General features: G+C 59.6%; 110 protein-coding genes and 1 other RNA gene (2 of these 111 only partly in view). 43 read left to right on the top strand and 68 right to left on the bottom strand.

Annotation, left to right across the window (positions count from 1 at the left end):
- The 3 genes in view from KI787_04360 to KI787_04370 are tightly spaced (at most 7 nt apart) and all read right to left on the bottom strand, a layout consistent with a single transcriptional unit that may run on beyond the window.
- Window positions 1–733, bottom strand: the 5' portion of a protein-coding gene (locus tag KI787_04360) for an FAD-dependent monooxygenase (GenBank protein MBV6629169.1). Its footprint begins 428 nt before the window's first position; 733 of the gene's 1161 nt are visible here — the first part of the coding sequence; its start codon is at window positions 731–733; its stop codon lies off the left edge, out of view.
- 7 nt (window positions 734–740) lie between these two features.
- Window positions 741–2066 carry an aminopeptidase P N-terminal domain-containing protein gene (locus tag KI787_04365; protein MBV6629170.1) on the bottom strand — a complete coding sequence of 442 codons (1326 nt, stop codon included), beginning with the start codon at window positions 2064–2066 and terminating at the stop codon, window positions 741–743.
- Complete coding sequence (locus tag KI787_04370; protein ID MBV6629171.1) at window positions 2038–2577, bottom strand: UPF0149 family protein; 540 nt, start codon at window positions 2575–2577, stop codon at window positions 2038–2040. The genes KI787_04365 and KI787_04370 overlap by 29 nt, the downstream gene beginning before the upstream one ends.
- A 49-nt stretch (window positions 2578–2626) precedes the next feature.
- Between KI787_04370 and argE the strand changes: the two genes are divergently transcribed.
- Genes argE through KI787_04385 form a run of 3 tightly spaced genes read left to right on the top strand, consistent with a single transcriptional unit; the run spans window position 2627 to window position 5766 of the window.
- Entirely contained in the window at window positions 2627–3763 is a 1137-nt protein-coding gene (gene argE / locus KI787_04375) for an acetylornithine deacetylase (GenBank protein MBV6629172.1), read from the top strand.
- On the top strand, window positions 3760–5025 hold the full coding sequence (gene argA, locus KI787_04380) for an amino-acid N-acetyltransferase (protein MBV6629173.1): 1266 nt from the start codon (window positions 3760–3762) through the stop codon (window positions 5023–5025). The genes argE and argA overlap by 4 nt, the downstream gene beginning before the upstream one ends.
- 6 nt (window positions 5026–5031) lie before the next feature.
- A complete protein-coding gene (locus KI787_04385) occupies window positions 5032–5766 on the top strand; it encodes a 16S rRNA (uracil(1498)-N(3))-methyltransferase (protein MBV6629174.1) in 735 nt (244 codons plus the stop codon).
- Here KI787_04385 and KI787_04390 read toward each other — a convergent pair.
- From KI787_04390 to pilG, 4 genes are read right to left on the bottom strand one after another with little or no spacing between them, the layout of a single operon-like run.
- Window positions 5751–6245 carry a chemotaxis protein CheW gene (locus tag KI787_04390; protein MBV6629175.1) on the bottom strand — a complete coding sequence of 165 codons (495 nt, stop codon included), beginning with the start codon at window positions 6243–6245 and terminating at the stop codon, window positions 5751–5753. The two genes, KI787_04385 and KI787_04390, sit on opposite strands and share 16 nt — an antisense overlap.
- On the bottom strand, window positions 6242–11437 hold the full coding sequence (locus tag KI787_04395) for an Hpt domain-containing protein (protein ID MBV6629176.1): 5196 nt from the start codon (window positions 11435–11437) through the stop codon (window positions 6242–6244). Before KI787_04395 ends, KI787_04390 begins: the two co-directional genes overlap by 4 nt.
- A 13-nt stretch (window positions 11438–11450) precedes the next feature.
- On the bottom strand, window positions 11451–11963 hold the full coding sequence (locus KI787_04400; protein MBV6629177.1) for a purine-binding chemotaxis protein CheW: 513 nt from the start codon (window positions 11961–11963) through the stop codon (window positions 11451–11453).
- A 1-nt stretch (window position 11964) separates the two neighbouring features.
- On the bottom strand, window positions 11965–12354 hold the full coding sequence (gene pilG / locus KI787_04405; protein ID MBV6629178.1) for a twitching motility response regulator PilG: 390 nt from the start codon (window positions 12352–12354) through the stop codon (window positions 11965–11967).
- 305 nt (window positions 12355–12659) lie between these two features.
- On the opposite strand from pilG, the gene gshA reads away from it, so the two are divergent.
- From gshA to KI787_04460, 11 genes are all read left to right on the top strand, one after another.
- Window positions 12660–13949, top strand: a complete 1290-nt coding sequence (gshA, locus tag KI787_04410; GenBank protein ID MBV6629179.1) for a glutamate--cysteine ligase — start codon at window positions 12660–12662, stop codon at window positions 13947–13949.
- The gene (gshB, locus tag KI787_04415) at window positions 13946–14905 is read left to right on the top strand and encodes a glutathione synthase (protein MBV6629180.1); all 960 of its coding nucleotides are present in this window, start codon (window positions 13946–13948) and stop codon (window positions 14903–14905) included. The genes gshA and gshB overlap by 4 nt, the downstream gene beginning before the upstream one ends.
- Window positions 14899–15936 (top strand): FAD:protein FMN transferase, encoded by a 1038-nt coding sequence (locus tag KI787_04420; protein MBV6629181.1) that lies wholly within the window; start codon window positions 14899–14901, stop codon window positions 15934–15936. Before gshB ends, KI787_04420 begins: the two co-directional genes overlap by 7 nt.
- Entirely contained in the window at window positions 15920–16288 is a 369-nt protein-coding gene (locus tag KI787_04425; protein MBV6629182.1) for a NusG domain II-containing protein, read from the top strand. The genes KI787_04420 and KI787_04425 overlap by 17 nt, the downstream gene beginning before the upstream one ends.
- Window positions 16289–16318: 30 nt before the next feature.
- Window positions 16319–16870, top strand: coding sequence for a Gx transporter family protein (locus KI787_04430; protein MBV6629183.1), 552 nt, complete (start codon window positions 16319–16321; stop codon window positions 16868–16870).
- Between the two features lie 17 nt (window positions 16871–16887).
- On the top strand, window positions 16888–17448 hold the full coding sequence (locus KI787_04435; protein MBV6629184.1) for a YqgE/AlgH family protein: 561 nt from the start codon (window positions 16888–16890) through the stop codon (window positions 17446–17448).
- Window positions 17445–17867, top strand: coding sequence for a Holliday junction resolvase RuvX (gene ruvX / locus KI787_04440; protein MBV6629185.1), 423 nt, complete (start codon window positions 17445–17447; stop codon window positions 17865–17867). Before KI787_04435 ends, ruvX begins: the two co-directional genes overlap by 4 nt.
- Window positions 17864–18838, top strand: a complete 975-nt coding sequence (locus KI787_04445) for an aspartate carbamoyltransferase catalytic subunit (GenBank protein MBV6629186.1) — start codon at window positions 17864–17866, stop codon at window positions 18836–18838. The genes ruvX and KI787_04445 overlap by 4 nt, the downstream gene beginning before the upstream one ends.
- Window positions 18835–20064: a dihydroorotase gene (locus tag KI787_04450; protein ID MBV6629187.1), complete on the top strand. Its 1230-nt coding sequence runs from the start codon at window positions 18835–18837 to the stop codon at window positions 20062–20064. The genes KI787_04445 and KI787_04450 overlap by 4 nt, the downstream gene beginning before the upstream one ends.
- A gap of 72 nt (window positions 20065–20136) precedes the next feature.
- Window positions 20137–20505, top strand: a complete 369-nt coding sequence (locus tag KI787_04455) for a response regulator (GenBank protein ID MBV6629188.1) — start codon at window positions 20137–20139, stop codon at window positions 20503–20505.
- Window positions 20506–20611: 106 nt separating this feature from the next.
- Complete coding sequence (locus tag KI787_04460; protein MBV6629189.1) at window positions 20612–22651, top strand: methyl-accepting chemotaxis protein; 2040 nt, start codon at window positions 20612–20614, stop codon at window positions 22649–22651.
- A 66-nt stretch (window positions 22652–22717) separates the two neighbouring features.
- Here the strand turns inward: KI787_04460 and KI787_04465 are convergent, their stop codons facing one another.
- From KI787_04465 to KI787_04475, 3 genes are all read right to left on the bottom strand, one after another.
- A complete protein-coding gene (locus KI787_04465; GenBank protein ID MBV6629190.1) occupies window positions 22718–23776 on the bottom strand; it encodes a PilT/PilU family type 4a pilus ATPase in 1059 nt (352 codons plus the stop codon).
- A 100-nt stretch (window positions 23777–23876) separates the two neighbouring features.
- A complete protein-coding gene (locus KI787_04470; protein ID MBV6629191.1) occupies window positions 23877–25055 on the bottom strand; it encodes a PilT/PilU family type 4a pilus ATPase in 1179 nt (392 codons plus the stop codon).
- A gap of 29 nt (window positions 25056–25084) precedes the next feature.
- Window positions 25085–26122 carry a type IV pilus twitching motility protein PilT gene (locus KI787_04475; GenBank protein MBV6629192.1) on the bottom strand — a complete coding sequence of 346 codons (1038 nt, stop codon included), beginning with the start codon at window positions 26120–26122 and terminating at the stop codon, window positions 25085–25087.
- Between the two features lie 24 nt (window positions 26123–26146).
- Between KI787_04475 and KI787_04480 the strand changes: the two genes are divergently transcribed.
- Both KI787_04480 and rpiA read left to right on the top strand, forming a co-directional pair.
- Entirely contained in the window at window positions 26147–26860 is a 714-nt protein-coding gene (locus KI787_04480; protein ID MBV6629193.1) for a YggS family pyridoxal phosphate-dependent enzyme, read from the top strand.
- A gap of 94 nt (window positions 26861–26954) precedes the next feature.
- Complete coding sequence (gene rpiA, locus KI787_04485; protein ID MBV6629194.1) at window positions 26955–27617, top strand: ribose-5-phosphate isomerase RpiA; 663 nt, start codon at window positions 26955–26957, stop codon at window positions 27615–27617.
- Here rpiA and KI787_04490 read toward each other — a convergent pair.
- Window positions 27573–28271, bottom strand: coding sequence for a nucleotidyltransferase family protein (locus KI787_04490; GenBank protein ID MBV6629195.1), 699 nt, complete (start codon window positions 28269–28271; stop codon window positions 27573–27575). The two genes, rpiA and KI787_04490, sit on opposite strands and share 45 nt — an antisense overlap.
- A complete protein-coding gene (locus tag KI787_04495) occupies window positions 28268–29251 on the bottom strand; it encodes a phosphotransferase (protein MBV6629196.1) in 984 nt (327 codons plus the stop codon). Before KI787_04495 ends, KI787_04490 begins: the two co-directional genes overlap by 4 nt.
- Window positions 29252–29376: 125 nt before the next feature.
- Here KI787_04495 and KI787_04500 point away from each other — a divergent pair, with 125 nt between their 5' ends.
- From KI787_04500 to KI787_04520, 5 genes are read left to right on the top strand one after another with little or no spacing between them, the layout of a single operon-like run.
- On the top strand, window positions 29377–31446 hold the full coding sequence (locus KI787_04500; protein MBV6629197.1) for an LPS-assembly protein LptD: 2070 nt from the start codon (window positions 29377–29379) through the stop codon (window positions 31444–31446).
- Between the two features lie 8 nt (window positions 31447–31454).
- On the top strand, window positions 31455–32744 hold the full coding sequence (locus tag KI787_04505; GenBank protein MBV6629198.1) for a peptidylprolyl isomerase: 1290 nt from the start codon (window positions 31455–31457) through the stop codon (window positions 32742–32744).
- Between the two features lie 37 nt (window positions 32745–32781).
- The gene (pdxA, locus tag KI787_04510; protein ID MBV6629199.1) at window positions 32782–33780 is read left to right on the top strand and encodes a 4-hydroxythreonine-4-phosphate dehydrogenase PdxA; all 999 of its coding nucleotides are present in this window, start codon (window positions 32782–32784) and stop codon (window positions 33778–33780) included.
- Window positions 33773–34555 (top strand): 16S rRNA (adenine(1518)-N(6)/adenine(1519)-N(6))-dimethyltransferase RsmA, encoded by a 783-nt coding sequence (gene rsmA, locus KI787_04515; protein MBV6629200.1) that lies wholly within the window; start codon window positions 33773–33775, stop codon window positions 34553–34555. Before pdxA ends, rsmA begins: the two co-directional genes overlap by 8 nt.
- A gap of 29 nt (window positions 34556–34584) precedes the next feature.
- Window positions 34585–35019, top strand: a complete 435-nt coding sequence (locus tag KI787_04520; GenBank protein MBV6629201.1) for a universal stress protein — start codon at window positions 34585–34587, stop codon at window positions 35017–35019.
- A 64-nt stretch (window positions 35020–35083) separates the two neighbouring features.
- Here the strand turns inward: KI787_04520 and KI787_04525 are convergent, their stop codons facing one another.
- From KI787_04525 to KI787_04585, 13 genes are all read right to left on the bottom strand, one after another.
- Window positions 35084–37150 (bottom strand): PAS domain S-box protein, encoded by a 2067-nt coding sequence (locus tag KI787_04525; GenBank protein MBV6629202.1) that lies wholly within the window; start codon window positions 37148–37150, stop codon window positions 35084–35086.
- An 85-nt stretch (window positions 37151–37235) separates the two neighbouring features.
- Window positions 37236–38984 (bottom strand): hypothetical protein, encoded by a 1749-nt coding sequence (locus KI787_04530; GenBank protein MBV6629203.1) that lies wholly within the window; start codon window positions 38982–38984, stop codon window positions 37236–37238.
- The gene (locus KI787_04535) at window positions 38984–39259 is read right to left on the bottom strand and encodes a DUF3613 domain-containing protein (GenBank protein MBV6629204.1); all 276 of its coding nucleotides are present in this window, start codon (window positions 39257–39259) and stop codon (window positions 38984–38986) included. Before KI787_04535 ends, KI787_04530 begins: the two co-directional genes overlap by 1 nt.
- Window positions 39240–39956, bottom strand: a complete 717-nt coding sequence (locus KI787_04540; GenBank protein MBV6629205.1) for a hypothetical protein — start codon at window positions 39954–39956, stop codon at window positions 39240–39242. The genes KI787_04535 and KI787_04540 overlap by 20 nt, the downstream gene beginning before the upstream one ends.
- Window positions 39956–40873, bottom strand: coding sequence for a type II secretion system F family protein (locus tag KI787_04545; protein ID MBV6629206.1), 918 nt, complete (start codon window positions 40871–40873; stop codon window positions 39956–39958). The genes KI787_04540 and KI787_04545 overlap by 1 nt, the downstream gene beginning before the upstream one ends.
- Complete coding sequence (locus KI787_04550; GenBank protein MBV6629207.1) at window positions 40870–41787, bottom strand: type II secretion system F family protein; 918 nt, start codon at window positions 41785–41787, stop codon at window positions 40870–40872. Before KI787_04550 ends, KI787_04545 begins: the two co-directional genes overlap by 4 nt.
- Window positions 41784–43004 (bottom strand): CpaF family protein, encoded by a 1221-nt coding sequence (locus tag KI787_04555; protein MBV6629208.1) that lies wholly within the window; start codon window positions 43002–43004, stop codon window positions 41784–41786. Before KI787_04555 ends, KI787_04550 begins: the two co-directional genes overlap by 4 nt.
- Window positions 43005–43014: 10 nt before the next feature.
- Complete coding sequence (locus KI787_04560) at window positions 43015–44205, bottom strand: hypothetical protein (protein MBV6629209.1); 1191 nt, start codon at window positions 44203–44205, stop codon at window positions 43015–43017.
- 2 nt (window positions 44206–44207) lie between these two features.
- Window positions 44208–45500 (bottom strand): type II and III secretion system protein family protein, encoded by a 1293-nt coding sequence (locus tag KI787_04565; protein ID MBV6629210.1) that lies wholly within the window; start codon window positions 45498–45500, stop codon window positions 44208–44210.
- Between the two features lie 62 nt (window positions 45501–45562).
- The gene (cpaB, locus tag KI787_04570; protein ID MBV6629211.1) at window positions 45563–46456 is read right to left on the bottom strand and encodes a Flp pilus assembly protein CpaB; all 894 of its coding nucleotides are present in this window, start codon (window positions 46454–46456) and stop codon (window positions 45563–45565) included.
- Between the two features lie 141 nt (window positions 46457–46597).
- On the bottom strand, window positions 46598–47029 hold the full coding sequence (locus KI787_04575) for a pilus assembly protein (protein MBV6629212.1): 432 nt from the start codon (window positions 47027–47029) through the stop codon (window positions 46598–46600).
- A gap of 79 nt (window positions 47030–47108) precedes the next feature.
- On the bottom strand, window positions 47109–47291 hold the full coding sequence (locus tag KI787_04580) for a Flp family type IVb pilin (GenBank protein ID MBV6629213.1): 183 nt from the start codon (window positions 47289–47291) through the stop codon (window positions 47109–47111).
- A gap of 108 nt (window positions 47292–47399) precedes the next feature.
- Window positions 47400–47600 carry a hypothetical protein gene (locus tag KI787_04585; GenBank protein MBV6629214.1) on the bottom strand — a complete coding sequence of 67 codons (201 nt, stop codon included), beginning with the start codon at window positions 47598–47600 and terminating at the stop codon, window positions 47400–47402.
- A gap of 165 nt (window positions 47601–47765) precedes the next feature.
- Here KI787_04585 and KI787_04590 point away from each other — a divergent pair, with 165 nt between their 5' ends.
- Entirely contained in the window at window positions 47766–48587 is an 822-nt protein-coding gene (locus tag KI787_04590; protein ID MBV6629215.1) for a symmetrical bis(5'-nucleosyl)-tetraphosphatase, read from the top strand.
- A 222-nt stretch (window positions 48588–48809) separates the two neighbouring features.
- Here KI787_04590 and KI787_04595 read toward each other — a convergent pair whose 3' ends face one another.
- The 5 genes from KI787_04595 to KI787_04615 form a co-directional block, all read right to left on the bottom strand.
- Window positions 48810–51167, bottom strand: a complete 2358-nt coding sequence (locus KI787_04595) for an MMPL family transporter (GenBank protein ID MBV6629216.1) — start codon at window positions 51165–51167, stop codon at window positions 48810–48812.
- Between the two features lie 17 nt (window positions 51168–51184).
- Complete coding sequence (locus KI787_04600) at window positions 51185–52150, bottom strand: hypothetical protein (GenBank protein ID MBV6629217.1); 966 nt, start codon at window positions 52148–52150, stop codon at window positions 51185–51187.
- A gap of 79 nt (window positions 52151–52229) precedes the next feature.
- Complete coding sequence (locus tag KI787_04605) at window positions 52230–54674, bottom strand: DUF1302 family protein (protein MBV6629218.1); 2445 nt, start codon at window positions 54672–54674, stop codon at window positions 52230–52232.
- Window positions 54675–54846: 172 nt separating this feature from the next.
- Complete coding sequence (pgeF, locus tag KI787_04610; protein MBV6629219.1) at window positions 54847–55623, bottom strand: peptidoglycan editing factor PgeF; 777 nt, start codon at window positions 55621–55623, stop codon at window positions 54847–54849.
- A complete protein-coding gene (locus KI787_04615; GenBank protein ID MBV6629220.1) occupies window positions 55616–56518 on the bottom strand; it encodes an RluA family pseudouridine synthase in 903 nt (300 codons plus the stop codon). The genes pgeF and KI787_04615 overlap by 8 nt, the downstream gene beginning before the upstream one ends.
- A gap of 60 nt (window positions 56519–56578) precedes the next feature.
- Between KI787_04615 and KI787_04620 the strand changes: the two genes are divergently transcribed.
- Entirely contained in the window at window positions 56579–57430 is an 852-nt protein-coding gene (locus tag KI787_04620) for an outer membrane protein assembly factor BamD (protein MBV6629221.1), read from the top strand.
- Between the two features lie 69 nt (window positions 57431–57499).
- Here the strand turns inward: KI787_04620 and KI787_04625 are convergent, their stop codons facing one another.
- The 3 genes from KI787_04625 to sucC form a co-directional block, all read right to left on the bottom strand.
- Window positions 57500–59122, bottom strand: coding sequence for an NAD+ synthase (locus KI787_04625; GenBank protein ID MBV6629222.1), 1623 nt, complete (start codon window positions 59120–59122; stop codon window positions 57500–57502).
- Between the two features lie 140 nt (window positions 59123–59262).
- The gene (gene sucD, locus KI787_04630; protein ID MBV6629223.1) at window positions 59263–60138 is read right to left on the bottom strand and encodes a succinate--CoA ligase subunit alpha; all 876 of its coding nucleotides are present in this window, start codon (window positions 60136–60138) and stop codon (window positions 59263–59265) included.
- Between the two features lie 9 nt (window positions 60139–60147).
- Window positions 60148–61311, bottom strand: a complete 1164-nt coding sequence (sucC, locus tag KI787_04635) for an ADP-forming succinate--CoA ligase subunit beta (protein MBV6629224.1) — start codon at window positions 61309–61311, stop codon at window positions 60148–60150.
- Window positions 61312–61392: 81 nt separating this feature from the next.
- Here sucC and KI787_04640 point away from each other — a divergent pair, with 81 nt between their 5' ends.
- The 11 genes from KI787_04640 (at window position 61393) to yacG (ending at window position 71703) form a co-directional block, all read left to right on the top strand.
- Window positions 61393–61602, top strand: a complete 210-nt coding sequence (locus KI787_04640) for a hypothetical protein (GenBank protein MBV6629225.1) — start codon at window positions 61393–61395, stop codon at window positions 61600–61602.
- 134 nt (window positions 61603–61736) lie between these two features.
- Window positions 61737–63311 carry a hypothetical protein gene (locus tag KI787_04645; protein MBV6629226.1) on the top strand — a complete coding sequence of 525 codons (1575 nt, stop codon included), beginning with the start codon at window positions 61737–61739 and terminating at the stop codon, window positions 63309–63311.
- A gap of 4 nt (window positions 63312–63315) precedes the next feature.
- The gene (locus KI787_04650; GenBank protein ID MBV6629227.1) at window positions 63316–64701 is read left to right on the top strand and encodes a sigma-54-dependent Fis family transcriptional regulator; all 1386 of its coding nucleotides are present in this window, start codon (window positions 63316–63318) and stop codon (window positions 64699–64701) included.
- 305 nt (window positions 64702–65006) lie between these two features.
- Entirely contained in the window at window positions 65007–65432 is a 426-nt protein-coding gene (locus KI787_04655) for a pilin (GenBank protein ID MBV6629228.1), read from the top strand.
- A 98-nt stretch (window positions 65433–65530) separates the two neighbouring features.
- Window positions 65531–65998 carry a pilin gene (locus KI787_04660; protein MBV6629229.1) on the top strand — a complete coding sequence of 156 codons (468 nt, stop codon included), beginning with the start codon at window positions 65531–65533 and terminating at the stop codon, window positions 65996–65998.
- A gap of 65 nt (window positions 65999–66063) precedes the next feature.
- On the top strand, window positions 66064–67812 hold the full coding sequence (pilB, locus tag KI787_04665; GenBank protein ID MBV6629230.1) for a type IV-A pilus assembly ATPase PilB: 1749 nt from the start codon (window positions 66064–66066) through the stop codon (window positions 67810–67812).
- Between the two features lie 172 nt (window positions 67813–67984).
- Window positions 67985–69223, top strand: coding sequence for a type II secretion system F family protein (locus KI787_04670; GenBank protein ID MBV6629231.1), 1239 nt, complete (start codon window positions 67985–67987; stop codon window positions 69221–69223).
- Between the two features lie 5 nt (window positions 69224–69228).
- On the top strand, window positions 69229–70095 hold the full coding sequence (locus tag KI787_04675) for a prepilin peptidase (GenBank protein MBV6629232.1): 867 nt from the start codon (window positions 69229–69231) through the stop codon (window positions 70093–70095).
- Window positions 70092–70715, top strand: a complete 624-nt coding sequence (gene coaE / locus KI787_04680; protein ID MBV6629233.1) for a dephospho-CoA kinase — start codon at window positions 70092–70094, stop codon at window positions 70713–70715. The genes KI787_04675 and coaE overlap by 4 nt, the downstream gene beginning before the upstream one ends.
- Before the next feature lie 56 nt (window positions 70716–70771).
- Window positions 70772–71512: a cell division protein ZapD gene (gene zapD, locus KI787_04685; GenBank protein MBV6629234.1), complete on the top strand. Its 741-nt coding sequence runs from the start codon at window positions 70772–70774 to the stop codon at window positions 71510–71512.
- Complete coding sequence (gene yacG / locus KI787_04690) at window positions 71506–71703, top strand: DNA gyrase inhibitor YacG (GenBank protein MBV6629235.1); 198 nt, start codon at window positions 71506–71508, stop codon at window positions 71701–71703. The genes zapD and yacG overlap by 7 nt, the downstream gene beginning before the upstream one ends.
- A gap of 93 nt (window positions 71704–71796) precedes the next feature.
- On the opposite strand, the gene KI787_04695 is transcribed toward yacG, so the two are convergent.
- The 4 genes from KI787_04695 to KI787_04710 form a co-directional block, all read right to left on the bottom strand.
- Window positions 71797–72717: a Nudix family hydrolase gene (locus tag KI787_04695; protein ID MBV6629236.1), complete on the bottom strand. Its 921-nt coding sequence runs from the start codon at window positions 72715–72717 to the stop codon at window positions 71797–71799.
- Complete coding sequence (gene argJ, locus KI787_04700; protein MBV6629237.1) at window positions 72717–73937, bottom strand: bifunctional glutamate N-acetyltransferase/amino-acid acetyltransferase ArgJ; 1221 nt, start codon at window positions 73935–73937, stop codon at window positions 72717–72719. Before argJ ends, KI787_04695 begins: the two co-directional genes overlap by 1 nt.
- A gap of 28 nt (window positions 73938–73965) precedes the next feature.
- A complete protein-coding gene (secA, locus tag KI787_04705; GenBank protein MBV6629238.1) occupies window positions 73966–76743 on the bottom strand; it encodes a preprotein translocase subunit SecA in 2778 nt (925 codons plus the stop codon).
- A 187-nt stretch (window positions 76744–76930) separates the two neighbouring features.
- On the bottom strand, window positions 76931–77782 hold the full coding sequence (locus tag KI787_04710) for a M23 family metallopeptidase (protein ID MBV6629239.1): 852 nt from the start codon (window positions 77780–77782) through the stop codon (window positions 76931–76933).
- Window positions 77783–77812: 30 nt separating this feature from the next.
- Between KI787_04710 and KI787_04715 the strand changes: the two genes are divergently transcribed.
- Window positions 77813–78151 (top strand): DUF721 domain-containing protein, encoded by a 339-nt coding sequence (locus tag KI787_04715; GenBank protein MBV6629240.1) that lies wholly within the window; start codon window positions 77813–77815, stop codon window positions 78149–78151.
- Here the strand turns inward: KI787_04715 and KI787_04720 are convergent.
- From KI787_04720 to rsmI, 19 genes are all read right to left on the bottom strand, one after another.
- Complete coding sequence (locus KI787_04720; GenBank protein ID MBV6629241.1) at window positions 78148–79068, bottom strand: UDP-3-O-acyl-N-acetylglucosamine deacetylase; 921 nt, start codon at window positions 79066–79068, stop codon at window positions 78148–78150. The genes KI787_04715 and KI787_04720 overlap by 4 nt on opposite strands.
- 125 nt (window positions 79069–79193) lie before the next feature.
- Window positions 79194–80369, bottom strand: coding sequence for a cell division protein FtsZ (gene ftsZ, locus KI787_04725; GenBank protein MBV6629242.1), 1176 nt, complete (start codon window positions 80367–80369; stop codon window positions 79194–79196).
- 51 nt (window positions 80370–80420) lie between these two features.
- Window positions 80421–81662: a cell division protein FtsA gene (ftsA, locus tag KI787_04730; GenBank protein MBV6629243.1), complete on the bottom strand. Its 1242-nt coding sequence runs from the start codon at window positions 81660–81662 to the stop codon at window positions 80421–80423.
- Complete coding sequence (locus tag KI787_04735) at window positions 81659–82372, bottom strand: FtsQ-type POTRA domain-containing protein (protein ID MBV6629244.1); 714 nt, start codon at window positions 82370–82372, stop codon at window positions 81659–81661. The genes ftsA and KI787_04735 overlap by 4 nt, the downstream gene beginning before the upstream one ends.
- Window positions 82369–83286 carry a D-alanine--D-alanine ligase gene (locus KI787_04740; GenBank protein MBV6629245.1) on the bottom strand — a complete coding sequence of 306 codons (918 nt, stop codon included), beginning with the start codon at window positions 83284–83286 and terminating at the stop codon, window positions 82369–82371. The genes KI787_04735 and KI787_04740 overlap by 4 nt, the downstream gene beginning before the upstream one ends.
- Window positions 83283–84173, bottom strand: coding sequence for a UDP-N-acetylmuramate dehydrogenase (murB, locus tag KI787_04745; GenBank protein MBV6629246.1), 891 nt, complete (start codon window positions 84171–84173; stop codon window positions 83283–83285). Before murB ends, KI787_04740 begins: the two co-directional genes overlap by 4 nt.
- Window positions 84170–85585, bottom strand: coding sequence for a UDP-N-acetylmuramate--L-alanine ligase (gene murC / locus KI787_04750; protein MBV6629247.1), 1416 nt, complete (start codon window positions 85583–85585; stop codon window positions 84170–84172). The genes murB and murC overlap by 4 nt, the downstream gene beginning before the upstream one ends.
- A 10-nt stretch (window positions 85586–85595) precedes the next feature.
- On the bottom strand, window positions 85596–86657 hold the full coding sequence (gene murG, locus KI787_04755; GenBank protein ID MBV6629248.1) for an undecaprenyldiphospho-muramoylpentapeptide beta-N-acetylglucosaminyltransferase: 1062 nt from the start codon (window positions 86655–86657) through the stop codon (window positions 85596–85598).
- Window positions 86658–86668: 11 nt separating this feature from the next.
- Window positions 86669–87829, bottom strand: a complete 1161-nt coding sequence (ftsW, locus tag KI787_04760; GenBank protein MBV6629249.1) for a putative lipid II flippase FtsW — start codon at window positions 87827–87829, stop codon at window positions 86669–86671.
- Window positions 87826–89133 (bottom strand): UDP-N-acetylmuramoyl-L-alanine--D-glutamate ligase, encoded by a 1308-nt coding sequence (gene murD, locus KI787_04765; GenBank protein ID MBV6629250.1) that lies wholly within the window; start codon window positions 89131–89133, stop codon window positions 87826–87828. The genes ftsW and murD overlap by 4 nt, the downstream gene beginning before the upstream one ends.
- Window positions 89133–90215, bottom strand: coding sequence for a phospho-N-acetylmuramoyl-pentapeptide-transferase (gene mraY / locus KI787_04770; GenBank protein ID MBV6629251.1), 1083 nt, complete (start codon window positions 90213–90215; stop codon window positions 89133–89135). Before mraY ends, murD begins: the two co-directional genes overlap by 1 nt.
- On the bottom strand, window positions 90208–91557 hold the full coding sequence (gene murF, locus KI787_04775) for a UDP-N-acetylmuramoyl-tripeptide--D-alanyl-D-alanine ligase (GenBank protein MBV6629252.1): 1350 nt from the start codon (window positions 91555–91557) through the stop codon (window positions 90208–90210). The genes mraY and murF overlap by 8 nt, the downstream gene beginning before the upstream one ends.
- Window positions 91557–93017 (bottom strand): UDP-N-acetylmuramoyl-L-alanyl-D-glutamate--2,6-diaminopimelate ligase, encoded by a 1461-nt coding sequence (locus KI787_04780; GenBank protein MBV6629253.1) that lies wholly within the window; start codon window positions 93015–93017, stop codon window positions 91557–91559. Before KI787_04780 ends, murF begins: the two co-directional genes overlap by 1 nt.
- The gene (locus tag KI787_04785) at window positions 93014–94693 is read right to left on the bottom strand and encodes a penicillin-binding protein 2 (GenBank protein MBV6629254.1); all 1680 of its coding nucleotides are present in this window, start codon (window positions 94691–94693) and stop codon (window positions 93014–93016) included. Before KI787_04785 ends, KI787_04780 begins: the two co-directional genes overlap by 4 nt.
- Window positions 94690–94968 carry a cell division protein FtsL gene (gene ftsL, locus KI787_04790; GenBank protein ID MBV6629255.1) on the bottom strand — a complete coding sequence of 93 codons (279 nt, stop codon included), beginning with the start codon at window positions 94966–94968 and terminating at the stop codon, window positions 94690–94692. Before ftsL ends, KI787_04785 begins: the two co-directional genes overlap by 4 nt.
- A complete protein-coding gene (gene rsmH, locus KI787_04795) occupies window positions 94947–95879 on the bottom strand; it encodes a 16S rRNA (cytosine(1402)-N(4))-methyltransferase RsmH (GenBank protein ID MBV6629256.1) in 933 nt (310 codons plus the stop codon). Before rsmH ends, ftsL begins: the two co-directional genes overlap by 22 nt.
- Window position 95880: 1 nt before the next feature.
- Window positions 95881–96312, bottom strand: a complete 432-nt coding sequence (gene mraZ, locus KI787_04800) for a division/cell wall cluster transcriptional repressor MraZ (protein ID MBV6629257.1) — start codon at window positions 96310–96312, stop codon at window positions 95881–95883.
- 364 nt (window positions 96313–96676) lie between these two features.
- Window positions 96677–97026, bottom strand: an RNA gene (gene rnpB, locus KI787_04805) — RNase P RNA component class A.
- Window positions 97027–97141: 115 nt separating this feature from the next.
- Window positions 97142–97939, bottom strand: coding sequence for a 16S rRNA (cytidine(1402)-2'-O)-methyltransferase (gene rsmI, locus KI787_04810; protein MBV6629258.1), 798 nt, complete (start codon window positions 97937–97939; stop codon window positions 97142–97144).
- 111 nt (window positions 97940–98050) lie between these two features.
- On the opposite strand from rsmI, the gene KI787_04815 reads away from it, so the two are divergent.
- From KI787_04815 to KI787_04825, 3 genes are read left to right on the top strand one after another with little or no spacing between them, the layout of a single operon-like run.
- Window positions 98051–99904, top strand: coding sequence for a penicillin-binding protein activator (locus KI787_04815; protein MBV6629259.1), 1854 nt, complete (start codon window positions 98051–98053; stop codon window positions 99902–99904).
- Entirely contained in the window at window positions 99856–100242 is a 387-nt protein-coding gene (locus KI787_04820; protein MBV6629260.1) for a YraN family protein, read from the top strand. The genes KI787_04815 and KI787_04820 overlap by 49 nt, the downstream gene beginning before the upstream one ends.
- The gene (locus tag KI787_04825) at window positions 100239–101609 is read left to right on the top strand and encodes an FAD-binding oxidoreductase (GenBank protein MBV6629261.1); all 1371 of its coding nucleotides are present in this window, start codon (window positions 100239–100241) and stop codon (window positions 101607–101609) included. The genes KI787_04820 and KI787_04825 overlap by 4 nt, the downstream gene beginning before the upstream one ends.
- Window positions 101610–101755: 146 nt before the next feature.
- Here the strand turns inward: KI787_04825 and KI787_04830 are convergent, their stop codons facing one another.
- From KI787_04830 to KI787_04885, 12 genes are all read right to left on the bottom strand, one after another.
- Window positions 101756–102166 carry a ClpXP protease specificity-enhancing factor gene (locus KI787_04830; GenBank protein MBV6629262.1) on the bottom strand — a complete coding sequence of 137 codons (411 nt, stop codon included), beginning with the start codon at window positions 102164–102166 and terminating at the stop codon, window positions 101756–101758.
- Complete coding sequence (locus KI787_04835; protein MBV6629263.1) at window positions 102167–102772, bottom strand: glutathione S-transferase C-terminal domain-containing protein; 606 nt, start codon at window positions 102770–102772, stop codon at window positions 102167–102169. It abuts the gene before it with no gap.
- 165 nt (window positions 102773–102937) lie between these two features.
- Window positions 102938–103690, bottom strand: a complete 753-nt coding sequence (locus KI787_04840; protein ID MBV6629264.1) for a cytochrome c1 — start codon at window positions 103688–103690, stop codon at window positions 102938–102940.
- On the bottom strand, window positions 103687–104925 hold the full coding sequence (locus KI787_04845) for a cytochrome bc complex cytochrome b subunit (protein ID MBV6629265.1): 1239 nt from the start codon (window positions 104923–104925) through the stop codon (window positions 103687–103689). Before KI787_04845 ends, KI787_04840 begins: the two co-directional genes overlap by 4 nt.
- A 2-nt stretch (window positions 104926–104927) precedes the next feature.
- Complete coding sequence (gene petA / locus KI787_04850; GenBank protein MBV6629266.1) at window positions 104928–105521, bottom strand: ubiquinol-cytochrome c reductase iron-sulfur subunit; 594 nt, start codon at window positions 105519–105521, stop codon at window positions 104928–104930.
- A gap of 173 nt (window positions 105522–105694) precedes the next feature.
- On the bottom strand, window positions 105695–106750 hold the full coding sequence (locus KI787_04855) for a histidinol-phosphate transaminase (protein MBV6629267.1): 1056 nt from the start codon (window positions 106748–106750) through the stop codon (window positions 105695–105697).
- A 7-nt stretch (window positions 106751–106757) separates the two neighbouring features.
- On the bottom strand, window positions 106758–108068 hold the full coding sequence (gene hisD, locus KI787_04860; protein ID MBV6629268.1) for a histidinol dehydrogenase: 1311 nt from the start codon (window positions 108066–108068) through the stop codon (window positions 106758–106760).
- Entirely contained in the window at window positions 108065–108694 is a 630-nt protein-coding gene (locus KI787_04865) for an ATP phosphoribosyltransferase (GenBank protein ID MBV6629269.1), read from the bottom strand. The genes hisD and KI787_04865 overlap by 4 nt, the downstream gene beginning before the upstream one ends.
- On the bottom strand, window positions 108691–109947 hold the full coding sequence (murA, locus tag KI787_04870; GenBank protein MBV6629270.1) for a UDP-N-acetylglucosamine 1-carboxyvinyltransferase: 1257 nt from the start codon (window positions 109945–109947) through the stop codon (window positions 108691–108693). Before murA ends, KI787_04865 begins: the two co-directional genes overlap by 4 nt.
- Before the next feature lie 5 nt (window positions 109948–109952).
- The gene (locus KI787_04875; GenBank protein ID MBV6629271.1) at window positions 109953–110189 is read right to left on the bottom strand and encodes a BolA/IbaG family iron-sulfur metabolism protein; all 237 of its coding nucleotides are present in this window, start codon (window positions 110187–110189) and stop codon (window positions 109953–109955) included.
- 26 nt (window positions 110190–110215) lie between these two features.
- The gene (locus tag KI787_04880) at window positions 110216–110977 is read right to left on the bottom strand and encodes an ABC transporter permease (protein ID MBV6629272.1); all 762 of its coding nucleotides are present in this window, start codon (window positions 110975–110977) and stop codon (window positions 110216–110218) included.
- A complete protein-coding gene (locus KI787_04885) occupies window positions 110974–111888 on the bottom strand; it encodes an ABC transporter ATP-binding protein (GenBank protein ID MBV6629273.1) in 915 nt (304 codons plus the stop codon). Before KI787_04885 ends, KI787_04880 begins: the two co-directional genes overlap by 4 nt.
- Before the next feature lie 227 nt (window positions 111889–112115).
- Between KI787_04885 and KI787_04890 the strand changes: the two genes are divergently transcribed.
- The 5 genes in view from KI787_04890 to lptA are tightly spaced (at most 19 nt apart) and all read left to right on the top strand, a layout consistent with a single transcriptional unit that may run on beyond the window.
- On the top strand, window positions 112116–113063 hold the full coding sequence (locus tag KI787_04890; GenBank protein MBV6629274.1) for a calcium/sodium antiporter: 948 nt from the start codon (window positions 112116–112118) through the stop codon (window positions 113061–113063).
- Between the two features lie 19 nt (window positions 113064–113082).
- On the top strand, window positions 113083–114054 hold the full coding sequence (locus tag KI787_04895; GenBank protein MBV6629275.1) for a KpsF/GutQ family sugar-phosphate isomerase: 972 nt from the start codon (window positions 113083–113085) through the stop codon (window positions 114052–114054).
- Entirely contained in the window at window positions 114051–114521 is a 471-nt protein-coding gene (locus KI787_04900) for an HAD hydrolase family protein (GenBank protein MBV6629276.1), read from the top strand. The genes KI787_04895 and KI787_04900 overlap by 4 nt, the downstream gene beginning before the upstream one ends.
- Window positions 114518–115084 (top strand): LPS export ABC transporter periplasmic protein LptC, encoded by a 567-nt coding sequence (gene lptC / locus KI787_04905; protein ID MBV6629277.1) that lies wholly within the window; start codon window positions 114518–114520, stop codon window positions 115082–115084. Before KI787_04900 ends, lptC begins: the two co-directional genes overlap by 4 nt.
- On the top strand, window positions 115074–115343 hold the 5' portion of the coding sequence (gene lptA, locus KI787_04910) for a lipopolysaccharide transport periplasmic protein LptA (GenBank protein ID MBV6629278.1). Its footprint extends 264 nt past the window's final position; only the first 270 of its 534 coding nucleotides appear in the window; it begins with the start codon at window positions 115074–115076; the stop codon falls past the right edge of the window. The genes lptC and lptA overlap by 11 nt, the downstream gene beginning before the upstream one ends.

The raw sequence follows: 115343 nt of genomic DNA on the forward strand, positions 1-115343 counted from the left end.
CCTGCTGGAAGGCCTGGGCATAAGCCTCGTCATCCAAATTCATCAGTACGGCAGCCTGCGCGGTGGACACCATCCAAATACTGCCTACCCGCTGACCGCCTCGGGGTAATACGGCCAGAGGGCCATCTGCGGCAAAGCGCTCATAGGCGCAGCCTTGGGGGTCACGTTGCGCATCGAATTGGCTCACCAAAGCCACCTGGCCGTAGTCCTCCAGCTGCACCTCGATGCCCAAGTCCGCCCGCACCGAGGATTTCACCCCATCGGCGCCGACGAGCAGGCGGGCATGGACGCACTCCCCGCTGGCCAGGGTGACCGCACGCTGCTCCGCGCAGTGCATCTCGGTGGAGACGACTTTTTGCTCGCGCAGTACCTCAATGCCTTGCGCTGCCAGAGCTTTGTGCAAGGCATCATGCAGCTGCTGAGCGGGCACGGTGGCGCCCATGCTCTCTAGGCCATGGTCGGCAGCCTGGATATGACAATGCCCGAAGCGACCTCGCTCGGAAATGTGCAGGGCGCGAATGGGTTCGGCCTGGGTGATGTGTTGCCACACACCCAATTGCTGCAGCAGCCTCTGGGTGCCGCTGGTGAGGCCCAAAGAGCGGTCGTCGCCCTGCACCGGGGCCGGCGCGGCATCGAGCAAGCGGCATTGCAGACCCTGCTGTTTCAAGGCCAAGACCAAGCTAGCCCCGACCGGGCCTGCCCCGCTAATCAGAACATCAACGCCCGCGGTCATACAGCTGCTAGCGCTCTTCTCGCATCAAATCCTCGATGCCGGCGACCGTTTTAGGCACATCGGCCGTCAACACCTCCGGCCCCTCGGCGGTCACCGCCACATCGTCTTCAATGCGAATACCGATGCCCTTGAGAGCGTCTGGAGCGGCCGGGTTGTCTGGTGCAAAGTACAGCCCTGGCTCCACGGTCAACACCTGGTTGGCAGCCAGTTTTTGCCAGCTATCGCCGTTGCGGTAGGCGCCAACATCATGCACATCTAAACCGATCCAGTGCCCGGTTTTGTGCATAAAGAAGGCCGTTTGCGCGTTGTCTTCAATCAGCGCATCCACATCGCCTTGGAGTGCCCCCAAATCGACCAAGCCTTGGGTGAGCACGCGGGTGGCTGCGGTATGCGGGTCGGTCCAAATGCCGCCGACTTTCACCGCCTCGATCGCTGCCAGCTGAGCGGCCAGAACCACTTCGTAAACATCTTTTTGAACGGCGCTGTAACGCCCGTTCACGGGGAAGGTGCGGGTGATGTCGGCAGCGTAGCCTTGATATTCGGCGCCGGCATCAATCAAACACAAACTGCCATCTTCCAGCGCTGCGGAGTTATCGATGTAATGCAGCACGCAGGCATTGGCTCCGCCGCCTACGATCATGCCGTAGGCGCTTTCCATGCCGTGCATAGCGAACTCATGGGTGATGTGCGCCTGCAGTTGGTACTCGGTGACACCTGGCGCAGACGCCCGCATCGCCCGGCAGTGGGCCTGCGCTGACACCTTGGACGCATGGCGCATCATGTCCAGCTCGGCGGGGGATTTATACAGCCGCATGGCGGCGAGCAAGCCCGCCAACCCGGTGACGTTTTCGGGGGCATGCACGCCATTGCGCGCTTGAGCCCGCACGCCAGCCAGGGCATTCAGCACGATTTTGTCGTGCTGAGGCTGCGCGCCCAGACTGTGCACGATCTGTTGCCGGTTCGCGAAGAGATTGGGTAGCTCAGCAGCCAAATCCTCCAGGCTGAAGGCTTGGTCAGCACCGTAGTCGCGACAAGCACCTTCTACGCCAGCTCTGTAGCCATCCCAAATTTCGCGCTCGCGGTCTTTGGGACGCACAAAAAGCACAAACTCGCCATCGGCCCGCCCCGGAGCCAACACCATAACGGCATCGGGCTCAGGAAAGCCGGTGAGATAGTGGAAATCGGAATCTTGGCGAAAAGGAAACTGCGTATCCCGGGACCGCGTCACTTCGGCCGCAGCAAAACAGATGGCAACCGAGTCGGCACCGATGCTGCGCGCCAGGTCGGCGCGGCGCTGGGCGAACTCAGTGGATGGGATTTGGGGGTTTGGCATTGGACATCCGAAATTCGACATAAAGGGTCATGACAGCCACGCGCAGGAACTCCACCAGCTCTGTCAAAGCTTGTTCGGCATCAGCGCCGGAGGCTTGGGGGTCATCTGGGTCTAAGCGGCTGACTTCCAGCAAGTGCTGCAAACACTCCTGGGCATCTTCGCTGAGCTGCTTGGGGTCGAAGTGCCCGTTCAGGCTCAGGCCAAAGGCAAAGCATTCTGCCCACTCTGCCAAAGCCTCCAAACGCCGCCATAGCATCTGTTCGTCACCAGGCATCAGGGGGGTGAACTCCAGACCCTCTGACTCGAGTTGTTGACGGGTTTGCTGCGCGAATTCACGTAGCGTAGACCAAGACTGTGCGTCATCTGCAGAGGCCTCAAGCCCCAGGTCTGGGGGCAGCTTGTCACTGCGACAAGCGATGGCAGCCAGTTGGCCATGCAACCCGGCCGGGGACACATCGCATTCGAGCAGGCTCAAAGCGGCTTGTAGTTCATTCCAGTCTAGGCTTGTCATCGTGATACTTTAGCGCGATTACCGCCTGTTTCGCCGTATGGCAACGCGCATGACCGACCCTTGCTTCGACATTTTGGCTCCCCTGGTCGCAGCCGACTCGGTGTCTTCCACCGACCCGCAGTTTGACCATTCCAACCGCCGGGTTTGTGAGTTGCTGGCTGACTGGCTGCAGTCCGCCGGCTTTACTTGCGAGATGCGCCCGGTTGCTGGCGGCAAGGTGAACCTGATTGCGCGTCGGGGCAAAGGCTCCGGGGGCTTGGTTTTGGCCGGTCATGCCGACACGGTGCCCTGTGACCCAGACCAATGGCAGGGCGACCCCTGGCGCTTGCGAGACCTTGATGACCGCTGGACCGGGCTGGGCAGCACCGACATGAAGGGCTTCTTAGCGCTTTGTGTAGATATGGCCAGACGCCTGCAAGATCAGCCCTTGAACAAACCGCTGACCATCGTGGCTACAGCCGATGAAGAGTCCGGCATGGCCGGTGCCAAGGCGCTGGTCTCCGATGCCGTGGGCTTGGGCGACTTCGCTGTCATTGGCGAGCCAACGGGGTTGCGCCCCGTGCACATGCACAAAGGCATTTTCTTTAGCGCCGTCACTATTCTTGGACGGGCCGGCCACTCGAGTGATCCAGACGCTGGACTCAACGCCATAGACGGAGCTCACGCGGCACTGGGCGAATTGATTGCGTTTCGCGAGGAACTGCGAGCGCGCAGTAACAACCCCGCGTTCTCAGTCCCTTATTGCACACTCAATCCAGGCTGTATCCACGGTGGTGACAGCCCCAACCGCATTCCCTCGCGCGTGCGCCTGGAGTGGGATTTGCGCTATCTGCCCGGTATGGATGGCAGCCTGCTGCGCACCGAATTGGAAGCGCGCATGAAGACAGCGCTGCAAAAAGGTGGCTGGCCACATGAGTTTGAGTGCGCCATCGACAGCGCTCCTTTTGCCACAGACACCGACAGTCCCATCATTCAGGTGTGTGCCGAGTTGGCCGAACAGGCGCCACAGGCGGTGAACTTTGCCACGGAGGCCGGCTACTTCAACCAACTGCGCGCGCAATCCGTGGTCCTCGGCCCCGGCCATATCGAACAAGCACACCAACCAGAGGAGTTTTTGCCAGTCGCTCACTTGCAGCGCACACGTCAGATACTCGATGGCTTGGTGCATCGGTTTTGTCAGTCATGAGCCACGACTTCGCGCAGCACCTTCGGCAGGCGGCTCCTTATATCCACAGCCACAATGGACATACCTGCGTGGCCTACTGGCCGGGTGAGGCCGTGCAGCGAGACGACTTCGCTGCACATCTCTTCGACTTAGCTCTAGCCCATGGTCTTGGCCTCAACCTGGTTCTGGTCATAGGCGCGCGGCCGCAAATTCAGCAACGGCTGGAGCAGGCGAATATTGCGCAGCGCATGCACCAAGGCCTACGGGTTACCGACGCGGCCACACTCCACTGCGTCAAAGAAGCTGTAGGCGCTTTACGCGGCGACATTGAAGCGCTGCTCTCCACCGCTCTGGCCCAAACCCCCTTGGGTGGACGGCGGATTGAGGTGGTGAGTGGGAACTTGGTAACCGCCAAACCCGGTGGCGTGCGCGACGGGGTCGATATGCAATTCACGGGCGAGATTCGACGCTTGGCTGTGGACGCCATCCAAACCCATTTGGAGCGTCGCCGAATCGTGCTGCTCCCTTGCTTGGGCACCTCCAGCACCGGGGAAAGCTTTAATTTGCGCAGCGAAGACCTTGCAGTGGCGGCCGCTGCACAGCTCCGCGCCGATCAACTGTTGGTGATGTCGCCGCGCCCAGTTCCAGCGGGCGAGTGTGCGCCGCAGGACCTTCACAATCGCAGCGATATTCCTAGCGATGAGGCGACAATTGCGGCGGCGGCTGTCGCTGCAGGCGTGCCCCGTATTCAGCTACTCCCGCTCGATCAACCCGGTGTCATCCTCAATGAGCTCTACACCCAGGCCGGCCAAGGTTTGTTAGTGAGCGCTGCGGCAAGCGACCACATTCGCCAGGCTGGCATTGAAGATCTTGCGGGATTGCTCAATTTGATTGCGCCTTTGGAAGCCGAAGGCACCTTGGTGGAACGGTCCAGAGAGCAGCTTGAACTGGATATGGAGCACTTTGCCGTCATCGAGCACGATGGCCAAATTATCGGCTGCCGTGCGCTACTGCCCATGGATGATGGCCTCAGCGCTGAGCTAGCCTGCGTCGCCGTCCACTCCGACTGGCGCTCTGCGGGCCGTGCTGCGGCCTTGCTACAACACGCCGAGCAATCAGCGCGGGCGCGCGGAATTCAGAAGCTCTATGTCCTCACTACGCGCGCGATTCACTGGTTTGTAGAACAGGGTTTTAGCCTTTGTGAGCCATCCTCCTTACCCGTCTCCAGGCAATCTTTGTACAACTGGCAACGGGCCTCCAAGGTCTTGGTCAAAACTCTATAAGGCGCCATGGCACATATTCCGCGTGTGTACTGCCCACAAGGCTTTTGCGCCGGGCAAAGCCTAGAACTTTCGCGCGACCGAGCTCATCACCTCCATACGGTGCTGCGCCGCCGGGTGGGCGATCGGGTGCGGCTGTGGACTGGCCAAGGCCTCGAGGCCATGGCAGACATTCGCACGCTCAGCCAGAAACAGGCATCGGTTATACCCGGCGAGGTGGAGTCAATCTGGCGCGAATCGCCACTGCAGCTCGGGCTAGCGCAAGCTGTCAGCCGAGGTGATCGTTTTGAAGACACCCTGGACGCCGCGGTTGAATTAGGCGTGCAGCACATTCAGCCCCTTTGGACGCGTTTCGGCCCCAAGCCCATGCAGGGCGACCGACTGGAAAAGAAGTGGCAGAGCTGGCAGCGACGCGTACTTGCCGCCGCCGAGCAAGCCGAACGTAGCGTTCTACCCCAGGTATTACGCCCCGTATCGCTGCATGATTGGCTAGGGCAGCAGCCACAGGGATGGCACCTGGACCCACAGGCCGCCCCCCTGGCACAAACCCTCAGTGAGCCCGGCCCACATCCGGATCAACTGCGCTGGATTTTAGTGGGCCCCGAAGGAGGTTTAGAACAGTCAGAGATGGCTGCTGCGCAGCGCAGCTTAACGGGCGTTTCCATCGGCCCGCGCATCTTGCGCACACAACATGCAGGGCCGGCGCTATTGGCCGTCTTGCAGGCCCGCTACGGAGACTGGTGAGCCGAGCCTACGGTGGCGGGCTGCGCCGACTCTATGCGCAGCTGCGCGAGCGAGCGCGCCTGCGCGCTCCATTGCTCCAGATCTGGTAACAACACCTGCCGCTGGCCGACCTGGGCCTGAGCCAACACACCGGGCGGAAGCTCCCCCTCGGCGGCACTAAACGCCCGCTCATTCAAACTCAGGACCAGCGGATACGCCCGCACCAGCAAACCAAAGCTCTGCCGGGTTCCTGGCGGGCGAATACGCGCGATGCGGCAGCGCTCATGCAATGGCAGGGCGGGCCTGCCGAGCAACATCTCCGGGTAAAGCACCGTGACCCGCTGGGTATCAACCTCAATGGCTCCGGCCAGCTCAGGATGTTGCTCTAGCTGCGCAGGCATCAAACCCTGCGGGTTGAGGACGGACACCAAGGCTGGTGCTGGCAGCACCAACAAATTGTCGCCCACGTTGAGCATCACGCTATGAATGGTCTGGCTCATGCGCTGGCACTCATCGGGGTGGGCTCGCGGAGTTGCTGAGCGATATCACCCAACAGCTGTTGCTCTTGATAGGGCTTGATGAGGTAGCCATTGACCTCTAAGCCTGCTGCTCGCTGCCGGTGCTTATCACCGGAGCGCGAGGTAATCATCAAGATGGGGACACTTTGCAGATTCGCGTCGTTACGAATGAAGCTAGCCACTTCAAAACCATCCATGCGCGGCATTTCGATATCCAGCAACACAAGGTCTGGGCGGACTGTTTGCAGTTGCGCAACCCCATCAGCACCATCTTTTGCCAACTGCACACGGTAACCCGCCCGGCCCAGTATGCGCTCCGCGACCTTGCGCATGGTGATGGAATCGTCAATCACCATGACTAATGGCTGGCGGCCAGTATCTTCCAGAGTCTGCTGAGCTTCGCCGCGCAAACCGCGACGTTCCAGCTCCAAGATGAGGGCGCCGAGATCCATAATCAGGACCACCCGCCCATCCGGCTGAATCGTGGCACCAGCCACGCCGGGAGCGGTCGCGATTTGCTGGCCCACGGGCTTTGCCACAACCTCGCGAGTGCCGAGCAAGTGCTCCACCACCACCGCAAAATGCCGGCCGCCACTAGCCTCACCACCGGCGGCAACAAACAATACAGGCACATAGCCGGACGCGGGCAACTCCGCCCGCGCTTGTACTAAGGGGGCGAGCTCGTGCACTTCGTAGCTATGGCCCGCATAGCTCAAGGGCTGCTTTTCGCTAAGCGCCTGTTGCAACTCGGCCACCGGCAAGCGGGCAACCCCGGTGATCGAGGCCAAAGGAATGGCGTACTCAGCCTCGCCGGAGCGCACCAGCAAAGTTTGAGTGACAGCGACTGAGAAGGGCAGTGAAATCGTGAACTGACATCCTTGCCCGACTTCACTGCCGACATCAATACGGCCCCCTAGTTGGCGCACCTCGGCGGCCACCACATCCATACCCACGCCACGCCCGGCGCTCAAACTCACTTCTTTGGCCGTGGAGAACCCTGGCTCGAAGATGAACTGAGCAATACGGTCCGTACTGAGCTCGGTATCTTCGGCCAATAAGCCACGACGAACAGCCTCCACCCGAATGAGCTCGTAGTCCAAGCCACGTCCATCATCGCGAATGTCTAGCACGACTCGGTTGTTATCCCGGCGCACACCAATGGACACCTGCCCGCTGGTCGGCTTATTGGCTGTAGACCGCGTGGCCGCATCTTCGATGCCATGAATGACGCTGTTACGCAGGATGTGCTCAATAGCCGGAACAATCCGTTCTAAGACATTGCGATCAAGCTCCACCTCGGCTCCGTCCAAGCGCAGCTCCACGGCCTTGCCCTCATCCTGAGCCGCCTGTCGCAACACCCGGGCCAGCCGCCCCTCTTGGCGACCGAAGGGCACAGCGAGGGTCGACAACAACCCTTCCTGCAGCGTGGTGCTCAGGCGTGCCTGCTGGAGCACCATCGCTTCACCTTCGCCCACCGACTCGCGCATGCTGCGGTGGACGGAGGCCAAGTCAGCAATAGACTCGGTGATGGAGCGAGTGAGTTCCTGCATCCGCGTGTAGCGGTCCATCTCCAGAGGGTCGTACTCCTCTGCGTAGCGGTCACCCTCGGACTGCGACTGCTGCATGCCCGACACGCGGGCCTGAATTTGCGCATCGGTTGCACTTTCTAGGTCGCGAATCTGGGCGCGCAGACGGGCAATGGTTTGATCGAGATCGCGCAGACCGCCGCTTAAACCCACCAACTGCTGTTCCAGCCGTGAACGGAACATGCTGACCTCGCCCACATCGGACAGGAAACCATCCAAATCTCGCACTGGGACGCGGGCGAGGTCGCTTGCGGAAGCGACGGCTTCGGCGCTGTCTTCTGCGGTCTCTGACTCCAACTCATCCAGTAGCGCAGCGGGCGCCTGGGAACTCGGAGCAGCTTGGTCGCGCATCTGACGCAGCTGATCGGCAGCAGCTTGCAAGCTCTGCCACTGCGCGCGCTCCAGTTGTGGATCGGGCCCGACGCGTAAAGCCTCGACCTGCGATTCCAGTGCGTGGGCAGCTTCGCCCAGCTGCTCCAACCCCGCCATCCGGGCGCCGCCCTTGAGCGTATGCAAGGCCCGGAACAATGCATCCAAGGTTTGCGCAGCCGGTACTTCGTCAGCCTTGGCGAAAGCTTGATCCATCGCATCAAGCAGCTCATCGCATTCTGGCAGGAAGACCTCTAGCAGCTCTTCATCCACAGCTTCATCTGCCGCAGCCTCAGCAGCGGAAGTGTCAGCGACAGCTTCGGCCGGGCTGACCTGCTCTGGCGTTTGGCCCTCGGCAGCGTCGCTGCCAAGCGCCTCAGTGCTTTGAGGACTAGCCTGCTGCCATGGCGGGGCTTGCTCATCGCGCCCCGCCTGGAAGGCATCCACCAAATTCCAGGCCGCCTGTACACCACGTTCGAACAAATCGAAGGTGTCGGGGTCTTGGGGTGCCTCAGCATCCAACCAGCGCTTAGCGGCAGCATCCAGCTCAACGCCCACGGCGGCCAAGCCCTGGGCCTGCGCGGTATGCGCGCTCCCCTTGAGGGTGTGGAATACCCGCTGCAGCTCCTGCGCTTGCTGCGTATGCCCTTGATGGGCGCGGCACTCCGCCAGCAAAGTTTCGGCACGTTCCAGTAAGTCCTGCACCTCCGTGCAGAAAATCAGGCGCAGCTCAGGATCGATAGCCTCATCGGTCTGATCGTCGCTGAGTAAGGACGAGGCCGTCTGCTCTAGGCGCTCTATCAAGCCCTCGTCGACGGCAGGCGGCTGCCCAGAGGCCAAAGAATCCAGTCCCTGCTCCAGGGCATTGACAGCCGCTTCGTGCAGCTCAGCCGGCAGGGCTTGCTGCACCAAGCCGGACTGCGCATACAGGTGCTCTGCCGCCCCGGCCAAGTTCACCAGGGCGTCGGCAGAAATAGCCGCGGCGCCACCACGCACACCATGCCACGCACTCACGGCGCCACGACTGGCGGGCGTTTCCACGGCCATGCTGCGCAAGACCTCAACAGCGCTGCGTGCATCTTCCACGAACACCGCTGCCAAATTGCTGGTATCGGCAGGGGATTCTCCCAGCAGCTGTTGTGCGCGCTGGCACAAGGGGTCGACCAGGTCCTGCGCAGATTGCCCGGCAGCGAATCGGGACACGATGTCGGGCAGTTGCGCAATGGCCTGCAGCACCAAGGCATCGACATCCGGGCCGCGTTCCAGACGCGTCTCCAGCACTTGATTGAGGAGCTGCTCGATATCTCGCCCGAAGCGTCCGATATCGTCAGCACCCACCATACGTCCACTCCCTTTCAGGGTGTGGAAGGCGCGGCGAATGTCGGCCACAGCCGCACCATCTTCACCGCGTTCCCAAGCGGGGCGCAGCTTTTGCAAATCAGCAAGAACGTCTTCCGCCTCTTCCAGGAAGACCTCGCGCAGATCGGCATCCACCTCGGCAGGCGTAGCCACCGGCTCGGCGCTGGGCGCCTGCGCCGTTGGCTCAGCACTCAAGGTGTCTTGCAGTGTCTGCACATAACGACCGACACGCGCCGACTCTGCCTGTATTTCGGGATCGGCATCGCGGAGTGCTTCCAGCAAGTACTCCGCACTGGCGATGGCATCCGCGCAAGCTTGCACGACCTCTGGCCGCTCCAGCATCGCAGAGACAAAGTCCGACCGCGCGAAAATCTTCTGCAGTTCGCGGAAGGGTTGTTCCAAAGCGGCCTCACCGAACACCTCTAGCGCGCCGCAGATCTCCGTCATGCGCTGGAGCAGCTGCTCGGCCTGCTCCGGACGATGGCTGCGTACCAGGGCATCAATATCGTGCTTGACCTTGACCAAGCTGACCAAGCATTCACGTAAGGTGGACGCCCTAGCCTCGGAGGTCATGAGGTTGGAACTACGCGCCGCCTGTTGTGCCCTATAGCCCAGCAGACCTGTACTGAGCGCTTGTTCCACCTGGATCAAGCCCTCGGCCAGAGCCGCCCAACCTGCGGCGTCACTCGCCGCTTGACTCAGCTCCGCAAACTGCTTGGTCAAAGCCAGCAACTGCTCCGCCACAGCCTCATCACCCAAGCCACGGGCAGTGGCGGCCAGGCTTCGAAAGCGCCCCAACACCTCGTCAACCACAGTATTGTCGCGCGGCTGCTGGCCATGTATGGACTCAACCTCGTCTTTGAGCTGGGTAAAGTCAGCCTGCAAGGCATGCAGTGCGGCCGCTAACGAATCCTCCGCCGGGCCACGCATGGCGGTTTGGATCACCTGTAGGCGCTGCGGCAATAACTCTTCACGTTGCAAACCCAAAGGACTGAGCAGGCTTTGGGCCAAACTCCCCTTGCGGTCGATGCGAACCAGGAGCAGCGCCCAACCCGCCAAACTGACTCTGGCAGCCGCCTCCAGACGCTCGGGTGGCGCCTGCAAAGCATGCTGTAAGCCTGCCAAACTGCGTTTCACCAAGCCCACAACCGTGGCGTGCGCAGCCGCCGGCAGCCGCGGCCCCAAACTAGCGACTTGCGCCTGCATAGACCATAGCTGGGCTTGGGCGGACCCCTGCATGAGCGGCGCCAAAGCCTGACCACCCAGCTTGATGCGCTGCCAAGCCGCAGCATCCTGGGGCTGTTTTTGCAGGCGCGCAAAAGCCGGCAATAATCTTGGCCGCCAAGTCTCTAAAGCTTGCTGCAGATCCGTCTGCGTCCGCTGACTCAGATCCACCTCGTGAAGACGTTGGGTCAGCTGCCAATTGGCGGCCAGGGCGACGCTCGCCGACCAGGCCTCAAGCCCGACCAGCGCCCGCAAGGAGTTAATGGACTGCAAGGCCGCCAGAGGGTGATCTGGCAGACCATCAGCGACGATGCCCACATACTTGCTTAAGGCATAGCTAGCGGCAACCAACTCTGCCAACACCGCATCTCTATCCAGGTCGGTCTGCGCGAGCAATCGCCGCGCCGCTGTTTCCAGCTGGGCCGCATGCAACTGCCCACCCTGGCAGCGCGCGACAGCGCAAACCTGGGCGATCTGATGCAGTAGCGGTACCGCTTCTTGTAACCGATCTAGCGGAGCACCTTCATCAAGTATGTCGGCCAAGATCTGGCGTACTTGATTCAGGCCGTGATCAATTTCGCCCTGGACCCAACGTAGCCCGCGCCCTAAGTCTGTTTGTGTAACGGCTTTGGTCATTTCCGCGTCTCCTTCAGACCTGACCACGCAGGCGCTCGTCACGGATTGCGCTCAGCGACAGCACCGGACGGCGGTCGGCACCGTCACTGAAGCTGCCCCGAATGTAGGAATGCAAAGCGGCCGGCAACCCACGTACGGTTGGCGGTTGGATTTGTGCCCGCGAATAGCGACGCAATCCACTGACGGCGTCCACCAAAAACGCGGCCGGATTACTTTGCCCACGCAATATCAAGTACCGGTTGCGGCTCTGCGCTGGCGTGGGGTTATCCATCAGTAGATGCCCCAAATCGTAGAGCGGCAAGACCTGTCCGCGGAAGTTCGCCAAACCGCGCACCCACGGCGGAGCCCCGGGCACCCGCGTGGCTTCAGGCGGAGCCAGCACCTCAATGACTTCTTTTTGCGATGCCAAAAATCGGTGCATGCCCAGTCGAAAACCAATACCGGCCCAGTCCTCCCCCAAGCGAGCCCGGGTATCGCTGGCTGAGTAAGCAGCGCTCATCTGCTCTAGTGCGGCGAACAGCTCCATATCAGGCCTGCACCAAGTGCGTACGCACGGCCTCCAGCAGCTCGTCACGGCTAAAAGGCTTGGTCAAATAAGCATCACAGCCCACGATACGGCCGCGAGCCCGGTCAAAAAGACCATCCTTACTCGACAGCATCACCACCGGCATCTTCGCGAAACGCGGGTTACTTTTTATAAGTGCGCACGTTTGGTAGCCGTCCAGGCGCGGCATCATGATGTCTACAAACACCAATTGCGGCTCGCTCTCGGCAATGAGTGCCAAGGCCTCGAAACCATCATTAGCCATACTCACGGTCGCGCCAGCCTTTTGCAGCAGCGCTTCCGCAGTGCGGCGAATGGTTTTGGAGTCGTCCACGACCATCACGTGGAGCCCTTGTAGTTCCGAGCCGTTCATTTCTCCCCCTGCTGAAGCGCGGCATAGCGCATGCGGTTCATCCCTCGGTCCGAAGGCGTTCTTTTACCACATCGCTCAGGGAGTGTCCCCCAAAGTTGGTGGGGCACACCTGCAGGAGCATCTACAAACCGAAGCAGCAGGGCGCTGCCGTCACCGTACCGTCCGACCGTGCATGCCCCGCGCGCTGCGCTAACCTCGCCAAGCCCGCACTGAGGCCAGTGAGCGCTGGATGAGCGCCGCCAAGCCCATCAATCGGCACGCAACAACGCTACACTTCCAGACCGCATGTATTGCTGGATAAAGCCATGATCCCCGGCCCCCACCTGGTGAGCGCCACCGCCGCACCCTTGCAGGCATTGGAAGCGCATTGTGTTTCCCGCCATGAACAGATTGAAGCTTGGCTGCATCAGCAGTTTTTACGCACGCCAGGGCCCTTTTACAGCTCTGTAGACCTGCGCAATGCCGGCTGGAAATTGGCCCCGGTCGATACCAACTTATTTCCTGCAGGATTTAACAATCTGGCTCCGGAACTGAACGCGCTTATTCGCCAGGCTTTGCAAGCCGCAGTCCAGCGCTACTGCCCGCGCGCCGCCCATGTGCTGCTCATTCCCGAGAACCACACCCGTAACCGCTACTACCTAGACAACCTCGCCCGCCTGGTGGACCTGCTCAAAGGCGCTGGCTTTGGCGTACGTTTGGGCAGCGTAGACTCGGCCCTAGAAACACCGCTAGACCTGGAAAGCGCCAATGGCTCTGCGCTGCGCATTGAACCCCTACAGCGTCATGGCAACCGCTTGCTGCTCCCGGACTTCGACCCCTGTGTGATCCTGCTGAACAATGACCTGTCGGCTGGACTCCCGGAGATTTTGGACAAGGTGGAGCAACCCCTGCTACCACCATCTGCCCTGGGCTGGAATAAGCGCCTGAAGTCCGACCATTTCAGTATTTACGCCGACGTTGCTCGCGAGTTTGCACAGGTGGTGGAGCTGGACCCTTGGCTGGTCGATCCACTCTGGCGCAACTGCGGTCAGGTCGACTTTATGAAACGCGAGGGCGAGGAGTGCCTGGAGCACAATGTGGAGCGCTTACTCTCGGCCACGGCTGAAAAGTATGCCGAGCACGCCATCGACGCTGAACCTTTTGTGGTGATCAAAGCCGACGCTGGAACCTATGGCATGGGCATCATGATTGCGCGCAGCGTGGATGATGTGCAGGCACTGAATCGCAAACAACGCAAAAGCATGGCAGCCACCAAGGGGAGAAGCGTCTCCCAGGTCATCCTACAAGAGGGCGTGCCGACCGCCGAGCTACTCGACAATGCAGTGGCTGAGCCGGTGTTCTACTGCATCGAACAACATGTGGTCGGGGGTTTTTATCGGGTACACACCGGGCGCGGCGCCGAAGACAATCTCAATGCACCGGGCATGCACTTCACGCCTTTCGCCATTGCGGATAGTTGCGGCGACCCTGATCCCGGCCAAGCCTGCGATGCCACGCCGAACCGGCTCTATGCCTGCGGTGTGGTCGCCCGCCTAGCCGTACTGGCCGCCGCGCGGGAGATTGCCCGGGTGCAAGATGCCGGTGCTGCCGCATGAGTACGCGCCCGGAGGTCTTGCTGGTGATGGACCCCGTGCCCAGCCTGAACCCGCGCAAGGACACCAGCCTAGCCCTCGTTCGTGAAGCTCAGCTACGCGGGATGCCGTGTTTTGTTGCCGAGATCCCCGACCTGGAGATTCATAGCGGCGAAGCTCGCGCAAGGGTCCGCTCTCTAGACGTGGACCTGGCAGCATCTCCCTTCTTCAGCCTGGGTGAGGTGCACACGCGCCCCTTGGCTGAGTTCGGCACCATCCTCATGCGCAAAGACCCCCCGGTAGACCCGGCTTTTGTGTGGGCGACGCAGGTGATGGAATTGGCCATGCGCGATGGCACGCGGGTGATCAACCATCCAGAAGCGCTACGCAATATCAACGAAAAACTGGCCATTAGTCGCTTTTCGCAACTGTGCGCTCCCACGCTCACGGCAGCGCATGCCCAGACCTTTAAGGCCTTTATAGAAGAGCATCAAGAAGTGGTGCTCAAGCCCTTGGATGGCATGGGTGGCAAATCAATTTTCCGCCTCCATCGCAATGATCCCAATGTGAATGTGGTGCTGGAAACGCTGACCCAGAACGGCACGCAGCTGGCCATGGCGCAGGCGTACCTCCCCGAGATTAGGCAGGGGGATAAACGCATTTTGATGATTGGCGGCCAAGCCTGGCCGCGCCTGCTGGCGCGCATTCCAGCAGCCGGCGAGAGCCGCGGCAACCTGGCCGCTGGCGGACGCGGCGAAGTTCGCGACCTGGGGGCTGCTGAGGCGGCTATAGCGGAGGAAGTAGGCCCTTGGTTACGCGAGCAGGGAGTCTGGTTTGCGGGCCTAGACGTGATTGGCGACAAACTCACAGAAATCAATGTGACGAGCCCCACCTGCGTACGCGAGATTGAGAACGCCGACGGCAGCAACATTGCCGGCGCACTATGGGACGCCTTTGAGCAGCCCCTGCGCGGATGCTAAAGCAGCTACTGCTGGCCATTATTCTGGGCGGCCTGCTGGCTGCTGGAGCCTGGTGGCAACGGGACCCGGCGCCCCCCATCCAGACCTTCAGCCTCTTCGCCCTGGGCACGGTCGTTGATCTGCGCTTGGTAGCGGATCTAGATGAGTCTGAACTAAGCGCCCTACAAAGCCAGCTAGACCAGCAGCTACAGCAGTTCCAAAGGCGCTGGAGCGTGCTTGGCCAGGGGGCACTGGTGCAGCTCAATGAACAGCTACTCAGGCAGGGCCGGGGCACTGCGCCTGCGCCCCTCATCCCCTTGTTACGTCGAGCCCAAAACTTGTGCCAGCAAAGCCAAGGACTGTTCGATCCCGCCATAGGCGAGTGGATCAAGTTATGGGGTTTCGACTCGGACGATAATCTGCGCAGCACACCGCCATCAGCCGAGCAACTGAGCGCCCTGCCGCGCGAGAGCTGGTGCACAGCGCAGTGGGTCGACAACCAGGTGTTGCTAGAGCAGGCGGGAGTGAGCCTCAACCTCGGAGGTATGGCCAAAGGGTTGGCGGTCGCCGAGGTTACGCAAAGCCTGCGTGAGATGGGCTTTGAAAACTTTATTGTGAATGCCGGCGGTGACCTGGAAGTAGGCGGAGCGCACCCGCAACGCCCCTGGCGCATCGGGATCCGCGACCCTCGCGCCGACGACCCCCGCACCGCCTTGGCCAGTTTGGACTTAGCAGACGGCGAGGCCTTGTTTAGCTCTGGGGACTACGAACGCTACTTTTTCCACGAGGGCCAGCGCTTCCACCACTTACTAGATCCGCGCACCGGCCAACCAGCGCGGCTGGCTAGCTCAGCCACGGTATTGGATGCCGATGCTGCTTTGGCCGACGCTGCCGCGACAGCGCTCTTCGTAGCTGGGCCAGCCGCAGCCCCTGGCGTGGCCCGTGCTCTGGGCGTGAGTCAGTGGATGCTGGTCGATGCGCAGGGAGAGGTTCACGGCAGCGAGACCTTTCTACAGCGGCTGCAATGGACGGATGATGCTGCGGCCGACTGATATCGTCATCATCGCCTGCGCTCTGGGCCTACAGGGCCACTTCATGGCGCGTTATTGGACACCCAACGTTGCCGGCAGCCGGGTGCGTATTCAAACCCCTACCCAAACTCAAGAGTGGCCCTTGGACGAGCCTCGGGAGTTACAGGTGGAGGGAGCTTTGGGAGTGAGCCGGCTGCGTATCGAATCCGGTGGCATCCGCTTTCTTGACTCACCCTGCAAAGGCAAGGTGTGTGTCCGCAGCGGGCATTTGGACCATGGCGGCGAAACCACGGCCTGTGTACCCAACCGGATCAGCGTGCAGGTCCTACCCGCCGCGCGCTCTGATGCGGCCGTGGACGCCTTGCACTACTGACAGTGACTCACTCTGATAATGCCCTCTTCCATGGCTAAGCCCAGCATGCCACTGCATGATCGCGATGTGCGCTGGGCGCGTTATGCGGCGCTCGCAGCGGCCATTCACGTGCTGGAAGCGAGCTTGCCCAGTCCTGTGCCCGGTATTAAGCCGGGGCTGGCCAATGTGATCACGCTGATTGTGCTGTGCCGGCATGGTTGGCAGGCTGCCTGCTGGGTCACCGCCCTGCGCGTCTTACTCTCTGCTTTAGTTCTGGGCACACTGTTCGGTCCGACGTTTTGGCTGAGCCTGGCCGGCTCTTTATCTGCGCTGAGCGTCTTAGCGGTGGCCTACGCCTGTATGACTTGGCTGCCACGCCTGGCCCCCGGCCCTGTGGGTATGAGTGTGCTGGCTGCGCTGGCACATATTCAAGGCCAATTCTGGTTGGCCTATGTTTGGTTTATTCCCCACCCCGGGCTGCTCAGCCTGTTGCCCGTGCTCGGCGCGGCAGCCGTGATCAGCGGTCTATTGACGGGATTATTAGCCGCTCAGGTTCTGGAGCGCATGCCGGCACCCACATCCACCTTGCCTGCCAAGGACTGACACGGGATACTGTTTTCATGTCAAACATGGCCCTGCGCAACAACCTCCTCATCGCCCTGCCCAACTTGGCGGATACGCCTTTTGAGCGCACCGTGACCCTACTTTGCGAACACAACGACGAAGGTGCTCTGGGACTGGTGATCAACCGCACCCTAGAGCTGAGCCTGAGCGACATGCTCGATCACTTGGAGCTCGATCATCAGGCCATCGATGGCTTGGAGATTCCCGTGTATTGGGGTGGCCCGGTCAGTACGGAGCGCGGCTTTGTACTCCACCGCGACGCCAGCCGCTGGGAGTCGACTGTGGCCCTCAGTGATTCATTAAGCCTCACCAGCTCACGCGACATTCTGGCGGCCATTGGGCGCGGCGAAGGGCCTAGGCAGTTTTTGGTCACGCTGGGCTATGCCGGCTGGGATAGCGGTCAATTGGAACGGGAGATGGGAGAAAATGCTTGGCTGTCCACAGCCGTCGACGAAAGCATTGTCTTCGACACCGACATCGAGCTGCGCTGGTCACGGGCGACGGGAAAATTGGGCGTCAATGCGGTCAACCTCGACCCTCATATTGGCCACGCATGAGAGTCACACTGGGCTTTGACTACGGTCTAGCCCGCGTTGGCGTTGCCGTTGGGAATAGCCTCACTGGCACGGCGAGGGCTTTGCCCATGCTCCCGCCTCCGCGAGACAAAGCGGGATGGGACGCCGTCAGCCGTGTGGTTCGTGAGTGGCAACCTGCCGAATTCATCGTCGGCATGCCGCCACAATCGGCGGGTAATGAGGCCTTACTCTCTGCTATTCGCCGCTTTGCACTAGAGTTACAGCAACGCTATGCACTGCCTGTACACTGGGTGGATGAAAGCTTGAGTTCGCGGTCGGCGGCTGGCGAACTCAGAGACGCCCGCGCAGCCGGCTTGAAATCAAACCGGGTGCGCCCAGGTGACGAAGACAGCCTTGCCGCCGCGGCCCTTTTGCAACAGTTTTACACCGACGGTCGATGAACCCAGCTCTGGATACGCGCAGCCCTGTCGCCGAGCGCGACGCCAACGGACGTCTGCGCCATTTGCTTGATCTGCGCGGGGTCGATGCGGCCTGGATGCAGCAACTCTTTCAACGCGCTCAAGCTTATCTCCATGCTCCCGACCAGATTCGCGGCAATCTGAGTCTGCGCGGGCGCACCGTAGGCACGCTGTTTTTCGAGGACAGCACCCGTACTCGCTCCGCCTTTGAACTAGCAGCACGCCGCCTCGACGCTACCGTGCTGAACTTGGACGTTCGCACCAGCTCCACCAAAAAAGGCGAGACCCTGCGCGACACGCTGCTCACCTTGGAAGCCATGGACATGGACCTGTTCGTGGTGCGCCACGGCGATAGTGGGGCGGCTAGCTGCGTGGCCCAGGCACTGGGTGGACGGGCTAGCGTTCTGAACGCCGGCGACGGCTGGCATGCACACCCCACTCAGGCCTTACTCGACACTTTCACGCTATGGCAGCATGGTTTTGATTTTGGCGCGTCCAGCATCACCATCGTGGGTGATATTTTGCACTCGCGCGTTGCTCGCTCTTTGGTGCGCGCCTTACGCATTTTAGGCTGCATGGACATCCGTCTAGTGGCTCCGCCCACCTTGCTCCCCGAAGCCCCGCAAGACCCCGCCATACGCATGAGCTCCGACCTGGATGCCTGCTTGCCCGGCAGCCACGCGGTTGTTGCGTTGCGCCTGCAAAAAGAACGCATGCGCGGCCCCTTACTCCCGGGCGCGAGCGAGTTTTATACGCGTTATGGGCTGACGCCAGCACGACTGGATTTGGCGCAGCCCGGCGCCTGGGTATTGCACCCGGGCCCGATCAACCGTGGAGTAGAAATTTCATCCAGTGTGGCTGACGGTGAGCGTTCGCTGATCCTAGAACAGGTCCGCAACGGCGTGTTGGTGCGCATGGCGGTGATGGAAGAAATCCTCGGAGCATCAGCATGAGCGGCCTACCTAGGGATTGGTCAGGACTGCAGCTGGGCCTGCCCGAACACGCCGCACCGGACTGGAGCCAAGTCAAACTGGCGTCCGGACAGAGCTGGCCTAGCGAGTTCTCACCGGCAGACCTTGTGTTAGTCCCAGGCCTGGTGGACCTGAGCTGCAATCTCGGCGAGCCCGGACCACCACACCCCGCCAGTATTGCCAGCGAACTCCGTGCTGCCCGCCGCGGCGGCTTTCAAACGGTACTCCTCAACCCGGACTGCCAACCTGTCGTGGACCAGGGCGCCGTCATCGAGTGGATTGAACGGCGCGCTGCAGGCGCCAATGGTGCCGAACTCCGCTTATTAGGGGCACTGACCGATGGTCTGCAGGGGCAATCGCTGAGCAACATGGACAGTTTGCGCCGCAGTGGCGTGAATGGCCTCAGCCAAGGCCTGCGTCCTCTGCCCGAAGTCGCCGTCCTACGCAACGCCTTGCGCTATGCAGCTGGCCTGAACATGCGGGTGCACTTGCGTCCGGTGTTACCAGGCCTGGACCAAGGTATCGTTGCGCAAAGCCCGGAGGCCAGTGCCTACGGGTTGGCGGGCATTCCAGTTGCCGCGGAAACTGCAGCGCTGGGCATTTTGTTGTCCTTAGTGGAAGACACTGGATGCCCCCTGCACGTGGCCCGACTATCCAGTGCGGCCGGTGTAGCCTGGGTACGCTGGGCGAAAAGCCGCGGCCTCCCACTGACAGCGGATGTGAGCTTGGCTCACCTGTTACTGACAAGCGCGGCTTTAGAGGGTTTTGGAAACCGTGGGCTTTTGGAGCCGCCCCTGCGCTCTGAGCCTGACCGTCAGGCACTGCTTGAAGGCCTCGCCGATGGAACCATTGATGCCATCTGCTCGGATCACCGCCCGCAGCCTGCAGATCAATATCAACAACCCCTAGCGAGCACTCCCAAGGGGCACAGCAGCTTCGACAGCTTCTTAAGCTTGCTCTGGCATGCGCCTGAGCTCGGCGAACTCGACCTGGCCACACGCCTGCGTGCCGCCAGTTTGAACCCCGCAGACATCGCTGGCGTGCCAACCCATATGCAGCTTTTGTTTGCTCCAGAGTATCGCCCCCCGGGCGGACAAAGCCGTGAGTGGTTCAGCGCAACCCGCAATAGCCCTTACGCCGAACTGCCGTTGCAGGGACGCTGCCTAGGGGTCATCATCGACGATGAATTACAAATTTTTTCGCAATAAGCCCGCGCGCCGGGTACACTCGAGTCCGGCCGCGGGACCTGCGGCGGGAAGGACCACCTGTAGGGAGCACACATGCCTCGCGTATTGATCGTTGATGACTCGCCCACCGAGTTGCTGCGACTGCGCCAGCACCTGGAGAGCGAGGGCTACCAAATTATGGAAGCCACCTCCGGAGACGACGCCATAGCTAAAGCCAAAGCCCAAAAACCAGATGTGATCGTGATGGACGTGGTCATGCCTGGGATGAACGGCTTTCAGGCTACCCGAACCTTGACCCGAGACCCGGCCACCAAGGACGTACCGATTATTGTTTGCTCGAGCAAGTCGCAGGACACCGACAAGCTCTGGGCAAAGCGCCAAGGGGCTAGCGACTACATCGTTAAGCCCTTCAAGCCAGCCGACTTATCCGAGCGCTTACGCGCCGCCTTGCGTAACGCTTAACATCGCGTAAGCTGGCCGGAGAGCCAGCGGAGCACCGCTTTTGCAGCCTGAATGAGGAGATGCGTCCAGGCTGCGCAGACCTCTCTTCAGGGGATACGAGGACAACATGGCAGCTGCGAACAAGAAGGTCGGAAGCCGGCGTGAGCTGGTTTTGCTGGTCCTGGCCGCACTGGCCTTGGCCGCCACATTAGGCTCATATTTTTACTTGGAAAAAGCGGCCGCGGAAGATCGCGAGTGGCAGAACCTGACGCGCAACCTGCAAAACCAGGTTCAGGCTTTGGGCCAGATCGGTGATAACGCCTCGCGTGGCCTCATTCCAGACTTTCGGGCCTTGGAAGGTGCTCAGGCCAACGCCCTGGATAATCTTTTCCTGTTGGAAAACGGCGATGAGCTGATTGAACTGCCACCGGTTCCGGAAAGCACACAGCCGCTGCTGCAAACTCTGAATGACGCCTGGTATCCGCTGGATGACAGCATCAACCAGATTCTGGATGCCCGCGGCATGTTCAACTTGGCCGAGCGCAGTATTTTCGAGCTCCGCAAAACCGCCGCCTCGGCTCAGGAACAGGCCCGCGACGCACAGGCCGAGCTCCGCCAATCTAGTCAGAACACGGGGCGGCTACTTGCCTACTCCCGAGTCCAAGTCGGGCTCGAGTCTTTGCGCGCTGATGCCCTACGCATTCTCGGCGCTGGCCGCGATGCCGATGTCACCATTCGAGAGATGAATGGCACCCTGCGCGAGCTTCTCAGTGAACTGGAGCGAACCGGCGCCTCTACTAGCGGTGAGCTGCCGCAGTCGATGGCCAAGTTGGAGCAGCTGCTCTCTGGCTTGTTACGCCAAGCCCCTCGCTTGGCAGAGACGCAGGCGGCTGCAGCCTCCTTGGCCCAGCTGGGAACAGCTGTGACCAGTGCGGCCATTGCTCTAGAAGACGAGCTCACAGCCTATGCCAACGCGCGGCCTGTTCCGCCCATGGCAATTTATTACTTGGGCGCGGCCACAGTGGGCTTGTTGGCCTTATTCGTGGTGCTGTTCCTCGTGAGCGCCAGACGCCGCTCAGTGTTGGCGGAGCGTTCGGAAAAAGCGCAGCAGGAAGCTATTTTGCGCTTGTTGGATGAAATTTCTGACTTGGCCGATGGCGATCTCACTCTGAACGCGACGGTGACCGAAGACTTCACCGGCGCCATCGCTGACTCCATTAACTTCACTATCGAAACCTTGCGCAATCTGGTGGGCACCATTCAGAGTTCGGCGCAGCAGGTCTCGCAGGCAGCCTCCACAACGCTAGAGCGCTCAGACTCTTTGAACAGCGCCGCCGCCGAGCAGACCGAACGGGTTAACGCCGCGGCCAGCTCCATTGAGGCATTGAACGTGGGGGTGCAGGACATGGCCAGCGAAGCCCAAACCTTGGCCCAGCAATCCGAGCTCTCTTTGCAAACCGCAAAGAGCGGTGGTGAAACCGTGCGCCGCTCCATCGACAGCATGGAAGCTCTGCGTGAACAGATTCAGGACACCTCCAAGCGCATTAAGCGTCTGGGTGAATCATCCCAAGAGATCGGCAATATCATCGAATTCATTAATGATATTGCGGAGCAAACCAACACCCTCGCTCTGAACGCCGCCATTCAAGCGGCCATGGCGGGCGAAGCCGGCCGCGGGTTCGCGGTGGTGGCCGACGAGGTGCAACGTTTGGCGGAGCGCGCTGCGGATGCTACCCGGCAGATTGAGGGTCTAGTGAAGACCATTCAGGCCGACACCAATGAGGCCATCATCTCCATGGAGCGGTCCACGAATAACGTGGTGCTCGGTGCAAGCTCGGCCGAAGAGGCGGGACAGGCCCTGGAAAAAGTGGAGGCCTTCGCTCACGACCTGGAAGCGCTGGTGCAGCGGATCACCTCTGAAACCAGCCGACAGCTGGCTTCTACCCAGACCATTAACAGCGAGATTGAGGTGGTGGCCAGCTTGGCCACGCAAACCAGCAACACCGCAGGAGAAACGGCGCGTGGTACGCGAGAGCTCAGCCAATTGGCCGAGCAGCTCCGTGAGTCCGTCGCTGGCTTCCGCCTGCCCGAGGCCCTGGAGGGTCATGCGGAAGTGGTCGACGATTCGGCGGTAGCCGAGGACGACGATAGGCGCGACGCGGCCTAAACACTCCCTCTGAGTGTTGCTTCACCGATGTTCTGGGCGCGCCCCTCTTGAGGGGTTCCCAGAGCCTTAGCCGAAGGCAATACGCGTTTCGAGGTTCGCGGGGGAGTCGGCGTTGGCAAGGGCTTCTTCTTTGCTAATACGCCCCTCGCGGAATAAGGCCAACAAGGAATCGTCAAAGGTCTGCATTTTGCCGTCGGAGCTTTGTGCCATGGCCTCGCGCACCTCATCCACCTTACCCTTGCTGATGAGGTCGGCAATAAAAGGCGTATTCAGCATGACCTCAATCGCAGCACAACGTTTGCCATCCTCTGTTCTGACCAGTCGTTGCGAGGCAATCCCACGCAGGTTGATAGACAGGTCTAAATACAGCTGAGCGCGCATGTCATGCGGAAACAGGTTGATGATCCGCTGTAGCGCCTGATAGGCATTATTGGCATGGAGGGTGGACAGGCACAGGTGCCCGGTTCCCGCGAGCTGGATGGCCGACTCCATGGTCGAGCGGTCGCGAATTTCCCCAATCAAGATGACGTCCGGAGCTTCCCGCAAGGCGCTGCGCAAAGCGCGCGCATAGGACAGCGTGTCACTGCCCAGCTCACGCTGGTTCACGATAGAACGCAGATTGGGGTGTAAATACTCGATGGGGTCTTCAATGGTCAGGATATGACCGTGGGCATTTTCGTTGCGGTGGCGAATCATGGACGCCAGAGTCGTGCTTTTCCCGCTGCCAGTTGCCCCCACCAGTAACAACAAGCCCCGCTTGTTGAGCACCAATTCCGACAACACCTTGGGCAAGCCCAGCTCCTCTAGCTGCGGCACCTCTGAGTTGACCAGGCGCATTACCATGGCCACTTCGCCGCGCTGGAAAAACACGTTCACCCTAAAGCGGCCCAGACCGCCGGCCTCGGTAGCGAAGTCCAGCTCGCGCTCACGCTCCAGCTCTGTTTGTTGGTCGTCGGTGAGTACGGAATAAATCAGCTCGCGCAGGGTGCTGGCGGTGAATGCTGTTTTCCCCACGGCGAAGAAATTTCCGTGCACTTTGATCTGGGCCGGCGCGTCCACGGTGAAGTAGATGTCGGAGGCCTCTTTCTCCAAGGCCAAGCGTAGATAAGGCAGTATTTTTTGCATGGTTTATACGCCCCGTTGGCGGCCCAGGCCCCATTGCATCGACGGCTGCTTGCAACCAAGCCGCGGCAGACTCACGGTGGCCCTATTCCTCACTAGTCGCTTAAGGTGCCCGGCGCTGACTGCCACCGTAAGCGTCGTCATCATCAAGTAAAGCCATTTTCCCAACTGTTTCATCATCATGCATGCTGGACGATGCGCGCTGGGATTCCAGCTTGATACGCAGCCGCAACTCATTTTTGGAGTCCGCATTCCGCATGGCCTCTTCATAGGAGATCTTGCCCTCCTCGAAAAGCCTGAATAGCGCCATGTCGAAGGTCTGCATGCCCTGCTCGGCGGAGCGAGTCATCACCTCCTTAATCTTGCCAACCTCGCCTTTAAAAATGAGGTCGGAGACCAGTGGCGAGTTCAGCAGCACCTCCACTGCCGCGACTCGGCCACCATCTTCACGACGCAACAAGCGCTGAGAAATGATGGACTTAAGGTTCAATGACAGGTCCATGAGCAACTGCTCACGCTTTTCTTCGGAGAAGAAATTGATAATCCGATCCAAAGCTTGGTTGGAGCTGTTGGCGTGCAAGGTGGCCAACGTCAGGTGCCCAGTCTCGGCAAAATTAATCGCGTGCTCCATGGTTTCTTTGCTGCGAATTTCCCCGATAAGGATCACATCTGGGGCTTGTCTCAGCGTGTTTTTGAGCGCCGCATCCCAGGACTCGGTATCCACTCCCACTTCCCGTTGGGTGACGATACAACCGTCATGCGGGTGCACATACTCCACCGGATCTTCAATGGTGATGATGTGCCCGCGGCTTTGCTTATTACGCAGGCCCAACATCGCAGCCAAGGAGGTGGACTTCCCCGAGCCGGTCCCGCCCACCATGAGGATCAGACCCCGCTTTTCCATCACAACCTGACCCAAAACCGCAGGGAGCTGCAGTTTGTTGAAGTCGGGTATCTCGGTCTCAATGGTGCGCAGTACAGCGCCAGCGTAGCCCTGCTGTACGAAGGCATTCACACGAAAGCGGCCCACGCCCTCTGGAGAGATGGCGAAGTTGCATTCGTTAGACTCTTCAAAGGTTTTGAGCTGGCGGTCGTTCATCAGACCACGAACCAAGGCCGCGGTTTGTTCTGCGCTCAAGGCCTTGTCCATCACCGGCGTCATTTGCCCGTCGATTTTCATGGCCGGCGGAAAGCCCTTGGTAATGAACAAATCCGAGGCGTTGCGATCCTTCATCACCTTCAGCAACTGCTGAATCAGACGGATAGCGGCTTCTCTTTGCATTACAGGCCCCTAAAGCAACGGCTTTCAGATTAAAGGAAATCGGCCTTGTTGGCCGCTTTGAGGCGGGCCATGTCTTTGGTGACTACGCCGCGCCGAACAAGGTCTTGCAGGTTTTGATCCAAGGTTTGCATTCCATCGCGCTGCCCGGTTTGAATGGCCGAGTACATCTGCGCCACTTTGTTCTCGCGAATCAGGTTTCGGATGGCCGGGTTGCCGAGCATGATTTCATGCGCTGCGACGCGTCCGCCGCCCACCTTTTTCAACAAGGTTTGGGAGATGACGGCGCGCAAGGACTCCGAGAGCATGGAGCGGACCATTTCTTTTTCAGCGGCGGGGAACACGTCCACCACACGGTCGATGGTTTTGGCAGCGCTAGACGTGTGTAGGGTGCCAAAAACCAAATGTCCGGTTTCCGCCGCAGATAATGCGAGGCGGATGGTTTCCAGGTCGCGCATCTCACCCACCAGGATGACGTCCGGATCTTCCCGCAAAGCACTCCGCAAAGCCTCATTAAAACCGAGTGTGTCGCGGTGGACCTCACGCTGGTTGATCAAACAGCGCTTGCTGGTGTGCACAAATTCGATGGGGTCTTCCACCGTGAGCACATGGGCATAGTGGTTTTCGTTCACGTAGTTGATCATGGCCGCCAAGGTGGTCGACTTACCCGACCCGGTAGGACCTGTGACCAGCACGATGCCGCGCGGGGTGTTCGCGATTTGCTCAAAGATTTTGGGCGCGTTGAGCTCCTCCAAAGTCAAAATCTTGGAGGGAATGGTGCGGAATACGCCGCCAGCACCCCGGTTTTGGTTAAAGGCGTTGACCCGGAACCGTGCCACTCCTGGAATTTCAAAAGAGAAGTCCGTTTCAAAATGCTCGTCATAAGCCTTTCGCTGCCGGTCATTCATGATGTCGTAGAGCATGTCATGCACTTCTTTATGCTCCAGCACCGGCAAGTTAATGCGACGCATGTCCCCGTCCACGCGAATCATGGGCTCAACACCGGCAGACAAGTGCAGGTCTGAGGCCCCTTGCTTAACGCCGAAAGTTAATAATTGCGCAATATCCATGAATTCAAAGGTCTCCGTAGCAAGATGTTGAGCCAGAACAGCAACGCAACGCTAGCGACTGCAGAGCATGCCAGCAAGCGGCATGCCGTGCTTGAGCAAATAGCAGCAGCCTGCGCGGCTGCCAAGCGCAGCCTTGATAGCGTCACCTTGCTAGCAGTGAGTAAAAAGCAGCCGGTCAGCGCCATTCGCGCTCACTATCAGCTAGGCCAGCGCGATTTTGGCGAAAATTATGTGCAGGAAGCTTTAAGCAAGATGCCCGAGCTACCCAATGATGTGGTTTGGCATCACATCGGGCCACTGCAGAGCAACAAAACCCGAGCTGTCGCCGAACACTTCGCCTGGTGCCATACGCTTTGCGGCCTCAAGATTGCCCAGCGTCTGTCAGCACAAAGACCTTCGGACATGGCGCCTTTACAGGTGTGTATTCAGGTGAATCTGGAAGGCGAGGCGAGCAAAAGCGGGCTGGACGCCACTGAGGCCATCGCTCTTGCCCAAGCTATTCAGGACCTTCCCGGCCTGCGTTTACGCGGACTGATGACGCTGCCCCCACCACAAACCGACCCAGCCATACAGCAACAGCAATTCGCCAAGGTGGAGAAGCTGCTGCAGCAGCTACCTGGCACCTGCGACACCCTGTCCATGGGCATGTCAGGAGATTTAGAGGCCGCCATTGCTGCGGGCAGCACTATGGTGCGTATTGGCACTGCGCTTTTCGGTCCTCGCCCTGAGGCTGCCTGAGCTTGTGTCTTCGACAATGCCGCCCACACGCTCCCATGGCTGGCAATCTCTGTAACAATAGGTGCCCTCGTTTACTGCTCTGCCCACGCATTCGATGACTACTCAAGACCAACGCAAACAAGCTGCCGCCGAGGCGGCACTGGAATATGTAGAAAGCGATATGGTTGTGGGCGTTGGCACCGGCTCCACCGTGAATTACTTCATTGAGGGCTTGGCCAAGCTAAAGGGTCGTATTGAGGGCGCCGTGAGTAGCTCGGAAGCCTCCACCAAAAAGCTACGTGAGGCCGGCATCGAGGTATTCGACCTCAACAGCGTGGGGCCCATCCCCCTCTATGTCGATGGAGCCGACGAATGCGACCCTCACCGGCGCCTGATCAAGGGCGGCGGGGGTGCATTAACCCGCGAAAAAATTGTTGCCGCTGCGAGCGACCGCTTTGTGTGCATCGTCGACCAAAGCAAATGCGTGCCAGTGCTCGGGGATTTTGGCGTGCCCGTCGAGGTGCTGCCGATGGCACGCTCCTTAGTGGGCCGAGCTTTGGTGGGGCTGGGCGGTTTGCCCGAGTGGCGGGAAGGCGTGGTCACCGATAATGGGGGACTCATTATCGACCTGCGCGGCCTGCGCATCTCTGACCCCTTGGCACTAGAGCGCGAAATCAATCAAATCACCGGAGTCATCAGCTGCGGCCTGTTCGCCGCACGCCCTGCCGATGTTTTATTGGTGGCTGGAGATCAGGGAGTGGAGCGACGCGACCGCTAAGCGCGCGGCGTCCAGCCGCTGCGGAGTGCCCACATCATTCCAGTAGCCAGTGTGCAGCTCCCCGCTGACCCGTCCAGCGTCAATAGCCTCGCGAAGCAAAGGCGCCAGTGCGAAGGCCTTCTCTTCAGGGGCATTTGCAAACAAAGACGGATGTAACACGCTCATGCCGGCAAAGGTGTAATCACGCTGGTTGCTGACGCGCCCATCGGTCAATCCAAAATCTCCTTGAGGATGATGGGCGGGGTTGGGCACTAAGACCAGATGGGCCAAGTCACCTTCCTTCCAGTTGCCGGCAGATTGGATTAAGCGCTGCAACGCAAAGTCAGTCAGTACATCCGCGTTAACCACTGCAAATAATCCATCGCCCAACAATGGCAAAGCCTGGCGGATGCCTCCGCCGGTCTCCAATCGCTGTTCCAGCTCCAGGCTAAACTCCACAGGCATGGCCAAGGGCCAATCTGCGACGGCTTGGCGAATCTGCTCTCCCAGCCAGGAGACGTTGATCACCGCTGCAGAAAAATCGGCAGCCTGCGCTTGCAGCAATACCCGCTGCAGCAGGCTACAGCCGCCGACATCCAGCAAGGGCTTGGGGCAGACATCGGTCAGCGGCGCCAACCTGGAGCCGCGACCAGCAGCCAGCACCATGATCCTCATAAGCTAAGCCGTGGAGTCCACAGCGGCAGGCTTTGGTGCAACCAGGCCACAGCGGAATGGGTAGCGTGGCGGCGGCACACCTGGCGAACATACTGCATGGTGCGCGGAATATCCTGCAGGTAACCCGCCTTACCGTCGCGCAGATACAGGCGTACAAAAATCCCGGCCACCTTGAGGTGACGCTGCAAGGCCATCAAATCACACGCCATGGCAAAGCGCGTAAAAGGCCAATCCTCTGAAAGCAGGCCTGATGCACTGGCAAAAGCGTGGTACTGGCGCAAACATTGCGCATAGTCTGCGCCAGACAAATCCCAGTAGCAGTCGCGGGTAATCGAGATCAGGTCGTAGCACAGCGAACCCCGCACAGCATCCTGAAAGTCAATGATCGCCAATCGGCCGTCATCCTGCGGCATCAAGTTACGGCTATGAAAATCGCGGTGCACTAAGGTGGTTGGGTGGCTTTGAATGTGCTCGATGAGCCAGGTACAAAGCCTCTCCCAACCCCGCTGATCTTCTGCGCTCCAAGGGGCTTTACAGGCCTGGCGCACATACCATTCCGGGAAAAGCTCCAGTTCGCGACGCAGCATATCGTCGGCGTAGTTCGGCACCGAAAGCGGCTGCCTCTGGTCGGCCAAATGCCAGTGCTTAAGCTCCTCCAGTGCCAGTTCGGCTGCCTTGAGAGGCGGGTAATGCGCCGCCTGAATATGATCCAGCAAGGTCTGCTGGCCGAGGTCCGAAAGCAGTAAAAAACCTTGTCGCAGATCCCGCTCACGAACTCGGGGGCCGGGCAATTGCAAGGCCTGCATCCAGTCCGCAACATGCACAAAGGGCTGGCAATCCTCATGCTCTGGAGGCGCATCCATCACAATATGAGATTGCTTTTGGCAATGCGTGCGAAAATAGCGGCGAAAACTGGCGTCGCTGGAGGCCGACTGAGGCGCTTCCGCATCGGGTAGTACCGTCGCCAGCCATTGCATCATCGCCTGCATCCGTCCGCCCGCGCTGTCGGATTCGTCCACGGATTTGGTTTAGATTGGGAAAAGCCGCCGCAGTTTACGCAATTGGAGTGTTATGCGCGGGAGTTTGCGCTCCGGCTGCTGCGCAAGTGTGTCCGGCCCCGGGTGGCCTGCTCGACCCTCTGGACCCCTCTGACATCTCGGCGGATACGCTCAGGCTGGAAGCTGGACGAGCCGACTTAGATGCTTATGGCGAGTCCTTCCTGGACGGCGGTGTACGGCTGCGTTTTGCCGACCAGGAGCTACGTAGCGAGAGCATTCGCTATGACCATCCACGCCGGTATGCCTGGATTGATAGCCCGCTGCAATTTCGCAGTCAGGATGCAGCCGTGGAGGCCGCACAAGCCGAAATTGCGCTGGACACCAATGCCGTGGACTTTGTGGATACGCAGTTTTTGTTAGCCGATGGCGCCCGCGGCGAGGCCGGACATATGGCCATCGACCCCAATGGGCTGAAGCTACAGGATGTGGCCTACTCCACCTGCGCAGGGGAAGATCCCGCCTGGGCGATTGAAGGCCGGGAAATACGCATTGACCGCGAGAAAGGCCGAGGCACCGCGCGCAATATCCGCCTGAAATTTTTCCGCGTCCCTTTGTTGTACTTACCCTGGTTTCAATTTCCGGTCAGCCCCGAGCGGCAGACTGGCCTGCTGTTCCCGCAAGTGGGAACCAGCGATGCCACAGGCTTTTTCACCCGATGGCCGCTCTACATCAATCTCCATCCACAGGCCGACCTGACATTGGCGCCGGAATACTTGAGTGAGCGCGGCCTGGTGCTGGGCGGGCAGGCGCGCGGATTGTGGTCACGTGGGCAAGCACAGCTCAACATTCGTCACCTAGATGAAGACAGCCGCAATGGGCTGGGCCGCACCCATGTTGAGGCAGAACTCGGAGCCCGACTGGGAAGCACTAGTCGAGCTGAGATCGACTGGGCCCGCGTCAGTGATATCGATTTCCTCCGCGATCTCGGGCTTGAGGGCGGTGACTCGGCCACCAATGTCTTAGAACAGCGCGTGGAGTTAAGTTGGCGCCCGGCTCCGGGAGTCAGGGCCCGAGCCCGGACCTTAGACTTCCAGATTCTGGACCCCGCCATTAGCTCTAATGTGTTTGCTCGCGAACCAGAGCTCAGCCTGGACTATCTCAGCCCTGAGCCCTGGTACGGGCTCCAGCCTGGACTCAGGATGGAGATGGTGCGCTTCAGTGATGGTAGCGACTCAACCACGAATCGACTCGACCTCAACGCCCGTCTGCGCTGGCAACAGCAAGGGCCTGGTTGGCAGGCTGACGCTCAATATGCATGGCGCGCCACCCGCTACGATCTTAGCGATGCACCCACCCAGGATCGTGAACTGCCTACCGTGCGCGCGGGGGTACAAATGGACTTGCGTCGGCGGCTGCAAAGTGGGCTAGTGCAATCCCTGCGCCCTCGACTGGATTACATCTACACCCCCTTTCGCGATCAATCCGAACTACCGCTCTTTGACACCAGCCTGCCCGACTTCACTCTGGACCAGCTACGTTTGGGCAACCGCTTTTCCGGCATTGACCGCATTAGTGACGAGAACAGCCTGATCCCATCCGTAGAAAGCATGCTGCTGGACCCGGTGAGCGGAATACGTCGGGCGCGACTCCGGCTGGGCTTACAACTCCGCCTCAGCGACAGCCGCGTCAGCTTGCCACAGGGCAACAGCAGCGAGGCTGGTAGCTCCGATTGGCTATTCGAGGTAGACATGGATGCTGCCAACGGGATTCGAGGACGGGCCTCGGGGCAGTACAATACCCAGGAGTCGCGTTTCGACGCCTTGAACATCGGCGGCCGTTTCATCGGCCAAGGCCAGCGCCGGGTGCAACTGGCGTATCGTTTCCGGCGTGAGCTGTTCGAGCAAGTCGATGCCTTGGCCGTATGGCCATTGGGCGGTCGCTGGACCGGGGCAGCTCGCTGGACCTGGGCTATCGACGAATCCCGCAGCCTGGAAACCTTAGCGGGTTTGTCGTATCAAAGCTGTTGTTGGGGCGCGACAGTTGGGTTGCGCCGTTTTGTAAATGGTTCAGCGGAAAATTTTGACACCGGGGTCTTTGTCCAACTGGCCTTCCAAGGGCTGGGCAACTTTGGCCGCGGTTTTGGCGAGCTGTTTAACAGCGAAGCCTTGAGCTTTTGAGTGAATACATGATGCGTTTAGTTTTGCTAGTCCTGATGATGTGTGCCACGCCCCTGGCGTGGGCCGAAGGACGGCCTGTGGATTACATCGTTGCAAAGGTCAACGATGACGTGATTTTGGCCAGCGAGTTGCGCAGCACCTACGACACCTTGGCCCGTCAATACGAGGCTCAAGGCAATCCCCTGCCGCCACTGGATAACATCGAGCGACAGTTACTCGACCGGATGATCCTCAACCGCGTGCAGTTGCAGCGTGCCGCGCAAGCCGGCATGGACGTCACCGAAGACGAGCTCGACCAAGCGATGCGACGCTTAGCAGCGCGCAACAACCTCAGCCTGAACGCCTTCGCTCGTGCACTGCGTGATGAGGGTTTGAGTTACCTGGAGCTCCGCCGGCAAGTTCGTGAAGACCTGATTTTGAATCGCCTGCGCAGCCGAGAGGTCGAAAGCCGGGTCGTGGTCAGCGAACGCGATGTGGAAACTGCGCTGAGCCTGGGCTTGGCCGATGACAATACCGAATACAAGCTCTCCCACATTTTGATTAACGTCCCCGACGATGCGGCCCCCAGTGAGCGGGCCGAGGCTTTGGCCCGGGCACGCAGCCTGCGCGAAGAACATGCTCAGGGTAAAAGCTTCCGCGACTTGGCCATTGCCAATTCAGCAGCGTCAACCGCCATTGATGGCGGAGAGTTGGGTTGGCGTAAAGGCACCGAACTCCCCAGCATTGTGGCGCAGGTAGCACCGCAGCTGGCTGTGGGTGAGGTCAGCGAACCTCTGGCTGGCCCTGGCGGCTGGCATTTATTCCGGCTGGATGACCAGCGCGGCATCGTGAACGAGCAAGCCCTCGTGGACGAGGTCAAGGCACGCCACATTTTGATGCGCTCCAACCCATTGCGCGACGATACCCAAACTCGGCTTGCTCTGGAGGAGGTCCGCGAACAAATTCGTGACGGCGCCGACTTTGAAGAACTGGCCAGGGAAAACTCGGAAGATCCAGGTTCGGTCAATCAGGGTGGCAATCTTGGCTGGCAACCCACCGCAACCTTTGACCCAGCATTTACTGAGGCGCTCAATGCCTTAGAACCAGGTGAGCTGAGCCCCGTCTTTCGCTCTAGCTTCGGCTGGCATATCGCCGAAGTCTTGGACCGGCGCCAACGTGATCGCAGTGACGATTTGCGCCGTGCCCAGGTCCGCGAAGCCATTTTTCGCCGCAAGGTAGGAGAAGAGTTTGAATCCTGGGCGCGCCGCCTTCGGGATGAGGCTTTTGTGGAGTACCAAACCGACCCTGGCAACGCTTAGTGGCTAGCGCAGTCATGTCCCTGAGCGCAGCATAGCGATGTCGGAGCAGGCTCAGGGCTATTTGTTGCATACGCCTGGCGAGCCCGGCGGTATTGGCTTGGAGTGTTTGCTCAAGCTCGCGCAACAGCCAAGCCCGGGTTGCCGGGTCGCGCTCACGGACCCGCAACTGTTATTACAAACCGCTCAGCGGCTCGGCTTAGACATTCGTCTGGACGACTGCCCCCAGCAACCACAGCCCACAGCGGCTGGGCAGCTATTTGTGGACCCACTACCGACGAAGACGCCAGCGGTGCCAGGTCAGTGCCTGACTGAACATGCCCCCATGCAGCTGGCGGCGTTGCAACGTGCGGTGGTGAGACTGGGAAAAACCAGGGCGGCAGCCTTAGTGACAGGTCCGGTGCAAAAATCGTCACTGGCGTCGGTCGCGGCGGATTTTCGCGGTCATACCGAGTTCTTGGCAGCAGCCGCGGGCGTAGAGCGCGTGGTCATGATGCTGGCCTGCTCCAGCCTGAAAGTGGCGCTGGTCACTACACATTTACCGCTTACCCAGGTGCCTCAGGCCATTCAGCGGGGAGACCTGCTGCGCTGCTTGGAGATCCTCCAGGGCGACCTGCAAAAACGCTGGGCCATCGACCGGCCGCGGATCGCCGTCTGCGGACTCAACCCGCATGCCGGTGAAGCCGGACTGTTAGGACATGAGGAGATTGAAACAATCCAACCTGCTCTGCGCGATGCTCAGGCTCTGGGCATAGATGTCAGTGGGCCCTGGCCGGCAGACACCATTTTCACACCGCGCAAAAGCGCCCACTATGACGCCATCCTGGCGATGTACCACGACCAAGGTTTACCCACACTGAAATACGCCGGTTTTGGCGAATCGGTGAACGTCACCTTAGGGCTGCCCTTTATTCGCACCTCCGTGGATCACGGTACGGGTCTAGATATTGCCGCGCAGGGTATTGCCGACCCCGGAAGCTTGCAGCACGCCGAGGCCTTGGCGTGGCAAATGCTCTGTGCACAGGCACGCCATGCATAAACCTCCGCGCAAGCGCTTCGGCCAAAACTTTCTCACCAATAGCGGCATCATCAGTCGGATCATCGAGGGTGTAGCGCCCCGCGAAGGCGAGCACATCGTGGAGATTGGGCCTGGGCGTGGCGCTTTGACCGAACATCTGGCCAGAAGTGGTGCCAAGCTCTCGGTGGTGGAGATTGACCGTGACCTGATCGCCGCGTTACCGCAACAGTCCTGGTGGGGTTCCCATTGTGAGCTGCATGCCGGAGATGCCCTCAAGCTGGACTTCCAGGCACTGCAGCCCCAACCTTTGCGCATCGTCGGCAACTTGCCCTACAACATCTCCACGCCGCTGCTCTTTCATTTACTGAGCGCCAGTGAGGCTGTGGCGGATATGCATCTGATGTTGCAAAAAGAAGTGGTGCAGCGCTTATGCGCCCGCCCCGGCACCGCAGCTTGGGGGCGCCTGTCGGTGGCAGCTCAATTGCGTGCACAGATGCAACTACTGCTGGATGTACCACCTCATGCATTTTTCCCGGCTCCCAAAGTGCAGTCACAGGTGGTTCGGGTGCAGCCGCGGCAGCCGCAACCCACACTGCCAAGCTCTTTGGATGGCTTACTTCGCGCTGCCTTCGGTGCCAGGCGCAAAACCTTGCGTAAGGCGCTCAGTGCCCAAGTGCGACCCGAGACATGGACCAAGGTAGACATTGATCCGGGGCGCCGTGCCGAAGTCTTAGAGCTGGAGGAATGGCTGAGCCTAGGGCGTGCAGTGGATGCAGCTGGATATACTGAAAGCTGAGCACCAAGGCATTGCCAGGAGACAAGCGGATGTACCACAAAATGTTGTGTTTACTCGGCCAGGGCCAGGACGCCGAGCGCGTACTACAGCGAGCCATGCAGGCTAGAGACCACTTTCAAGCGCAGCTGTACCTATTACGCGTGGTGGAGTTTGTCCCTGTGAGCGGTGCCGAAGATGCTATGTTGGCCACGCCATTAGTGGTCGCTGATGAAATGGAAGAGCAGGCCACACGGCACATGGAGCAAGCTGCTGCCAAAGCCGGCGTGGCACCAGATCACCGCCGCGTCGTGCAGGGCAGCCTCATGACCGAGGCCGCGCAGTGCGTACAGGATTGGAACATTGACCTCATCGTGCTTGGCAAACATGAGCGGCACGGCATGGCCTGCTGGTTTAACCACTCTGAAGACGATGTCCTCCACGGTAGCCGGTGTGACCTGCTCGCTGTGCACTTAGAGGACGCCTAGCCCGAGCGCAAGGTGTCGCGAATGAGCGCAAGCGCTGACTGAAGCCAATGGCGAGCGCTACGGTTTATTCGGCAACCGCCGGGCGACTCGGTGGCTCGATTTTCAGCCCCCCACCCTGAGCAATCATTTCCACCAATGCGGCATTCGCCGTCGATAAGCACATATCGACACGTTGGTGGAGTGGGCCAACCCCCATAGCCAACTCGGGTTTCATCAAGCCTGAGGCAATTTCAACCGGCGCCGACAAAGTGGTCAGGGCCTCATCCAATGCCGGGGGCAGAGTATCGAAAAGCAGCATATAGGTAGCCCCACTCCAACGCGCGCAAAAACGGCTTTGCGGGAAAATTTCTACCAGTCTTTCGGCCACTGTGGCGATCACCACATCCCCTTGCTCAAAGCCCTCGCGGATGTTGATGGGGGCCAAGTCCAGAATACTGACCAAACCCACCCAGTAGTCCTGATGATCTCGAGCCGCCCGCGCCAGTTCCTCTAAAGCCGCCGAGCGATTCGGCAGGCGCGACAAGCTGTCATGGCGCGTCATCCATGCGAGGCGGTTCTCAGCCGCCCGCAAGGCCGTGACATCGTGAGCCAGCAGCATCAGTACCGGGGGTTCCTCTTCCCGCGAGCAGGTGAGGCTCAAAGCGACTGGATAACTACTATGGTCTTGCCGCTTGAACATGGTGTTGAGACGGAGCTCACGCTGTTCACCACCACGCAGCGCCGCCAGCTGGGGGTCGGTTCGACCAGCGTCCAGCTCTGGCGCCAGGTGAAACAGAGTCATCCGTCGCAGCTGCGCCAAGGTATAACCTAGGTTTTCTTGGGCGCCACGGTTTGCCTCACGCACGTAGAGGGAGCGGGCATCCAGGATCAGTACCTCTTCAGCAGTCTGATCAAACAGTCGGCCCAGGCGCGACTGAGCGGCCAAGGTCTGCAGAGCCTCAGTCTGATCTTCAACCAAGACCAGCAGCCCACCGCTATGGTCAGCCAAATCCTCAACCTTGAGATTCACCGGAAAGGTGGTGGCATCCTTACGCCAGCCAACCACCTTTGGCAAAGCGGTTCCGGTTTCAGCCCCTTGCCCTCGATAATCCTGTAGCTGGATGTCGGGCTGGTTTAGGAAGGGTACCGGCATCAGCTTGGTAATTTCCTCGCCTTCAAGCTCACCCGGCGCCCAGGCGAACAGCCGCTCTGCAGTGAGATTGCTCAGCCGCACCCGGCCATCGGTATCGGTGACCAGCACGCCCACCGGCAAGACATCCAGAATATGCCCCAACAAGGCGCTCCGTTGGCCCAGTTCCTGCGCGGCCCCATGCCGCGAGCTGACATCTACCAGAACCAAGCGCCAGCCCTGCGCTGCGGCGGGCACCCGCAGCATGGCAACCACTTTAGACGCGCTGGGTAAACCCCACTCCTCCCGGCTGAGCTGCCCTATGGTTAACTGGTCCCAGGGCGACTCTACGCGACGCCCCTGACCATCACATACGCTCAGCACCTGCTCGAGTCGCTGGCCGCGCAGAGTGCTCAAATTGCGCCCCACCCAGGAGCAAAACACCGCGTTGGCGTCCAGCACCCGCGCATCGTCGTCCACATGGACCATCGCTAGATCCGCAGCGTCCAAATCCTGGTACGCCGACTCGGACTGGAATGTGGGTGCCACCTGTGGGGCCTGCGGCGGCAGCCAGGCTGGTGCTGTGGATAGCCTCGCTGGCCGCCATTTCGCGAGTTGATGCCAGGCCAAGAGCATGAACGCACTCCATGCCACACCTAAAGCAACCCAGAGCCAAGCCACACTGGGACTGGCTCCCCGCCAATAGTGCACCTCGGCCCCACTGCGCGGCTCAACCCAGCGCTGAGGCTGACCCCACCAGCCCCGCAAGACTCCTGGCACTTGCTGCCAAGCGGCCAGGATCCGCCCGGCTCGATCTCGAATCTCCAAGCCACGCAGACTCAAACGACCACCCAGTTGAGCCAAATCTTGGGTGCTCAGCTGGGTGAGCGCTTCGGCTTGCAGTTGACGCTGCAACTCCAACTCGCCCAGGTCGCGACCACGCCAACGGGCATCCAAGCCCAGGGAGATCGTCAGCAACCCCGGAATGACGGCGAATAAGAGGGCAAAGCGAGGAAGAAGCACGCGCGGTATCAGTGTTCTGTCTCAGGGCAGTATGCCTAGGCTGAGAGGGCGATGCATCAGCCTAAGCTCAGCGCCCAAGCACGAGCTAATTTGAGGCAATCAACTGTGGCGGGGGAACATCAAATTGAACGACGACAATATCGGCCCCTCCGGGATGAATCCCGAGTGTTCCCAGCAAGGGGTTGAGTAAAGCCAAGTCCAGGCCCCGCAAAACCGAACTTAAGGCTGGCTCCACTTGTGCCAACAGTGTGGTCAGGGTTGGGCTTAGGGCCTGATTGACCACGCCTTCAGCCACGCCGCCTACGACCGGCACATCCACTTCCAGGCGTAGCTCCAATGACTCAACCAGAGTATCCAAGGCAGTGGCCACAGACTGCCCCAGGGAAGAATGCACGGTCCAGGTATTCGCGCCGATGAGAGTAGGGTCGGTCGCAGAGAATGGGCTGGTGAAGGTATGCGGGCCATGGCGCCCACCATTGCCAATCACAGCCTCGCCGGAGGCAAAGACTTGTACGCCGACGGTGCCAACAATGGGCAAATTATCGATCTGTAAGGAGAGTATTGGTTGGGTCTCGTCTATTCGCAGTCGCGATATCTGGGTCTCTGCTTCCAACACCACGCGGCTTTCCGGGTCATCCGCATTGGCGCAAAAGGTATCCACCAAAATGGCTTCAGCCTCGGCTGCGGTGAGGACCAAGGGCAGGCTCACATCGACGATTTCGTCCAAGGTGCCCACCTTCAAATTCAGATCTAATCCCAAACTGGCTTGCTGGTTTTGGGCGCGGGTGACAAATGAGCCACCCTCATCACGGAGTACCGGACCAATACCTATAGAGGGCCGCTGCAGTAGGGCGACATCGACAATGACCTCTACCAAGTTGGGAATTTCCACCTCTGGAGTGATGGAAAACACCGGATTGGCTTGGACCACGGCATTGCGGACTAGGTCGAAGGTCATGACCCGGGCATTTTGAGCTGACTCAGGCAAGTCATCAGGTAAGCCAGCAAGCTCTGCAACCGTACTTGCCGGAGTGTTGTCTGCCACCGCAGCCATACTATTGATGAGGGTCGCGGTGGCCGCATCGCCCACATTGATCAAAGTGTCTGCCAGCAGCTGCAAAAAGCCCGGCAGGGTGATGGATTCGGTGAGGAAATCGAGTAACGAGGGTTGATTAGCCGCAGCGGCCAGATCACCCAAATCGATGAAACTCTCCGCCAAACCTTGATAACTCACAATATCGCCGATGATAGGGCCGCCCAAGGCCGAACTAAAGATATCGTTGAGTAAATCGAGTTGAGGAGGATCCACACTGGCGAGAAATGAGCCCACAGTAAAGGTCACTAGAGGCGAGCGCACCGCCTGTGCTTGACCGCGAACAGAAGCTTGATTTTGGCGTGGAAGGATGGGGACGATCTGTGGGGGCAGCGGGCGTTCAACCTCCACAGAGACCGCATTGGCGTTGACCCCAGAGGTGGGTACAAAAACCCGTTGAGCACCGCGCAGCTGTTGGGCTCCGACTTGAGTATTCACCAGAGTCAAACCGGGCTGGGCATTGCGGGCCAAACTGGCGGCTGCAGCAGCCTGCGCCAGTTGCAAGCGGGTGTCCGCATCAGCTGGACTCACGCAGCCGCCAGCAGCGGAAGCCGTATCCAATGCCACGAGCTCAGCATTGGTGCGCGCATCAACGCGAGCCGAGTAGAGCAAGCCCAGCTCAATCGCAAAGCCCAGAGCCGTAATCAGCGCCAACAAGCTCACCGCCAGCAGTATGGCCGCGACACCACGCTGATTCCCAGGCCGCGAGTGCGACCAGCCTTGTTTTGGCCGAAGCGGCATCAGCGCTGGCCGCCTCCGCCACCAGCGTTATTGACGGAGTCGCGTTGGAAGGTTTCGGGGATTTCTCGACCAAAGCTTTCTACGTAGCGCTTCCAAGTTTGCGCCGCCCGTTCGCCGCTGATGACCTGGTCTGAACTGAGATCTTGGGACTTTTGCAAATCCAACCAAGCTTGGGTTTCAGCACCCGAACCGGGTCGTTGCGCCCACACCGCACTCACCGCTGTAAGGGACATTACACTGGCAAGGCACAAGGGCTTAAGAAGCAGATGGGTCATCGGAGACTCCTGTAGGGGCAGCGAGCAGTTCTGCCTTTCGTTCGACCATGGTAGCGCGCAATTGTTCGTACTGGCGCTGGTGTTGCTGACGTTCTGCCGGGGTGAAGCCCTGAACCTGCATCATGCGCTCCACCTCATCATGACGGCCCAGTGCTGCCTCGCAAAGCAACAAATTGGCAATGATGCGTGCCTGCTGGGGGTCAAGTTCATGCGCCGTACGCAAATGTCGGCAGGCGTCGAGTACGCGGCCACCCAAGAGCAAGGCATACCCGAGGTCATTGCGGATGGCAGCGTCCGTAGGCCGCTGTTCCAAGGCGTTATTGTAGGCCTGCAGGGCCTTGCGCAAATCGGTAGGGGTATAAATGCGGCCTAGACCGTGCCAGGCCTGTCCGGCCAGGGTGGTTTGCAGTAACTGTGTGTAATCGGCGGAAGCTTCACCCAGTTCACCGATGCGGTAATGAGCCTCGGCCCGCAGCAAACGCTGATCCGCAGTGAGCTTGCCTTGCTGGCGGCGCAACTCCTCCAAGTGAGCCAAGGCCGCATGGCTACGTCCCTGGGCGAGCATGTCGTGCACCAATTCGCCGTGCAGAACCCGTTGCTGCGCAGGTCGGGCCAGATCCTCCACATTGCGGGGCGCCATGGTGCATGCCGTCAGCAGCCCCAACAAGACCCCACATAACGACACTGAGCTGCGCATTAACTTCCTCCTCCCAAAGCCGCCATGATGGCCAAAAAGGCGGGCCCGGCAACGAATACCAATAAGGCCGGAAAGAAGAACAGCACCATCACGACCGTCATCCGCCCCGATAAGGCGCTGACCCGCTCGCGCAGGCTGAGCTCGCGTCGCTTCTCCACGAGTTCTAAGACATCCATCAAGGGGACTCGCAGCTCTCCCCCATAGCGATCGACTTGCTGCAGCACGGACAGCACGCTGGACAGTTCCGTGACCTCCAGAGCCTGCGAGGTGTTACGGATGACCTCCGAGACCTCGGCCCCAGACTCCAACTGACGCAGGACTGCGGCTAGCTCCTGGCTGGACTCCGGCAGCACCAAATCTCCTTCGGTGGTTAAGGTCAGCAGCGCTTGGCGTAAGGACAAACCAGCATCGAACAACAAGGCCAGCAAGTGGATCAGCATCGGGACTTCCCCGCGCAGCTTGGCCTGACGATGCTTGGCGCGCCGGCGTAAGCTCCAACGTGGCGCGAGCAAGGCTACGGTGAGCAGCACGAAGCCAATCAGCACACGCTCTAAGGCGCTGCCGTCGAGCAAGCCAAAAAACACAGCAGCAGACCAACCAACGATGGCCAGCAGCGGCAGGGCTACCTGAGCAACAAAGTAGGGAAGCCGCGTACGCGGGTTGCGCATGCCTGCTTGCAGCAATAGCCGTTCGGTTTCGCCGTGCTCGTCGAAGAGGCGATCAATGTGCTGGCCTTGCTTGGCAAGCCGCCCCCAAAAGGCCGAGACTCCGGCGCTCTCTTGCGCTGAGCCCGAGGTTGCGGCAAAGCGCTGCTGCAGCGTTTCGCGCTGCATTTGTTGGCTGATAAGAACCACGCCTAGTACCAGCCCCACCAGCAAGCAGACGACGGCAGCGGCAACCAAAAAAGCCGGGCTCATCCCTCGTCCTGCCCGGCGCGCTGGAGCATGCGCCAAATAATGATCACACCGAGCACCTGCATCACACCTGCTATGAAGAGCAAGCTGCGGCCGGCTGGGTCAAACCACATTTCCAGATAGTAGGCTGGGTTCTGCGCCAAGATGTACAACATCATCCCTGTGGGAACAATGGCCAGCACCACCGCCGACACCCGAGTCTCGGCAGTGAGCGCTCGCATTTCACGGCGCGCGGCATCCTGCTGATGGATGGCTCCAACGAGGCTTTTGAAGATGCGTTTCAGGCTTCCGCCAAAACGCCGATTAATCCGAATGGCCAGCGCCATGACCTGAAGCTCGCGCAAGCCGGATAGATAGGCCACCTCGGTGAGAGTCTCATCAATAGCAGCACCCAATCGCACCTGGCGAGTCACCCCGCTGAAGATGTGCACCAGAGGCTCAGGGCAGTCTTGCGTTGCCACCGCCAGAGCCTCTTCCAGCGCATTACCAGCATTGAGCACACGCATCATATGCTCCAGAAAACCCGGCAGCTGCTCGCGCATTTTGTTCTGCCGGGAGGCCTCTCTGGCCATCACCCAACCCAGCAAAGCCAGCAACACAACGACCAAGCCCATCAAGGCCAGCACCCAGCTAAATAGCAATGCCAGCAGTGCCAAACCTACGGCTGCACACAACAAACTAGGCCTTAACCAGCCCGGCAACTGCTCTGGCGCCATGCCAGCGCGCAGCATGAAACCCTGCAGCGTACGGGTGAGCACATCGCCCTCGCTGCGTATACTGCGCGGCGCATCGTCCTGCCCTAGCCTGTGACCCAGGTAAAAGCTTTGCTCACGTTCGACCTGCCGAGCCCGCCACAAGAGCGCCCCTGCAGCGAAGAGCAGCAGCGTACATAAGGCCACCAGGACGCCCATGATCATGCGCGCAGGTCCTCAAATTGTTGGGTGTCGGGGTTGTATCGAATGACCGGTGTCAAAACGAGCTCACCCTGGCCGTGGGTAATTTGAGCCACCTCAGCCAGACGCCGAGCGCCACTAGGCAGACGCACAAGCTGGACCAACAAATCGATTGCAGACGCAATTTGCCGATGCAAATTGGCCGTATCACCGGCAAAACCGGCAAAGCCTGCGAGCAGTTCCAAGCGATGAATGGCGTCTTGAGGAGAGTTTGCGTGCAAGGTCGTCATGGACCCCTCATGGCCGGTGTTCATGGCCTGCAGCATGTCCAAGACCTCATTGGAACGCACTTCGCCCAGAACGATGCGATCCGGGCGCATGCGCAGCGCATTGCGAACTAAATCACGTGCGGTGATCTCTCCATCGCCTTCTAAGTTTGGGGGGCGAGTCTCCATGCGCACTACATGCGGGTGCTCCAAACGCAGCTCAGCCGCATCCTCAACGGTAATCACCCGTTCGCTGGTACTGATCCAGCGTGAGAGCATATTCAAAATCGTGGTTTTGCCGGTGCCCGTACCACCAACCACGATCATGCTGCGCCGACCAGCGACCGCCTCTTGCAAGAAGTCCGCACTGCGCTGATCCAGCGTACCCAAGCGGATCAACTCATCAACCAGTAACGGCTTCGCCCGGAACTTACGAATCGAAATACACGGCCCATCTAAGGCCACCGGGGCGATGACGGCATTCACGCGACTGCCATCCGGCAGGCGGGCATCGACCATGGGGGTGCTTTCGTCTATGCGCCGGCCAATCGGCGCCAAGATGCGGCGGATGATGCGCAGGACATGCTCATCATCGACAAACACAGCGGCTGTTTGCTCCAGTTTTCCGCGGCGCTCTACAAAAACCCGCTGTGGGCCGTTGACCACGATATCGTCCACGGTGGGGTCATCGATCAAATCTTGTAATGGGCCAAAACCGATGAGTTCATCTTGAACATCATCCACCAGCTGGCGCATTTCCGAACTGTTAACCGCAAGCCGCTCACGGGTAACTTCAGCTTGAATTTCCGTCGAGATCCAGCGCCTCAGCTGCGCTGCGGTCCAGTCATCGATACGTAAGTTGTCGGTTTCTAGACGGGCAATCAATGCCCGATGCAGGCGGGCCTTATGTTCTACGTACTGACGACTGACAGTCTGTTGTCCGGCCCGTTTGCGGTTAGTGATAATTTCGGCCACGCCATGCCCCTCAAGCGCCAGTCAGCCGTTGCCACAGGCTCCGAGACTCGGCGGATGCTTGAGGGCCGCGTCCGCGATGCAGCGACTCTGCAAGGCTCATAAAGCTGCGTGCACTGGCATCGCGTGGCGCCACTTTGAATAAAGGCTCGCCGCGATTGGCGGCCTGCGCGCGTGCTTGCGGGCTCCCGCGAAGCTCAACCCATAGCGGCAGTTCCAACAATCGCGCCAGGTTCGGCGCATCTAGTGCCTGAATCCCTCGGCCCGAATCGCAAATCAGACCCAGCCTTTGTAGGGGTATATCTTCGTGGCGCAAAGCCTGGAGCAAGGCGCGGGTGGCGCGGCTGCTCACAATCCCTCCATCGCTCACCAAAGCCGCGTGCGTGGCATCTTCCAAACACAGGCGTGCCACCGACACCGGCCAATGCGGGCCTATGGCACAGACGATATGGCGGAAATGCTCGCGCAGAACCGGTAGCAGGGAGCCCAACTCCTTTTCACCCAAGGGCGGTGGGCCAATCAAATCTTCGGGTAGGCTGAGCACATACAGGCCCTCGCCCCCATGCCGGGCAAAGGCACTATCAATCAAATTCGCATCGCAGCGATAGGTGTCGCTAATCGCGTCCAACACCGAATAGCTCTGATTCAAATCCAGATGCACCAGCGCCGCACCATAAGGCAGCGCCAGATCTAGCAGCAACACACGTTCTCCGGGCTGCACTTGTTGCAATAGCGCCAAGGCCATGTGCGCCGCGCAAAAACTCAAATCTCCAAGCCCGCTAGGACCCAAGAGGGTAATCAGGTCCGCAGAGCGGGTGTTCGCACTCGCTCCACGATCAGAGCCTGCCTGCTGCAGCTTATTCCGCAACAAGGTGTCCAAGCGATGGCGGATTTCCTGATCATCGCGCCCCATCACGAAGATATCCGCAGCTCCGGCACGAACCAAACTGATCGCGCTATCGCCGGGGCTGTCCATTGACACAGCCACCATCAGGGCTGACATGGCCCGCCCTACGTCTCGGAGCAGGCTGGGATTAGGCTCTACCAAGATCGCATCTGGCGACTCCAGCCGAGCCAGCTGCTCTAGCGCGGGATCTTCGGGGTCATCGGGGCGAATCCAATGCAGCTCGCAGTCATCGCCGAGCACATCTGCTAACCAACTGGCATACAAGGGGTCTGTAGCGATTAATGCAACAGCCAACATGATTAGCGACTCAAGCCGGCATCGAAACGTCCGGACTCCTGGAACAGTAGCTCGCCGAAGGAGGGGTCATAGCTTTCTAACTCTTCCCCAGGCATGGGTGGCAGTTTGGTTCCGGCGGGAATGGGCCCGACCAAATGCGGGGTCACGACCATGATGAGCTCACGCTCTTCTTGGTCATACAGACTGGAGCGGAAGAAGCCACCCAAAATGGGCAAGTCTCCTAAAAACGGAAGCTTGTCGACGTTCGCCATCATGTTGCGGCTGACCAAACCACTGATCACGAAGCTCTCACCATCGGCCAGTTCCACCACGGTATCGGTGCGCCTAACGGCCAGGGCTGGAACCGAAGTACCGCCCACCTGGACGGCGGCTGTGAAATCCAGCTCACTCACCTCCGGAGCGACCCTCAGGCTGATCCGCTGGGCCCCTAACACTGTGGGCGTCAGCGACAGCCGAACCCCGAACTCTTTGTACTCGATGGTGATAGCACCATTCCCGCCACCGCCTTGAGCGACTGGAATGGGGAATTCGCCGCCGGCCAGAAAGCTGGCTGTTTGTCCAGAGGTGGCTACCAGCGAGGGCTCAGCCAAGGTTCGTACCAAACCTTGGTTTTCCAGCAATGACAAGAAACCCAGCACATTGCGGCTAGCATTTCCCAGCACGATATTGAAGGCATTCCGCAGCGGCAGAAAGCCGGCATCGCTCTCAAACACAACAGGGCTGGTGAAGGGGTTATCACCATTCGGAGGCGGACCCAAACTCGCTCCACCGAGCGTACCCGGGCGAGTGACTGCCACCGAGCCATCCAAGCGATTGAGCAGCAGATTAAAACCAAACTGGCGCATGGTGCTGCGCGACACCTCCGCAATCCGGATCTCCGTCATCACCTGCGCGGGCAGGCTCACTTGGCTGGTGTCCTTAGCATCTTTACCGGCAAGCTCACGCGCCTTCGCGTGGGAGCGCAGATCCTTGAACTGGCCTTGTAGACGATCCTTGGTGATTTTCGCGGCCCGTAGTTCAGGGTCGGACTCAGGAGGCTCCAAGGGATTTTCTACCGGCTGTACCGCCAGCTTATAGGCTGCCGTGCGGTTACTGTTTTGAAACCAGATGAGCAGGGAAGTGACACCCTGGGCTTTGCCGGTAATTAACAGCTCTCGCGGGCTCACGACCGCAACATCGGCAATGCTGGGGTCACCCACAGCGACGCGTTTCACATTCTGCTGACGCAGTAGACGATGGGTGCCCTCCTCAACGGTCAATACACCGCCACTGGGAGTCACAGTTGCGGCCGCCATCGTGCCAGTCCAAGCTACGCTGAGCAGGCAGATGATGCTCAGTCTCCAACATAGCTGCATGCTCATCGCCCGCCCTCCTGGGTCTGTTGATCTGCCCTAAACACTTCCACCTTGAAGGGAGCAGGTCCGGGCTTGGGAGTGGGCGTTGGCTTCTTCACTTTGGTGAGTTCGGTCAAGGTCACAGCTTGTTCTACATCAAAGTCCGGCGACGGCGTTGGAGTTACAAGTGGCACATTCCCTTCGGGCTCGGCCAGGTCGGCTTGCTGGCGGCGTAATGCCAAGCGCACATCACCAACGCTGGCACCGAGCATAACGCGTGTCACCTGGGTTTCCGGCACCGCAACCACAGCTGTGCGCACACGACCACGCTGCGCTCTAGAAGTAGAGTCATCCACACCTTGAGGACGCTCAATAATGCGTTCCTCGTACGCTAAGACCAACACATCGTCGAGCAGGATGCGGCTTTGCGCCAATTGTTGGGTATCCCGTAGGTGGACCAGAAGATCCACGCGGTCTCCGGGACGCACGAAGCCTCCCACAGCGACAACATCGCTAATCTCTAAGGACAAGGCCCGATGCCCTTCAGGAATTAAGCGGGCGAGCACATTGGCGTCTTTGAAGTAGCGTGGCGTGATCGGCGCGCCCGCATCAATGTCTAACAGCGGCACGCGGCCGACCACATCTTCAATGCTGGTGTAATAGCGGCTAGGAACAACCGCCAATGGCTTCAAGGCTACAGCGGTTTCCGCTACCGGCTGGTTCGCCGGCAGAGGCTGCAGGGCGACTACCGCCAAAGACTGGGGCTCCGCCACAGGTGCGGTCGCAATAACCTCTTGTACCGCCTCCTGCCGAGCGGCTTGAGTGGCGTTTTGAGTCGCCCGCCAGGCCAGTCCTCCGAGGATAACTGCCAGCGCCACGGCGACTACCGCCGCCACTTTCAGGCCCTGCCCGTTCATATCACTCCCCTGTGCTTAGTGCTCGCATGCGCATTGTTGGCAGATTGACCAGACGGTTGCTCAATGCCCATTTTATCTGTCCTTCACAACACGGCGGTGTCGACCCAAAGCCGATGGCGCGCATATTGTTATATGCCAAGACTAACTCGATCCGCCCACCAACACACTCGCAGAAGCGTTGAGAACTGCCGGCAGCGGCGGAATTTCGCCAACAAAGGGAAGAACCACGGCCGGAAACAAGCCTGCCAAATCGAAGTTTAAGTTCACTTCAACCACACTACCGGCCGGATCAGCTACCAGGCTCACATCCACGGCGTCGCCGTTACTTCCCAAAACACGCGCTTGTTGGGGTTCGGGCAACCACACCAGAGCGCGCACAGCACCCTCTCGAGCTTGTGCGCGAACGGTATCAACATAAGCGCCACCCGTAGCCTCGGGGCTCACGGACACCGCCCTAGAAGCCGCCTGCTGAGCGGCAAAGGTGATGGACTCCTGCAATACCAAGACGTAGGAGTACACGATGACCCCGTACAGCAGGGCAAAGAGCAAGGGAAAGATGAGGGCGAATTCCATTGCTGTGGCGCCAGTTTGCCGGCGCCAGCGCACTACAGGCCTCATTCTTGCTCCGGTGACTGGACCGAGAGCGCGTAAATTAACTACCGCCGCCGGTCAGGGTGGTTTCTGCTTCGGTGAACTTACCACTAATGGCCGTGCCAAGTGGGCCCATAACCGCAGCGACAGCAATCGCAATCAAAGCTGCGATAAGTGCGTACTCGATAACGGTGGCTCCGCGTTGATTCTTTTTAGCGGAAGGCTGAGTGCGTTGCTTCAACATGATGTGCTCCTGTTTCAATGCGCGTTTGGATCAATACAAATCCGTTCAATAATCGTGCCGCGCCTAAGGTCAAGGTTTCGTCAAGATTGTGGCAGAAAGCCGACGGCTTCAGGGCGCAGTAGGCTGAACCGTCTGTGTTGCACGAGCCATTTGTTCACCGAGCACATCCGCAACTGGCCCAATGGATGCCGCTACGCCTACTGCCACCATGGCAGCGATCAAAGCGTATTCGGCCGCCGTTGCGCCCCCCTCGCGAGCGGCAGTTGTTGGCTTCACAGATGTCTCGTTCTCAGCAAAGGGGCTTGCCATAAGGTGCCCTCCGACCAAACCTAAGTCCGCTTATGCCAGGGTCAAGGTCAAGAGCGGGTCAACATCGAGCTGCAAGGGCTTGGCGGCAACCTAGGGGAAGCAGCCCTCAATGGCGCAAAATGAGGCCACCCCCCACCGCTACAGTTTGCGGGCTAGACTGCGGTGATGAGCGTTTTTGTTTTCGGCGACCTACAGGGCTGCGCCAGCGAACTCCAATCTCTCGTTGATCAACTTCCGCTCCAGGCGCAGGATGAGCTTTGGTTTTGCGGCGATTTGATTAACCGGGGGCCAGACTCGATGGGCACTCTGCAATGGCTGTGGGACCACCGTGCTCGTATACGCTGCGTGCTGGGGAATCATGACCTCTCGGTGCTCGCTCGATTACATGATCCCCAACGGAAAATGGGTAGCACAGCCTCAGAACTCGCAGCGCACGGGATGGGCTCGCAGTGGGTAGCGTGGTTGCTGGGCATGCCATTGATTCAGGTGGGTGCCGGGCTCAGCATGGTTCATGCCGGCATTCCACCGGATTGGGATTTAGAGCTCGCCCTGCAGTCTGCCGAGGAGGTCAGCGCCCAACTTCGCGCTACGCCCCCCGCGGAATTTTGGCAGCAGCTTTATGGCAACACGCCGCAGCGGTGGACGTCCGAGCTGCGTGGAATGGAGCGCACCCGGTATACCGTCAACGCCTTGACGCGCATGCGATTCGTAGAGTCGGATGGCGCCCTAGAGTTCGCCTGCAAATCCTCACCCGAGCAGGCCCCCAAGCACTTACAACCCTGGTTTAGCTACTCGCGAAGGCGCTGGACTGCAGGCGACATTGCCTTCGGGCATTGGTCCACCTTGGGGCAGGTGCACTGGCCGCAGTTTTCTGTATGGGGCTTGGATGAGGGCTGCGTCTGGGGTGGTCACTTGACGGCCCTGCAGTGGCCAGAGCGGCGGCTTTTTCGCCAACCAAGCCCTGGTTACCAAGAACCAGGAGACTGATCCGCCAGCGCTTCGGGATTGCGTCGGACAGTGGGCAGGGGCTGCCCTTAGCTTTTGTGCCAGTAACCCGAATCACCCTAGTCCACGAGTGGCGCTCAAGCCAGCCGGGTGTGACGGTCTCACCATCAGCGCGCGGCGCGTGTCACACGATGCGGCGAGGGCATAAAAAAGGGGGCGCCCGAACAGCGCCCCCTTATCTTCACAGACCTATAGGTACTCGACTTAGGTCGTCTTTTTCTCAAAGTGGCGATGCTGAACTAAAAACCGGGCTAGAGCGGGCATTAGCAAGATGGCGCCGAACATGTTCGCCGTGAACATGAACACCAGCAAGATTCCCATGTCAGCCTGGAATTGCAGGTCGGACATCAACCAAGTCGACACCGAGCCACCCAAGGCCACTCCGGTGAAGATCACTGCCTTCCCGGTACGGTGCAAGGTATCCGTGAAGGCCTCTTCCAGGTTCCTTCCCAGGCTCAAACGATCGATCAATGTGGAGTAGATGTAGATCCCATAGTCCACACCGATCCCCACCGCTAGGGCGACGACCGGCAGTGTCGCCACCTTCAAGCCAATGCCAAGCACCGCCATTAGCGCATAGGCCATGGCGGAGACCAGCGATAGTGGCAACACCACGCACAGCACGCCACAAAGGGTACGGAAAGACAGGAACATGAACACGACGACCACCAGGTAGACATAGCCCACGACTTCCAATTCTTTCTTCTTAACCACTTCGTTGGTGGCGGCCATAACCCCCACGTTGCCGGTGGCCAGGGCAAAGTTCACATGCTGCGCCTCATTTTGATTGAAGCTCTTAACTTCATTCACGATGCGCTGAATGGTCTCGGCCCGATGGTCCTCAGTGAACACCAACACAGCCATTGCCGAGCAGTCCGGGTTCAGCAAACCCGAAGACGTCGGAATAGGCGTGATGGCCTGCACAATCACATAACGATTGCGCGGCAGCACCGACATATTCGGCGTGCCCTCATTGAATTGCCCGTTCACAATCTTTGCGACTTGCGGCAGCGAGATCGTGGAGTTCACCCCTTTGGTGTTGTCCATGCGCCAAGCAAAGCGGTCGATCTCCTCCATCACCGGATACTGAATGCAGCTTTCCGGAGGTGCCTCTGCAATCACCTTGAGGATATCCACACCAATGGCGAAGTTGTTCACGATAGCGCGGGAGTCCTGGTTATAGCGAGACTCTGGACGCAGTTCGGGCACGCCCTCCTGCGAGTCACCCACCTGCAGGTCGCCGTACTTAAACAAAGACCAGCCTAATAGCAGTGAGGCAATGAGGATGGTCACCAATGCGGGTACTGGGCGCGAAATCTTGGCAAGGAACTTCCACAGCCCGTCGCCCATCTCTTCGCGTTTGCGTTGCTTTTCTTGGAAGGCCTCCAAATCATCAATCTTGATGTAGGTCAGCCAAATGGGCGCCAACACTTTGTTGGTAATGATGATGGCGAACATACCAAAGGAGGCATTGATGGCCATTTCCCGCACGATATCAATGGGGATGAGGTAGATGGTCAAAAAGCCGGCCAGATCGGTAATCAGCGCGGTGGTGCCTGGAATGGCCAAACGCCGGAAGGTGTTCAAAGAGGCATCGAAAGAGTTCTGCCCTTCCGCCAACTCACCCACCCAGGCGTTGACGTACTGAACCCCGTGACTGGTCGACACACTGAGCACCAGGAAGGGGATCAGAATGGCGAAGGGGTCCAGACCATAGCCAAAGCTGGTGAGCAGCCCGAACTCCCAGATGACCGCAACGATGGAACACACCAGCACCACCATCGACAACTTGAAGGAGGCGGTATACAACCAGAGCAAGGTTGCCGTGAGCAGCAAAGCCAAAATGAAGAAGAACACCACCTCAAGCGCTGCATCGGTGACATCGCCAATGACCTTCGCAAAGCCGACGATGTGAATCTTGACGTTCTCATCTTCGAATTGCTGACGAATTTGTTCGAGGTTGTCTGCAACTTCGCGGTAATCCAGCTTCTCACCGGTGACCGGGTCGGTTTCCAGCAACTCGGCGAATACCATGGCGCCGTTTTGCTCAGTGGTGACATAGCGACCGATAATGCCTGCCTTACCAACGTTAGCCTTGACCAGCTCGAACATCTCGGGCGTAGGTGCATACTCAGCAGGAATAACGTTGCCGCCCGCAAAGCCACCTTCTACCACCTCGGTGAACCGCACATCCGGGGTGAACAATGAGCTCACTCGGGACCGGTCTACGCCCGGCAGGAAGAAGACCTCGTCGGTCACAGCCTTGAGCTTGGACAAGAAGGCCTCGTTATAAATCTCGCCATCCTCTTGGATGAGCGCTACGAGGACCGTATTACCACCCCCGAAGTCCTGCTGATATTTCTTCAGCGTCTTCATGTAGGGGTGCTCTAGAGGAATCGATTTTTCGAAACCGGCGTCGACGGTGGTTTGCGAGGCCATCCAGCCAAAAAAGATGGTCAAAGCGGTGAGTACCGCTAATCCCACCATTCGCTTGCCGTAAACAAGGGGTTCGACCACCTTCAGAATGCGGTCGGTCCATGTCGTTTGTTGTGCTTGTGCCATGAGTCCTTACTTCCGCATTAAGGGGTAGTGATGAGCTGTGGGCCGGCATTGCCGACAACCAACAAAGCCTCTTTGAGGGGCATCACGCTTGCCAAGGTGATGCCTTGTGGGTTGGGCAGCGACTCCACCTCTTGCAGCGCATCACGGGTGCGCAAGACCACCCCGTTGATGCCCACCATCACAATCTCACCATCAGCTAACTGCTCGGCGTGAATGATGGACTCCTCACCGCCGGTCTCCACCCGTTGCCACTGGCCACTCTTCACATCGGGGCTGTAATAAGCATTGCCACGCAGGCCCGCAATGAACACGCCAGACTCGCCTACAGGAGCTGCCGTAAAGAAGGTGCTGCCGTAGGGAGACTCAATGGCCTCCCAGGTTTGCCCAGCATCTTGGGAGAGGGCCAGCGTTCCTTGTTCTCCTGCCAAGAACAAGTCGCCATTGTTAAGCCGAGTCAGTGCATTGAAGTGCCAGCCATCCGGGTTGGCGCCAGTGACGAACTCGTCCCAGGATTCGCCACCATTGCTGGTAGTGTAGACGCGGCCGTAAGCGCCGACCGCCCAGGCGGTTTGTGGATCCAACATCAGCACATCCAGAAAGGGCATATCGGTGTCCATTTCCGGCTCTTCAACGGGCTGAAAGTTTTGTAAGACCCAGCTGCGACCACCGTCTCGGGTGCGCAAAATCGTGGAATCGTGACCGACAGCCAGGCCATTCATGGGGTCCGCGAAATCTACTGCGGTGAGATAGGAGCGCACCGGCGTCGGCGCTTGCACCCAGGTCTCGCCATCCAATGACACCACCACATGTCCACGCTCACCAACGGCCACGAGGCGTTCGCCCGTGTCGGTGACATCCAGCAGTACAGACTGGTCTGCCAAAGGCATCATCTCAGCCGGTTGCGGCGAAATTTTTTGACTGATGCCCTGTGCTGATACCACCCCAGCGGCCAAGGCCAGGCCGAGGCCCACGCTGTATCTCATATTGGTCTCCCCAAGTGAACGACACCGGCACGGCCAAGGCCGCGCCGGTGCTCAGATTAACGTGATCTTAGCTGCAAGATCAGAATTCGTAACGCAACGAGAATGCCAGAGTGTCGCGGTCGGCGCGAGAGTTCCACTTCCCGTTGATGTAGGTGTAGCGCAATTCGGTGAACCACTTTGACAAATAATCGAAGCGCAGGCCCAGCAAACCTGTGAAGTTACCTTCGTAAAAGTTTTGGCCGATCCCCGGCGCAACGCCATCGATGTCGTAAAAGGCACCGATCAGGGGCTCGAAGTTGGCGCCCATGAAGAAGTCTTGGTAGCGGATCAAGCTGATAAACCGCACGCCATAAGATACGGCATCACCAAACTGCTCTGGATCTTCTGCGGTGGGGTTTTGCCGGCAAGGCTCTGCCTCGTAAGGGCCAAAGCGATCGGAGTCAAAGGTCCGTCGTAAGCACTCCTCGTTGCCATTCCCAGCCGTGGTGAATCCACCTGACACCGCAGCACTATCGGTCACGCCCAAGTTTTGGGTGCCATCTGCGCCTGAGGAGATATGCGTGTTGGTTTCAGCCCCTTGAAACTGGAGCTCGTCCAAGCTCGGCATATCAACCACATGGGTCAAACCAGCCTCAGCAATCAATATGATTTGCGAGGCTTTGAGAGGGTTGTCACCACCAATGGTGTTCAGGAAGGTGGTTGTGAGCTGACCCAATTTCACCCGCTCAAAACCCGGAATGTAGTAGTTATCTCCGCGCGGGTCGTTGACAGGATCGAATGCGCGATCTCGATAAATTGTCTCGACGTAGTCAGGGACAGCAATCCGTCGGCCTGGCAGTACGATCGCAGTTGCCGGGATGGGCGCCGCTTCTAGCGCTGGGTTCACCAGAGCGTTTTGCAGCGCCGTCAGCAGTTCGCTGGCTCCAGGGATAGGAGGCAAGCTACCCGACAAGTCAATATCTGTGAGGTTAATACTGTTTGTTGGGAAGGCCGGCTGCAGTGAGGCATAAGTCAAATCCACCGAGTGAATCTGCAACGGCATATTGGGTCGGAAGCTGTACTCACCCGACCAGGCCCAGTTACCGATGGTGGTGTTGAAGCTGAAGCCAAACATTTGGATGTCTTCAACGTACTCTACGAACAACTCCGAGGTATCTACCGGCAATGGCTCTCCAGCGAGCCTCAGGCTACCGATGTCACCCTGACCCACGCCACAATTAAGCGCGAGTTCAAGCACGTTGGTCGCGGGGCGGCCGAGTGGATTCACACGAGTCCCTGTGAGTGGGTCGTTGTAGCCTACGTCAGCACAGCTCTGATCGGCTGACCGGAAACTAATGCTCGGGAGGCGATTGTGATAGTTGGCAAAGTAGAAGCCAAACTCGGTGCCGTTATTGAAATCTTCGGCAAAGTAGCGCAACGCAAAGCCAAACTGCCCCGTGTCACGTGGCTCCACGTCACGCGCGCGGAACACGGTTCTGCTGGACGCAGATCCCAAGGCAAAAGGATCGTTCTCCGGAGTGCCGGGAACGGCCGCGCTATTGTCTTGCGAGGAATAAATGCCGTAGGGGTCCTCCGGCGCTTTACCGAAGGACAGCATGGCGTAATAGCCATCGCTATCTTCACCACCAACCACGTCAGAGGTAGAGAAGAAGGTGCCGGGGGCATCAATCACGACCGGCCGCCATTCAAACTGATAAAACGCTTCCATAGACAGGTTCAGCGTGAGGTCTAAACCCAACACCGCCATACCAACCGGGCGGAACAACTCGGCAAGGTCAAATCCCGGCAAGCGAGCCAAACGCTGATCCGGTGGGTTGATGGTGTTGATGGAGTTCAGCGGCAGTGCAGTGGACTCACCCCAGTTCAAACCTTGGCGCCCCACGCGAATGGATAAGGTGCGATCACCAATGGGCACGAAAGTGGAGAGGTAGAGGTCTTGCAGCAAGAAGTCGGTTCCGAACTGCTTTTCGGCCTCAAAACCCAAGCTTTGGCGCCCCGGTTGCAAGGTCGTATCAAAACTGGTGGTGTCGAAACCGTTGATGGTTTCGTTAAAGAACCAGATACCGCGCCCGAAGAGGTTGAAATTCCCAAAGGAAATGTCGATCTTCGAGTTCAACTTGGCAACGGCCGAGACCACATCGTATTGGTCGAAGTTCATGTTGCCGTTGTCGCCGTTAATGTTGAAGTTCCCAGGAGTTTCTACATAACGGCGGTTGAAGTCTGGGAGCTGGGTGTCGTTACAGGTACGACCAATGTCGCCCTCCTGCGTGCCCAAGTACTCTGGCGAATCTGTTGCGCCAAAACCATCCGTCGTCCAGTTGGTGCGCACGCACAAACCTGGGTTGTTGTTCTGTTTGGCAATCAGGTCCTCAGAGCGCTCTTCCATACGCATCGCGGCGCCCACGGTGAAAAAGCTAATCACCGAGCCGTAAACGTTACCTATGGAAAATTCCAAGGCATGGGCGGGAACGACCACCGAAGCCCCTAATGCAATCACCACGGCGCGCGGCCAGAATTTGGTCACCGTCTCTCTCCCAGAATTTGTACTTTTCTTCGCGAAGGGCCGCAGTTATAGCTACTGCGGTCAGGTTCTCAGGTTGATTCTCGCAAAGTGGAGGTGCTCAGGGCAACTCCCCGCAGCTATGTTTGGCCATCCACGGCGCGGTATAGGCCTGGGCTCTTGAGCTCCTACGGGCTCAAGGGAGCAGCGGCTCACGCCAGATCAGAGCGGCCATCCGCCCGCTTTGCGAATCCCGCCGATGTGAGTACCAGCGCCGCTCATCACAGGCCGTGCACCCACCCTGCATCGTCACAGATACGTTCAGTTCGCGTAATTGAATTGCGGCGATGCCCGCCAAGTCCAGAGTCGCATGCCCCCCGCCAATGTCATGTATGCAGGCCCAAGCGGCCGGACCTGTTGCTGCCACAATGGCATTCACAACCCGCGAATCCACCTCGTAGTGACAGGGGCCAATACCAATGCCAACCCAAGCCACTATCCGCTCGCCTGCAGGCAGATGGGCACGCATTTCGCGCACTTGCGCGGCCAATACCCCGCTGGCCAAACCCCGCCAGCCCGCATGCGCAGCGCCCACTATACTCCCACTGCTTGCAGTCATTAGCACCGGCAGACAATCGGCCGCCAGCACCGCCAAGGCCAGGCCCGCATCCCGCGTCCAATGACCATCTGCGCGAGGTTCTTGCCACGCACTGTCAGCAGCACGGCGCTGCATGATGTCGGCACCATGAACCTGATGCAGGTAACGAATGCCCGCCTTCAATCCGAGGCCATGCTGGAGTAGGGATCGATTCACGGCGACTGGCGCCGGAGAATCTCCACATAAGCGCCCCATATTCCAGCCCCGCCAAGGTCCAGTGCTAGTGCCGCCCTGACGCGTCGTCATGGCGGCGTGAACACCCATTGGCAGCTCCCAGCGCGGGCGAAGCAAACAATGCTCTACGGCATCAGGCACTGCGCAAATGCTCCAGCACAGCCTGCATATCTGGAGGCAGGTCTTGGCTGAAACTTAGCTCTTCCCCAGTGCCTGGGTGGACGAAGCTCAGCCTAGCCGCGTGCAGAGCCTGGCGTGGCAGTAAGCTGCGTAGCGGATCCCCGCGGCGTCCATACACCGGATCGCCAACTAGGGGCCACTTCCGCGACTGCATATGCACCCGAATTTGATGGGTGCGCCCCGTCTCCAGCTGCACCCGCAGCAGCGTATGTTTGGGCAGACGCTCGGCGACCCTGTAGTGGGTAATCGCATGCCGCCCGCCTTGAGAAATGACATAGCGCCGCCGGTCTCGTGGATCACGCCCCAACGGCGCATCGATGGTACCGCCGGCAATCACTTCGCCCCAGACCAAAGCCAGGTATTCGCGGCCCACCGCACGCTCCGCCAGCGCTCGCACCAGGGCCGTATGCGCCTCAAGCGTAGCCCCAATAACGAGCAACCCAGACGTGAGCTTGTCCAAGCGGTGCACGATACCGGCTCGGGGCAGAGCCTCTAAAGCCGGGCGATGATGCAGCAAGGCGTTTTGCATGGTTCCTGCTGCTTGGCCAGCTCCAGGGTGTACCGTAAGCCCCGCTGGCTTATTCACGACCAGCACAGCGTCATCTTCATAAACGACGTCTAACGGAATATCTTCCGCCGCTGGTGGTGCATCTGCGCTTTGCAGGGCGGGCGTGCACAATGCGATCTCACAACCACTGCGCACAGCCTCGCGCGTTTTGGTCACCGGAGAACCATCGATATTCACTCGCCCTTCACGGACCCAGGCCTGCAGGCGAGCCCGACTGAACTGTGGCACAGCGGCGGCTAGTACCTGATCCAGGCGACGCCCATCGTCTTCTTGCGCAACGGCAAACACGAACTGCTCTGGTGGCTTGTCTATACTGTGCGATTGATCTGTCAATTTTGAGATTCCGGCGTGGTACACAGGTGGTTTAGCAACATTATGGCGGCGCTGGTCACGGCCTTGGCGCTAGTCGGTTGCGCGAATAACGGAGGAGAACTGCCTCCGGTTAACCCGCTAGACCCGCAATTGGACGAGCGGCGACTCCAACGCGCCAACGCCCAACAGCTTTATAAAGCGGCTCGCAGCGCGCTAGACGCTGGGGATAATGCTACCGCGCTCACGCTGTATTCTCGTCTGGACGCCAGTTATCCCTTCACTCCGGAGGCCACTCAGGGCCAGCTCGAAAGCATATACGCGCGTTTCCGCAACTTTGAGCCTGAAGCCGCTTCTGCCGCTGCCGACCGCTTCCTCCGCGCTCACCCCCGTCATCCGCATGTGGATTACGTGCTTTACCTCCGCGGGCTCATCTTTTTCGACTCCACCGCAGTCGACCTGCTCGATCTCTTCGACGTGGACTCTGCAGGCCGCGACCCGGTCGACGCCCGCCGCTCCTTCCAGGAGTTCTCGCGGTTACTACAAACCTACCCCAACAGCGCTTATTCCGCGGATGCTCGGCGTCGCATGTTGTGGCTACGTGAGCGCATTGCTGAGCATTATTTCGGCATCGCTGAGTACTACCGCTGGCGGGGAGCTTGCGTAGCGGCTATCCGCCGCGGCCATGAGATCCTGGACGAGTTTCGGCAAACCCGCGTGGTGCTAGATACCTTGGGGCTTCTGACCGAGTGTTACGCCACTTTGGGCTTGGATGAGCAAGCCGCCGAAATGGCTCGCCTGCTTGTAACCAACAAGGCTCGCTGGGATAACAGCCCCGCCGCCTCGCAGCCCGAGCCGGCCGGCGACGCGCCGGCACCACCTGCACTGTAAGCCCCTCCCAAGACTGAGGCTGGGCAGCACGGGTCACAGCCGAAGAAGAGCGCGAAGCCCCGGCTAGAGTCAGAGCAAGGGATAGCGGGCGCTAATAGGATAGCGTCGTTCACGGCCAAAGGCTTTAGGAGTCAACTTGGGTCCAGGAGCCGCCTGACGCCGCTTGAACTCAGCCATGCGCAGCAAACGTGTGACTCGCATGACCTCACTGGCGGGCGCCCCCCGGTCGATCAGCCACTGCGGGCCATGTTCTTGTTCAATCAGAGCTTCTAGCCAGGCATCTAGCTGAGCATATGGAGGCAGTGAATCTTCATCGCGCTGATCGGGGCGTAACTCCGCACTAGGTGCACGCGTAATCACCCGATCTGGAATCTGCGCAAATCGCTGATTCATAGCGCGGGCCAAAGCGTAAACCTGCATTTTGTACAGGTCTTTGATGGGTGCAAACCCACCGCACATATCGCCGTACAAGGTGCAGTAACCCACCGCTAGCTCGCTTTTGTTCCCGGTCGCCAGCACCAATCCTCGGCGCTTATTGGCCAAAGCCATCAGTAGGGTGCCGCGTGAGCGTGCCTGAATGTTCTCTTCAGTGGTGTCCGCTGGCTGGCCCTGATGCACAGGCGCCAAGCACTGCTCGAAGGCGTCCATCATGGGCGCTATAGGTAATTCTAGATACTCCACATTCAGCCATTGAGCCTGCTGGCGAGCATCCTCCAGGCTCATCTGTGCGGTGTATGGTGAGGGCATGGCTACCGCAGTCACCTGTTGACTGCCCACAGCCTGCACGGCCAGCGCCAACACCAAGGCCGAGTCAATACCGCCACTGAGCCCCACAAAAATGTGGGCAAAACCGTTTTCGCGGAAGTAATCGCGAAGGCCCAAGGCGATGATGTCGCTCAGTAGTTGCAAGGGTTCTACGGGTGGAGCGTCCCACACTGCAGAACGCCAACGGCCCGCTTCCACATCAGCAAGCAAAAGCGCCTCAGTGGGCACCTGACTGACATTGACCGCACCACGCTGCGCGTCCCAGCATTGGCTGTTGCCATCAAATACCAATTCGTCCTGGCCGCCAACCATGTTGAGGTAGGCTGTGGGTGCCCCCCACTGATTGACGCGCCGTGCCAATAGCGCCTGGCGCTGGTCGCGTTTTTGCTGATCAAATGGCGAGGCATTCGGGCACAGCACTAGGTCCGGCGCCTGCTGAGTGAGCGCTGCGCAAACTTGGTCATCCCAAAGATCTTCGCAGATCAATAGCCCCAGCCGACAACCATCCCAATCGACCACCTGAGGCCCTGCGCTCGCGACAAAATGGCGCTGCTCGTCAAAAACACCAAAGTTCGGTAGTGCAGATTTGCGTGCCACCACGCGCCATTGACCCTGCTCCAACCAGTACAGAGCGTTATAGAGGCCCTCGGGAGCAAATTCTGGAGCACCAACCAGCACCGGCAGCGAGGAGGGAAGCTCCGCGCTAAGCGTGTGCAGGGTTTGGGCGAGCGCCGCTTCCAGCGCTGGACGCATTAAGAGGTCATCAGGCGGATAACCCAATAGCGCCATCTCCGGGTAGAGCAACAATTCAGCCCCATTGGCCTGCGCCGATCGAGCGTACGCCAGTACACGCTGAGCATTGAATTGAAGATCCCCCATGCGAGGGCGAAACTGCGCCATGGCGATCCGCCGCGAGGACAAGGGCATAGTCACATCCGCAAAGTCAGCGCAAGGCCCAGCACTACAATCCGGGCGCCGCGATGAAGCAAAAAAAAGGCATGTTCGTACCAACGAACATGCCCTGTATTGTATCCGGCCAGCCTTTCGCTGGCCGCATCGACGAGGCCTTAAGCGCCTAGGCGTTCTTTCATCTTCGCGCCTAACTCGGCCGGCGAACGAACGGTGGCTACACCAGCGGCTTCTAAGGCTGCAAACTTTTCATCCGCAGTTCCTTTACCGCCGGAAATAATTGCCCCCGCGTGCCCCATGCGCTTGCCTGGAGGAGCGGTCACGCCAGCGATGTAGGCCACAACCGGCTTAGTGACATGCTCTTGAATGTAGGCTGCAGCCTCCTCTTCTTTAGAGCCGCCGATTTCGCCCACCATGATGATGCCCTCAGTTTGAGGGTCCTTCTCAAAGCGGGAAATCACATCAATGAAGCCCATTCCGTGCACGGGATCGCCGCCGATACCCACGCAGGTGGATTGACCCAAACCGTTATTCGTAGTTTGGAAGACGGCCTCGTAGGTGAGCGTGCCGGAACGCGACACAATTCCTACCTTGCCTGGTTTGTGGATATGCCCAGGCATGATGCCGATTTTGCAGGCTCCAGGGGTGATGATTCCCGGGCAGTTAGGACCAATGAGAACCGTGTCGGGGTACTGACTCAGCTGCGCCTTCACCTTCACCATGTCCAGCACAGGAATATGCTCGGTGATGCACACGATGACCTTAATACCTGCGTCAGCGGCTTCCAAAATGGCATCTGCGGCAAAAGGTGCGGGCACGTAAATCATGGTGGCATCGGCGCCCGTAGCCGCGACTGCCTCGCCACAAGTATTGAATACCGGACGATCCAAGTGCGTTTGGCCGCCGCGCCCTGGCGTTACACCCCCAACAACTTGGGTGCCATAGGCAATCGCTTGCTCTGCGTGGAAGGTCCCCTGCTTACCAGTGAAACCTTGGACAATAACTTTGGTGTTCTCGTTAACAAGAATGCTCATGACAATTCCTTAGCTGGCGGCCAGCTTGACAGCCGTCTGCGCGGCTTGAGTGAGGTCCGTCGCAGGAGTGATGTTGTACCCGGAGTTGGCTAACAGCTCCCGGCCACGCTCCACGTTGGTGCCTTCCAAGCGGGCGACCACAGGAATTTTCAGGCCCACTTCCTCAACAGCGGCAATGATGCCCTCTGCGATGAGGTCGCAGCGTACGATGCCACCGAAAATATTGACCAGAATGGCCTTGACGTCGCCACTGGAGGTGATGAGCTTGAAGGCCTCAGCGACGCGCTCTTTGGTCGTGCCACCACCTACGTCGAGGAAGTTGGCCGGTTGGCCGCCGTGCAGCTTAATCAGGTCCATGGTCGCCATCGCCAGGCCAGCTCCATTGACCATGCAGCCAATGTTGCCCTCTAGCGTGATGTAGTTCAGACCATGTTCTGCGGCTTCGCGCTCAGCATCGTCTTCTTGAGTGGGATCGCGCTGCTCGGCGATTTCTGGCTGACGGAATAAGGCGTTGTCATCGATATTGAGCTTGCCATCCAAAGGCAGCAGGTGGTTGTCTTCGGTGACGATCAAAGGGTTGATCTCCACCAAAGAGGCGTCGCAATCGGTAAAGATCCGGTACAGGCCAGTCAAAATCCGGCCGAACTCTTTAATCTGATCTTTATCCAAACCCAGGAAAAAGCCCAGCTCACGGACTTGATAGCCCTGCAGACCGGCTGCTGGGTGAACAAACAGGGTTTTGATTCGCTCTGGAGTCTCTTCGGCAACGGCTTCGATATCCATGCCGCCATCGGGAGACACCATGATGGCCACGCATTCCTGAGCGCGATCCACCAGCATCGACAAGTACAGCTCACGGGCGATAGCACTAGGCTCTTCCACGTAAACACTGTTCACCGGCAGACCTTCGGGGCCGGTTTGGATGGTCCGCAGGTTCTTGCCGAGCAACTCCTCGGCCACGGCCGCAGCAGCATCAGCACCGTCTACTAACTTGACGCCACCGGCCTTACCGCGTGCGCCAGCGTGCACCTGCGCCTTCACGACGACTTTGCCACCACCCATTTCGGCGACTTTAGAGCGGACCTCATCTGTACTGCGCGCCAGATGCCCACCAGGTACAGGGATGTCAAAACGCTTGAACAGCGCCTTGGCTTGGTATTCGTGTAGATTCATGAGTTGTTCGGTTCTCGCAACCGGTAAATTTTTTGCGGGCGCAAAATTTAACGTATCGCGCATGCTGGCGGCAAAAGGACCATGGTCGTATTTCGCATCCTGCTACTGATTGGGCTGCTGTTCCTGCTCTGGATGGGCTGGCGCTGGCTGAATGGCAGGCAACCACGCCGCCGGCCTCAAGCTCTGCCATCCAAACTTCGTTGTGACCGCTGCGGCGTGGCTTTAGACCCGCAAGAGGCGCAGCAAAGAGAAGGCCGGCATTACTGCTCTCAGCATGCTCAGGACGATTGAGGCCGCGCCCGCTCGCCCTCGTCACCCTGACGGAGGCGACCCTAGGCAAAGTGTCTACGCAGGACAGCCCTGGCGCTACTTTGCGCAAAGTTGCGGTTCCTGCCTACCGCCATCAGCGGCCATATTTTCGGTCCATGCGCGCTAAATCTGGAACCGCAGAACGCTTTGCTCCAGACCGCCTGCTCGAGGCTTGGTCCGCCTACCGCATTGGTGTCGCCGGAGCGCTGCTGTGGCTGGTCTACAGCCCGCTCCAACCCTTGGATTGGAGTGCTCAGAGGCTGGATGCGCTGACCGCGGTTCTGGTCACCTATTTGGCCGCGGGAGTTTTGCTCTTAGTGTTAGGCCGCAGCCGCATCAAGTCCATACAGCTACTCATTGGCTTGCAGTTGCTCACGGATTGGGTGGGCGCGGGGGCAGCCGTCACGCTCACCGGCGGCGTTGAAGGAGGCCTTGCAACGCTCTACATACTGCCTACGGCCATGGGCGGCCTATTCCTGAGCCGACCTGCTGCTCTGGCACCTGCAGCTGCTAGCACCCTGGCCTTGCTCGGCGCTGAGGCTTGGTTGAGCTGGAGTCAACCGGGGTTCGTTCCTGGCTGGGCCGTAGCGGGTCTTTTGGGGGCCTGCTTATTTCTGGTGGCCTGGCTCGCTAGCGCTGTAGCAGCGCGTGCGCGCCTAGACGAACAAATTGCCAGGCTCGCAGCCAGCAACCTCGGTCAAATGCGCCGGCTCACAGCGGAAGTTGTAGAACGCATGCATGCCGCCGTCATTGTGGCCGACGGCGAAGGCCAAGTGCTGCTGCATAATGCGGCGGCAGAAACTCTGCTGCTGCGACCTCTGCACCAGTGCAATCTGGGCATCAGCGAAGCTGCGCTCTGGGCCGCGGTACAGCAGTTCATTCAGGCCCCCCAGGCTGCACACTTTGCAGCGGTAGAGCTTGAGGGGGGACGCAGCATCTGGCCACAGTTCGTGCATATGGCGGGGGACCCGCCCTTAATTCTCATCATGATGGACGACCCAGACACAATTGCCCGGCAAGTCCAACAAACCCGCCTGGCAGCCATCGGCCAAATCACCGCCGGAGTCGCGCACAACATTCGCAACCCCCTAGCTGCACTGAATAATGCAGCCGAGCTCTTGTTAGAAGCTCCAGACCAAGACCGGCAAACGCTCATGCCCATCATTCAGCGGCAAGTGCACCGCATGAACCGGGTTGTAGAGCGAATTTATGATCTCTCTAGGCCGATACAGCCTCAAGTCGAGCCCATTGAGCTCAGGGCCTTTCTGGTGGACTGGCTGGAAGAGCGCAAGCGACTCAATATCGCCACACCGGAGCTAGTGCTCAAACTTCATGCGGACGAGGTTAAAGTTCTCGTCGACGCCAGCCATTTGTCTGAAGTGTTACAAAATCTCATCGATAACGCGCACACCCATGCTCGACCAGCCCACGCTAAAGCGGTGGTTGTGCGCATCGAGTCTGTGGTTGACGACCAGTGGTGCGTACTCGCGGTGTGTGACAACGGAGCCAACGGATGGCCTGCACCGCAGGGCGAGCATTTGCCCGAGGGTGGTCTTGGATTGACCTTATGCCGAGCGCTGCTTAGCGCCAACGGGGCGCAGCTCGAGTTGCAAGCTCCGCAGCAAGATGCGCACAGCGGCCAAGTTTGGAAGGCTGCCAAGCTGCGCCTGCCGCTGGCGACCAAAGGCTGAGGGAGTGATGGGGCAGCGCATACTCATTATTGATGACGAGCAAGACATCCGCGCCACGGTGGAGATTCTGCTCGGGCGCATGGGCTTAGAAACGCTGTCAGCCCCTGACCTCGAGACAGGCTTGCTCCTGATTCAGCATGAGCCGCTGGACCTAGTGCTCACCGATATGCGCCTTCCTGATGGCACCGGTTTAGATGTGGTGCGCTGGATTGCCGACAACGCGCCTGAGTTACCCGTGGCCGTGATCACTGCTTATGGTTCGCCCCAAGATGCCGTTGCCGCATTGAAGTCCGGCGCCTTCGACTATGTTCAAAAACCGGTTGACACCGCACTACTTCGGCGGGTGGTCAAGGAGGCACTGCGCAACACTCCAACGTCGCCCTCTAAGCTCACGTCAGACCCTTCTCAGTGGGATAAGGCCAGCAAAACCGAAGGCATGGTGGGCAGTTCAGCACCGATGCAAGAGCTCAGACGCACCATCGGGAAATTGGCACGCACTCAGGCCCCAGTCTTCATTTGTGGGGAATCGGGCACTGGCAAAGAGTTGGTCGCGCGTGAAATGCATCGCCAAAGTCCTCGAGCGTCTGGCCCCTTTGTTGCTGTGAACTGCGGCGCCATTCCCGCAGAACTCTTTGAGTCCGAATTATTCGGGCACCGCAAAGGTAGCTTTACCGGCGCCGCTCATGAGCGCCAGGGCTTATTTTCCGCCGCCAGCGAAGGCACGATCTTCTTGGATGAAGTCATCGACCTGCCGCGGCCTATGCAGGTGAAACTGTTACGTGCTTTGCAGGAGCGCACTGTGCGCCCGGTGGGAGCAGACCGGGAAGAGCCCATCAATGTTCGCGTCATCTCAGCAGCACAAATTCCGCTATCGCAGGCCGTACAAGATCAACGACTGCGGGAAGACTTGTATTACCGCCTGAACGTCCTGGAGATTCACCTGCCAGCTCTTCGTGAGCGCGCCTCCGACATCCCCGAGCTCTGCCAAGCCTTGCTCGAACGTATTGCCCATCGTCATAACATCCCACCCCCACAATTGCAAGTGGAGGCACTCGCCCGACTCAAGAGCTACCACTTCCCAGGCAACGTCCGCGAGTTGGAAAACCTGCTGGAACGGGCCTGTGCTCTTGCCGATGAGCTTGGGAATATTTCTGCGCAGAGCATCCAACTCCCCAGCCAAGTAAGCGGACACCCCCCATCCATACAAGCCAAGGCTCAGGTGTCGGGTGGCGCGGTCGACAATATCGATACGGAGCTCGCCGAATCCGAAAAAACACGTATTGAGCAAGCACTGACCGCGACACGCTGGAATAGGACGCAGGCCGCCAAACAGCTGGGCATTAGTGTGCGGTCGCTGCGCTACCGGATAAAAAAGCTAGGTTTGGAATAGCCCCAAGGGTGCACTCACTTCCGAGTGTGCGCAAGCCCAATGCAGCGGCACTGGAATTGCAAATGCGGCGCGGTGGATATTGATGGTGTTCTGAGCATTGCTCTGCGTTGCCGCTTCGAAACCAGCGACAAAAAGTGACAAAAATTGTCACTTTTGGACATTTCCGGTCGGTTGTGGACATGCCGAAATCACAGACAATAATCTAAATACCTGTTTTTACTCACCAAAGCACCTGGCACAGCACTGGCTAGGTAGAAGGGACGTCAGAATCTCTGGCGAACAATCTTGGAACGAGGAACCAACTCATGAACAAAGTACAGCAGGGTTTTACCCTTATCGAACTGATGATCGTGGTAGCCATCATCGGCATTCTGGCCGCTGTCGCTATTCCGGCTTATCAGGACTACACCATTCGCGCTCAAGTCACTGAAGGCATGAACTTGGCGGCCGGCGCCAAGACGGCTGTGGCCGAGGTCTATCAGGAAACCGGTGCCTTCCCGGCCGACAATGATGCAGCTGGTCTCGAAGCTGCTGGCAACATCTCTGGCAAGTATGTGACCCAGGTTGCCGTAGCAAACGGCGTGATCACCGCCACCTATGGTGGAGACGCCAACACCAACATCGCTGCTGGCACCTGCGCACTGACGCCAACGGACAACGCCGGCTCCATTAGTTGGGCCTGCGAATGCAGTTTCGCCAACAAGTGGCGCCCACAAGCCTGCCGTACATAAGGCTAGGCTTCGGCCTCATGGCACAAAAGTGGCATGTGCATGCATATGCCCACTCGGAAGGCTCCCGTATGGGAGCCTTTTTTATTTGGAGATGCCCCATGCCTAGCTCACGCGGATTCACCCTAATAGAGCTCATGATTGTGGTTGCCATCATCGGCATCCTGGCGTCCATCGCAATCCCTAGCTATCGGCTTTACTCGGTACGCGCCCAGGTTTCTGAGGCTGTGGTTATCAGTGCTGGCGCACGTACTGCCGTAGAAGAATTTTGGGCGGATCGTGGCGTGTTCCCGGCCGACCTGGATGAAGCTGGTATGGACAACAATATCGTCGGCCGCAATATCACCGGTGTTGCGGTCGTTAATGGCGTGGTGAACGTGAGCTTCGGGAATGCTGCCGACGCGACCGTCCTGGCCGGAGAGACCTTGAGCTTCAGGCCAGCGCTCACCCAGGCCCCAGATATCCTCTGGCTGTGTGGTGATGCCCCAGCTCCTGCGGGCAGTACCGCCGTTGGCGCCAATGCCACATCCGTTGCAACGCGTTTTCTGCCTCAGGCCTGCAAGGGCTGAGTTGTAGCGATTGAGGGCATAAACAGGCCGAAATCGCGTAGAGTGCTGGACTTCTCCTCCGGCGCATGAGGCAAGCGGTAACAGTGCAATCGGCAACGGCGAATAAGCCCCAGTATCTCGGCGGCCTAGCGCGGCGGCTCAGTAAGGACGGGCTGCTCAGCGAAGATAAAGCGCGTGAAATGCAGCAAGCTGCTTTGAAGCAGAAGCGTCCTTTGCTGCATGTGATTTTGGAGAACCGATTAGCTCCGCCGGCAGAAATTGCGGAAGTTGCCGCACAAGAATTTGGATTGCCGCTGTTTGATATTCGCGCGGCAGCAATCGACCCTGATGTTGTCGCCAAAGTTGACAGCAAACTCCTGGAAAAACACCACGTTCTACCACTATTTTTCCGTGGTAAGCGCCTCTTCTTGGGAGTGAGCGATCCCAACCAAATCGATGCCGTAGACGAAGTCAAATTTCAGACCACACTGGATGTGGAGCCCATCCTCGTTCAGCATGACTTGCTGGAGCGGGCGCTGGAATCCACGCTGGCCACGATGGGCGCCGGCAGCATGGATCTGGAAGATGCTGACCTGGATGGTGTTGAGGTCTCCAGTGATGAGCCCTCCTCATCGGACGCGACCGATTTAACCAAGTCCGGCACTGATGATGCGCCCATCGTGCGCTTCGTGAACAAGATGCTGCTCGACGCCATCAAGAAAGGCGCCTCAGATATTCACTTCGAGCCCTACGAAAAAAACTACCGCATTCGATTTCGTATCGATGGTGTGCTCAAAGAAGTGGCGGCAGCACCCGTGTCGCAGGCTGGGCGTGTTGCGGCGCGGGTTAAGGTCATGTCGAAAATGGACCTTGCGGAAAAAAGAGTCCCACAGGATGGGCGCATCAAAATTCTGCTGTCCAAAAATAAGGCCATCGATTTCCGGGTGAGCAGCTGCCCCACCTTGTATGGCGAGAAAATTGTGCTGCGGATTTTGGACCCCTCCAGCGCACAACTGGGTATTGATGCCTTGGGCTATGAGCCCTTCCAAAAAGAGTTGTACCTCAATGCCCTGAACAAACCCTATGGCATGATTTTGGTGACCGGCCCCACCGGCTCCGGTAAAACCGTGTCCTTGTACACCGGGGTGAATATCCTCAACACGCCAGAACGCAATATTTCCACGGCGGAAGACCCGGTTGAAATTAACTTACCCGGCGTTAACCAGGTCAATGTGAACCCCAAAGCCGGGTTGACCTTTGCCAAGGCACTGAAGGCCTTTCTGCGTCAGGACCCCGACATTATTTTGGTGGGTGAGATTCGCGACCTAGAAACCGCGGAAATTGCCATTAAGGCCGCGCAAACAGGTCACCTGGTGCTCTCCACCCTGCACACCAATGATGCCCCGCAAACACTGACTCGTTTGCTGAACATGGGCGTGCCCGCTTACAACGTCGCCACCAGCGTGTCATTGATCATCGCCCAGCGCCTCGCCCGGCGGCTATGCAAGCACTGTAAAACCCCAGTGAGCCTGCCACATGAGCTGCTATTAGAAGAAGGCTTCCAAGCCGAGCAAATCGAGCATCCCGACTTTCAAGTCTTCGAGGCCAAAGGCTGCGATCAATGTACGGATGGCTACAAGGGACGTGTGGGGATCTATCAGGTCATGCCGGTCACCGACAAAATTGGACGCCTCATTCTTGACGGTGGGAATGCCACCGACATCGCCGATGAGGCAGAGCGCGAGGGGGTGTGGGATCTGCGCCGGGCTGCGCTCGCGAAAGTGGGGGCAGGGATCACCTCGCTCACGGAAGCCAACCGGGTCACCATTGATTAGCCCCGCGTTGTGTTTCCCCGGCGAGTGGCAGGCTTCGCCTCGTTTAGCACCGGGATGGGTATCTGGGTGCGGCTTTGTGCCTCGCGATGGGGCATCGAACGTAGGCACTGACTTTTTGGCACTATGAGGCGCTATTGGGGCTGTATTCAATCGTCATGAGGAGTCGTTAAGCATGGCCACCACGGCCGCCCGGAACAAAGCTGACCAACCCAAACTCCGCCGGTTTAACTACCAAGGGGTGAACCGTGGTGGGGTCAAAATCAAGGGCATTGTTGAGGCGCCCAGTGAGGCGCAAGCGCGCCTGCAACTCACCAAACAGGGCTTAGCGGCAGTGAAGGTGCAGGCGAGAATTGAGTTGCCTGGCATCGGCAAGCCCAAGATCACCTCCCAGGATATTGCTGTCTTCTCGCGCCAGCTCGCCACCATGATGGCGGCCGGGGTACCCCTGGTACAGGCTTTGGATATTGTCAGCAAGGGCCACGAAAACCCCGCCATGGGAGAGCTGATCGAGAAGATCCGCAGTGATATTGAGTCAGGCTCCAGCCTGGCCGAAGCCCTGGCGCATCAGCCTGAATACTTCGACGACCTCTTCGTCAACTTGGTCGATGCCGGGGAGAAGTCCGGCGCCTTGGAAAACTTGCTAGATCGCATTGCGACCTACAAAGAGAAAACCGAAGCGCTACGGAAAAAGGTGAAAAAAGCGCTGACCTACCCCATCGCAGTGCTGGTCATTGCCGTCATTGTCACCGCAATTTTGCTGATATTCGTTGTCCCTCAATTCCAAGAGCTGTTCCAAGGTTTTGGGGCGGACTTGCCAGCCTTCACCATGATGGTGATCAACCTGAGCCAGTTCCTGCAGAAAAATATTGGGCTTATGGTCCTGGTCCTGGTGGTGATCGGTGTCGCGTTCTCCCAGGCAAAAAAACGATCGCGAGGCTTTCGCAGGTTGCTCGACCGGATCGCGCTTAAGCTACCGGTAGTAGGCGACATCCAGAACAAGTCCGCGGTCGCTCGCTTCTCGCGCACCTTAGCCACCATGTTTGCCGCTGGCGTGCCCTTGGTCGAAGCCATGGACTCGGTCGCTCGCGCTGCAGGGAACATTGTTTATGAAGAGGCCATCCTGACCATGCGCGAGCAGGTGATGGCCGGCACCCAGCTCCAAGTGAGCATGGAGCAAACCGGCATTTGGCCCAATATGGCCACCCAAATGGTGGCGATCGGCGAAGAGTCTGGCGCCCTCGATGAAATGTGCTCCAAAGTGGCCGATTTTTATGAAGCCGAAGTGGACAACCTCGTCGACCAGTTATCTAGCCTCATGGAGCCGATGATCATGGCTGTACTAGGCATCTTAGTGGGCGGTCTGGTGGTGGCTATGTATCTGCCGATCTTCAAACTGGGCGCTGTGGTCTAAGCAACATGCTGCAAATCTGGGAACTCATTCAGCAGGAGCCGCTGTTGTGGTTAGGCCTGTGTGTGGTGGTAGGCCTACTCGTGGGAAGCTTTTTGAATGTGGTGATTTTGCGCTTGCCACTCCAGATGCATGCCCAATGGCGTCGCGATGCGGCTGAGTATTTAGAACAAACTCTCCCTGAAGCAGACAAAGATGCTCCTGGGATCGTCGTACCTGCCTCGCACTGTCCGCAATGCCGTAGCCCTCTGCGCTGGTGGCATAACATCCCATTACTCAGTTTCGTGTTGCTCAAAGGGCGTTGTCATGCCTGTGGCGCCACGATCTCCTGGCAGTACCCGCTGGTAGAAGCCTTAGCGGCTGGCCTGGCGCTATGGGCGGGCTGGCTTTTCGGCCCAACCTTGCTGGGCTTCGCGGTCATTGGCTTGGGCTGGACGCTGCTCACGCTCACCGTGATTGATCAACGCACCCAGTTGTTGCCCGACATCATTGTATTGCCCCTGCTCTGGGTAGGCTTGCTACTGAATTTGCACAGTGGTTTCGTCAGCCTTGAGCAGGCTGTTGTCGGCGCCGTCGCTGGGTATATGAGCCTTTGGATCATTTACCAGCTATTTAAACTGGCGACCGGCAAAGAGGGTATGGGTTTTGGCGACTTCAAGCTACTTGCGGCTTTAGGAGCCTGGTTCGGCTGGATGGCGCTACCGGCCATCGTCTTGCTGTCCTCAATGGTTGGCTTGGTCTGGGCCATAGCACTCAGACTACGTGGCTCTATGCAGGCCGGCCAAGCTATGCCCTTTGGTCCCTTTTTGGCCATCGCCGGATGGATCTATGTTGTCGCCGGTGATCAGTTACTTCGCTTGATGGGCTGGCAATGAGTCTGTGTATTGGCCTCACGGGGGGCATCGCCAGTGGCAAAAGTAGCGTGGCCCAAGCCTTTGCCGATCTCGGAGTGCCGGTACTGGACGCCGACCAAGTCGCGCGCGACGTCGTCGAACCTGGCACCCCCGGATTAGCGGCGGTGGTTGCTGAGTTTGGCTCTGAGGTGCTCAGCTCTACGGGGGAGCTCAACCGTCGTGCCTTGCGTGAACGCGTGTTCAATGACACGGCCCAGCGGAAGCGATTAGAGGCTTTGTTGCACCCTCGCATTCGCAGGGCCATGCGCGAATGGCGCGATAATCTGCAGGCCCCTTATGGCATTTTAATGGTGCCTATTTTGATTGAAGGCGGTTTCGACGCCCTCTGCGACCGCATCCTGGTGATTGATCTGCCGGTGCAGGAGCAAATTGATCGACTCAGGCAGCGTGATGATATTTCTGAAGAACTGGCGCTAAAGATGCTGGCGGCGCAAGCCAGCCGCGAACAGCGGCTGCAGAGAGCAGATGATGTCATCGACAATAGTGGCCAGCCCCAGGCTTGGAGCGATCAGGTCGCGCAGCTGCATCAACAATATCTGGCCTTGGCAGCGCTCAGCGCAGCGAATGCGGGAGCGACTTGATCCCAGGGCCGGCCAACCCGCACAATCCGGGCTCAATTATTGCTGATGGTCTTCGCGTGTCTGAGCAATTGCTCTGCTACGAACATCCCTTAAACGAACGCATGCGCGCCGCTTTGCGCTTTGAATTCCTGTTCAAAGAGTGGGCGCAGCTCGCTGAACATGCCACTCTGCGTCGCCCACTCATCGCGGTGATTTGCGACTTGCTGAGCCTGCTCTCCAGACCCGATACCTGGAGCGATATGGCCAAGGATCTGCAGCACGAACTCGACCATCTACAAAGCCTGCGCGAGCGTCCCGGTGTGGACACTGGCCGACTGCAGGACACTTTGGAGGATATGCAGCAGGCCCATTTAAACCTTAGCCGCATTGATGCGACTCGCATTCGCATACCCAAGCTGTTACTCGCGGTGATGCAGCGTGCTAGCGTTCCTGGTGGTCTGGCTCCTGCAGATATACCGCCCTACACCTATTGGCTGAATCAGCCGCCGGAAAGGCAGCTGCGCGATATTCATGAATGGACTCAAGGCTTCGAGACCTTCTCCACAGCCTTAAGCTTTTATCTGCATGTCCTGCGCAGCAAAGCCCACTGGGACATGACACCCTTGGACCAAGGCCAGTGCACGCTACAGGCACACCCTAAAGCGCAGCTTCTACGAGTGGCTATGCCCCCGGATGCGCCTTGGTATCCCGAAATTAGTGGCGGTCGGCAACGCATGACGATCCGCTTACGTGGCCTAGACACCGCCGATAATGAGCGGGCCTTGCGTCAGAGTAGTCTGCAAATTGCCTTATGTTGAGTCATGGTCAGCGCCAAGCGCCGTGTCCACAATGTGGCCAAATGGCGGTCCTAGAGCCAAGTAATCGCTGGCGGCCTTTTTGCACCCGCCGCTGCAAGCTGATCGACTTTGGTGAATGGCTTCGCGACGATGACGAAAGCGCAGAGGAAAGCCCCAGCTACGACAAGCGGGCCGATCAAGACCCCAATTAGCCGTCTCATGCGCGTCTCACTGGCCTTCAGGTATCGCTGCCGACTTGTAGGCATAGGGCTGCGCCCACAGTGCACCTCGCCAGCGCTGAATGTCTACGCGAAGTCGCGGATTCCACTCACGCCCTGGCCCCAAGCCGCATGAACCTGTGCTAGTTGATCAGGTCCGACCCCGCCTAAGGCATAAGTCGGTAGTGAGCCCTGAGCGATAATGCGGGCAAAGGTCGACCACCCCAGCGCCTGTCGCTGCGGGTGGCTAGCCGTAGGCCGAACCGGGCTGAGTTGCACATAGTCACACCCGGCGGCGCGGGCTAACTGCCAGCTTTGCTGGTCGTGTACCGAGCGCCCCCAGAATAATGCGGCGTCTACAGGGCGCTGCGCGTGGGTGTTCGAGCGGGTTTCATGAAAGCCCGCCGCGCCTAGCTGCGCACAGCGCTCGGGGCAGCGGTCCAGAATCCAGCCCATATCCGTCTGCTCGATTAACTCTTTGGCCAGAGCGTGATATGCCGTCTCGGTCAGGCCGGGCAGACGCAGACGCGCCACACGCCAGCCTTTGGCCAACCACCTCCGGCTGAGCGCAATGAGTTGCTCCCTGCTAGCCTCAAAAGGCGTGATTGGAAGATGGTGTGGTAACGCCAGCGCCTGCAGCACAGGCCCATCCGCGCCCAGCCAATCTAATTGCCGCAGGCGCGGCAATGTTCCCCAATACAAAGCTTGGCCGTCTTGGCTCTTGAGTGCTCCGCGCCAGCGATACACCCTATACACCCACATCTCAACGTCGCGATCAGAGTAGGCATGACAGATGCGGATAAGGGGCTGCGCCGAGACCACCTGGATGTCCAGCTCCTCGCGTAGTTCCCGAGTGAGGGCCTGAAGCGGGCTCTCGCCCGACTCCAACTTACCGCCAGGAAACTCCCATTTACCCGCCGCAATTTTGCCTGGCGGTCGCTGGGCGGCTAAATACTCTCCGTTCGCTCGATCTAGCACTCCGGCGGCCACCCGAATGCGTTTGCGCATCAGGAGCGATACTCCGCATTGATGCGCACGTAATCGTATGAGTAGTCACAGGTCCACACCCGCGCCGTCGCCGGCCCTCGATTCAGAACCGCGCGAATGGTGTATTCCGGACGTGCTGCAACCGCGGCACCCCGCTCTTCTGCGTAGCCAGGGTCTGGCTGGCCTTGGGCAATCAGGCGCACCTCATCCATCCAGAGATGGACGCCCGCAATATCCAAATCTTCCAAGCCGCTGCGACCAATAGCCGCCAGAATCCGGCCCCAGTTGGGGTCACCGGCAAAGGCGGCGGTCTTGACCAAGGGCGACTCAGCCACCGTTAAGGCCACTTGACGCGCTTCTTGCGTATCCCGAGCCCCCTCCACGCGCACTTCTATGAAACGCGTTGCACCTTCGGCGTCGCGAACGATGCCTTGAGCCAGTTCCACCATCAAGCTGGTCACAGCCTCGGCGAAGATCTGCCCATCCAAGCTCTCAGCTGTGAGCGGGCTGCCACCAGCCTGGCCTGTGGCCATCAACACGCAGGCGTCATTGGTGGAGGTGTCTCCATCCACAGTGATCGCGTTGAATGATTGAGCAACTGCCTGCTGCAGCAGTTCATTGAGCCAGCCCTGGGCCATAGGTGCATCGGTCGCAATAAACGCGAGCATGGTCGCCATGTCGGGCTTGATCATCCCGGCGCCCTTGGCCATTCCGGTGATGGTGAGGCGCCGCCCATCCCCTAATTCCACCACCCGACTGCGCAGCTTGGGCAGAGTATCAGTGGTCATAATGGCTTTGGAGGCCCGAGGCCACCCTTCTGGGCATAGCGCCTGCACCAGCCCTGGCATGGCTTGGGCAAAGGGCGCTATCGGCATAGCCTCACCGATCACACCTGTGGAGAAGGGCAACACCTGCTGCGGGTCTATACCGAGCTCTTGGGCAACCACAGCGCAGCTCTCCAAAGCCGCCTGCATACCCGCATTGCCGGTCCCTGCATTGGCATTACCAGCATTGATAATCAACGCTTGTGCGGCGTTATGTTGCAGGTGCCTACGCACCACATGTACCGGCGCGGCGCAGAACGCATTCCGGGTGAGCACGCTGACAACCTGTGTGTTGGGCGCCAAGCGTAGCAACACCAGATCATCGCGGCCTTTGTACCGAATGCCGGCGGCAGTGCTGGCCAGTTCCACGCCTGCTACAGGCTCCCAAGGCACATCTATGGGCCAGTTCACCGCCATCAATCCGTCCTTATCCCTGTGGGCGCAGTTAGGCCTTTTGCAAGCTGCCGTGGCAGTGCTTGTATTTTTTGCCCGAGCCGCAGGGGCAGGGCTGGTTGCGACCCACTTTAGGCATCTGCCGCACCTGAGTCACCGGCGGTTGAGGGGCGGCTTTGGGCCGCGCGCGTACTTTAGGGCCAGATGCTGGCGCGGGTTGCGCCGCCGGAGCCTCCGGCGCAGACGCTGGAGCCGCCCCATCCTCTTGCAGGGGGCTTTGGGCATCAGCATGCTCAAAGTGCATTTCCCGTTCTTTGCGAGGGGTTTGCTCGGCTTGCGCCACATCTTCAGGCTGCTTGATTTGCACCTTACACAGGATGGCCGTCACTTCTTGCTTGTAACGCTCCAGCAACTCCGTGAACAACGCAAAAGCTTCACGCTTGTATTCCTGTTTGGGATCTTTTTGCGCGTAGCCGCGAAGATGGATCCCGCGCCGCAGATCATCCATAGACGCCAAGTGCTCACGCCAAAGGGTATCTAGCACCTGCAACATGATGGATTTTTCAAAATGCCCCAGGGCGTCCTCACCCACCTGAGCGCGCTTGGCCGTGTAAGCCTCTTCTACCATGCCCAGCACCCGCTCCAACATGGCATCGTCGCTGAGGCTTTTGTCGGCCTTCGCCCAATCCTGAACCGGTGCATCGACGGCGAACTCGCGCTGCAGCGCATCGTGCAAGTCGTCTAACTTCCAGAGTTCTTCGGGGGCCCCGGCCGGCACAAAACTACGAAAAGCCTTGTCCACCACATCTTGACGGATGCCGTCTACGGTTTCGCTGACATCGCTGCCGGACAACAGTTCATCGCGCTGCTCGTAGATGACGCGCCGCTGATCGTTAGCGACGTTGTCGTACTCCAGCAGGTTTTTACGAATATCAAAGTTATGCGCTTCTACCTTGCGCTGAGCGGTTTCGATGGACCGCGTGACCCAGCGGTGTTCAATCGCTTCCCCTTCTTCCATCCCCAGGCCTTTGAGCATGGCTTGCAGGCGTGGCGGGGTGAAGATGCGCATTAAGTTGTCTTCTAAAGACAAATAGAAGCGGGTGCGTCCAGGGTCACCCTGACGACCGGAGCGTCCGCGAAGCTGGTTATCAATCCGCCGGGACTCATGGCGCTCCGAGCCCAACACGTACAAGCCACCGGCTTCCAGTACAGTTTGATGGCGCTGTTTCCAGTCGGCTTTGGCCGCCTCGCGAGCGGCCTCATCATCTTCCGGAAGTGAGGCAAGCTCGCTGTCTAAGTTGCCGCCAAGCACGATGTCGGTGCCACGGCCGGCCATATTGGTCGCGATGGTCACCGAGCCAGGCCGCCCGGCCTGCGCCACAATGTCGGCTTCCCGTTCATGCTGCTTGGCATTCAGTACTTCGTGGGCGATGCCTTTATTGCGCAGCAGCGTGGAAACAATTTCCGAGGTCTCAATAGACGCCGTTCCCACGAGCACGGGCTGGCCTTTGGCAACGGCTTCCTTGACGTCCTCGGCGATGGCCTCGAACTTCTCCCGCGCTGTCATGAAGATCAAATCGCCCTGATCGTCGCGCACCATGGGCTTGTTGGTGGGAATAACGATCACTTCCAGCCCGTAAATTTGCTGGAATTCGAAGGCTTCTGTATCGGCCGTTCCGGTCATGCCCGACAATTTGTCGTACAAGCGGAAGTAGTTTTGGAAGGTAATGGACGCCAGCGTTTGGTTTTCCTGCTGGATGGGCACACCTTCCTTGGCCTCAATAGCTTGGTGCAAGCCATCCGACCAACGTCGCCCTGGCATCATCCGGCCGGTAAATTCGTCCACGATGACAATTTGGCCATTCCGCACGATGTATTCCACATCGCGCTGGTAGAGATGATGCGCCCGCAAAGCCGCCGTGAGATGGTGCATCAAAATGATATTAGAGGCGTCGTACAACGAGCCTTCATTGACCAGACCATGCTCTTGGAACAAGGCCTCCACCCGAGCGTGGCCGTCCTCGGTCAGAAAGATCTGCTTGGTTTTCTCATCAACACTAAAGTCGCCAGGGCCATCTTCTTCCTGTTGGGGCTGCAGCGCGGGCACCAAGGTGTTCATGCGCTTGTACAGCTCGGGATCATCGTCGGTAGGCCCGGAGATGATCAATGGGGTACGCGCCTCGTCGATGAGAATGGAGTCCACCTCGTCGACCACCGCATAAGAATGCCCACGTTGGACTTTGTCTTCAGCACGAAACGCCATGTTGTCGCGCAGATAATCGAAGCCAAACTCGTTATTGGTGCCGTAGGTGATGTCGCAGGCATAAGCCGCCCGCTTATCGTCGGTGCTCTGACCGTGCACGACTACGCCAGTGCTCAAGCCCAGAAAGCCGTATAGGCGCCCCATCCAGGCGGAGTCCCGTCGTGCCAAATAGTCGTTAACGGTAACCACGTGGACGCCTTTACCGCTAAGAGCATTCAAATACACGGGCAGGGTGGCAACCAGGGTCTTACCCTCACCCGTGCGCATTTCGGCGATCTTGCCCTGATGCAATACCGCGCCACCAATGAGCTGCACATCAAAATGGCGCATGCCCAAGACACGCTTACCCGCCTCGCGAACGACGGCGAATGCCTCTGGCATCAGCGCATCTAGACTCTGACCTTGGGCCAGCCGCTCGCGGAACTCGCTGGTCTTCGCCGCCAGCGCCGTATCGTCCAGCTGGCTCAGACTCTCTTCATGGCGAGCGGCTTCGCGGACGACCGTTTCGAGCTTAGCGATCACGCGTTGGTTGCGACTGCCAAACAGGCGGGCGAGAAATTGGGCCATACAAAGAAAAACGGGGCGAGCGCCCCGTGCACATTAAGAAAACGGTCCTATTGTAACGGGCCACTAGCAAAGAGGGCTCCGCACTTTAGGTTGTACTTTTAAATGTGGGGCTGATGTCAGCCGCACACAAGCCCTCTCAGGCCTTAAGCAGGCACGCTAGCGACTGCACGTACTTCACAGCCTTGGGTTAACTGCGAGGGGCGCGTGCCACAAACTGCGCCGGATCGACACGCCGACCATCCAAAATTACCTCGAAGTGCACGTGTGGCCCCGTGGAGCGACCGGACTTACCCACCAGTCCAATGCGCTGGCCTTTGTCAACGCGGTCGCCGACGGCAACAAGGTTTTTCTGATTGTGCGCGTAGCGCGTGGTGTAGCCGTTTCCATGATTGAGCTCGATCACCCAACCATAACCACTGCGCCGCCCCGAGTAGGACACGATGCCGGCAGCAACCGCAACCACATCCGAGCCCTCTGGAGCCGCAAAATCAAGGCCATGATGCGAAGTTTTACGCCCGGTGAAGGGGTCATGACGAGCACCAAAGCGGGAGGATATCCAGCCCTTGAGCACCGGCCAGCCAGAAGGGCTGCGCTGCGACTGCATCTGGGACACAAGCAGCAGATGTTCGAGAATATCAAGTTGGCGGCGCCGGCTTTCCAGCTGACCCGCAATCGCATCGAAATGCGGTGTGAGCTCACCCATGACTTCGTCGGTGGGAAGCGGACCCCCGATTGGAGGCTCGGTGCTGAAGTCGAAGAGTTCCGGGTCCAGCATCGCCATTTCGGCCAGGGTTTCGCCCAGGGCATTCAAGCGATCTAGGCTGGCCTGCATGCGGCCCAATTCACGAGCCATCTCCAGCTGACCCGTACGAGCCATATCCCGCGTCTGTTCTAACTTCTGCTCTTCTTGAGCAATCCGCGCACGAATTTCCTCAACATCCTGCGCGCCAAGCGTCAGCACGGTATGTTGGGCGGGTGCGGTCCAGCGCCCAGCGACAAAAACTGCCAGCAGCAAAGCCATCACGGCAACTGCTTGCATTGCGCCGCGCAAAGGGGGTCGCATTACCATGTGATCATTCAACTCCATGTCCAAGGCCGCGATGTGACCGAAGATCGGGAACAAGATTTTCAATCCGTGATGGATACTGCGTTGCAGCCCCTGCAAGGCCGCATCGCGCTCCATCAGCGCATACATCACTGCTTATCCAAGATTCTCCCCTCAGCACTGTTACGTCACACACGCGTGAGTTGCGTGGAGAATGATCAGCTCATCCTCATCTGCGACACGCCAGCCTGGGCGAGTGACCTAAGATACAGGCAGTCAGAAATTCTGCAAAGCGTAAATTTTTCGCAAAAGTTGCACTTGGCGGGCTGCAAAATATTAGTGCGGCCGGAAATTTTTCGTTAACCCAGCGTCAATTCCTCGACGCGAGGCTCCTGCGTGCGAGCGCTATCTGCCCCAAGACAAACCCACTCATAGTTCTTGCGATCAGCTAGCACAGCGCGTGCCAGCTTGTTATTCAGGGCGTGCCCCGCCTTATAAGCGGAGTAGGCCCCACGGACTTGCGCGCCTAGCAGCGCCAAATCGCCGACAGCATCTAAGATTTTATGACGCACAAACTCGTCGGCATAGCGCAAGCCATCGTCATTGAGAACGCGGTAATCGTCCAACACGATGGCGTTGTCTAGCGAGCCGCCTAAAGCCATTTCGTGCTGGCGTAGGTATTCGATGTCGCGCAAAAACCCAAAGGTTCGCGCGCGGCTAATTTCTTTAACGAAGGTCTCCGGGGTGAGGTCTACGCTGACCTGTTGCCCGGCTTCAATCGCAGGATGGTCAAAATCAATGGCAAAGCTCAGCTTGAAACCCTCGTAGGGTTCCAACCGCGCCCACTTATCATCTTCTGAGACCTGAACCGGTTGGCGCAAAGCCAAGTAACGACGCGGCTGCTCTTGCGCTCGCAGCCCTGTGGACTGAATGAGAAACACAAACGGTCCAGCGCTGCCATCCACGATGGGAACTTCGGCGGAGCTCAGACGAACAACCACATTGTCCAGCCCTAAGCCAGCGATGGCTGAAAGCAGATGCTCCACCGTGGCCACACGCTGTCCAGCCTCCGTTAAGGCGGTACACAATGTGGTCTCGGTCACAAGGTCAGCGCGCGCAGGGATACGCTGCCACTCACCGGATTGCGCATCAGGCCGCTCAAACACCACGCCGGTATCAACAGCGGCTGGTAGCAGCTGCATGTGCACCGGTTGCCCGGAATGCAAACCGATTCCCGTGAGGTCAACGGCTTTATTCAGAGTGGTTTGGTAATGGGTCATCCGTTCCTTTGCTGTGTTCAAGCTGCGCCGCCCCGCAATTCTAGCGGGGCGGCGCATGCCTCCCGACCGAGCACTATACCGCGCTGATCAGGTTTTGTGCAACGCAACAAACTCGGAGGTGGCCTCTAGTTCGCCTGTCGACGGAGAAAAGCAGGCACATCCATGTACTCGTAACCGTCATCGGCTTTGGCCGACTTTGACGGTGTTGCTGGAACCGGACCCGCTTTGGCTTGGGGTTTATTCCGCTGAATGGCAGGAGCCTCCAAACCTTTGTAGCCCTTATCGGCCGGCCGACCAGCGCCGATGGGAGCAACCTTGCTGGAGTCGGTGCTTTGCTGTTTCTTGAACACGCTGTCCAAGCCGGTGGCCACGACAGTCACGCGGAGCTCATCTTCCAGCGAATCATCGTCGACCGTACCCACGATGACTTCTGCTGTTTCGGAGGCTGTCTCGGAGATTTTTTCCATGACGGTGGTGTATTCGTCAATGGTCAAATCAGCGCCGGTGATATTCACCAACAAGCCTTCGGCGCCCTGAATGTTGAGCTCTTCCAGCAGAGGGCAGGACAGGGCACTGGTTGCCGCTTCGGTCGCCCGATCTTCGCCCTTGCCGCGCCCGATTCCAATCATGGCCATGCCCTGCACGCCCATCACCTTCTTCACGTCGGCAAAGTCCACATTCACGATACCTTCGCAGTTGATGATTTCGGCAATGCCTTGAACGGCGTTGTGCAGTACGTCATTCGACGCCCGGAAAGCCTCGCGCATGGACACGCCTTTACCCAGCACTGGCAGCAGACGCTCGTTGGGGATGACGATCAGCGAGTGCACATGCTTGTTCAGTTCTTCAATGCCATGTTTGGCCACGGCCATGCGTTTGGCACGCTCAAACTGGAAAGGCTTGGTCACCACAGCAACGGTGAGAATACCCATCTCACGGGCAATTTCAGCCACCACAGGAGCCGCACCCGTACCGGTGCCACCGCCCATACCAGCGGTGATGAACAGCATGTCGGTGCCATCAATCAGCTCAACAATACGATCCCGGTCTTCCAGGGCGGCCTGGCGACCAACATTCGGATCGGCTCCTGCGCCGAGGCCACGAGTAATTTGCTGGCCGATGGGCAGCAATACGTCTGCGCTACAACGACGCAGATGCTGAGCGTCGGTATTGGCACAGATGAACTCCACACCTTTAATACCGGCCTCTACCATTTGGTTCACCGTGTTGGAGCCACCGCCCCCAACACCAATCACCTTGATGACTGCGTCGCGTGTAGGCGCTTCCATTACTTCAAAAATTTCGTCGGTCGTCATGTCCTGAACTCCTCGCGAGTTTGCGTTGCGTTGACGTCAAAAGTTGCGTTGGAACCAGCTTTTCAACTTATCCCAACCGGCAGCAAAGCTGGTGCCACTCCCGGGGTTGGGGCTACTGGGGCCAGCCTGCTTGCCGAAGCGCAGCAGGCCCACCGCAGTGGCGTAGGCGGGGCTTTTGGCAATGTCCTCCAGCCCACTCACATTCAAGGGCAGACCCACTCGGGCCGGCCGCTCAAAAATTTCTTCTGCCAAGAGACAGATACCTGGAAGTTGCGCACTTCCCCCGGTGAGAACCACACCGCCCGCAGGTAGTGGATGATCAAACCCACCCTCGCGCACTTTGCGCAGAGCCAAACGGAAGATCTCATCCACCCTTGCGCGCACCACTTCCGTGAGCATATGGCGACTCACCATGCGCGGCGGGCGATCGCCCACATCCTGTACTTGCACCGTGTCCTCCCCTTCAATCATTTCCGGGACGGCGCAGCCATGTTTTACTTTAATCGCTTCCGCACTCTGGAAGGGGGCGCGCATCGCTACTGCAATGTCATTAGTAATGTGGTCGCCGCCTAAGGGAATCACTGCACTGTGTCGCAGTGATCCGTGTTGGAACACCGCAATATCGGTGGTACCGCCACCAATATCCAACAGCACGACGCCAAGCTCCCGCTCATCTTCATTGAGCACTGCGTGCGCTGCCGCCAGTGATTGCAGAACCAGCCGATTGGCCGTGAGGCCACAATGAGAAATGCATTTATGCAGGTTCTGGGTGGCGCTCTTGCTGGCGGTCACCATGTGCACCCGCGCCTCTAGGCGAACACCGGTCATACCCACCGGCTCGCTAATGCCATCCTGGTCATCCAGGATGTACTCCTGCGGCAGGACATGCAGGATTTGCTGATCGGCACTAATGGCCAGCGCCGAGGCGGACTGGATGACATGGTCCACGTCCTTGGGTGTTACTTCCCGATGCGGTTTGGCTACCGGCACAATGCCCTGGGAATTCTGGCTTTTCAGGTGGCTACCGGTGACGCTAGCAAAGACCGACTGCACGCTACATGAGGCCATTTCGTTGGCCTCTTTCACCGCCTGCTCAATGCTTTTGGTCGTGGCTTCCATGTTTACCACCACGCCTTTTTTAATACCGCGTGATGGCGCCTCACCATGACCGACCACGCGGACATGACCGTCGTCACCCAGCTCAGCAACCACCACTGCCGTCTTGGACGTCCCCATATCCAGGCTGACACTTAGGTTAGCGTCGGGCTTACGGCTCATAGAGTCACTTCCTCTGGCTCAGCGTCGCGCCAGCGCACGGCAAAAGCATGGCGATGGCGTAAATCGATGGCGGCGACTCGGTCCAGTTCCGGTTGCAGCGCGGGCAATGCCAGCTGGACCAATCTTTCCAAGGCTTGGTCCCAGTCTGGTCGACCGAGCTCAACGGCGATGGTGGCCGTATCCCAACCCAAAGTCAGGCCGAGTTGCTGGCCCGGATGCAGGGTCATCGCCTGCACCTCACATGGCGCACAGCGTTCCCTCACATAACGCAGCGCTGCGGCCACCCGGTCACGTCGCTGGGGCGCCGCCGCCACCATGGGCAACCCCGCGACCGCAGGCTGCGCAATGCTACTTCCGTCGCGTAGCAAGACGCCACCACTGCGCAGATTGGCCACTGGCTCATGTTCTTCAACAGCCAAAGCCAGGCGATTAGGCCACAAGTATTCCTGTTGGGTAGTCGCCACCCACGGCAGACTCTGCGCAATCGCTGCCACTTCCTCGGGCCTCGCGGCAAAAAACCCACGTTGTAACTCCGGCAACAAGGCCTGATGCAGCTGGCTGGCGGGGGTACGCTCCAGCTCACCGTACAGCTCCAGTTGCAAGGGCTGCGCGCCCAATCGAGCGAGGCCTAGCAACAGCAGCGCTAGTAGCATCAGCAACACGGCCAAGCCCCAGGGGAACTCCTGATTCCAAGCCCTCAGCCCACTCATGACTGCCCCTCCAGCGTCTGCTCCAGAATACGCAGCACTAGCTCCTGAAAATCTACGCCTAAAGCAGCCGCGGCCTTGGGCACCAGAGAGTGCGAGGTCATTCCAGGGATGGTGTTGGCCTCCAACAGCCAAGCCTGGCCGGCATGATCGATGATGCAATCCACGCGGCCCCAGCCCTTGCAGCCCAGAACCTTAAAGGCCTGGGCGCACAGCTGCTGCACCGCCTCCACAGAGGTTTGCGGGTGCTCATCGACCAGCAAGTACTGGGTTTGATCCGACTGATACTTGGCTTCGAAGTCGTAATACTCCCCCGGAGGAATGATCTGCAGCATGGGCAAGGCCTGCATACCCAGCATTCCCACGGTGAACTCCCCGCCACTAATGCCGCGCTCCACCAAGACTTCGGCATCGACAGCGCGTGCCTTTGCGTAAGCGGCCGCGACTTCTGCACGCTGTTTGACTTTACTCAAGCCCACGCTGGAGCCCTCGCGAGCCGGCTTAATAAAGACGGGGTAGCCCAGGTGGTCTGCAGCGGCCTCAGCACTGGCCTCATCGCCGGCCAAATGACATTCCGGCGTGGGCAGACCGCAGGCCTGCCACAGGCATTTGCTGCGCCATTTATCCATGGCTAAAGCCGATGCCGCCACGCCACTGCCGGTAAAGGGCAAGCCTTGTAGTTCCAGAGCCGCCTGAACAAGACCGTCCTCACCGCCTCGACCATGCAAGGCGTTGAATACGCGATCAAAGCCAGCTGCGCCTAAACCCAGCACCCGCTCTGGTGTGGCGTCGACCAAGGTGGCGTTGACGCCAGCAGCCTCTAGAGCAGCGTGCACAGCCGCGCCACTGTCCAAGGACACGGAGCGCTCCTCGGACCACCCCCCATACAGTACGGCCACGGAACCAAAATCAATCATGCTGCCTCTCCCACAATGCGTACTTCCGGCGTCAATTCCACGCCGGCATGCTCGCGAACGCGCTGTTGGACATACAGCAGTAACTCCTCAATGTCGGCAGCGCTGGCCGCCTCTCGATTCACAATAAAATTGGCATGTTTGGTGGAGACCTGAGCCCCGCCCCGTCGCTCGCCTTTGAGACCCGCCGCCTCAATCAAGGCCGCAGCATATTGGCCAGGCGGGTTGCGGAACACCGAACCACAGGAGGGCTGACCCACCGGCTGCTTGGCTCGCCGCTCTGCCAGCATTTGCTTCAGCTGCGCTTGCTCTTGAGCCGCATCGCAGCCCGGCTCTAAGGACAGTTCCGCGGCAACGAACAAACCCTGTTCAATCGGCGATACTAGCTCGCGATAGCCTACTTGGAAGGCGTCACGTTCCAGCCAATGCAACCCTCCCGACGGGTCTAACACTGCGGCCCGACGCACCACCGACCAAGTTTCGCCCCCCCAGGCCCCTGCGTTCATTGCCAAAGCACCGCCAATGGTGCCGGGAATACCCCCAAAGAAGGTGGCCCCTGCATAACCTGCGCGTGCCGCCCTACTGGCCAAGGTGGCGCAGTGGAGGCCACCGCCCACCACGACCCTGCCATCGGCTTGGAATTCGAGTTGCTTGAGGCGGTCAAACAGCACAATCACGCAGCCAGGCCAGCCGCCATCGCGGACCAATAAATTGCTGCCTAGCCCAACGACCAAACGCGGCTGTGGCAGCTGGGGCAAGGTCTGCTGTAGATCGTCCAAGTCCGCAGGCTTATACCAGTAACGGGTGGGGCCTCCAGCACGCCAGCTCACATGGCCTGCCATCGGCTCATGCTCGCGAACTTCGCCGCGTGTCTGCCAGGCCACGCTCATGCTGGCACCCCGGTTTTCACCAAGTCTTGAGCCAGACCACTAATGTTTCCGGCCCCCATGCACAACACTATGTCGCCATCGCGGGCCAAGCTCGCCAACTGCTCTGGTACCGCGGCCAACTGCGGTACCAGCACCGGCTCCACCTGACCACGCAGGCGGATGGCGCGGGCCAGGCTGCGGCTATCCGCTTGTGCCAGCGGGGCTTCCCCGGCAGGGTAGACATCGGTTAAGACCAAAGCTGAGGTGGTCGCGAGTACGCGGGCAAAGTCATCGAATAGGTCGCGGGTACGGCTGTAGCGGTGCGGCTGAAAAACCAAGATGCAACGCCGATCCGGCCAGGCCTCGCGCACGGCGGTTAATGTGGCCTGCAGCTCCTCGGGATGGTGACCATAGTCGTCGATGACCATGGCCTCGCCGCCGCCGGGCAAGGTGATATTTCCAAGCACCTCACAGCGCCGACCAATTCCCTTGAAGCTGGCCAGTGCTGGAGCCACCTGCGCAGGGTCCAAGCCAAGCTCGCAGGCTACGCTGAGAGCAGCCAAGGCATTCTGGACGTTATGTCGGCCTGGCAAGGCCAAGGCAACGGGCACCACTTGCTGCTGCGGAGTATGCAGCTCGAAGTGCACCATTGCGCCGTCTGGGCGGAGATTCACCGCCCGATAATCCGCCTCCACAGACAAACCGTAAGTCAGTGTGGGACGACCAATATCATCACGCAGCTGCATCAACATGGGGTCATCCGCACACAGCAGGGCCAAGCCATAGAAGGGCAGCTGCTGCAAAAACTCCACGTAGCTGTAGTAGAGGCGCTGCGGATCATGGTCGTAGGTATCCATGTGGTCTAGATCCACATTGGTGACGACGCTGAGCATGGGTGTGAGGTGCAAAAACGAAGCATCGGACTCATCCGCCTCCGCCACCAAGTAGGGGCCGGTTCCCAAAGCCGCATTACTGCCCGAGCTTTTCAGCAAACCGCCAATCACGTAGGTCGGGTCCAGATCACCAGCTGCCAGCACCGTAGCGGTCAGGCTGGTTGTGGTGGTCTTGCCATGGGTACCGGCAATGGCAATACCGAAGCGAAAGCGCATGAGTTCGGCCAGCATCTCAGCACGCCGAATCACCGGTGTCCGTGCGGCTAGGGCCGCCGCAATTTCAGGGTTTTCCGCAGTCACGGCACTGGAGCGGACCACCACATCCACACCTGCAACGGCGGCAGGGTCATGACCAATGCGCACGCTCGCGCCCAGATCACGCAGACGTTGCACGCTAGGACCTTCGCGTTGATCGGAACCGCTAACCGTATAACCAAGGTTGAGCAACACCTCGGCGATGCCCGCCATACCGGAGCCGCCGATTCCCACAAAATGCACCTTGGCCACCTGGCGCAACCGGGCTTGTAGCATTTGCGACATGGCTTGGGCGTCAATCATGCGAGCCTCCTGCAGCCAGACAGGCCTGGGCCAGATGATGCGCAGCCTGAGGGCGGGCCAGCTCCCGCGCCTTACTGGCGCGCCGGCGCAATTCTTCGGGCTGGCTGAGCACCTGCTCTAGCAATGCAGCGAGCTGCTCCGCGGTGCAGTTGTCCTCGGTGAGCATCCAGGCGGCTCCAGCCTGGACCAGATGGCTGGCATTCGCTTTTTGGTGGTCGTCGATGGCAATGGCGAGCGGCACACAAATCGCGGGCAAACCGGCTGCCATAATCTCTGCCAGGCTCAAAGCCCCCGCACGGCAAATGACCAAGTCTGCCTGGGCATAAGCGGCGGGCATATCCTCGATAAAGGCTTCTGGCTCTACATCCAGGCCTGCCTGTGCATAGGCCTGTTCGGCCGTTGCCAGATCCCGGCCGGCCTGATGGCGCAGCCTGGGGCGAAGCTCCGGCGCCATCAAAGCGACCGCTGCCGGCACTGTTTGGTTGAGAATGCGCGCACCCTGGCTACCGCCGAGCACCAATACGCGGAGGGGTTGCTCCGAAGCGAGGCCGCGCTGCTCCGGACCAGGCAGCGCGGAGATATCTGCGCGCACGGGATTACCCACCACTTCAACCGCTACGCCCTGGGGAAAACTGCCCGGATATGCGCCGTACACAGTCCGGGCCAATCGCGCCAGGGCGCGGTTGGTGGACCCAGCCACTGCATTTTGTTCGTGAATGAATAGCGGGCGTCGCAGCAGCCAGGCTGCGATCCCACCTGGAGCCGCCACGTAGCCGCCAAAACCAATGACGACCTGAGGTGAAATGCGACGCATAAAACCTACAGCCTGAATCAAGGCCTGCAGCAACTGCCAGGGCCAAAGCAACCTAGACAGCAAAGACTTCCCACGCAAGCCGCGCATAGCAACGATGTGCAGCGGTATTCCAGCCTTGGGCACCAAACGCGCTTCCAGTCCAGCCGCCGTTCCCAGCCAATGCACCTCCACACCCTGCGCCCGCAACAGCTCAGCAACAGCCAAACCAGGCATGATGTGGCCGCCGGTGCCACCAGCCATCACCAAAGCCTTCACGAGGAGCCTCCAGGCTTAAGCTCGGTTTCCAGGTTAATGCGCAGCAGCAAACCCACAGCCGCCATGCAGGCCAGCAGATGGCTGCCGCCATAACTGAAAAAGGGCAATGGCAGACCTTTGGTGGGCAACAACCCCATGTTGACGCCCAGGTTCAGCGCCGCCTGGAGCACCAACCACAAGGTGAGCAGAACACCGACGTGACCAGCGAATTCCTGGCCCGCTGCGTAAGCATTTTGGGCAATGCTCCAACCAGCCCGCAGTAGCAGCGTAAATGCGGCAATCAGCAGCAGCACACCCAACAACCCGAACTCTTCGGCAAAGACCGCGAAGATGAAATCGGTGTGAGTTTCAGGCAAATACATCAACTTCTGCACACTGTTGCCCAGCCCCTCACCAAACAAGTGGCCGCGGCCAATGGCGATTAAGGATTGGGTGAGCTGGAAGCCCCCATCAAAAGGCTGCGCCCAGGGGTCACGGAAGGACATCAGCCGTTCCAGGCGATAGGGCTCCAACACTGCCAAGGCGTAGAGCAACGCCGCTGCAGCAAGCAACAAGGCGGCGCAGTGGAGCAAAGGAGCCCCAGCAACAAACAAAAAGGCCAGAACCACCGCGGTGAGCACTGCTGCCGCCCCAAAATCGGGCTCAACCAGCAAGAGCACCGCAGCAACGGCAACCGGAACTAAAGGGCGAAACACACCCAACAGCCCGCGCTGTAGAGCCTCGCGATGCCTGACCGCGTAGGCAGCAACGTAGAGGAATATTCCCAGGCGAGCGAACTCACTCACTTGCAGGCGCAAGGGGCCTAAATCTAGCCAGCGCTGAGCCCCATTCACGCTCACGCCCAGGCCAGGAACCAAGACCAGCAGCAACAACCCCAGGGACAGCCCCAGGAGCGCAAAACTAAAGGATTGGTAGACCGCCAGTGGGATGTGCACCAACAAACCGACGGCCAGCAGCCCTAAGCCGGCGTAGATCAACTGACGGTCAAAAAAGCGCGACGGGTCACCCCAGCTACGGTCGGCAACAGCAACGGAGGCCGAAGCCACCATCACCAGACCCACGCCGAGCAGGGCCAAGGTGACCAGTAGCAGCTCACGGTTGAGCACTGGCCATGCGCGTTGCCAGTCGACCGGCGCAAATAAGGTGGGCAAGGTCATGCCGTCACCTGCTGGACCAGATCGCGGAATCTTTGTCCACGCTCCACAAAACCACTGAACTGGTCGAAGCTGGCGCAACCTGGGGATAGCAACACGCTGTCTCCAGACTGAGCCAAGGAGGCTGCGCGATTCACCGCTGCAGGCAGATCCGCCACGCGCTCCACGGCCAGCTCACCGCGGAGCTGCTCCAGAATGGTCAGCGCATCCTGCCCAAACACCAACACCTTACGGAGCTTGTTTTTGAGCGGCGCGACCAGAGGTGCGAAATCGCCCCCTTTGGCCTGCCCACCCAGGAGTAACAGTAATGGGCCATCCAAGCCATCAACCGCGGCGGCCACTGCGCCCACATTGGTGCCCTTGGAATCGTTAATCCAGGTCACACCCTGGTGGGTGGCAACCCACTCGCAACGATGCTCCAAGCCTTGGAATTGCTCCAGGCCACGCAGACTGGCGCTGCGGTCCCAGCCCAGAGCATCAGCAATAGCGACAGCCGCCAGGGCATTGAGGTGGTTGTGCCGACCCACCAAGCGCAGCTGTGCGGTCGCGCAGACGGGCTGCGCGCCCTGCCAAAGCTGTCCATCATGCAAGCTGTAATCAGCACTGGGCTCAACCGCGAAATGGACTGTGCGCTCAGCGCCATGCATTGCGCGAACCCAGTCATCATCACTGCGCAGCACACCCACCGTCGCAGCCGCCAGGATGCGCGCCTTGGCGGCGGCATAAGCCTGCATGCTGCCATGCCGATCCAGATGGTCGGGGCTGAGATTGAGAACAGCGCCTACCGCCAAGGGCAATGCACCACTGTGCTCCAATTGAAAGCTGGATAGCTCCAGCAGGTAGCAATCCGCAGCAGGGTCCAAAATATCCAGCGCAGGAGGCGCCAAATTGCCTCCAGCAGGGGCATTCAGACCGGCGGCTCTGGCCATGGCAGCCAGCGCCGTGACGACTGTGCTCTTGCCGTTGGAGCCGGTGACCCCGACGATGGGCGCCTGGGCGGCTCGGGCGAACACATCAATATCGCTCAGGATGGGTTTACCTTGCCTGCGCGCTTCAAGCAGTAGCGGTAGATCCTGGGGTAGCCCAGGCGATACCAATACCCAGTCGCAGTGGCTCAGCAAATCTGCATAGCTGTCCAGAGCAAAGTGGCATTGGCCCAGGGCAGCCAGCTCCGCGGTAACGGGGGGCTGCTTACGACTATCCCAAAGGTGCAGCTCGTAACCGCCCTGAGCATGCAGCCAACGCAGCGCACTTTGCCCGGTTTCGCCCAGGCCGCAGATCAGAACGCGAGCACCCAGATCTTGCATCAGCGCACCTTCAGGGTCGCCAGACCAATGAGCACCAGCACCAGCGTCACAATCCAGAAGCGCACGATGATCTTGGGCTCGGCCCAACCGGCCAGTTCAAAATGATGGTGTAGCGGCGCCATGCGGAAAATGCGCTTGCCGCGCAGCTTGAAACTGCCTACCTGCAGGATGACCGACAGGGTTTCGGCCACAAAAACGCCGCCCATGACAAACAGCACGAGTTCTTGGCGCACAAGTACGGCCACCACGCCCAAGGCCGCGCCCAAGGCCAGGGCGCCGACATCGCCCATAAACATTTGGGCGGGGTAGGCGTTAAACCACAAAAAGCCGAGGCCAGCACCGCAAATAGCAGCGCAGAAAATGGTGAGTTCGCCCACTCCCGGAACCGCGGGAATACCGAGGTAGCTAGCAAAGTTGGCATGGCCCGAGGCATAGGCAAACACAGCCAAGGCTGCAGCAACCATCACGCAAGGCATGATCGCCAGGCCATCCAGACCATCCGTGAGGTTCACCGCATTGCTGGAGCCGACAATGACCAGATAGGCCAGCACGGCAAAACCAAAGCCTAAGGGGATGGCAACATCCTTAAACACCGGCACGAACAAAGTCGTACTGACCTCACTTGGCGCGGTGAGCATGATTGCGACGGCGGCCACAGCCGCGGCCAAAGATTGGCCAGCGTACTTTTGTTTAGCGCTCAAGCCATCCGAGCTACGCCGCTTGAGCTTTAGCCAGTCATCGGCAAAACCGACGACCGCAAACGCCACAGTGCAAAGCAAAGCAATCCAAATGGCGGCATTGGTCCAATCTGCCCACAACAAGGTGGAGGCAGCCACCGCCGCCACAATCAGAGTACCGCCCATGGTGGGCGTGCCCGCTTTGGACTGATGACTTTGGGGCCCCAGCTCTCGAATTGGTTGGCCCACGCGCTGGTAGACCAGCCAGGAAATAAATCGAGGACCGAGCAACAACGACACCGCAAAGGCGGTGAGGGCCGCCAGGATGGCGCGCAAGGTAATGTATTGAAGCGCACGCAACGGGGACCATTCGGCGGACAGCCATTCGGCCAAATGACTAATCACAAGAGTTCTCCTGACTCAGGGCGCTCACGGCGGCGTCCATGCCAGCGCTGCGCGAGCCTTTGATCAGAATGGTTTGATAATCCTGAGCCTCGTTGCGCAAGGCCTGGATGAGCTGGGCACGGTCGGCAAAATGGCGGGCGATATCACCGGCTGCGTCTGCGCTGGCGGCCGCAGCTTCGCCGCAGGTCCAGAGCGCGCTCAAGCCTGCCTTGGCCGCAGCCGCCCCGACACGCGCATGTTGTTGGGCACTATCGGCGCCTAACTCCGCCATACCGCCTAGACAAAGCAATTGCGGTCCAGGCTCTCCGGCAAGCACCGCAATCGCAGCAAGTACGGAACCGGGGTTAGCATTGTAGCTATCGTCGATGAGGCAGCGGCCAGGGCCCAAGGGCAGGCGGCGCAGCCGGCCGGCTACAGGGGCAAAGCTCTGCAAGCCATCCACGATTTGACGGAGGGGCAGCCCTAAACTCAACGCGCCCGCGCTGGCGGCCAGGGCATTCATCACATTGTGTTCGCCACTGGCCGGCAGCTGCACAGCAGCCTGCCCTTGCGGCGTGTGCAGCTCGAAGTCGCTGGCTGCACCATGGACGCGGATATCGGTTGCGTAGACATCCCCGCCAGGCCCAAACAGCATCCGTGGGCGCGGTCCGGCCTGAGCTATCCAGAAGTCGGTGTAGCGATCATTAGCGTTAATGATGGCCATGCCATCCAGTGGCAAGGAGGAGAACATCTCGCCCTTGCCCTGAGCGACGCCGTCTAAACTGCCAAAACCATCCAAATGAGCCTCAGCGGCCAGGGTCACGATGCCCAAATCGGGCTCGGCAATGCGGCAGAGGTTTGCAATATCCCCAACGTGGTTTGCACCCATCTCAATGATGCCCACCGAGGCTTCGTCGTTAAGCTGCAACAGGGTCAGAGGAACGCCAAGATGGTTATTGAGATTCCCTTGGGTGACCACAGCGCCCGTATGCTGTCCCACGATGCTAGCCAGCATTTCCTTGACCGTCGTTTTGCCGTTGGAGCCGGTGAGCGCTAGCAGGCGCCCAGACCACTGACGACGCCAGGCCAGCGCCAGTTGCGCAAGGGCGTACTCCACAAAAGGCACCACCAATTGCGGCAGCGGGTCATTTTGGGGATAGCTAACCAGCGCCGCCGCCGCACCATTAAGGCGGGCCTGCTCTACGAAAGCATGGCCATGCGCCTTGGAGCCGGGCAAGGCCACAAAAATATCGCCTGGCGTGATCTGGCGCGCGTCAATGCACCATTGGCCTTGGAGCTGCTCGGGCCAGTCGCCCACCCAAACAGCGCGGGGGAGTACTTCGGCCATCCATGCGCGACGCATCAGGCTTCCCCTCCGCCCAAGGCAGCGCGAATGACAGCTTGATCCGAGAAGGGCTGCCGCTGCCCGTTTAGATCTTGATAGTCTTCATGGCCCTTACCGGCGACCAGCACAATGTCGGCCTCGTGGGCCTGCTCCAGCGCGTGTTGAATGGCCTGGGCGCGGTCATGTTCCCAGGATCCAGCGCGCGGGTTCTTCAGGCCCTGACGCATATCCGCAAAAATTTGCTCGGGATCTTCGCGGCGCGGGTTGTCGTCGGTGACCCACCAACGGTCGGCTAATTCTTCTACTGCAGCAGCCATTAATGGGCGCTTACCGCGATCACGCTCGCCACCGCAGCCAAACACACAGACCAGCTCGCGCGGTCTGTGCAGCCGCAACGCGCTTAGGACAGAGCGGAGCGCGTCCGGGGTGTGGGCATAGTCCACCACGGCTGTAGGCTGACCCGCAGCGCCAATCACTTCCATGCGCCCGCACACGGGACGCAAGCGGGGCAAGGCCTGGAGGATGTCCTCAACCGGCGCTCCGGCCGCCTCAGCCAAGGCTGCCGCTGCCATGGCATTGCCGGCATTAAACCCGCCCAACAGTTTGAGCTGAATACGCTGCTTAAGCTCGCCAACCGCCAGCTCCAGGCCCAGACCGCTGGAGTCCGCCGTCACGGAAAGCAAGCGCCAACGCGCCTCTGTTGCCGCCCCATAGAAGCGGACGCGCGCTGCCTGCTCTACCTGTTTGGCCGCGCGTCGCACCATGGCATCGTCGCCGTTGAGGTGCACGGTTTGAACACCAGGCCAGTTCAGTAGCCGTTTCTTCGCCGCATGATAAGCCGCCACCGAACCATGAAAATCTAGGTGATCCCGGCCGAGGGTGGTTAAGGCCACATGCGCAAAGGGAAGCCCAGCCACCCGCCCCTGTGCCAAGGCATGTGACGAGACCTCCATAGCCACGGCCTGCATGCCAGCATCGCGCGCCCGCCCCAGAAGCGCTTGCAAACGCAAGGGATCAGGCGTGGTCAGACTGGCGTCCTCGGCTCCCTCACCAAGGTCCAAGCCCAAAGTCCCCAAAGTGGCACATGGAATAGCGCTGGCCCGTAGCAGCTGGGCGCAATAATGAACCACGGAGCTTTTGCCATCGGTGCCGGTCACCCCCACGAGAGTGAGCTGCTCTGCAGGATGCCCGTGCAGACGCGCCCCCAGCTCGGGCAATTTCTCGGCCAGCCCCTGCACAGCAATATGCGGCACAGCAGAGTCCGCAACAGCCGGCGCGCCCTGGGGGTCGTAGAGCACGGCTGCAGCACCCTTATCTACGGCATCAGGAGCAAATGTCAGCCCGTGATGATGCAGCCCCGGCACAGCGCAAAAGACCGAGCCAGGCTGCACATCTAAGCTGTTGAGCGTGAGGTGAGACACGGGAATTGTGGCCACGTCGCTGGCCCAGCCCTGAAGCAGTTCTGGCAGCGCCATCATGAGGCACCACCTTCGGCCTGAGCCAGAGCCGGGCGACGCACCGGCGCCACACCCAAGCGGCGCAGCGCATGGCCAGCCACATCGGCAAACACTGGCGCCGCCAATTGGCCACCGTAATAGCGGTCGCCGCCGGGGTCATCCAACATAATCAGGCCCAAGACGCGCGGTTGATGTGCAGGAACCATCCCGACGAAGAAGGCTTGGTGGCGCTCACTGTCATAACGACCGTTAACCACTTTACGCACGGTGCCGGTTTTCCCTGCGACTTGCCAACCTGGTATCGCCGCCTGTGTCGCCGTGCCCCCAGGCGCCACCACAGCAATCAACATTTCGCGCACGGCTGCGGCGGTAGCCGGACTAAAGGCCGGCTCGTGTGCAGGCAAGACCTCATCAGCGAAAAAGCGCAGCGAACGCGGACGTCCATCGGCGGCCAAAGCCATCCAGGCCTGGGCCAGCTGCAGCATGGTCACGTTAAAGCCATACCCATAGGCGGCCACAGTGGAGCCCAGCTCCAAAGGCCCCGGAAGATAACCACTGGCCTCCTCACCACTCAGCGCCCCGGTCAAATAGCCAAAACCCAAGCCCTGGTAGGCGTGAAATAAGGCCTCAGGACCCAAGCGTAAGCCCAGCTTCACCGCGCCCACATTGCTGGACTTGGCTAAAACACGACCCAAGCTCAAGTCGCCGTAGCCATGCAGGTCCCGAATATCCTGACCATTGACGCGCAAATAGCCATTGCCCGTGGCGATGGTGGCATCGGCGTCCACCACACCTTGATCCAGAGCGGCAGCCACCACGAAGGGCTTGACGGTGGAGCCTGGCTCGAACACATCCATGGCAATGCGGTTCCGCAGACCTTGGCGCAGAGCAACCGCATCCGAGCGATCATTCGGGTTGACGCCCGGCCAGCTCGCAGCAGCGAGTACGCTGGCATCAGCCACATCGACGAACAAGGCCTGACCCGACTGGGCTTGCGCGCGCTCGGCAACGGCTTTCAATGCGGAGTAAGCCGCATGCTGCAGACGCGAATCTAAGGTGAGCTGCACGTCCTGCCCTGGGCGTGCCGGCACATAATCGGAGAGATCTTCCACCACCCGTCCCAGGCTGTCCTGGATCACCCGACGGCGACCAGGCTCACCGCGCAATTGGGCATCCAAACTGCGCTCCAAGCCCTCCTGACCCTGGCCGTCAATATCGGTCAGCCCGACGAGGCTGGCTGCAATTTCGCCACCGGGATAGAAGCGGCGATACTCGCGCTGCAGAAATACTCCGCGCGCACCCAAGGCCATGATGCGGCGAGCGGCGGCTGGGGCCTGCTGACGCGCCAGGTAGTAAAACTGTCGGCCGGCGCGAGCCTCTAGCTCGGCTCTGAGCTGGTCCTCACTGCGCCCCAGCAAACCGGCCAGATGCGGAATCTTCTCGGCGTCCTCGAGCAAGGCAGCAGGTACGACCCAGATGGACTCACTCGGCGCACTCAAGGCCAGCACTTCACCATGCCGATCCCGAATAGCGCCTCGCTCGGCAGGCTCCACCAAAACTCGCACATGGCGACGCTCGCCCTCGGCGCGCAGGAAGTCCTGCTTATGCACCTGCAACTCGAAACTGCGTCCGGCACACACCACCAGTAGCAGCAGCAAACCGCTCGCGACCAAGCGCATACGCCATAGCCGGTTCATGGCTTAGCCTCCAAGGGCACTACCTGATTCAGCTGCGGGCGGCGCATATTTAACTGCTCGCGAGCACGCGCTTCGATGACGGCTGGAGCCGCCAGAGCGGCTCGCTCCAGCTCTAGCTGACGCGCTTCAGCCGACAAGTCTCGCGCGGTGGATTGCGCCTCCTGCAATGCCGCCTGGGCAGACCGGGCCTCGTGACGCATGCGCACAACCGCCAAGGCCGACAAGGCCACCGCGGCATAAACCAAGGTCAGGCTCAGCATGTTGCGCCAGTCCATGTCTGCCCCCAGCGCAATGTGGCGCTACGCGCACGTGGGTTACGAGCTGCCTCCAGCTCGGAGCAACGAACCCGACCGATAGCCGACCACAAAGGTGTGGGGTCGGGGAGCGCCGGGTGGGCGGCCTTTGGCCTTGCTCCAGCCTGCAACATCCGTTTGACCGCACGGTCTTCGAGGGAGTGAAAACTCACCACGACCAGTCGTCCGCCAGGCTTCAGCCAGTCATGCACCTGGTCCAGCAGGGCCTGCAGAACCTCCAGCTCGCGGTTGACCTGCATGCGAATGGCTTGAAAGGTGCGCGTCGCAGGGTGGGTACGGCGCCCCCGGCGGCCACCAACTGCGCCCTCCACGATGTTGGCCAGCTGTTGCGTGGTGGTAATGGGCTCAGCCTCGCGGGCCCGCGCAATAGCCAGCCCAATCCGCCGCGCCTGCGGGTCTTCACCCAGGCGCTGCAGAACGCGAATCAGCTCGTGGGTGGGCACTTCGGCCAGCCACTGCGCTGCAGACTGGCCCGCTGCGGGGTTCATGCGCATATCCAGCGGGCCATCCAAGCGAAAAGAAAAGCCACGCTCGGCGCGATCCAATTGCGGGCTAGACACCCCTAAATCGGCAACGATGCCGTCAAAAGGAGCCGCTTGAATCACGGCGCTATGCGCCAGCTCGCCAAAGTTAGCGGCCACGGGCGTCACTCTAGAGTCCTGCTCGGCCAGCGCATTTGCCACTGCAATTGCGTCTGGGTCTTGGTCGCATACCACCAGCTCACCGCCCTGCATGCGCTCGAGCATGGCCCGGGCATAGCCTCCACGACCAAAGGTGAGGTCCAGGTAGCGCCCATCAGGCACGAACTCCAGTTGCTGAAGGACGTCCGTCAGCATCACTGGAGTGTGCGCGGTGGTGTCCGCGACCACCAACTCAGATCTCCAGGTCGGCAAGAAGCTCGCCATCAATGGGTGCTTCATCCATTTGCGATTCCCAAGCCTGGGCTGCCCACAGCTCAAACTTGGTGCCCTGACCCGCGAGCACCGCCTGCCTTTGCAGATCCGCTTGCGCGCGCAGCGCGGGAGTTAGCAAGACCCGCCCCTGGCGATCCATCTCCACCTCCTCGGCATGACCGAGAAAATGACGACGCACGCGCTTAGCACGGGGATCAAACTCATTCAGCGCCATCAATCGATCGGCAAACTGCTTCCAGGTATCGGCGGGATAGATCAACAAGCAGGGCTCCACATCGACCGTAATCACCAGCCGGCCGGCACATTGCTCCAAAAGCGATGGGCGATAGCGAGCCGGGATCGCCAGGCGCCCCTTATCGTCCAATGTCAACTCGCTCTTGCCGCTATACATCCCAGCCCCTGCAGTCAGGTGAAGTCCTACCCCTTCACTCCACTTCACACCATTTCGCCCCACTATAGGCCTAGAGATGCGTATGGTCAAGCGGTTTTTTGCAGATAAAACAGTAGCTTAGAGCCGCTTTTGCTGGGATTTTGACACCCTCAAACACCCTGTAGAAACAACAACTTGGAAACCCTTCTTAAGGCAAGTTAAGAAGCTTTATCGCGGTTTGGGGGAGTAAAGTGGGAGAAGCCAAGCTTAGCCACGACCTAATCCTGACCTCAGCGGCGAAGGCTTGACGCCCATGTCGTACAAGCCCTTTTAATCACCGCTGATGCGGGCCTGGCCTGGAGCCCACTGCGTCACCGAATACAGTGCGGGGAGTCGGCCTATAAGCCGGGTTCTGTCGAGAGCAATCATTCCTCTGGGAGTTATGTCGCCATAACCCTCTAGCAACCTACCCGGGAGCATCGCGGGCCGCGACTCAGCTCCCCTATTTGGTCTTGCTCCGAGTGGGGTTTACCCTGCCACTCCCGTTACCGGCAGCGCGGTGCGCTCTTACCGCACCCTTTCACCCTTGCCGGGGTCCTCGGACCCTTAGGCGGTCTACTCTCTGCGGCACTTTCCGTGGGCTCACGCCCCCCAGGCGTTACCTGGCACCCTGCCCTGTGGAGCCCGGACTTTCCTCGAATACCCAAAGGTATCCGCGATTGCCCAGCCGGCTCCCCGCGCGGGCAGTGTAGCTTGCGCTCGCCGCCAACGCCCAAGAATTCGCGGGCCTGGGCATCATCCGATCCCAGCTTGTGGGCCTGGAGTGCAGCGTCGTCGCCCAGCACTGCGCTTAACCCTGACCGCCAGCATCCAGGCTCAGCAGGTAGTCGTAGACCTCAGCAGTCGGGCAGTCAGCAAACCGTGCGAGCGCCTTGGCCAGCCTCCGCGGCGGCATGGAACCGTGCAGGCTCATCGCCAGCTCGCGCAGCTCAGCGCTCATGCCGACGGCTTTTGCAGCGGGCGCCGGCGCGAACAACACCACAAACTCACCGCGTCGATCTGGGCCATCACCGGCGGCCCAGGCTGCCATGTCCTCTAAGCGACCGGAGTACACCGACTCATAGCGTTTAGTCAGTTCACGCACTAAGCAAGTCTGCCGCTCTGCGCCCCACTGCGCCTGGGCATCAGCCAGCATGGCAGCCAGCCGATGCGGGGCCTCATAGAACACCAGAGTCCGAGTCTCCTGCGCCAAACTTGCCAAACGCGTTTGCCTGGCCTTGCTTTTGGCGGGAAGAAAACCCTCGAAGCTAAACCGCTCGGTGGGCAGGCCAGACACGCTGAGGGCCGCAATGAGTGCACAAGGACCGGGGATGGGCGTGACCTTAATCCCAGCCGCGCGGCAAGCCTCAACCAGCCCATACCCAGGATCAGAGATCAAAGGTGTCCCGGCATCTGAAATCAACGCGATATTCTCACCGGACTGAAGGCGCTCCAGCACCATTTGCAGCTGCGAATTTTCGTTATGCGCGTGCCAGCTGCGCAAAGGGCTACGGATGTTGAAGTGCTTGAATAAGGACCCGCTGTGCCGAGTATCTTCAGCGAGTACCAAATCCGCGCGCTGCAGCACCTCCACGGCCCGGGGACTCATGTCCGCCAAATTCCCAATGGGCGTCGCCACAATAAAAAGCTGCCCTACCTGTAGCGCCAAAACCGATACCTCAGTGCCAAGATCGTCGACCAAATAGGCATACTACGTGGCATGAACACACTCTGGCATCGATTGTTCTGCGCTGGTCTTTTGCTGCTCCTACTGGGCTGTAGCAATCTACCGGCCAGATCTGGCAGCGTCACGAGCCCCACACAGAGCACCGCGCCGGCCACGGGCGAGCTAACGCCGGAGCAGCAACGCCAACGGGCCAAGGAGCTAGAGTCGGCGGCAGAGCTCGCCACCGAGGCGCAGGAGCGCTTCAACAACTTGGTCGAAGCAGGCTGGCTCTATGGGCAAGCCGCAGCAGCGGACGATCTTCTCCGCATTCTAGACCGCCTGGGCGCCATCACTGCGGTAAGCAGCAGCGAGATGCAGTGGCAAATTCGGGTGCTGCAAGCACGCTGGCATATCTTGCGTCGCGAACCACTCCTGGCCTTAAGTCGCATCCAAAGCGCCGCTCCCGCCATTGATGTGCGTTGGCGGTTTTATACCGCTTTGACCCGCGCGCTAGCCCTAGAGCAGCTCCAAGATGGTGTGTCTGCCATCCAAGCTTTGGTGGCGGCCGCCCAACCTCCATTGTCAGCACCACTGGAAGCGCAGCGCGTCGCGCGCATTCATCAACTCCTGCAAAGTACGGATTTGTATTGGTTGGAGCCGACTCGTGGCCTCAACCCAACTGTGCGCGGCTGGCTGGACTTAGGTGAAATTGGCCGCAAGTTATGGCCCGACTCGCAAAGCCTAGAACAAGCGCTCAATGGCTGGAAGCGTAGTTACCCCCGGCATCCTGGCATGGATCTGATCGATGACCTGGGCCAGCAAGCTCAGGCACTGCTCGCCGACGCGCCCAGCCACATTGGTCTGCTCTTACCACTCAGCGGACGCTTGGCGGAACCCGCTGCAGCCATCCGGGACGGCTTCATGGCGGCGTATTTCAATCGCGGCGAAAACCGATTACGGGTGGATGTCTTCGATACCCACGCCCGCGGCGCTAAGGCCGCCTTTGATGAGGCGGTTGCGGCAGGCGTCGATTTGATTGTTGGCCCCCTACAACGAGACTCAGTGCAGCAAACGCTGCAACACAATGCCTTCCAGCTTCCGCAACTGGCCTTGAATGCGGCGCCACAGGGCTACGCGCAGCGGCCCTGGTTGCTGAGCTTAGCCCTCCCCCCAGAAGACGATGCCGCCAGCGCCGCGCGTCTTGCCCTGGCCCAAGGACATACTCGCTTGGTGGCCTTGCGTGCAGACTCAGACTGGGCCGCGAGAGCGGTACAAGCCTTGGAGGACAGTCTGCTATTGGAAGGAGGCAGTCTCCTGGATAGCATGCGTTTCGAGTCCACCAGCGAAAGCTACCCGCAGGCCATCCAAGCCGTGCTGCAGCTAGAACGTAGCCGGGATCGTGCGCAGCGCGTACAGCGCACCCTCGGCCGTGATATCGAGTTTGAAACCATCCGCCGCCAGGACGCCGATGCCCTGTTTTTAGCAGCCGGCCTGGACGACGCCCGGCAAATACGGCCGCAAATCAAGTTCTACCAAGCCGCAGATCTTCCCATCTACGCCAGTGGTCGGCTTTTTGATGGTCAGGTTGATGAGGCGGAACGCGACCTCAACGGTGTGTACTTCTGCTCTAGCCCCTGGCTGCTAGGCTCTAATGAAAACTGGCGGGCCCAGCGTCAGCAGTTTCAGGAATGGGATGCCGCTGCGGACAGCCGCTGGGCTCGATTTCATGCCCTGGGGCACGATGCGTACTTGCTGGCCACGCAGGCCCGAGCAGGACGTTGGCCCAGCAATGTGGTTGTCAGTGGCGCCAGTGGCGATTTCCACTTGCTAGGACGCGCTAGGCCAGAGCGGCGACTCCCATGCGCCGTTTTTCGGGAAGGTCGCCCGGAGGTGGTCGCCCAGCCGTGATCTGCGGCGCCGCAGCCGAACAGGAGGCCCTCAGCTGGCTCCGTCAGCGGGGCTTGGTACTGGTGCAACAAAACTATCACTGCCGCGGCGGCGAAATCGATCTCATCATGCGCGACCAGCAGACCCTGGTCTTTGTTGAAGTTCGCGCGCGGGCAGCTGGGAGTATGGTCCGGGCTGAGGACAGCATCGACGCGCGCAAGCAGCTGCGCATAGGCCGGGCCGTGCGCCACTACTTAGCGCAGCACCCCGCTGCGGCTGATCAATATCTGCGCGTGGACGTGCTGGCTCATAACGGGCAGCAATGGCGTTGGCTTAAGCATGTTATGGAGTTTGCATGAGCGAGTGGGCAGACCTGGAAGCAAGCTTGCAGGGTGATGTGTTGACTGATCCGGCGGATTGCTTGGCCTATGGTTTTGACAATTCCCGCCGTGAGCAAAATCCTGCCGCGGTGGTAATAGCCAATCATGCCCAAGATGTGCAAGCCGCCGTTCGCTGGTGTGCACGGCATCAGCGGCCACTGACGGTACGCGGCCGCGGCACCAACACGGTCGGTGCCAGCGTGCCCCTCGCACGTGGGCTGGTCTTGAGTATGGAGCGCATGGACCGGGTCATCGACTATCAGCCTGCGGACCGCTACATCGAGGTGGAAGCCGGAATAGTTAACCAAGCCGTCCAGGACCACGTGGCCCCTGACGGCCTGTTCTGGGCCCCAGACCCCACAAGCGCCCCTTATTCCAGTGTTGGCGGCAACCTGGGTTGTAATGCCGGTGGCCCCAAGGCCGTACGGTATGGAACCTGCCGGGATAACGTGTTGGGCCTGAGCGCAGTGATTGGCAATGGCGAGCTCATTCGCGTGGGTGCGAGGACCACCAAAGCCGTGGTGGGGTTGGATTTGACCCGCTTACTGGTGGGGTCAGAGGGCACCTTGGGCATTATCACCTCGGCAGTGCTGCGCCTCACTCCGCGGCCGGCGGCCAGGCGAGCAGCGCGCATCGAGTTTGCGTCTGTGGCCGCCGCTGCGCAGGGCGTCGCTACGCTGCTCAGCCAGCCCGTAGGTCCGTCGGTGTGCGAGTTTTTAGATGATCGCGCCGTTGGGCTGATCCGCGACGATGTGGCCTTGGACGATGACACCCAGGCGGTACTACTGGTGGAGTGTCATGCCGATCACGCCCAATTGCACAGCATCACCCAAGCCTGGAAGCAGACTTTGGGATCGTCTTTTTGCGCCTGGGAGGACAGCGACGACCCCTCCGAGATGCTGGCCTTATGGGCTGCGCGTAAAGCGCTATCGCCGCGGCTTCGTCGCCTGGCCCCCAACAAAACCAACGAAGATGTCGTGGTGCCGGTATCCAAAATCCCCCAGCTGGTCGCCACGGTCGCCGGGCTTTCAGAGCGGCATGGCATCCCTATTGTGTGTTTTGGCCATGCCGGCAATGGCAACTTGCATGTCAATTTGATGTACGACAAAAACAACCCGGCGCAACTGGCCGAACATGACCAATGCTTGGAAGGCGTGTTCAGAGCAGCGCTAGAGTGCGGCGGCAGCCTCTCGGGCGAGCATGGAGTGGGCCTGGCCAAACGCGACTTTGTGCATTGGGAGTTGGACCCAGCAACTTTGGCTGCAATGCGTAGCGTCAAACATGCGCTGGACCCGCACGGCATTCTCAACCCCGATAAAGGTCTGCCGCCAGTCGCTCCTGACTAACTCATTCGGGTGCTTTGGCTTTTCGCCTCATGTCAGCCACTGACACCGCACGAAGACCTGCCACGTCAGCTTCTAGCGGCCGCTCGCGGCGCGTCGTGGCTGCTAATGATTGCGTGCGCGCTTGGCAGCTCGTTGATCGCTGGCAGCTACTTGACCACTTTGAGATGACTGCCGCGTGGCGGCGGTGGAGCATCCGGTGGGGGCTCATCCGGGGCCTCAGTGGATTGCGCCTCGGCCTTCAGTTCAGGCGGGAAAATCATACCCTCGCCGCTCTCGCGCACGACAAAGGCCTCAATGCTATCCAGGGGCAGTTGCAGGCGAAAAATCTCACCAGAGAACCGGGCCAGCGCGCGCACACCCCAGGCCGATATATCGCGCTCACGCGTCGCTCGCTGACTAATGTTCAGGCTGATTTTGCCGTCTTCAACCCCGCTGGGTGGCACTTGCACCCCGGCATGTTCAGCGTTGACTAACACCATCGGCGTCCAGCCATTGTCCTCGGCCCAGTCGCATAGGGCTCGCAGCAAATAGGGTTTGCGAGGAATTGTCTCGCTCATTTATACGGCTCCTAGCGCGCGTTCGGCCCGCGTTAAGCTGGTTTGAAACGCTGGTCGCTGGCTCATGCGCTGCGCATAAGCACGTAGCGTTGCGCAGCTTGCAGGCCAGCTGTATGCGTAAGTTTTCAAGCGCCACAACATAGGCATCAAGTAAATGTCGGCCAAGCTGAGACTGGTTCCTAACAAGAATTTACGCTGACCTAGCAGGCTGTCGAAGCCTACCAGCGCCGCAGCGATGGTCTTCTTGCTGGCCCCGCCCTCCAGAGGGTCTTCCAAGTCGTCGCGTAAGATTCGCGCGGTCATCCGCAAACGTGCGCGACCGGCGGGATCACTGGGCATCATCGGCGGGAAGGGATAGCGCTCGTCCAGGTACTCGGCAATGATGTCGATCCCGGCGACGACCAGATTCCGCTCGACCAGGGTGGGCAAGTCATGCCGTGCATTGAGGACCAATAAATCCTCATTTTGGTCGCCAGCCTCGACAGCAATCAAATGCATAGCTTCGATGCCCTTCTCCGCAATCATCCAGCGCAAGCGCTGGCTGTCGAGGTCCTCTGGACAATGAAACAAGCTGAGCCCGTTTTGTGAAGTACGACTTCGCCCCATCACACCAGTTTAGCCCGCATAGCCTACAAACTCAGTGAATTGCTGCCGCTGAAGCCTGTAGCACCATAAAAAAAGCGGGCGCTCAATGAGCCGCCCGCTGAATAATACTGGCTGCTACACCAGCAATGGCCCGCTTTATGTCATAGAGGGGCCTGATGCAATGCCTCAGTGCACGTCTTTCCAGAACTCGCGCTTGATCATGTAGGTCAGCGGGATGAGCAGGAAGATGTACAACAAAGCCCACTTACCGCGCGAGTGCATGGTTTCTTTACCAGGCTCTGCAGCGTAGCTCAGGAAGTTGGTGATATCGCCCACGAAGCGGTCGTATTCCGCAGGGCTGAGCAAACCAGCTTGAACGATCTCAAACTTGGGCCCGCTGTGACCACCATGACCGCCATGGCCATGGTCCTCTTCTTCCCCATGCGACTCCACAGGCACCTTGTAACCTTCTAATTGACCCAGCACGTGGGGCATAGATGCACCAGCCAACTGCTTGTTGTTCACGCCCGTAGGCTTGCTGGGGTCTAAGTAAAAGGTCTTCAGGAAGCTGTAAATCCAGTCGGCTCCGCGAGCACGAGCTGTCAGACTCAAGTCCGGCGGTACCTGGCCAAACCAATTGGCGGCAGCTTCCGAGGGCATGGCGCTCTTGATCGGCTCACCAGGCTTAGTGGAGGTGAACATCAAGTTTTCTTTGAGCAGCCCTTCAGGAATCTCATTGTCTTCCGCCATACGCCCATAGCGCAGGTACTTCAACGAATGACAGCCGCTGCAGTAGTTCATGAAGTTCGCAGCGCCCCGTTGTACCGAGGCTTTATTGCTCGTATCCACTTCGTAATGAAGCAGCGCACCACCACCCGCAGCGTGTGCGGCACCGGTCAGGCACAGGATGAGTGTGAGAAATAAACCTTGCTTGCTCATGAGGTCACCCGCGACGGCTCTGGCTTGGTGCTATCGATCTTGGAGTAGATCGGCATTAGCAGGAAGAACAGGAAGTAAATCACGGTGCCGATGCGCGCCATCAACGTCTTGGTTTCCGACGGCGCTTCAACGCCCAGCCAGCCCAGGACAACGAAGGTCACCGCAAATACGCCCAAGGCGATTTTGGTCAGCAGGCCTTTGTAGCGGATGGAGCGCACATTCGAGCGATCCAACCAGGGCAGTGCGAACAAGATGCCAATGGCGGAGAACATCACGATCACGCCACCGAGTTTGTCGGGCACGGCGCGCAGCATGGCGTAGTAGGGGGTGAAGTACCACACCGGAGCAATGTGCTCTGGAGTCACTGCCGGGTTCGCCTCGACAAAGTTCGGCTTCTCCAGGAAGTAACCACCCATCTCCGGGGCAAAGAAGACAATGGCGAAGAAAAAGGCCAGGAAGACGGCCACACCGAAGATGTCTTTCACCGTGTAGTAGGGGTGGAAGGCAATCCCATCCAAAGGCACGCCGTTTTCGTCTTTGTTTTTCTTGATATCGATGCCGTCAGGGTTGTTGGAACCCACTTCATGCAAGGCCATCAAGTGCGCCACAACCAGCCCGACCAAGACGAAGGGCAGGGCCACAACGTGCAAGGAGAAGAGGCGGTTCAGCGTAGCGTCCGAGGGCACGTAGTCGCCCTGAACCCAAATCACCAAGTCTTGACCAATGACCGGGATGGCACCGAACAGCGAGATGATCACCTGGGCGCCCCAGTAGCTCATCTGGCCCCAGGGCAATACATAACCCGCGAAGGCTTCGGCACACAGCACCAAGTAGATCAAACAGCCAAAGATCCAGATCAGCTCCCGCGGTTTACGATAAGACCCGTAAAGCAAGGCACGGAACATATGCAGATACACCACAATGAAGAAGGCTGAGGCCCCTGTGGAGTGCAAATAACGGATCAAATCGCCAAAGGGCACATCACGCATGATGTACTCCACCGAAGCGAAGGCCTCAGCTGCCGATGGCTTGTAGTGCATGGCCAGGAAAATCCCGGTCAGCAGCTGGTTCACCAAAACCAAGGTGGCCAGCGATCCGAAGTAGTACCAGAAATTAAAGTTCTTCGGTGCGTAGTACTCGGAGATGTGATCTTTCCAGATCTTGGTCAGCGGGAAGCGATCATCGATCCAGCCGACGACACCTGTAGTGCCATGAGGGTTGACTTGAATACCCATTGTTAAGCTACCTCCGTATCTTCACCGACAACAATGGTGTTGTCGTCTACGTAACGGTACGGGGGAATGGGCATGTTTAGAGGCGCAGGAACGCCCTTGTAAACCCGTCCCGCGAGGTCAAACTTGGAACCGTGGCAGGGGCAGAAAAAGCCGCCTAGCCAATCTTTACCCAAATCTTCAGCTGGGTAATCCGGGCGGAAAGTCGGCGAGCAGCCCAAGTGCGTACAACGACCCACCATCACCAGAACTTCGGGCCTTAGAGCCCGCGACTGGTTTTGGGCGTATTCCGGCTGTTGGTCTTGCTCGGAGGCCGGATCGCTGAGTTTGGGCTCGATCTTGTCGAGGTTACTCAACATTTCCGGCGTACGGCGAACCACCCACACTGGGCTTCCGCGCCAAGTGGTGATCAGCAGCTGGCCTTCTTCCAGCTTGGAAATGTCGACCGTCACCGGAGCCCCAAGCGCTTTGGCGCGTTCACTGGGTGCCATAGACGCCAAGAATGGACGCGCGGCTGCCACCACACCTACACCACCCACGGCGACTCCGGTCAGGGTTAAGAAGCGACGCTTGCTATCGTCGACGCCTGCTGTGCTCATTCACGCACTCCCGGTACAAACCCATACGGGCCTGTTCATCGTTTCGTTTAAGGATTGGATGCGGAGCGTCCACGGACCCAAGCCGCAATCCCCGCAAAGCCGCGTGATTTTAGCACGCACTGCAGCACGGAGCATGGCGCGGCCCTGAGGCAGGCTCGCATCAGGCTAGAGGGCTAGGTCAGCTTGGCCCAAGCCGCAGCCAGAGCGCGATTTTCCTCCGGCGTGCCCACGCTAACGCGTAAACAATGCTCGAGCTGAGGATGGCCCCCATGCAGACACTTGACCAAAATGCGATCTGCATCTCGCAGCTGTGCATGCCAAGCGGGCGCATCCGGTACACGCAGCAGCAGGAAGTTCGCGGCGCTGGGAAACACCGTCACATCTGGCCTAGCCAGCGCTTGAGCCAACCAGGAGCGCTGCTCTTTCAGCACCTCAACCTGCGCCGCAAAGGCTTGCGCATGCTGCAGGCAGAGCAGACCGAGCTCCTGGCTCAACACATTGGTGTTGTAGGGCGGCCGCACTTTCTCGAGTTGCTCGCAGACCGCAGGCGCTGCCTGCACGAAGCCTAAGCGCAGCCCGGCAAGGCCCCACTTCGACAGGGTTCGCAGCAACACCACATTAGGCGCTTGGCTTGCAATCGCCGCTCCGTCCTGGTCCGCGTAGGGAATGTAGGCCTGATCCAAGACAAACAAGCCCGGACAGGCTGCCGCTAAGCGCAGAATATCCGCTTCGGAATAGAGGTTGCCCGTAGGGTTATTCGGGCTGGCCAGGAAAAACAGCGCTGGCTGCTCGCGCTCAATAGCGGCCAAAGTGGCGTCCATATCCAGGCTAAAATCAGGCTGCAGGGGCACAGCTTGATAGTTGAGCCCTAAGGCCTGCGCGCTATGGCGGTACATCACAAAGCAGGGCTCCGGCGCCAACACACAGGCACCGGGGCGCAGCACAGCCGTCATCAGCAAGCTGATTAATTCATCCGAGCCATTGCCCAACACACAGGCATAGCCTGGCGGCGCTGGGAATTCCGCCGCCAGAGCCTCCTTTAAAGCCTGACCCGCAGCATCGGGGTAGCGATTGGTTGGCAAAGCCGCCACACGCTGAGCAAAGGCCTGCACCACCTCTGGCGGCAAGCCAAAGGGGTTTTCCATGGCGTCCAGCTTGATCAAGCCCGTACTGGACGGCACCTGATAGGGCTGCATCTGCTCTAGGGCCGGATTCCACTGCATCGCCACGCCTTAGTTACTCCTGTGAGCCGCGCTGAGCGGCCGACTCCGCATGCGCATGCAAGCCCTCGCTGCGGGCCATGACGGCGCTGGTCTGCGCCAACTCTGCGGCGCTGGCAGCGTCGCGCACCTGTAGCAGGCTACTGCGCTTGAGAAAGTCAGTAACCCCCAAGGGCGAGGCAAAACGGGCGGTGCCGGCCGTGGGCAACACATGGTTAGGCCCGGCGCAATAATCCCCAAAGCTTTCCGGACACCATGCGCCCAAGAAAATCGCGCCAGCATGGCGCAGTTTGGGCAGCAGTGCCTCAGGGTCGGCGGTGGCCACCTCCAGGTGCTCTGGTGCCAGCAGATTAGACAAAGCGCAGGCCGCGTCTAAGTCCGGCACCTGAATCAGCGCGCCACGATCACGAATGGCCGTAGCAATGACTTCGGCGCGTGGCTGCTGCTCTAGCAAAGCCTGCATGTGCTCGGCCACCGCATCCAAGTAGTTGGAGTCTGGGCACAGCAGCAAGGACTGCGCCTGCTCATCATGCTCGGCCTGAGCGAACAAATCCCAGGCCATCCACTCCGCGGGCGCACTGCCATCGGCAATGATTAACACCTCGGAAGGCCCGGCAATCATGTCGATGCCCACCTTGCCGAAGACTTGGCGCTTGGCCGCCGCCACCCAGGCGTTACCTGGGCCGACAATTTTGTCCACAGCAGGAACCGTATCGGTTCCGTAGGCCAGCGCAGCCACAGCTTGCGCCCCCCCCACCTGAAATAAGCGGTCGACACCGGCCAGTTCAGCGCAGGCGAGCACCACCGGATTCAAAGCCCCGCTGGGAGCCGGCGCGGTCATGATGATGTCTTCCACGCCCGCCACTTTGGCTGGGATCACGTTCATCAATACCGACGAGGGGTAACTGGCTTTGCCACCAGGCACGTACACGCCCGCTCGGTCGATGGGCGTAAAGCGCTGACCGAAACGATTGCCGGCTTGGTCTTCAATCCAGACATCATCGGGTTTGGTGGCCTGCGCGTAGTTGCGAATGCGCTGTGCAGCCAGCTCTAGAGCCGCCCGTAGTTCTGGGTCCAAACCCGCAAGCGCCGCCTGCCACTGCGCACGCGGCACTTCCAAACCAGCAGCCGACTCGGCTTGGGCGCCGTCGAAACGCTGGGCGTAGTCCAATAAGGCCGCGTCGCCACCATCGCGTACGGCCTGAATAATCTCCGCCACACGCGCCATATGTGCAGGGTCGGCAACAGGCTCTGTGGCTCGCAAGGCATCTAAAGCTGCACCGAAGTTGGCGTCGGTACTATTCAGGCGGCGAATCCACTCGCTCATGCGCGAACCTCTTCCAGCGCTTGAATCAGATTACGAATGGCAGTGCTTTGCTGCTTCAAAGCCGCCTTATTCACGATGAGGCGACTGCTGACCTGGTCGATGTCTTCAATGGCCTCTAGGCCGTTGGCCTTGAGGGTGTTGCCGGTATCTACCAAGTCCACAATTAAATCGGCCAAGCCCACCAGCGGTGCCAACTCCATAGAACCGTAGAGCTTGATGATTTCCACCTGCTGACCACGTTGCGCAAAGTAATCACGGGCTTGCTGCACATATTTGGTGGCGACGCGCCAGCGGCGATTCGCCGGCGGCGTCCAGCCCACCGGCGCCGCCAAGCAAAGCCGACAGCGGGCAATGTTCAGGTCCAAAGGCTCATACAGCGTTTGGCTGCCAAACTCGCGCAGCACATCTTTGCCCGCGATACCCAATTGGGCCGCACCATGCTCCACATAAGTAGGAACATCGCTGGAACGCACGATGAGCAAGCTGTCCACCGGGCCGTCTGCGGCGATGCGCAGTTCCCGTGTGCGCCCTAAATCTTGGCGTGGGCGAATGCCCACCCGCTCCAATAAGGGGAGGGTGTCTTCGAGGATGCGCCCTTTGGCCAGGGCCATGGTTAATCCGCTCATTGCACTCGCTTCACAGTGGCGCCTAAGGCCGCCAGTTTGTCCTCAATATGTTCATAGCCACGGTCCAGGTGGTAAATCCTGTTCACCGTGGTCACGCCTTCAGCCGCCAAAGCCGCAATGACCAAACTGGCCGAGGCGCGTAAATCCGTGGCCATAACCGGGGCTGCGCCCAGCTGCGGCTTGCCATGAATCACCGCAGTGTGGTTTTCGATACGGATGTCCGCCTGCATGCGGATGAGCTCCAGCAAATGCTGGAAGCGATTCTCGAACACCGTCTCGGTGACGGTGCCCACACCCTCTGCCACCGCATTCAAAGCACAAAACTGAGCCTGCATATCGGTAGGAAATGCCGGGTGAGGCGCGGTATGAATGTTGACCGCACGAGGCCGACGCCCCTGCATATCTAAGCTGATCCAGTCTGGCCCGGTGGCCAAGGTGGCGCCAGCTTGCATTAATTTCAGCAGAACCGCGTCTAGCAAATCAGGGCGGGTGTGGGTGATCCGAATCTGCCCTCGACTGAGCGCCGCCGCCGCCAAAAAAGTTCCGGTTTCAATGCGGTCTGGGAGGATGTGATGCGTTGCACCGTGCAGTTTTGCGACGCCATCCACCACAATCGTCGAGGTTCCATCACCTTGAATGCGTGCGCCCATCTTTCGTAGGCAGTCAGCCAGATCAACGATCTCGGGCTCGCGCGCCGCGTTCTCTAAGATGGTTTGGCCTTCGGCCAGGGCCGCGGCCATCAGCACCACTTCAGTGCCGGTCACCGACACCACTTCCATCATCACCCGCGCGCCTTTAAGGCGTTTGGCCTTAGCGCGCACATAACCATCTTCAACGGTGATTTCCGCGCCCAGCGCGGCCAGGCCATCCAGGTGCACCTGCACCGGGCGGGCACCAATGGCGCAACCACCGGGGAGCGATACCTCTGCCTCTCCATGTTTGGCCAGCAAAGGCCCCAACACCAAAATGGAGGCGCGCATGGTGCGTACCAGCTCGTAATCGGCGTGGCAGTGGCGTAGCTGGTTCGCCTGCAGGCTCAGCTGCCCTGGTGTGCTGGCATCAACCGCGCAGCCCAAGTCGGCCAGCAGCCGCGTTAAGGTGCGGACATCTGCCAGATCGGGCACGCGCTCCAGATGCAGCGGCTCATCACTGAGTAAGGCTGCGGCCATCAATGGCAGCGCGGCATTCTTAGCCCCGGAGGCGGCCACTTCACCCTTGAGGGTGCATGGCCCGGTAATTTGCAGGCGGTCCATGCGGGTTAAGCGCTCGCTTCTTCCGGCGTTAAGGTTTTGAGGGCCAAGGCGTGAATTTCACGCCCCATGCGCGGGCCTAGGGCGGCATAAACCTTGCGGTGGCGTGCCACCGTGTTCAAGCCGCTGAATTCGGCACAGACAACCACGGCCTCGAAGTGGGCACCGTCGTCACCTTTGACTTGAATTTGAGCTTCGGGAAGGCCGGCTTGAATCCAGCCAGCGATGTCTTGAGCTTGAGTCATGGGGGATTACCTCAGGTTCGCTGAAATTAAGGGCGCAGACGAGTACCGCGCGCGAGCAGGCTGAGTGCCAGCGTCGACAACGCCACTAGCAGCCCTCCCACGACGGCCAAACTGCGCCATGCACTGGCGTCCGACACGCCAAAAAAGCCGTGGCGCAGCCCGTCGATCATGTAAAAAACCGGATTGTACAGGGAGGCCTGGGCCCAAAAGTCGGGCAGGCTGTTAATGGAATAGAACACGCCCGACAAAAACGACAAGGGCATGATCAAATAATTCTGAAAGGCCGCCATGTGCTCGAACTTCTCGGCAAAAATTCCTGCAATCAGCCCGGTCACTGCCAAACAGCCCGCCGAAAGCACCACCATGGTGATGGCCAGCAGGGCATTGTTGAGGGGGAGCGGCACAAAGAACCAGCCCACGATGTACAAGCACAGGCCCACCAGTAACGCTCTGGCCACAGCCGCCAGCACGTAGGCGGCAAAAATTTCCACCGTGGACAGCGGCGGCAACAAAATAAAGACCAAGTTACCGTTGATTTTGGATTGGGTCAGGCTGGACGCGCTGTTGGCAAAGGCATTTTGCATGGCGCTCATCATGATTAGCCCCGGCACCAAAAAGGCGGTGTAACTCACACCGTCATAGACCTGCACCCGGTCGGCGAGCACCTGCTGAAACACCAGTAAATACAGCAGCGAGGTAATCACCGGTGAGGTCACCGTCTGGCCTGCCACCTTCATAAAGCGGCGGACTTCCTTAGCCAGTAGTGTTCTAAAGCCTAGGGTGTTCATGCGCGCTTCTCCCGGCTGGTCAGCTCTACAAACACATCTTCTAGGCGGGCATCACGCGTGCGCACATCACGGATACCTCCAGCTTGGGTATTTAAAGTGTCGAGCACGGCGCCCATATCATCGCGGTTTTTGTCCAAACGCAGCTCCCACTCCCCATCAGTACCAGCCACCAGCAAGGGCTTGAGCGACTCGGGCAGCTCAGCCGCGGCGGTTTGCACATGTAAGAAGCGATAGGGATGGCGGGCGAGCAACTCCTGGGTGGATTCGCGCACCTGCACTTGGCCACGATCCAAAATGGCAATGTTGCGGCACAGTCCTTCGGCTTCTTCCAAGTAGTGTGTGGTGAGCACAATGGTGTGGCCTTCGCTGTGCAAACGCTGCGTGAACTCCCACAACGTGCGGCGGAGTTCAACATCAACACCGGCCGTGGGCTCATCCAAGATCACCACCGGGGGCCGATGCACCAAGGCCTGGGCGATGAGCACCCGGCGCTTCATACCACCCGACAATGCGCGCATGGTGGAGTCGCGCTTATCGTCTAAATCTAGGGCGCGAATGAGTTCGTCGATCCACCCCCAGCTCTCTTTGCCACAGCCAAAATACCCGGCCTGTATGCGCAGCATGTTCTGCACAGTGAAGAAGGGGTCATACACCAGCTCTTGGGGCACCACCCCCAAGTTGCGTCGCGCTTGGCGATACTCGGCCACGGTGTCATAACCCATCACCGCAACTTGTCCACTGCTCTTGCGTAGCAGACCTGCGATAATTCCAATGAGGGTTGATTTACCGGCGCCGTTGGGCCCTAGCAAGCCAAAAAAATCACCTTGCGCGATATCGAGGCTGACATCTTGAAGGGCTTGCAAGTCGCCATAGGACTTGCTCACGTTGCGTATTGCGAGTGCGGCGGTCATTCCGGACGATCGTGCAAAGCCCGTCAGTATACCTGCCACATTCATTTACCCTGGCCCTAGCAATCCTTGAGTCACCGTCCCCACCACCACAGTGCTGCGTTTTCGCGCCCCCGCAAAGCTCAACATTGCCAGCTAGGCGGCTTCGCCGCGGAGCGGTTTGACCCAGCGCAGTAATGGCCTCAGCCGGCGCCACGCCAAAACGATGAACCAAGGATGATGGACTAAGCATGCTATTCGACATCTTGTTACTCGTTGCTGGCCTGGCCCTGCTGACGTGGTCGGCCGACCGGTTTATCGCAGCAGCCGCCAGCTTGGTGCGGCACTGGGGCGTGAGTCCCATGCTGGTGGGCGTATTCGTCTTGGGCGTAGGCACCTCTGCGCCAGAGATTGCGGTATCTATCAATGCCAGCCTGCGCGGCGTTCCCGATATTGCCTTGGGCAATGCCTTGGGCTCCAACATCACCAACATTGGCTTGGTGCTCGCTATTTGCGCCCTGGTCCGCCCCCTGCCGGTGTTATCCACAGCCCTGCGCGGCGAGTTCCCCGCTGTATTGGGGGTAGGCCTGTTAGTGCTTGCCATCGTTTGGGATGGCCAATTTGTCCGCTGGGAAGGCCTAGGCCTGCTCGGCCTGTTTTTGCTGGTCATGGGCTGGCTGGCTTGGCGCAGCTTGCGCGGCCCTGCCGATGATCCTTTGCTGGCCGAAATTCAAGCGCATAGCGAGCCCGAAATGGCGCTGCGCCCAGCCCTACTCTGGCTGCTCGTGGGGCTGATTGGCTTGCCATTGTCGGCCGATATATTCGTGCAGGGCGCCAGCGGCATTGCCCGCAGCCTGGGTGTGAGCGAGCTGGTCATTGGGCTCACCATCGTGGCTTTTGGCACCAGCCTGCCGGAACTCGCAGCCTCCTTAGGCAGCGCGCTCCGCGGCGAAACAGAAATGGCCTTGGGCAACATTTTAGGCTCCAACCTGTTTAATGCCCTGATTGTGTTTGGCGTTCCTGGAGCCCTAGCGCCCGGCGCCGTCGATGCTGCGCTACTCACGCGGGATGTGCCCCTGATGTTGGCGCTCACCGTGTTTTTGTATGCCGTCTCCATCTGGCGCAAGCAGGTCGGCCGTGTGAGCGGAGCGCTGATGTTAAGCAGCTTCGCGGGCTACCTTTTTATACTGGCCACTTAAACGCAGCACCCCAAAGCACATGACAGACGCCACCTTACTGGCGATGGGCCGCGCGGTCCTCGACACCGAAGCTCAGGCCTTGCTGGATCTGAAGCAGCGTATTGATGCGCCTTTTGTGCAGGCCTGCCAGATTCTGCTGGGGTGCGAAGGCCGCATTGTTGTCACCGGCATGGGCAAATCCGGGCATATCGGCGGCAAGATCGCTGCCACCCTGGCAAGTACGGGCAGCCCCGCCTTCTTCGTTCACCCCGGCGAAGCCAGCCATGGCGATCTGGGCATGATTACCCGCCAAGACGTCATCATCGCGCTGTCGTATTCGGGCGAAACCGCCGAGCTGGCCACGCTACTGCCGATTATCAAACGCCAAGGCGTACCGCTGGTTGCGCTCACGGGCCGCCCAGAGTCCACGCTGGCCCAAGCCGCAGATGTGCATCTGGATGTGAGCGTAGCCAAAGAGGCCTGCCCCTTGAACCTGGCACCCACCGCCAGCTCCACCGCCACCTTGGCCATGGGCGATGCTCTGGCGGTGGCCATGCTGGATGCGCGCGGGTTTACCGCCGAAGACTTTGCCCGCTCGCACCCAGGCGGCAGCTTGGGTCGGCGGCTGCTGGTGCATGTGAATGACATTATGCGCAGCGGCGACAAACTCCCGCAGGTCGGTCCCGAAACGCGCCTATCGGAAGCCTTGTTGGAGATCACGTCCAAAGGCATGGGCATGACCGCCGTGGTCACCGACGGCGGCATCATCGCCGGCATCTACACCGATGGTGACCTGCGCCGGAGTTTTGAAGCGGGGGTGGATGTGCACAGCACTCTGGTCCGCGAGGTGATGTCACCGCGACCGCAAACCATTAGCTCGCAGGCGCTGGCTGCTGAGGCGCTGAGCATCATGCAAGAGCGCAAAATTAACGCTCTCTTGGTCTCTGATGATGGCAACCAGCTCAGCGGCGCACTCAACATGCATGACCTGCTCATGGCCGGGGTGGTATGAGCAAGATTCGCCTACTCGTATTGGATGTGGATGGCGTGCTCACTGACGGCAAGCTCTACCACGGCCCAGATGGTCAGGAATGGCGCAGCACTCATGTGCGCGACGGCCTGGGCCTAAAAAAGCTGCGTCAACATGGCATTCAACCCATGGTGATTAGTGGCCGCGGCCCCGGCGGGCTAGACGCCAGGCTGGAAAACTTAGGCGTAGAGCCCCGTTACTGGGGCGAAGATGACAAATGGCCGGTGCTGAAGGCCTATTTGGACGACTGCGGCATCGCCCCTGCAGAAGTAGCCATGATGGGCGATGACGAGCCCGACCTAGCCCTGATGCACAAGGTTGGAATGGCGCTTGCGCCGGCAGATGCGCTGCCTGCCGTACGCGCCTATGCCCATTTCGTCAGCCCTAGTCATGGTGGTCAGGGCGCTGTACGCGAGGCCATAGAGTGGCTGCTGGAGCAACAACCATGAGCCGCCTGTTGGAATGGCGCAACGTGCTGGTGCTGGGCTTGGCTGTGGCCATCCTGATCACCATTAGCGTGGTGCGTCAGAGCTGGCAGCCACGTCCGGCAACGCCGGTCACCCCGCTGAGTGATACTGGGCGCCAGGTGGATTCCTTTTTGCAGCAAACGCAAATTCGCAGCTTCGACGCCGAAGGCGAGCTCATCCAGGCCATGGAGGCGGATGAGGTCACCCATTACAGCGACAACTCCTGGCGCTTGAAAACAGTGCGCCTCACCCGTCTGCCCGGACCCTGGACCCTGCGCGCTAATGAGGGTTATGCCCCGCCGGGGCTGGGCGAACTGGAACTGCGTGGCGAGGTGGTGGTCAACACCGTTATCGATTTGGAAACTCCGGCCACCCTGTTCACTGATGCCATGCGTGTTCACCTCGATCAGCGTTGGCTGGAATCTTTAGCCCCGGTGCGGGTGGAATCAGCGCGCGCCGCAGCCCAAGCCGACCTGCTCAAGGCCAGCCTGGAAAGCGCCGATATAGAGCTGGAAGGCAATGTGCAGGTGCGCCATGAGCCCTAGTCTACGTGCCACCATAACGGGGCTGATGCTACTGGCAGCCAGCCTGGGTAGCACCGCCGTAGTGGCTCAGGATCGCCCGGCATTCCTGGACCCCAACCTAGCCATCTCCGTCGAGGCCGACAGCGCTGAACTGTCTCAAGAGCGCAATGTATCGGTCTACAGGGGCAATGTGCGGCTAGAGCGCGGCCCGCTGGTGTTAACCGGCGACCGCCTGGTGATTAACCGCGACCCCGAGACCAACCGCATTCGCGCCACACTC

The organism is Oceanococcus sp. HetDA_MAG_MS8, from assembly GCA_019192445.1.
Lineage (GTDB): Bacteria > Pseudomonadota > Gammaproteobacteria > Nevskiales > Oceanococcaceae > MS8.

Excerpts from the sequence above, each read along its gene's own strand:
- KI787_04365 (MBV6629170.1), bottom strand. The coding sequence starts at position 2,066 with ATGCCAAACCCCCAAATCCCATCCACTGAGTTCGCCCAGCGCCGCGCC.
- KI787_04370 (MBV6629171.1), bottom strand. The coding sequence starts at position 2,577 with ATGACAAGCCTAGACTGGAATGAACTACAAGCCGCTTTGAGCCTGCTC.
- argE (MBV6629172.1), top strand. The coding sequence starts at position 2,627 with ATGACCGACCCTTGCTTCGACATTTTGGCTCCCCTGGTCGCAGCCGAC.
- argA (MBV6629173.1), top strand. The coding sequence starts at position 3,760 with ATGAGCCACGACTTCGCGCAGCACCTTCGGCAGGCGGCTCCTTATATC.
- KI787_04385 (MBV6629174.1), top strand. The coding sequence starts at position 5,032 with ATGGCACATATTCCGCGTGTGTACTGCCCACAAGGCTTTTGCGCCGGG.
- KI787_04390 (MBV6629175.1), bottom strand. The coding sequence starts at position 6,245 with ATGAGCCAGACCATTCATAGCGTGATGCTCAACGTGGGCGACAATTTG.
- KI787_04395 (MBV6629176.1), bottom strand. The coding sequence starts at position 11,437 with ATGACCAAAGCCGTTACACAAACAGACTTAGGGCGCGGGCTACGTTGG.
- KI787_04400 (MBV6629177.1), bottom strand. The coding sequence starts at position 11,963 with ATGGAGCTGTTCGCCGCACTAGAGCAGATGAGCGCTGCTTACTCAGCC.
- pilG (MBV6629178.1), bottom strand. The coding sequence starts at position 12,354 with ATGAACGGCTCGGAACTACAAGGGCTCCACGTGATGGTCGTGGACGAC.
- gshA (MBV6629179.1), top strand. The coding sequence starts at position 12,660 with ATGATCCCCGGCCCCCACCTGGTGAGCGCCACCGCCGCACCCTTGCAG.
- gshB (MBV6629180.1), top strand. The coding sequence starts at position 13,946 with ATGAGTACGCGCCCGGAGGTCTTGCTGGTGATGGACCCCGTGCCCAGC.
- KI787_04420 (MBV6629181.1), top strand. The coding sequence starts at position 14,899 with ATGCTAAAGCAGCTACTGCTGGCCATTATTCTGGGCGGCCTGCTGGCT.
- KI787_04425 (MBV6629182.1), top strand. The coding sequence starts at position 15,920 with ATGCTGCGGCCGACTGATATCGTCATCATCGCCTGCGCTCTGGGCCTA.
- KI787_04430 (MBV6629183.1), top strand. The coding sequence starts at position 16,319 with ATGGCTAAGCCCAGCATGCCACTGCATGATCGCGATGTGCGCTGGGCG.
- KI787_04435 (MBV6629184.1), top strand. The coding sequence starts at position 16,888 with ATGTCAAACATGGCCCTGCGCAACAACCTCCTCATCGCCCTGCCCAAC.
- ruvX (MBV6629185.1), top strand. The coding sequence starts at position 17,445 with ATGAGAGTCACACTGGGCTTTGACTACGGTCTAGCCCGCGTTGGCGTT.
- KI787_04445 (MBV6629186.1), top strand. The coding sequence starts at position 17,864 with ATGAACCCAGCTCTGGATACGCGCAGCCCTGTCGCCGAGCGCGACGCC.
- KI787_04450 (MBV6629187.1), top strand. The coding sequence starts at position 18,835 with ATGAGCGGCCTACCTAGGGATTGGTCAGGACTGCAGCTGGGCCTGCCC.
- KI787_04455 (MBV6629188.1), top strand. The coding sequence starts at position 20,137 with ATGCCTCGCGTATTGATCGTTGATGACTCGCCCACCGAGTTGCTGCGA.
- KI787_04460 (MBV6629189.1), top strand. The coding sequence starts at position 20,612 with ATGGCAGCTGCGAACAAGAAGGTCGGAAGCCGGCGTGAGCTGGTTTTG.
- KI787_04465 (MBV6629190.1), bottom strand. The coding sequence starts at position 23,776 with ATGCAAAAAATACTGCCTTATCTACGCTTGGCCTTGGAGAAAGAGGCC.
- KI787_04470 (MBV6629191.1), bottom strand. The coding sequence starts at position 25,055 with ATGCAAAGAGAAGCCGCTATCCGTCTGATTCAGCAGTTGCTGAAGGTG.
- KI787_04475 (MBV6629192.1), bottom strand. The coding sequence starts at position 26,122 with ATGGATATTGCGCAATTATTAACTTTCGGCGTTAAGCAAGGGGCCTCA.
- KI787_04480 (MBV6629193.1), top strand. The coding sequence starts at position 26,147 with ATGTTGAGCCAGAACAGCAACGCAACGCTAGCGACTGCAGAGCATGCC.
- rpiA (MBV6629194.1), top strand. The coding sequence starts at position 26,955 with ATGACTACTCAAGACCAACGCAAACAAGCTGCCGCCGAGGCGGCACTG.
- KI787_04490 (MBV6629195.1), bottom strand. The coding sequence starts at position 28,271 with ATGAGGATCATGGTGCTGGCTGCTGGTCGCGGCTCCAGGTTGGCGCCG.
- KI787_04495 (MBV6629196.1), bottom strand. The coding sequence starts at position 29,251 with ATGATGCAATGGCTGGCGACGGTACTACCCGATGCGGAAGCGCCTCAG.
- KI787_04505 (MBV6629198.1), top strand. The coding sequence starts at position 31,455 with ATGATGCGTTTAGTTTTGCTAGTCCTGATGATGTGTGCCACGCCCCTG.
- pdxA (MBV6629199.1), top strand. The coding sequence starts at position 32,782 with ATGTCGGAGCAGGCTCAGGGCTATTTGTTGCATACGCCTGGCGAGCCC.
- rsmA (MBV6629200.1), top strand. The coding sequence starts at position 33,773 with ATGCATAAACCTCCGCGCAAGCGCTTCGGCCAAAACTTTCTCACCAAT.
- KI787_04520 (MBV6629201.1), top strand. The coding sequence starts at position 34,585 with ATGTACCACAAAATGTTGTGTTTACTCGGCCAGGGCCAGGACGCCGAG.
- KI787_04530 (MBV6629203.1), bottom strand. The coding sequence starts at position 38,984 with ATGCCGCTTCGGCCAAAACAAGGCTGGTCGCACTCGCGGCCTGGGAAT.
- KI787_04535 (MBV6629204.1), bottom strand. The coding sequence starts at position 39,259 with ATGACCCATCTGCTTCTTAAGCCCTTGTGCCTTGCCAGTGTAATGTCC.
- KI787_04540 (MBV6629205.1), bottom strand. The coding sequence starts at position 39,956 with ATGCGCAGCTCAGTGTCGTTATGTGGGGTCTTGTTGGGGCTGCTGACG.
- KI787_04545 (MBV6629206.1), bottom strand. The coding sequence starts at position 40,873 with ATGAGCCCGGCTTTTTTGGTTGCCGCTGCCGTCGTCTGCTTGCTGGTG.
- KI787_04550 (MBV6629207.1), bottom strand. The coding sequence starts at position 41,787 with ATGATCATGGGCGTCCTGGTGGCCTTATGTACGCTGCTGCTCTTCGCT.
- KI787_04560 (MBV6629209.1), bottom strand. The coding sequence starts at position 44,205 with ATGTTGGCTGTTGCATTAATCGCTACAGACCCCTTGTATGCCAGTTGG.
- KI787_04565 (MBV6629210.1), bottom strand. The coding sequence starts at position 45,500 with ATGGCGGCCGCAACTGTGACTCCCAGTGGCGGTGTATTGACCGTTGAG.
- cpaB (MBV6629211.1), bottom strand. The coding sequence starts at position 46,456 with ATGAACGGGCAGGGCCTGAAAGTGGCGGCGGTAGTCGCCGTGGCGCTG.
- KI787_04575 (MBV6629212.1), bottom strand. The coding sequence starts at position 47,029 with ATGGAATTCGCCCTCATCTTTCCCTTGCTCTTTGCCCTGCTGTACGGG.
- KI787_04580 (MBV6629213.1), bottom strand. The coding sequence starts at position 47,291 with ATGTTGAAGCAACGCACTCAGCCTTCCGCTAAAAAGAATCAACGCGGA.
- KI787_04585 (MBV6629214.1), bottom strand. The coding sequence starts at position 47,600 with ATGGCAAGCCCCTTTGCTGAGAACGAGACATCTGTGAAGCCAACAACT.
- KI787_04590 (MBV6629215.1), top strand. The coding sequence starts at position 47,766 with ATGAGCGTTTTTGTTTTCGGCGACCTACAGGGCTGCGCCAGCGAACTC.
- KI787_04595 (MBV6629216.1), bottom strand. The coding sequence starts at position 51,167 with ATGGCACAAGCACAACAAACGACATGGACCGACCGCATTCTGAAGGTG.
- KI787_04600 (MBV6629217.1), bottom strand. The coding sequence starts at position 52,150 with ATGAGATACAGCGTGGGCCTCGGCCTGGCCTTGGCCGCTGGGGTGGTA.
- KI787_04625 (MBV6629222.1), bottom strand. The coding sequence starts at position 59,122 with ATGCCCTTGTCCTCGCGGCGGATCGCCATGGCGCAGTTTCGCCCTCGC.
- sucD (MBV6629223.1), bottom strand. The coding sequence starts at position 60,138 with ATGAGCATTCTTGTTAACGAGAACACCAAAGTTATTGTCCAAGGTTTC.
- sucC (MBV6629224.1), bottom strand. The coding sequence starts at position 61,311 with ATGAATCTACACGAATACCAAGCCAAGGCGCTGTTCAAGCGTTTTGAC.
- KI787_04640 (MBV6629225.1), top strand. The coding sequence starts at position 61,393 with ATGGTCGTATTTCGCATCCTGCTACTGATTGGGCTGCTGTTCCTGCTC.
- KI787_04645 (MBV6629226.1), top strand. The coding sequence starts at position 61,737 with ATGCGCGCTAAATCTGGAACCGCAGAACGCTTTGCTCCAGACCGCCTG.
- KI787_04655 (MBV6629228.1), top strand. The coding sequence starts at position 65,007 with ATGAACAAAGTACAGCAGGGTTTTACCCTTATCGAACTGATGATCGTG.
- KI787_04660 (MBV6629229.1), top strand. The coding sequence starts at position 65,531 with ATGCCTAGCTCACGCGGATTCACCCTAATAGAGCTCATGATTGTGGTT.
- pilB (MBV6629230.1), top strand. The coding sequence starts at position 66,064 with ATGAGGCAAGCGGTAACAGTGCAATCGGCAACGGCGAATAAGCCCCAG.
- KI787_04670 (MBV6629231.1), top strand. The coding sequence starts at position 67,985 with ATGGCCACCACGGCCGCCCGGAACAAAGCTGACCAACCCAAACTCCGC.
- KI787_04675 (MBV6629232.1), top strand. The coding sequence starts at position 69,229 with ATGCTGCAAATCTGGGAACTCATTCAGCAGGAGCCGCTGTTGTGGTTA.
- coaE (MBV6629233.1), top strand. The coding sequence starts at position 70,092 with ATGAGTCTGTGTATTGGCCTCACGGGGGGCATCGCCAGTGGCAAAAGT.
- yacG (MBV6629235.1), top strand. The coding sequence starts at position 71,506 with ATGTTGAGTCATGGTCAGCGCCAAGCGCCGTGTCCACAATGTGGCCAA.
- KI787_04695 (MBV6629236.1), bottom strand. The coding sequence starts at position 72,717 with ATGCGCAAACGCATTCGGGTGGCCGCCGGAGTGCTAGATCGAGCGAAC.
- argJ (MBV6629237.1), bottom strand. The coding sequence starts at position 73,937 with ATGGCGGTGAACTGGCCCATAGATGTGCCTTGGGAGCCTGTAGCAGGC.
- secA (MBV6629238.1), bottom strand. The coding sequence starts at position 76,743 with ATGGCCCAATTTCTCGCCCGCCTGTTTGGCAGTCGCAACCAACGCGTG.
- KI787_04710 (MBV6629239.1), bottom strand. The coding sequence starts at position 77,782 with ATGCAAGCAGTTGCCGTGATGGCTTTGCTGCTGGCAGTTTTTGTCGCT.
- KI787_04720 (MBV6629241.1), bottom strand. The coding sequence starts at position 79,068 with ATGACCCATTACCAAACCACTCTGAATAAAGCCGTTGACCTCACGGGA.
- ftsA (MBV6629243.1), bottom strand. The coding sequence starts at position 81,662 with ATGAGCCGTAAGCCCGACGCTAACCTAAGTGTCAGCCTGGATATGGGG.
- KI787_04735 (MBV6629244.1), bottom strand. The coding sequence starts at position 82,372 with ATGAGTGGGCTGAGGGCTTGGAATCAGGAGTTCCCCTGGGGCTTGGCC.
- KI787_04740 (MBV6629245.1), bottom strand. The coding sequence starts at position 83,286 with ATGATTGATTTTGGTTCCGTGGCCGTACTGTATGGGGGGTGGTCCGAG.
- murB (MBV6629246.1), bottom strand. The coding sequence starts at position 84,173 with ATGAGCGTGGCCTGGCAGACACGCGGCGAAGTTCGCGAGCATGAGCCG.
- murC (MBV6629247.1), bottom strand. The coding sequence starts at position 85,585 with ATGTCGCAAATGCTACAAGCCCGGTTGCGCCAGGTGGCCAAGGTGCAT.
- murG (MBV6629248.1), bottom strand. The coding sequence starts at position 86,657 with ATGGCTGGTGGCACCGGCGGCCACATCATGCCTGGTTTGGCTGTTGCT.
- ftsW (MBV6629249.1), bottom strand. The coding sequence starts at position 87,829 with ATGACCTTGCCCACCTTATTTGCGCCGGTCGACTGGCAACGCGCATGG.
- murD (MBV6629250.1), bottom strand. The coding sequence starts at position 89,133 with ATGCAAGATCTGGGTGCTCGCGTTCTGATCTGCGGCCTGGGCGAAACC.
- murF (MBV6629252.1), bottom strand. The coding sequence starts at position 91,557 with ATGCGTCGCGCATGGATGGCCGAAGTACTCCCCCGCGCTGTTTGGGTG.
- KI787_04780 (MBV6629253.1), bottom strand. The coding sequence starts at position 93,017 with ATGATGGCGCTGCCAGAACTGCTTCAGGGCTGGGCCAGCGACGTGGCC.
- KI787_04785 (MBV6629254.1), bottom strand. The coding sequence starts at position 94,693 with ATGAACCGGCTATGGCGTATGCGCTTGGTCGCGAGCGGTTTGCTGCTG.
- ftsL (MBV6629255.1), bottom strand. The coding sequence starts at position 94,968 with ATGGACTGGCGCAACATGCTGAGCCTGACCTTGGTTTATGCCGCGGTG.
- mraZ (MBV6629257.1), bottom strand. The coding sequence starts at position 96,312 with ATGTATAGCGGCAAGAGCGAGTTGACATTGGACGATAAGGGGCGCCTG.
- rsmI (MBV6629258.1), bottom strand. The coding sequence starts at position 97,939 with ATGAGTCCCCGGGCCGTGGAGGTGCTGCAGCGCGCGGATTTGGTACTC.
- KI787_04815 (MBV6629259.1), top strand. The coding sequence starts at position 98,051 with ATGAACACACTCTGGCATCGATTGTTCTGCGCTGGTCTTTTGCTGCTC.
- KI787_04820 (MBV6629260.1), top strand. The coding sequence starts at position 99,856 with ATGCGCCGTTTTTCGGGAAGGTCGCCCGGAGGTGGTCGCCCAGCCGTG.
- KI787_04825 (MBV6629261.1), top strand. The coding sequence starts at position 100,239 with ATGAGCGAGTGGGCAGACCTGGAAGCAAGCTTGCAGGGTGATGTGTTG.
- KI787_04830 (MBV6629262.1), bottom strand. The coding sequence starts at position 102,166 with ATGAGCGAGACAATTCCTCGCAAACCCTATTTGCTGCGAGCCCTATGC.
- KI787_04835 (MBV6629263.1), bottom strand. The coding sequence starts at position 102,772 with ATGGGGCGAAGTCGTACTTCACAAAACGGGCTCAGCTTGTTTCATTGT.
- KI787_04840 (MBV6629264.1), bottom strand. The coding sequence starts at position 103,690 with ATGAGCAAGCAAGGTTTATTTCTCACACTCATCCTGTGCCTGACCGGT.
- KI787_04845 (MBV6629265.1), bottom strand. The coding sequence starts at position 104,925 with ATGGGTATTCAAGTCAACCCTCATGGCACTACAGGTGTCGTCGGCTGG.
- petA (MBV6629266.1), bottom strand. The coding sequence starts at position 105,521 with ATGAGCACAGCAGGCGTCGACGATAGCAAGCGTCGCTTCTTAACCCTG.
- hisD (MBV6629268.1), bottom strand. The coding sequence starts at position 108,068 with ATGAGCGAGTGGATTCGCCGCCTGAATAGTACCGACGCCAACTTCGGT.
- KI787_04865 (MBV6629269.1), bottom strand. The coding sequence starts at position 108,694 with ATGAGCGGATTAACCATGGCCCTGGCCAAAGGGCGCATCCTCGAAGAC.
- murA (MBV6629270.1), bottom strand. The coding sequence starts at position 109,947 with ATGGACCGCCTGCAAATTACCGGGCCATGCACCCTCAAGGGTGAAGTG.
- KI787_04875 (MBV6629271.1), bottom strand. The coding sequence starts at position 110,189 with ATGACTCAAGCTCAAGACATCGCTGGCTGGATTCAAGCCGGCCTTCCC.
- KI787_04880 (MBV6629272.1), bottom strand. The coding sequence starts at position 110,977 with ATGAACACCCTAGGCTTTAGAACACTACTGGCTAAGGAAGTCCGCCGC.
- KI787_04885 (MBV6629273.1), bottom strand. The coding sequence starts at position 111,888 with ATGACCGCCGCACTCGCAATACGCAACGTGAGCAAGTCCTATGGCGAC.
- KI787_04890 (MBV6629274.1), top strand. The coding sequence starts at position 112,116 with ATGCTATTCGACATCTTGTTACTCGTTGCTGGCCTGGCCCTGCTGACG.
- KI787_04895 (MBV6629275.1), top strand. The coding sequence starts at position 113,083 with ATGACAGACGCCACCTTACTGGCGATGGGCCGCGCGGTCCTCGACACC.
- KI787_04900 (MBV6629276.1), top strand. The coding sequence starts at position 114,051 with ATGAGCAAGATTCGCCTACTCGTATTGGATGTGGATGGCGTGCTCACT.
- lptC (MBV6629277.1), top strand. The coding sequence starts at position 114,518 with ATGAGCCGCCTGTTGGAATGGCGCAACGTGCTGGTGCTGGGCTTGGCT.